Source organism: Nonomuraea sp. 10N515B (assembly GCF_052245915.1).
Lineage (GTDB): Bacteria > Actinomycetota > Actinomycetes > Streptosporangiales > Streptosporangiaceae > Nonomuraea.
In genome coordinates, this window is sequence record NZ_JBQQBQ010000004.1 from 169,639 (window position 1) to 281,550 (window position 111,912).

The window sequence follows — 111,912 nt, forward strand, 5'->3', positions numbered from 1 at the left end:
GGTCAGGTGCCGACCGTGGCCTCTCTCGTGCGCGAAGCCGGGGTGAGCCGCAGCGCCTTCTACTGCCACTTCACCTCCATCGAGGAGCTCGGCATCGCCGCGGTCCGCACCGCGCTGGATGAGCTGGGCGAGCGGGACACCGCGATGCGGCGGGCCAACGACCTGTCCGGCGCGAGCGTCACCCGGATGACGTACGGCGCCTTCTTCGCGCACATCGCCGGGCATCGGCACCTGTACGCGACGCTGGTGGCCGCGGCCGGCGACGGCTCGGCGCGCGATGAACTGCGCGAGGCGCTGGTACGCCAGACCCAGCAGTCGATCGAGGCGGTGCCAGGACGCCCGGAGAGGCTCGACAGCCGGCGGGCGGCGGCGTTCGTCATCGGCGGCGTCCTGGCCGTGTTGTCGGAGTGGCTGGCCGATCCCGACCCGTGCAGTCCCCATGAGCTGGCCGAAGCGATCACGGCGCTGATGCCGCCGTGGCTGGTCGGCAGCGGCAACGCCCTGCCGGCGCTCCAGGTCGACGTCGGCCCGCAAACCGCCACCTCAGGCGACATCACCACGCAGACACTCCCCACCCCGGTCGACATCGCCGCACAGAAGCCCCCCACCCCGCCACCCCCCACAGGAGGAACCCCCCATGACCATGACGCTTGACCCGGAGATCGCGGCCGTCTTGATGGCCCAGGCGCAGACCATGGCCGACGTCACCCTGCCCGAGCGGGGTGACGCCCTCGGCCTGCGGGCGATGATCGACGAGACGTTGAAGATGGCCTTCGACGCCCTGCCGGACGCCCCTGACGTGACCATGACGCCGTGCACCGCGACCGCCGCGGACGGCGCCGCCATCCCCATGCGCTGGTACACCCACGCCGGGTCGCGTACCGGCGCCGCGGTGGTCTACCTCCACGGCGGCGGCATGATCTGCGGATCGCTGGACAACTACGACCGGCTGGTGCGGCACTACGTCCAGCTCACCGGGGTTCCGTTCCTCGCCGTCGGCTACCGCCTGGCGCCGGAGTTCCCCGGCACCACGCCTGCCGAGGACTCCTTCGCCGGGGTCAGCTGGCTGTTCGACCACGCCGTCGAGCTGGGAGTCGATCACGCGCGCATCGCGATGATGGGCGACAGCGGCGGTGGCGGCGTCGGCGCGGCCGCGGCCATCCTGGCCCGCGACAACGGCGTGCGGCTGGCCAGGCAGATCCTGATCTACCCGATGCTCGACGACCGCAACACCAAGCCCGACCCGGTGCTGGCGCCCATGGCGGTGTGGACCTACGACAACAACTACACCGGATGGAAGGCCCTGCTGGGCGACGCGCTCGGCACGCCGTCGGTGCCCCCGGTGGCGGCGCCGGCCCGCCTGCGCGACTTCGCCGGGCTGGCGCCTGCCTACATCGAGGTGGGCGACCTGGACATCTTCCGCGACGAGAGCATCGCGTACGCCGGGAAGCTGCTGGCCGCGGGCATCTCCTGCGAGCTGCACGTCCACCCCGGCGCCCCGCACGCGCACGACTGGCTCAACCCGAACGCCGACATCAGCAAGCGCGTGGTCGCCGACCGCGTACGGGTCATCGCCGCCCTGTAGGAGATCAGGTGACCTCGTAGCGAAGGTAGGCGATGCCCGACGCGAACGCGCGGGTCTCCAGCAGCCTCGTCCTGACGGATTCCACGTGCTCACTATCCCCTTGGAACCCCATGATCGTCTCGAAACCCATTGAGAACATCGGGCGGGGTCGCCGGCAACAAATCCCCTCCAGACTTCACCTCCGATCAGAGCATGGAGGTGGGTGTTGGCGTACAGCAGACGCGACTTCCTGTCCGCCGTCGGCGTGTCCGGCGGGGCAGGGGCGTTGTTCGCGACCATGGGGGCGCTCGGGCTCGCGCCGACGGCCGAGGCGTCCGCGAAGGCCGCGTTCGATCCGCCGCAGGCGTCGGACTTCTCGCTCACCGGGCGGGCCGCGAAGAAGGTGGTGATCCTCGGCGCGGGGATGGCCGGCCTCGCCACGGCGTACGAGCTGGGCAAGGCAGGGTATGACTGCACGATCCTGGAGGCCCTCGACCGGGTCGGCGGGCGCAACTGGACCATCCGCGGCGGCGACCGCGTCACCGAGTTGGACGGCTCCACGCAGGTCGCGCGCTTCCGGGACGGCGCCTACCTCAACGCGGGACCGGCGCGGCTGGCGCAGTGGATGGTCACCATGGACTACTGCCGCGAGCTGGGCGTGGACCTGGAGGTGTTCACGAACTCCAACGCGCAGGCGTACATCTATCACCAGGGCATGCCGGCTCCCGTCCGCTGGCGCACGGCCAAGGCCGACGTCTACGGGTACGTGTCGGAGCTGCTGTCGCGGGCGACCGACGCGGGCGCGCTGGACGGGACGCTGACCGCGCAGGACAAGGAGCGGCTGATCGCGTTCCTGTCGAGCTTCGGGGCGGTGGGCAACAAGGCGAGCGGGTTCAAGTACTCCGGGAGCTCGCGCCGCGGCTACGGCGTGAACCCGGGAGCGGGCGAGCAGCCGGGCACGGTGCTCGGGCCGGTGCCGTCGTTGTCGGAGGTGTTGTCGAGCGGCATCGGGCAGCGCTTCGCGTTCGAGTTCGGCTACGACCAGGCGATGCTGATGTTCCAGCCGGTGGGCGGCATGGACCAGATCCCGCGGGCGTTCGCCGACAAGATCGGGCGGCAGCGGATCAAGCTGCGGTCCACCGTCACCAAGATCACCGACCTGCCGGACGGCGTGGAGGTGGAGTACACCGACCGGCACGGCCGTACGCAGAAGATCAAGGCGGACATGTGCGTGGCCGCGATGCCGCCGCACATCCTGGCCAAGACCCCGCACAATCTGGGTGCGGAGGTGCAGTCCGCGCTCACCACGCCGACCGTGGCCAGCTCGGGCAAGATCGGGCTGGAATACCGCCGCCGCTGGTGGGAGACCGACGAGGACATCTACGGCGGCATCACCAGTACCGACCTCGACCTCGCCACGATCTGGTACCCCTCCTACGGGTACGGCTCCGCCCGCGGCCTGGTCGTCGGCTACTACAACTTCGGCGCGCAGGCCGACGCGTACGCCGCGCTCAAGCACGCCGACCGGGAACGCCGCGCGGTCGAGCAGGGCATGCTCATCCACGGTGCGAAGTACCGCGACGAGCTGGCGTCGTCGGTGTCCGTCGCCTGGAAGTTGCAGCCGCACATCGAGGGCGCCTGGGTGGGGTGGCCGTCCAGGCAGGGCGCATACCAGCTGCTCAACAAGCCCGCCGGCCATGTGTACTTCGCGGGCGACTGGCTGAGCTACATGATCGCCTGGCAGTCGGGTGCTCTGGAGTCAGCCCGCAAGGTCGTCACCGAGCTGCACCAGCGCGTCCTGAGCACCTCCTGAGAGGAAACCCTCCCCTATGAAGATCCGCACCGCCGCTCTCGCCGCGGCCGCCGTCCTCGTCCTGGGCTCGGGTACGGCCGCCGCCACCACGTGGTGGTCGCCCAAGCCCACCGAGGTCAAGCCGTTCCTCCCGGCGGGCAACACCAACCCGGCGATCGCCGACGGCGTGGCACTCGGCAAGCTCGTCGCCACGTACACCGCCAGCGGGCTGGGCCCGGCGGCGGCCAACCCCGCGGCCCCGGCCGACTCCCCCGAGCGCTACGTCGACTTCCCCGGCGCAGCGCTCCCGCCGGGCGTCACGATCACCGAGGCGCAGGCCCTCAACGTGCTCAAGCGCATCAAGGCCAACCTCACCGCGGCCGGCCTGGGCCTCGGCGACGTGGTCTCGATGCGTGCCTACCTGGAGAAGCCGCCGGGCGCGGCGGAGGCGGATTTCGCCGGCTGGAACCGCGCCTACCGCCAGTTCTTCGCCAACGTGGACCTGGCCACCGGCAAACCCGTCCCCGTCCCGCTGGGGACGGCGCCGCCCGCCCCGCCGATGGAGGCCAACGCCGCCCGCCCGGCCCGCGTGACGATCGAGATCGCGAACCTCCCGGTGGCGGGGTGGCTCGTCGAGGTGGAGGTCGTCGCCGCCTACAACCGCTGACCAGCCGTCCCGGGACCCCGGTCCTGTCCTGGCAGGACCGGGACCCGCGCCTCATGTGCTCAGGACCGCCGGCCTGGTGGAGTGCTCGGCATGAACCGACAGCTCACCACCTTCGCCGTGGCGCTCCCCGCGCTGGTCCTGCCCACTGTTGCCCTGGCCGTCGCCCAGGGTGCGAACATCGCCCACCTTGACCAGGCCTCCGTCCCCGCCCAGATCGCCCTCTTCGGTCAGGCGTTCCTCCCTGCCCTGGCCGCTCTGATCGCCACCCGCCGCCTCGACTGGGGCTTCCGCCGGGTCCCGCTGCGCGTGCTGGCCCTGGCCTGGCTCCTGCCGATGCTCTGCGTCGGCGCCGGGTACGGCGTCGCCTGGGTGACCGGCCTGGCCGCATTCGTCCCCGGGTCGCCGCTGGACGTGCTGATCGGCCTGGTCCCCGGCGTCGTGCCCTTCCTGGTGCTGGCGCTCGGCGAGCAGCTCGGCTGGAGCTCCCTGCTGACCGTGCGCCTGGCCGAGACCCGCGGCCCCGACGCCACCGCGCTGATCGTCGGGCTTGCCTGGGCCGCGTTTCACTATCCGCTGATGGTGTTCGTGCCCGGCGCGGTCGAGCCCGGCGTGCCCGCCGCCTACGCCATGGCGATCTTCACCGTCGAGGCCGTGGCGCTGGCGTTTCCGCTGGTGTGGCTGCGGCTGCGGACCGGCAGCGTCTGGCCGGTCCTGCTCTTCCACGCCACGCTGAACGCCTCCATCTACTTCGTCGCCCAGCCGATGACCGGCCCCGGCACGGCATCGGCATGGCTGCTGGGCGAGGGCGGCCTGCTCACCTCCGCGGCCACGGTGCTCGTCGTGCTCGCCACGGCGCGCCTGTGGCGGGTCAAGGACTTCAGGACCCCGGCAGCGGAGCGTCCGGTTTCAACGGCTGCGGCGTGACCACCAACTTGACCACCCCTTCGCTGTGCGGCACCGCCCGCCACACCAGCCAGTCCGAGCGCACGGCGTCGGCGGCGATGGGTTCGTACCGGACGCGGAAGGTGCCTTTCCTCCCGTCGATGAAGTAGGTCGGGGAGTCGGGGTCCGACTTCACCTGCTCATAGACGACCTGCAGGTCACGCTTGTGTACCTCGTCGAGCACCTCGCCGACGGTGCGATCCTCCAGCCGCACGCCCTCGAGCGCCTCCCCCGGCATCGTAGCCGTGGCCGCCGCCAGGTAGACCTCGCCGGGTTCCGCCGGCCGACCGAGCTGGGCGCGTACGTCGCCCTCGAAACCGACGGGAACCCGGAATACCAGATGACATCCCGCCTCGCCGATCTTGCAACCGCTGGGTTCGAGGCCGCCCTCGAATGTCCCCGCGGGCCTCGGTCCGGGCCGTGCCCGGACCAGATCACCGACGAAGCTGGGCGAGACGGGCACGAGCTGCAGGTCGACGTTCAGCTCGACAGCGCGAAAGGCCTTGGCGTATTCGGCGTGCTCGGCCAGCGGATCCTTGATCCTGGCCACCCACTGCCCGTTCTCCTGCCTGATGTCGATGGCCGAGCTGGCATAGGACGTGGCGCTTCCCCCGATCCCGGCCACGACGCTCGGGCCGACCACGGCGGCCGCTGCGAGCCCGGCCGTCACCACCACGCCGGCGACCAGCCGACGCCACCGATGAGGTCGCCGCGTCTTCGCCGGCTCCCCCGGCCGCCAGCCGATGGCCGCGGCGAGCTCATCGGGATCCCGCAGGGCGATCTGCGATCTCATCTTCTCCAACAGTTCAGTCTCGTTCATCGAGCGCCTTCCGAACTTTGGTGCGGGCGCGGTTCAGCCGCGACCGCACGGTGCCCACGGGAATGTCCAGGACGTCGGCCACCTGCTGGTAGCTGAGCTCGCCCCAGGCGACCAGCAGCAGGACGTCACGATCTCCTTTACGCAGCCCGGCCAGCGCGGCCGCCAGGTCCGAGGTCCCCGCGGCGGCGGTGACCTGTTCGGCGACCAGGTCGGCGTGGCCTTCCAGCACGGGGTCCACACCGGTGCGGGCCAGCGCCCGGTACATCCGCGACTCCGACCGGTGGTGGCGGCGCATCAGGTTCGTCGCGATGCGCCACAACCACGGCAAGGCGTCACTCCGGGCCTGGTCGTAGCTCTCCCGCTTGCTGAACGCCACGTGGAACGTCTCCGCCACGATGTCGTCGGCGAGATCGCCGCCGAGCCGGCGGGCGGCGTAGCGGTGCAGGGGCGGGGCGTGTCTCCTGAACAGCTCACCGAAGTATTGGGGGTCGTCGAAGGAGCGCGCGATTAACGTCGCGTCGTCACTCTCCGAACGCATCACATCAGGTAGGGGCATACGTGTCCTTCTCACCGTGACCGGCTTACACCCAGTACTAGCCCGGTACGGCGCCAAGAGTTCACGCCGACTGAACATCCTGGGGCCGGCCCGCGTATCTCCCCATGGATCGGCACCACAGTCCACTCGGACGAGGAGGCATGGTCGTGGCCGCGGCGACATGGCGTGGGCGAACAGCAGCCGCATTAGCGCTGGCCTCGGTCGCGCTGGCCGCCACCCCTGGGGTCGCGCGGGCCGATCCGTCGCCCGCCCAGGCCAGGGCCCGGCTGGTGAAGCTGAACGAGCAGGCCGACCAGCTCGTCGAGAAGTACAACCAGGCCACCGAGACCTACAAGACGGCCAAGAAGAAGTACGACGTGCTCAGGACCGAGCTCGCCGGCAAGGACGCCCGAGCCGACGCCCTGCGCCGGGACCTCGTCACCCTTGCCGTGAACGACTACAAGTTCGGCCCGTTCGGGAGCTGGGCGCCGTTGAGCGCCCCGAGCAACCCCGAGGCCATCCTGGGCACGATGGCCTCGCTCGAGGAGATGGCGCGAGCGCGGGCGGCGAAGGCGGACGCCTACGAGGCGGCCATCAAGGAACTGCGCGACCGGCACGGCGAGGCCAAGACCGTCCTGGCGGCGGCCGAGGCCGCCCGCGACAAGGTCCGCGCGGAGAAGTCCAAGGTCGACAAGATGGTCACGGCGCAGACCAGGCTCATGCGCCGGCTGGGCCTCTTCCGGACCGGCAACCCCGAAAGCCCTGGGATCCAGTACACCGGCCCGGCCTCCGGGAACGCCCGATCGGCGCTCGAGTTCGCCTTCGCCCAGGTGGGCAAGCCGTATCGGTTCGGCGGCACCGGGCCGGGCTCCTTCGACTGCTCCGGCCTCGTCCAGGCCGCCTGGCGCACTGCCGGCGTCTCCTTGCCGCGCACGACCTATGACCAGTGGAGCTGGGGCGCCGGCCGTCGTGTCTCCCTGGACACGATCGAGCCGGGGGATCTGCTCTTCAGCAAAGGGCTCGGGCACATGGGCATGTACGCCGGCGACGGGAAAATGGTCCACGCGCCCCAGACCGGGGACGTGGTCAAGGTGGTCGACCTCGACGACTACTGGCGTACGCGCCTGCTCGGCGCCGTGCGCCCATGACGGGCCGGCCGTCTTGACCTGGAGTGCGCTCCAGCAGACAGGGTGGACCCATGAGAACACGTGCCTTGGGAAATCACAGCGTGGGCGTCATCGGGCTTGGGGCCATGCCCATGTCGGTGGCCGGTCACATGCCGGACGACGCCCAGTCGATCCGTACCATTTTGGCGGCCCTGGACGCGGGCGTGACGTTGATAGACACGGCGGATGCGTATACGCCGTCGCACACCGACGTCGGACACAATGAGCGGCTGGTCGCCCGGGCGCTGTCCCTGTGGGCCGGGGACACCGGCACGGTGCTGGTCGCGACCAAGGGCGGGCACACTCGCGTGCCGGACGGCTGGGACCTGGACGGCCGCCCGTCGTACTTGAAGGAGGCCTGCGACCGGTCGCTCAAGGCGCTCGGCGTCGACAGCATCGGCCTCTACCAGCACCATCGGCCGGACCCGCGGGTGCCGTACGAGGAGACGATCGGCGCGCTGAAGGACCTGCACGACGCCGGCAAGATCCAGATGGCGGGCATCTCGAACGCTAACCCGGAGCAGATCCGGCTCGCCCACGGGATCCTTGGTGACCGTCTGGTGAGCGTCCAGAACGAATACTCGCCGCGGTTCCGCTCCAGCGAACCCGAGATCGACGTCTGCGCCGAGCTCGGCCTGGCCTTCCTGCCGTGGTCGCCGCTGGGCGGCATCAGCCGTACCGGGGAGCTCGGCCGGCACAACGCCGCCTTCAACGAGATCGCCGAGGAGCGGGGGGTGTCGCCGCAGCAGGTCTGCCTCGCGTGGGAGCTGGCCCGCAGCCCCGTCGTCATTCCCATTCCCGGCGCCAGCCGCCCGGAGACGATCCTCGACTCCGTCGGCGCCGCCACTCTGGAGCTCAGCAAGGAGGAGCTCGCCCGCCTCGGCTGATCCCGGGGCCACGACGTGACGGTACCTGCCGTGGCGAGGTCCGGGGCGGGTGTCGGACGCCGGTCGCGGGGTAGGCCGGGGTGCATGATCGGACAGCGACTTCCCCCCGCGCGTCCGGTGTTGTGGCCACTGCGCCCCGCCGAGTCGGCGAAGGTGTCCCGCACCGCCCATGACGGTCAGGTCGTGGTCAGCATCGAGCACGCCCCACTCCGCGGGGTCACGCCGGACATGCTCGCCTGGTGGTACGCCCACGTCCCGGGAACCATGGCCTACGCCGGCGACGTCTACCCCCGCTACCTGGTCTGGCACCCGCTGGACCACATCTCGTACCAGGTGATCCGGCCGGCGGCGGGCGGCGGCGTCGGCCCGGGCGCACAGCTGCACATCACCGAGGCCCTCGGGCGCGACCCCGGGCGGCTGATCGACATCCGCGTCCGGGTCGAGGAGCTGGGCGCCGCGGGCGCGATCATCGCCAAGCGGGTCGCGGGCACCCACTTGGTTCGCTTGGAGAACGAGTTCGCCGCCGCGCCCGAGGGCGTGCGGTACGTGACCCGGATGCGCCTGGGAGACGATTCGCCGCTCGGCCGGCTGGCGTTGAACCGCGTCGCGACGACCCGGGCTTTCCCTCCGGCCAAGCTGCAGGCGTGGACCCGCCACCACATCGAAGAGATCGGCAATCTGGAGCACTTCCTGCCCGCGCTCTACGCCGAACGCGCCCCCCACGAGTCATGAGGCCGATCGCCACCGGGCGAGCCGCAGGACACCGGCGCCGGCGAAGTAGGCGATCAAGGTCGTGGCGGGCCAGCCGTACGCGCCCGGGCCGGTCAGCGCGACCCCGAGCAGGCCCGCGAGCACCCCGCCCAGGCCGAGGACGGTGAGGACGCCCGCTATCGCGCCGGCCACGGCTCCCGCCGCGGGGCGGGGGCCGGCGCGCCGTTCGACAGGACCGAACACCAGCACCAGCACGCCGAGAATCAGCGTCAGCATGACCAGCCAGGGCAGCCGCATCAGCACCCACGCGGGCGACCCGGGCGGCTCCGCCAGCACGGCTGTCCGGTGCAGCGCCAGGGCGCCGAGCACGGCGGCCGTCATGTGCCACAGGAACAGCGTCATGATGACCAAGTTGACCGCCACGATCACCGTCCAGGGCCGCGGCCGTCGCAACCACCGGGCCGCCGGAGCGCGGAACGCCAGGGCGAGCCCGGTCTGCGTCACCGCCAGCGCCAGCAGCGCCAGGGTGGGAGGCGAGGTGTTCTGGATCTCCTGTCCCGCGATCCCCACCATGCTGATCGGGTAGGGGCCCGCCACGGTGAGCGCCACCAGCGCGGTCAGCCCGGCGGCGGCCATCGGCAACCCCACAGCGGGCCTGGCCGGCAGTCGCCCGTCCTGCCAGGCGAAGCCGAGCTGGTGAACGGCCAGCCAGGCGAGCAGGAAGTTCCCGTCGGCCGCGACGGGCGTCTTCAGCGCCAGCCGGGCCGCGTCGCCGACGCCGACCAGAACCGTCAGCGCGATGGGGACGGCCAGGCCGTAGCGGCGGTGGAGGGCGTGGGTCAGCGGGGTGAGGACGACCACGGCCAGGTAGGCGACCAGGAACCACAGCGGGATCCCGGCCGCCCACACCGCGGTGCCGACCAGTGCGGGATCGGCCCCCAGTGCCCGCGCTGCCAGGGCGGATCCGGCCAGCACGGCCAGCACGACGGTGGTGGGCCGCACGAGCCGGTCGGTACGGCGCAGCACCCATGCGGCCGCGTCGCCGCCGCGGTCGCGGTGGGTGGTCAGCGAGACGGCGTTGGCGTAGCCGCCGACCAGGAAGAAGACGGGCATGACCTGGAACAGCCAGGTCAGGGGACGCGTCCAGGGCACGATCTCCAGCACGTTGCCGGCTTGGACGCCCCCGGCGGGGGTTGCCTGCACGTGCACCGCCAGCCAGTGCCCGACGACGACGGCCGTGATGGCGATCGCGCGGAGCAGATCGACATGGCGCTCCCGCTCCGGTGGCGTCCCCTCCGCCAGCCGCCGCATTTCCCGCGATCAGCCCTGGATCCCGGCCATGGACTCCAGCCTGCGGATCCGATCGGCGATGGGCGGGTGCGTGGAGAACAGCCGCCCGAGACCGCCACCGCGGAACGGGTTGGCGATCATGAGGTGGGAGGTCGACTCCAGCCGGGCGTTCTGCGGAAGCGGCACCTGCCGCGTACCGGCATCGATCTTCCGCAGCGCGCTCGCCAGCCCCAGCGGGTCCTGCGTCAGCCGGGCGCCCGATTCGTCCGCCTGGTACTCCCGCGCCCGCGAGATGGCCATCTGGATCATCGCGGCGGCCATCGGCCCCAGAATCATCAGCACCAGTGCCCCGAACACCCCTGGCCCGTTGTTGTTGCGGCCGCCACCCCCGAAGAACCCCACCATATAAGCCAGGTAGGTGATCATCGTGGCCAGCGCGCCCGCGACCGAGGAGATCAGGATGTCGCGGTTGTACACGTGCGACAGCTCGTGGCCGATGACCGCGCGCAGCTCGCGTTCGTTCAGCATGTGGGTGATCCCGTAGGTCACGCAGACCGCCGCGTGCTCAGGATTGCGGCCGGTGGCGAACGCGTTGGGCTGCAGCATCGGCGACATGTACAGCCGCGGCATGGGCTGGCCCGCCCGGTCCGACAGCTCGCGGACCATCCTGTGCAGTTCCGGCCAGTCGGACTGTCCGACCGGCTGCGCGCGCATCGCCGACAGTGCGATCTTGTCCGAGAAGAAGTAGGCGACGGCGTTGCTCGCGAGCGCGACGAGGACCGCGATCTGCACCCCGCGCCCGCCGCCGAGCCACCACCCCACCAGAATGATCAAAGCGGACAGCGCACCGAGGAGAACCGCGGTACGCAGGCCGTTGTGCTGCATGACGGCCTCCTTTCCCCCTGCGCACCCCCTACCCCCTCCGGGCCCGCGGATGCCGGGCCCGGAGAGGGCAGGCTCCCGAGACCGCCTTCAGCGGCTCGGGCCCGTGCCCTTACCGGCCGGCCGGGACGATCCGGTGCCGTCTACCGGCCGGCCGGCACGATCCGGTAGTCCCCGCCGGGCCGGGTGCGGAAGGTCACGGTGTCGCCGTCCGTGGTGTGCGCGACCGGCCGCCCGCGATCCGTCGTGACCCGGACCCCGCCGCGGAACGCGTCACTCCGCAGGGTGACCGTGCCGCCCTCGTCGGCCGTCAACCGCGCCTCGGACAACCGCTTGGACGCCCACGTCAGCCCGACGGTGTGGCCGCCGCGGGCACGCAGCCCGGAAACGCTGCCGTCGGCCCAGGCGGCGGGCAGCGCGGGCAGCAGGTCGATCACCCCGAGGTGGCTCTGCACCACCATCTCCGTCATGCCGGAGGTGGCGCCGAAGTTGCCGTCGATCTGGAACGGCGGGTGCGTGTCCCAGAGGTTGGCCAACGTGCTGGTCTTCAGCTGGTCGGCCAGCAGTTTGTGCGCGCGGTCGCCGTCGAGCAGCCGCGCCCAGAAGTTGATCTTCCAGGCCTTGCTCCAGCCGGTGCCCGCGTCGGTGCGGGCGTTGAGCGAGACCTTGGCCGCCTGCGCCAGCTCCGGCGTCGTACGCGGCGAGACCTGCCGCCCCGGGTGCACCGAGAACAGGTGGGAGACGTGCCGGTGGGTCTCCGCCGGGTCGTCGAGGTCCTCCTTCCACTCCTGCAGCTGCCCCCACTTCCCGATCCGCAGGCCCGGGTCGAGCGTGGCCAGCACGTCGCCGGCTTCGTCGGCCTCCTTCTCGTCGCCCACCAGCTCCGCGGCCTCGCGCAGGTCGGTGAACAGGTGCCAGAGGATCTGCTGCGACATCGCCGCCCCCGCCGTGGTGGGGCCGATCTCGGGAGATCGGCTGGGGATGGCGACGAGCCTGCCGTCCCTGGGGTCGGTCTGCAGGAAGTCGTGCCAGAACGCCGCGGTCTCCTTCATGACCGGGTACGCGGTCCGCTTCAGGAACTGCTTGTCCAGCGTGAACCGGTAGTGGTCATAGAGCTGCAGCGACAACCAGGCGCCCGACTCGGGGAAGAAGTAGGCGGGATGGTCCCATGCCCCAGTGTGGCCGAAGATGTTGGAGGCGTGGTGGGCGACCCAGCCGTCCGCCCCGAACATCTGCTTGGCGGTGACCCGGCCGGGTTCGCGTAGCCCGTCCACGTACGTGTGCAGGGGTTCGGCCAGCTCGGCCAGGTTGGTCATCTCGGCCGGCCAGTAGTTCATCTGCAGGTTGATGTTGAGGTGGTAGTCCGCCTGCCACGGCGGGGCCTCGAGCACGTTCCACACGCCCTGGAGGTTGGCCGGCAGCGACCCGGGGCGGGAGGAGGCGATGAGCAGGTAGCGGCCGTACTGGTAGAAGAGCTGCTCCAGCGCCCGGTCGGCGGCCGGGGCGGTGCCGTACTGGGCGAGCAGGTCGTCGGTGGGCACGGCGGGCAGGCTGCCGCCGAGGTCCAGCCGTACCCGGTCGAACAGGGCGGCGTGGTCGGCCCGGTGGGCGGACAGCAGCTTGGCGTAGCCGCGGGCGGCGGCGGCGTCGACCCGCGCCGTGAGCTTGGCGTGCGGGTCCTCGCCCTTGTAGGTGGGGTAGTCGGGGGCGTAGTCGGTGCCGGTGCCGAGGATGAGGACCACGGACTCCGCGCCGGCCACGGAGACGGTCCCGTCGGGGTTGTCGGTCCTGGTCCCGCCCTGGTTGAGGACCTGGAGCTGGGCCTCGTACGCCATCGCGTTGCTGGTCAGCGCCCCTTTGACGGTGACCCGGCCGCCGGCGGCCGTGGCGGTCGCCGAGCGGTTGGCGGGCACGGCGATCCTGGCGGTGAACGTCACCCCGCCGGGCCGGTCCGCGGCGACCCGGGCCACGACCACGCCGGCCGGCGCGGAGGCGAAGTACTCGCGGGTGTGGCGCACGCCGCCGGCCGTGAACGACACACCGGCCACGCCGCGCGCGATGTCCAGCTCCCTGCGGTAGTCCGCCACCTCCGCCGGGAGCTCGGGGAAGGCGAGGCGCACGTCGCCGAAGCTCTGGTACGCGCCGAACCTGCGGTGTCGCGGCGTGTCCGACTTGTGCCCGAGCGCGGCCAGCACGTCGTTGGGCGAGATGCCGCCTTCCTTCCAGATCCGCTCCCTGATGGCCTCCAGCGCGCCGGGCCGAGGGGCGTCCCAGTTGCCGTAGGTGTAGTCGGAGACGCCGGGGCCGCCGGTCCACAGGGTCTTGTCGTTGAATTGGAGCCGCTCGGCCTGCACGCCGCCGAACACGGTGGCGCCCATGGCGCCGTTGCCGATCGGCAGCGACCTGGTCTCCCAGCCTTGGTTGGAGTCGGGGGTCGGCTCGTCGTACCACAGCGTGTACGGCTGCGCCGCGTGCCCGGCCTGCGCCTGCGTGGCCGGGACCACGGTCAGCGCCGCGCCGAGTGCGAGGGCGATCGGCCCTGCCAGTAACCGTTTCTTCATGAGGGTGCACCTATACATCGGATGTGTGGCGGATGGCAGATCGGAGGTCTATCGGTCGCACGTGGTGATCGCGGTGTGCCGGCGGCAGGCGATCGCCGCGTACCCGCCCTCGGCGGGCACCGCCACGCTCAGCCGGTCGCGCGGCCCGTCGATCACGTGGCTCTCCCGAACCAGGCCGTTCGTGCCGTCGCGGACGACCTCGACCAGCCACCGGCCGTGCAGCATGCTCAGCGGGACGTCCAGCGTGCGGGCCGCGCCGGACACGCCGGCCCCTATGAACCACCGGTCGCCGCTGCGCCGGGCGAGCACCACGTGGTCGGCCGGGCGGCCCGACAGCAGCCGCGTCTCGTCCCAGGCGGTGGGCACCTGCTCGAGGAACCGTTCGGCCTCGGGCCTGGCCTGATACGACTCGACGGTGCCGGCCAGGTTCTGCAGGCCGGACTCGTACGTGACCGCCAGCCCCAGCTCGTGCGCGTCGGACGTGGGCCGGCTCGGCCGGTGGAAGGCCATCGGCGTGTAGTCCATGGAGCCGATCACGTTCCTGGTGAAGGGCAGGGTGGTCACGTGCGCGGTGGTGAGCGTGCGCTTCTCGCCGCCGTGCACGCCTTCCATGGTCATCACGTGCGGCCAGGTGCGGTGGATGCCCTTGGGGACGGTCGAGCCGTGGAAGTTGACCAGGAGACGGTTCGCGGCGGTGGCGGGCAGGATCTCGTCGTACCAGCGCAGCCGCTCCTGCGATTCGGCGTCCATGAAGTCGATCTTGACGCCGCGCACGCCCCAGCGGTTCAGCGTGGGCAGCCACAGGGCGCGTTCCTCGGGAGTGTCCAGGTCGCGGAAGTGCACCCAGACGAGGATCTCCACGCCCTTGCCGCGGCCATACTCGACGAGTTGCGGCATCCAGCTGGTCGTCGGCCAGTCGGGGTCGGTGACGTCCCACTGGTCCCGCAGGAAGTACCAGCCTGCGTCCACCGCCACGTAGGGCCAGCCGCGCTGGGCGGCGTAGTCGACGTACCCCTTCTGGATCTCCAGGCTCTGCCCGGCCTCCCTGCCGCCCGCCAGCCACGTCCAGAGCACCTGGCCGGGCCGGATCCACGAGGTGTCGCGCACTTCGGAGTCAGGAGCGAGGTCGTCGGCCAGCGTGGACTCGGTGACCGTGGCCAGGTCCCCGATGACCAGCACCCGCCACGGAGTCTCCCCCGCGGCCTGGACCTGCTGGTCCCACAGCTGCAGCCGGTACGTGCCGGTGCCCTCCTCGTGCGTCAGCCGCGGCCCCGAGTAACCCCCGTCCAGGGCCGACTCGGTGATCAGGAGGTGGCCGCCGCCGGTCTCGAACAGGGCGGGCACCATGAAGTCGGCCGCGAGCGCGTTCTGCGCCGTGTACTGGACGAAGGGGTTCTCGTAGTCGCGGCGGTGCCGGGCCAGCCAGGCGGTGGAGTCTGGGCGGAGGGTGAACGCGGAAGTCTCGCGCAGGACCGGCCCGTGGTCGCCCGGCCACTGATACCGGTGGGCGACGCCGTCCCTGGCGACCCTGACGACCAGGTCAAGCCGGGCGCCGGCGGCGTTCTCGAAGGCGAACGTGGCCTCCCGCATGAGCGCGGACCGCTTGAGCCGCTTGCCGACGGTGGTGGTGTAGTGCTCGGTCACCACGCGTTCGCTGCGGTGCAGGAAGCGCAGCCCTTGGGACAGGTCGGCCCGCTCGGTGACGAGGCCGACCGGGCTGGGCTCCAGCACCCGGGCGCCGTGGCGCTCGGCGGCCAGGGTGAGCGTGCCCGCGTCCGGGTCGAGCGCGAGTTCGGCCGCCGGGCCACCGGGGAGGCCGGTGACCGTCCAGCTCTGGTCGGCGGCCCGAGCAGGCAGGGCGGGGACGAGACACAGGGTCAAGAGGAGTGCGGCGCACAGACGTAACGGCGTGGCGGTCGACATGAGGGCTCCTGCAGCCGGATACATCGGACCTGTTTCCGGATCGTAAACCCTCCGTTTCGGTATGGCCAGGAGGAGATCCGATCTCTTTCGCCGATCAAACAGGCCGTCAGAGGGTGAACAGCAGCTCGGCGAGCTCCGTCCGGTTGCTCAGGCCGGTCCGCTCGTAAACCTGCACCAGCGTGTTGGCGACGGTCCGCCGGGAGAGCACCAGCTGGTCGGCGATGTCCTGGTTGCTCATCCCGGACGCGGCCAGGTGGGCGATCTGCCGCTGCCTGGGGGGTGGCCAGGCCTGTCACCACCGGAGTACGCGCGCCTGCGCAGCGGCGGGCCAGCTTCCAAGCGCGGGTCCCCGGTCCGCGGCGCCGAGGCGGACGGCGTCGTGCAGGCCCGAGCCGCGGCCACGTCACCGGTCTGGGCGTACGCGTGAGCCAGCTCGGCCAGGCGCGTAACGTGCCGAACAAAACCCGAACCCGGAGAGCTGCCGATGATCCATCGGACGATCCAGGAGGCGTACACACGGGGCCTGGCGGACGAAGGAGTCGCCGACGATCACGTCGCCGCCGGGTACGTCACCACGCTGGTGTTGCGCAGCGCCTTCACGGCCATCCCCGTGGAGCGCCTCGGCGAGCCGGTCACCGACGGCTTGCAGTACCTGTTTCGCAAGCGTGTCGGCCTCGCCCGCTTCATCGCCGATCTCGGCCTCGCCCTCTGATCCGGGGCTCGTCACCGCCCGGCCGCGAACGGTGGCAGGGCGCGGGAGATGGCGCGGGCGCTGGTGCGGACGAGGTGGGCGAGCGCCTGCGTCGAGGCGGTGCCGTGGTGGACGACCAGGGACACGGCGGCGACGACCTCGCCCTCGGAGTCGTGGATCGGGGCCGCGACCGACAGGGCGTCCATGGTGACCTGGCGGTCGCTGACGGCGTAGCCGCGGGCGCGGGTGTCGGCGAGCGCGGCACGCACCTGGCGCGGGTCGGTCATGGTGCGTTCCGTGTAGCGCTGGATCGGGCAGGCCAGGACGAGTTCCTGCACGTCGGAGGGTGCGTACGCGAGCAGGACCAGGCCGACGCCGGTGGCCGTGAGCGCGAAGCGGCCGCCTACCCTCGTCAGCACCGGCACCGCCCCGCTGCCCGCGATCCGCTCCACGAACACGACCTCGGTGCCTTCGCGTACCGCCAGCTGCACGTTCTCGCGGGTCACCTGCGACAGGTCCTCCAGATACGGCAGCGCCGCCTCGCGCAGGCCGAGGCCGCGCGGGGCGAGCGAGCCGATCTCCCACAGCCGCAGGCCGATGTGGTAACAGCCGGCCGGGTCCCGTTCCAGCGCACCCCAGGCCACGAGCTCCGCCACCAGCCGGTGAGCGGTGGACACCGGGAGCCCCGAGTGCCGGGACAGGTCGCTGAGCGTCAGCGAGCGCCGGTCGGGCGTGAACGCGCCGAGGATCTGCAGGGCGCGCGCCACGACCGGCCCGGTCCGGGCGACGGCTGACGGCATCGGCGGCTCCATGGTCAGAGCTCGAGGACCAGCTTGGGGCAGGCGGCGCGGGAGACGCAGATGAACATGACGTCGTTCGCCGCCTCCTCTTCGGGCGTGAGGAGCGAGTCGCGGTGGTCCACGACGCCCTCGAGGACGGGCGTCTCGCAGGTGCCGCAGGTCCCCTCCCGGCACGAGGTCAGGACCTGTACGCCTGCCTCCTCCACGACCTCCAGGATCGACCGATCCGGCGGGACCGTCAGGGTGAGACCGGAGGTGGCCAGCTCGACCTCGAACGACCCGGTCATGATCGGGTCGCCCGCATCCTTGGGGGTGAAGCGCTCCACGTGCAGCGGCCGGTTCGCGCAGCGCTCCTCGACGGCCTGCAGGAGCGGGGCGGGGCCGCAGCAGTAGACGAGGGTGTCCTGCGGCTCCTCCGCCAGCAGGGCGTCGAGGTCGAGCAGGCCGTGCTCGTCCTGCGGCCACAGGAGCACCCGGTCGCCGTGGGCGGCGCGCAGCTCGCTCGCGAACGCCATCGACGCGGCGGTCCGGCCACCATAGGCCAGCCGCCACTCCGCCCCGCAGGCGGCGATCATCGGAAGGATGGGGGTGATCCCGATCCCACCGGCGACGAACAGGTAGCGGGAGGCGGGGTGCAGCGGGAAGTTGTTGCGCGGGCCGTGCGTCAGGATCGTGGCGCACGGGTGGAGCTCGTCGTGCACGTAGGCAGAACCGCCGCGGCCGGCGGGCTCCCGCAGGACGGCGATCCGCCATGTGGTCCGGTCGGCCGGATCACCACACAACGAGTACTGGCGGACGAGGTCGTCGCCCAGCACCAGGTCGATGTGCGCCCCCGGCGCCCACGCCGGCAGCTCACCGCCGGCCGGGTCGCGCAGCTCGATCGCCACGACTCCGTCGGCCACCTGCTCACGAGAGTGCACGACGAGCTTCCGCTCGGCACTCAAGTCGGCGCCACCACCGGTCACGGCCTGGCCCGCGATCTCGACACCGCCCATCGCACCACTCGTGCTCCCGGCACCGGTCATCGGGCCGCCCGTCACGGGGCGGCCGGTCACGGCACGGCCAGCGACCCCGGCGTCGGCCATCGCGCCACCCGTGCTTTCGACGCCCGTCATAGCGCCGCTCCCGCACCGGACAGGGCCGCCCGACCGGGAGCCGTCGCTGGGCCCGGGACGGCCGCCGAGCCGGGAGCGGTCTCCGCGGTGTGGCCGACCGGGTGGGCGAGCAGCCACTCCCACACCTCGATCGGGCCCTCGGCGAGGTGCGTGGCGCCGCAGTGGCAGGTGCCCTGCAGCAGGTCGCTGCCGGGCAGCCACACCACCCGCAGCACCTCGCGGCCGGGAAGCATGCGCGTCGGTTCCATGCCCGTCACACCCGGCTGTCCGCGCTCTGCCCGGCGACCAGCTTGGCCAGCATGCGCCGCGCCGCCAGCCCACCGGTGTCGATGTTGATCGACAGCTCCTGGTAGCCCTCGGCCTCGGTGGCGATCACCTGCTCCAGCACGTCCAGCGCGACGACGTCCTGCAGCACCACGGTCCGGTTGTTCTCGGCCAGGAAGTCCGACACGCCCTGGTCGTCGAGGGCGAAGTCACGGGCCACGGCCCAGAAGTCGTGCGTGGTGTGCTCGGTCTCGGGCGTGATGGCGTACACGACCTCGACGTGGAAGGCGTCAGGGTCGCTCCCGTCGGCGTTCGGCAGCACCCCGAGCGGCGCGATGCGCGAGTGCAGCTTGTACAGGCACGGCGGGGTGTACTCGATGTCCTGCCAGCGCATGATCCGCCCGGTGAGCCCGGTGGACTTGGCGTAGAACGGCGGGCACTCGGCGTCGTCCATGTGCCGGCTGACGTAGACGATCCCGGCCTCCTCGTCCACCTCGGTGGTGATCGGGGTGGCGGCCACCTCGGGGGTGCCGATGTAGCCGCCGTGCAGGTACGTCTCGTGCGACAGGTCGAGCAGGTTGTCCACCAGCAGCCCGAACCGGGCCTTCAGCGGCTCCATCCCGGAGACGGTGGTGTAGTCCGGCGAGTCCAGCCAGGGCGCCCGCGGGATGCGGGTGGCGTCGGCCTTGGCCGGGTCGCCGATCCAGACCCACACGAACGAGTCCTGCTCGACGACCGGGTAGCTCTTCAGCCGCGCGGTCCGCGGCACCCGGGTCTGGCCGGGCACGGCCACGCAGCCGCCGTCGGCGCCGTAGGTGAATCCGTGGTAGCCGCACACCACCTGGTCGTCGAGCAGCCGGCTCGGCGCCTGGGACAGCGGGAACCGGCGGTGCACGCAGCGGTCCGACATGGCGGTGACGGTCCCGGCGCGGGTCCGCCAGAACAGGATCGACTCACCACAGATGGTGCGGCTGAACAGCTCGTGGGCGATCTCGCGCCCGTACGCGGCGACGTACCACTGGTCGCGGGGGATGCTTGACATGGGCGACTCCTTCTCAGTGGAACGATGGTGACGTCGGTCACGCAGGGCGCGGAACCGCCCTTCCCGGATGCCGGAAAACGAATGTCCTCAGAACCGCAGGACCGGCTTGATCGTCGCGCCGGAGACGATGTCGCCGATCGCGCTCTGGATCTCCTCGAACTTGTAGTGCCTGATCAGCCGGTCGATCGGCAGCCGCCCGGCGGCCACCAGCTCGGCCAGCACCGGGATCAGTGACTCCGTCTCGCTGTCGCCCAGCGTCAGGCCCACCACCGTGCGGCCCGGCAACATGTAGTTGACGTCCACGGGGATCGACGAGCCGAACGGCGGGGCGCCGACCAGCACCGCGGTGCCCCGGGCGGCGAGCACGCCGACGGCGGCGCCGGCGACGCCCACGTTGCCCGTCGTCTCGACGACGCCGTCGGCGCCCTGGCCGCCGGTGATCTCCCCGATCGCCTCGGCCAGGTCGGCCGTGGTGGTGTCGACGGTGTGGGTGGCGCCGAGCTCGCGGGCCAGCTCCAGCCGGGCCGGCACCCGGTCGACCGCGATGATGCGGGTGGCCGGGGTGAGCCGGGCCGCCATGACGGCGGACAGGCCGACCGCGCCCGCGCCGGTCACGACGAGGGAGGCGCCGGGGCGGGGGCGCAGGACATTCCATACCGCCCCGGCGCCGGTCTGCACGCCGCAGCCGAGCGGCGCCAGCAGGTCGAGCGGCGCGTCGGCAGGCAGCTTGACCAGGCTGCGCTCGTCGACCAGGGCATGCCTGGCGAAGGAGGACTGGCCGAAGAAGTGCCCGCCGAGTGCCGCGCCGTCCCTGGTCACGGTGGGTGAGCCGTCCGCGCGGGCGCCGCCGAGCAGGTTCAGCGGCAGCCAGGCCGCGCAGTAGGCGGGGTGCCCGTCACGGCAGTTGGCGCACCTGCCGCACGAGGTGAAGGAGAGCAACACGTGATCGCCGGGGCTGACCCGCGTCACCGCGGAGCCGACCGCCTCCACGACGCCCGCGCCCTCGTGGCCGAGGACTCCGGGCAGCGGGAACGGCAGGCCGCCGGCGGCGACGCCCAGGTCGGTGTGGCAGATCCCGGCGGCGACCATGCGGACCAGCACCTCGTCCGGGCGCGGGTCGGTCAGTTCTACTTCGCTCAGCTGGAAGCCCGCGCCGGCGGACTCGACGACGGCTGCTGACGTGGTGGTGGTCATGGCTTACCTCTCACAGGGCGATGACGACGGACTTGACCTTGGTGTACGACTCCAGCACCTCGGGGCCGTACTCCCGCCCGTAGCCGGACTGCTTGACGCCGCCGAACGGGATCGCCGGGTCGAGCATCGCCCAGTCGTTCACCCACACGATGCCGGCCTCCAGCCGCGCCGCCACCCGGTGCGCGCGGGCCAGGTCGGTGGTCTGCAGGCCGGCCGCGAGCCCGTACGGGGTGCCGTTGGCCATGGCCACGGCCTCGTCCTCGGTGTCGAACGGCTGGACGGTCAGGACCGGGCCGAAGATCTCCTCCTGCACGACGCGGGAATCGTCGCTGAGGCCGGCGATGACGGTCGGCTTGTAGTAGTAGCCGCCGCCGACCTCCAGCCGTTCGCCACCGGTGACGATCCGGCCGCCCTGCTCCTTGGCGATCCGCACGTACTCCTCGACCTTGGCGAGATGCCGTTCGGCGGCCATGGGGCCGACGACGGTGGCCGGGTCGAAGGGGTCGCCGACCGGCACGCCGGCGACGGCGCCGGCCAGGATCTCCAGGACGGTGTCGTACAGGGAACTGTGGACGAGCAGGCGCGGGCCGCCCATGCAGAACTGGCCGGTGTTGAAGACGAACGCCTTGATGGCCGAGCCGATCGCCTTGTCCAGGTCGGCGTCCTCGAACACGATCTGCGCGGCGTTGCCTCCCAGCTCCATCGTGACGGGCTTGAGGCCTTCGCCGGCCGTGGCGGCCGCGTACCGGCCGATCTTGGTGGAGCCGGTGAAGGCGATCTTGTCGATGCCGGGGTGGCGCAGCAGCGCCTCGCCGGCCACCGCGCCGCCGCCGGTGACCACGTTGAGCACGCCGTCCGGCACCCCGGCCTCGGCCAGGATCTCGGCCATCAGCAGGGCGCTGAGCGGGGTGTCCTCGGCGGGCTTGTGCACCACGACGTTGCCCGCGGCCAGCGCCGGGGCGACCTTCGAGCTGCTGAGGATCAGCGGAAAGTTGAACGGGGTGATCGCGCCGACCACGCCGATCGGCTCGCGGCGCGTGTAGGCGTGCGAGGGGATCGGGATGTGCCGGGTCGCCCCTTGGATGGTCTGCGCGAGCCCGGAGTAGTACTCGTAGATCTCGGCGGCCGTGGCCACGTCGACGGCGCGGCACAGGCTGACCGGCTTGCCGACGTCGACGCTCTCGACCGCGACGAGCTCGTCCTCGCGCCGCCGGATGATGTCGGCGACGCGGTGCAGGATGCGTGCCCGCTCGCGGCCGGACGTCTGCGACCACGCGCCGAACGCCTTGCGCCCGGCGGCGACGGCCGCGTCCACGTCGGCGGCGTCCCCCTCGGCCACGGTGGTGATCACCTGTCCCGTGGACGGGTCGATGATGTCCCTCCGGCCCTTGGCGACCGCCTCGGCCCACTCGCCGCCGATGAACAACTTACCCGGCTCGATGTGCGGCCGGCTCACGGAATCCGTCATGACCCGCTCGCTTCCCGGTGCGGTCGCACGCCGCACCGTCCTGGTCCCGACCTGTTCAACCAACAGGTTTCCTGATAATTACGCTTATATGGCGAAGAATGCAAGAGGGCTGAGATACTCAGGAAACCTGACTGTCCAGAGCAAAGGAGCGCACGTGACAAGCACCACCGGCAGCGACGGAGCCGTGGAGAGCGCCACCTCGCGCCCGTCGCTGCTGTACGTCGTGAAGCAGGTCGAGCTCGCCGCGCGCTCCCACATGGACGAGCTGCTCAAGCCGACCGGCATCACCGCGCTGCAGTACACCGCGCTCACCGTGCTGCGCCGCCGGGACGGGCTCAGCTCAGCCCAGCTCGCCCGCAACTCCTTCGTCACCGCCCAGTCCATGGCCGACATGATCACCGCACTGGAGCGGCGCGGCCTCATCGTCCGCCGCCGCGACCCGGACAACCGCCGCGTCCTGCTGATCAGCCTCACCGACGCGGGCCACGAACTGCTCGCGGCCCACGACGAGGCGATGGAGGCCCTGGAGGGGCGCATGCTCGCCGGACTCACCGCCCGGCAGCGCCGCGACCTGGAGGTCTACCTCAACCGCTGCCGGACGGCGCTGTCCGACCTGCCGCCGCACTGACGGCCGGCGCGGACAGGTTCCGGAGCTTGAGCTTCTGGATCTTGCCCGAGCCGGTCTTCGGCAGGTCCTCCACGAACGTGACGTACCTGGGGATCTTGTATTTGGCCAGCCGGGTTCGCAGGAAGGTTTGCAGCTCCTCCCCCGTGACGGCGTGCCCGGGACGGGCGACCACGAACGCGCGGCCGGTCTCCCCCCAGGTCTCGTCCGCCACGCCGACCACCGCCACCTCGGCCACCGCGGGATGCTCGAAGATCGCCGCCTCCACCTCGGCCGGGTAGACGTTCTCACCGCCGGAGATGTACATGTCCTTGACGCGGTCCACGATGTACAGGTGGCCCTCCTCGTCGCGGTAGGCGACGTCGCCCGAGCGGAACCAGCCGCCCTCGGCGAAGGCCGCGGCGGTGGCCCCGGCGTCGTTCCAGTAGCCGGGGGTGACGTTCGGACCCTGGATGAGGACCTCGCCGGGTTCGCCGGGCGGGGCGTCGCTGAGGTCCGGCCGGACGACCCGGACGTCGGCGAAGAGGACAGGCACGCCGGCCGAGCCGGCCTTGCGTTCGCTCTCGCTCGCCTCCAGGAACGTCGCCCCCGGCGAGGTCTCGGTCATCCCGTACCCCTGGCAGAACACCAGCCCCCGCTCCTGGTAGGTGCGGATCAGCGCGGGCGGGATCGACGCGCCCCCGGACATCAGCGTGCGCAGCGAGGACAGATCCGCACCGGCCCAGCGCGGCGAGGCGGCGAACGCGGCGAACATCGTGGTGACCCCGAACATCCACGTCACGCCGAACTTCTCGATCAGGTCGTAACACGCGTCCACGTCCCACGACGGCATGATCACCGAGCGGGCGCCCTTGGCGAAGGTCGGCAGCAGCGTCTGGTTCAGCGCCGCGACGTGGAACAGCGGGGCGCTGACCAGCGTCGTCTCGTCACTGGCCACGTCCACCCCGACGAACATGTTGTAGGTGTTCCAGATCAGGTTGGCGTGGCTGAGCATGGCGCCCTTGGGGCGCCCGGTGGTGCCCGACGTGTAGAGGATGAGCGCGATGTCGTCCTGCGCCACCGGCACGTCAATCGGCGTTAGGGCACCTTGCGCCAGCCAGTCCTCGTAGGCCTCGAGCGGGATGATCTCGTCCAGGTCCGGCGTGCCGGTCAGCGCCTCCACCACGCCGGCGCACTGCGGCGCGTGGATCAGCACCTTCGCGCCGCAGTGCCCCAGCATGTAGTCGATCTCCGGTGCCGCGAGCCTGAAGTTCAGCGGGACGAAGATCCCGCCGAGCATGTGCGTGGCGAACATGGTCTCGGCGAACGCGACGTGGTTCGGGCCCAGGTAGGCGACCCGGTCCCCGGCCCGCACGCCGCTGTCCCGCAGCCGATGCGCCAGCCTCGTCACCCGCTCGTGGACCTCGGCGTAGGTCAGCGAGCGGTCCTCGTAGACGAAGGCCGTGCGGTCCGGCGTCATCATGGCCCGCCGCGCCGGCCAGCCGCCGATCCCGGAGTTGTGCATGAGCGTGTCTTTCCTGTCAGGAGGCGACGGTCTTGGAGGCGTTGGCAGGGATCGGCTCCTCGGCCAGGTCGCCGCGGCTGGTTTCCTTGAGCGCCAGTGTGCAGGCCACGGCCAGCAGGCACGCGGCGGCGATGACGATGGACACCACGAGGGTCCCGCCGCCGCCGGCCTGGATCTGGGCGAACACCACCGGCGCCAGCCCGGCCCCGAGCCCGGCCAGCTGGTATCCGAGGGACGCGCCGGTGTAGCGGGTGCGGGTGCTGAACAGCTCGGTGTAGAGCGCGGCGAGCGGGCCGTACATCATCGGGTGCACGATGGCCTGGCCGAAGACGAGCGCGAGGGTGAGCAGGGCGACGCTGCCGGTGTTCACCAGCGGGAACAGGGCGAACGCGAACACCGCCATGATCAGCGCGCCGGTGATGACGACCGGCCGCCGCCCGACCCGGTCCGACAGGGCCGACCAGCCGAGGATGCCGAGCACGGCCAGCGCCGAGGAGAGCGTCAGCCCGTTCAGCACGTCCTGCCGCTCGAAACCGGTGCCGACGCCGTACGCGATGAGGAAGGTGGTGAGCGTGCCCTGCGCCACGAACGCCGCCAGCCCCACACCGACGCCGAGCAGCAGCGTTCTGGGCTGGCCGCGCAGCACGTCCAGCAGCGGGATCCTGGAGGCGCTCTCCTTGACGGCGGCGCTGAACACCGGGGTCTCCTCCACCCGCGTCCGGACGAACAGGCCGATCGCGAGCAGGACGATGCTGATCAGGAACGGGACCCGCCACCCCCACGCCAGGAAGGCCTCGTTGCCCACCACGGCGGCGGTGCCGGTCAGCGCGCCCGTCGACAACACCATGCCGAACGGCGCCCCGGCATTGGTGAAGCTCGCCCACAGGCCGCGGCGGGCGGTGGCGTGCTCGGCCGACATCAGCACCGCACCGCCCCACTCGCCGCCGACCGCGACTCCCTGCACGATCCTGAGCAGGACGAGCGCGATCGGGGCGAGCACCCCGGCCTGCTCGTACGTGGGCAGCACCCCGATGAGGAAGCTGGCCACGCCCATCAGCACCATGGTGAGCACCAGCATGCGCTTGCGGCCGAGCCGGTCGCCGAAGTGGCCGAAGACGACGCCGCCGATCGGCCTGGCCAGATACCCGGTGGCGAATGTGCCCAGGCTGGCCACCGTGGCGACCAGCGGGTCAAGGTTGGAGAAGAAGACCTTGCTGAACACGACGGCCGAGGCCGTGGCGTACAGGAGGAAGTCGTAGTACTCGATGACGCTGCCGAGGAAGCTCGAGGCCACCGCGCGGCGCAGCTGGACGGGGTTGGACATGAGTGGGGGGCTCCTTCACATCTGGAAGGGGGGATCAGGCGTAGTGCCGGTAGACGGCACGGGCGACGCACGCGGGCTTGGCCGCGCCGTCGATCTCCACGGTGAAGTCGAGCAACATCTGGACGCCGTCGCCGGGGACGTCCTCGACCTCGGCGACCTTGCCGGCGAGGCGGATCTTGCTGCCGACCTTGACGGGGCTCGGGAAGCGGACCTTGTCCAGGCCGTAGTTGATGCTCATCTTCATGCCCTGGATGTCGAGCAGCTCGTTGAACAAGGGGATGAGCAGGGCGAGGGTCAGGTAGCCGTGCGCGATCGTGCCGCCGAACGGCCCGTCCTTCGCCCGCTCCGGGTCCACGTGGATCCACTGGTGGTCGTTGGTGGCGTCGGCGAAGGTGTTCACCCGCTCCTGGGTGATCTCCAGCCAGCCGCTGTGGCCGAGGTCCTGACCGGCCAGCGCCTTCAGCTCGGCGAGACCGTTCGCGACGGTGGTCATGACTGCGTCTCCTTGGGGGTGAGGCCGAGCAGGCGCGCGGCGTTGTCTTTGAGGATCTTGGGGCGGACCTCGGGCTTGATGTCGAGCTTGGCGAAGTCGGCCAGCCACCGGTCCGGGGTGATCACCGGGTAGTCGGAGCCGAACAGCACTTTGTCCTTGAGCAGCGTGTTGGCGTACCGGACGAGCTGCGGCGGGAAGTACTTCGGCGACCAGCCGGACAGGTCGATGTGCACCGACGGCTTGTGCGTGGCCACCGCCAGGGCCTCGTCCTGCCAGGGGAACGACGGGTGCGCCAGGATGATCTTCAGGTGCGGGAAGTCCACGGCGACGTCGTCGACCAGCATCGGGTTGGAGTACTTGAGCCGGATGCCCGCCCCACCGGGCACACCCGCGCCGATGCCGGTCTGGCCGGTGTGGAACAGGGCGATCGCGCCCAGCTCCTCGATCACCTCGTACAGCGGGTAGGCCAGCGGGTCGTTCGGGGCGAAACCCTGGATGCTGGGGTGGAACTTGAAGCCGCGCACCCCGTAGTCGGTGATCAGGCGGCGGGCCTCGCGGGCACCCGCCCGGCCCTTCCACGGGTCGACACTGGCGAACGGGATGAGCACGTCGGCGTGCTCGGCGCAGCTCTCGGCGATCTCCTCGTTGGAGATGCGGGGATGGCCGGTGGCGTGCTCGGCGTCCACCGTGAACACCACCGCGGCCATCTGCCGCTCCCGGTAGTAGGCGGCCATCTGCGGGATGGTCGGCTGCTCGTGCGCGCCGAAGTACTCCTCCGACGCCCCGAACAACGCCGGGCTGAGCGAGCCGTGCCCGTCCTTGGAGACCTCCGCATGCGTGTGGACGTCGATCGCGACCAGTTCGTCGACGTTCATGAGGTGGGCGCCTTCGGCGCGGGGATCCCGTACGTCTCCGGCTCGGCCCCGACACCCGCCTCCCACGAGGCGGCGATGGCGTCGGCGGACCAGCCGCCGTCGGCGTAGGCGACGGCCTTCTCCTGGGGATGCGACCAGAGCGCCAGCTTGTCGCCGCCGATGCCGACGGCCTGCCCGGTGACGCCGGCGGAGGCGTCCGAGGCGAGGTAGACGATCAGCCCGGCCACGTCCTCGACCGTGCCGAGGCCCTCGTCCTTGCGCAGCCAGTCCGGCAGCGGGTCACCGGTGCGCTCGGCCTCCTCCAGGATCGGCGCGAACACGGGGATGGTCTTCGTCATCTCGGTGGCCGCGACCGGGACGACGGCGTTGACGGTGATGTTGGCCCGGCCCAGCTCCATGGCCCAGGTGCGGGCCATCGCCACGATGCCCGCCTTGGCGGCGGCGTAGTTGGTCTGGCCGAAGTTGCCGCGCTGCCCGGCCGGGGAGGAGATCAGGATCAGCCGGCCGCCGTCGCCCTGCTCGCGCATGCGTACGGCGGCCGCGCGGGCGCAGGTGAACGTGCCCCGCAGGTGCACCTCCACGACCGCGTCGAAGTCCTCGTCGGACATCTTCCACAGGACCCGGTCCCGCAGGATGCCGGCGTTGGTCACCATGACGTCGAGCCGGCCGAACTCCTTGACCGCGGTGTCCACCAGCCGCTGCGCGACCTCGGTCCCGCCGACCGCGCCCACCTCGGCCACAGCCTTGCCACCCGCCGCGACGACGGCCTCGACCACCTGGGCGGCCGCCTCAGCGTCCACGTCGTTGACGACGACCGCCGCCCCGGCGGCGCCGAGCGCCTCCGCATACGCCCGGCCGAGCCCACGACCGGCCCCCGTGACCACGGCCACCTTGCCCGACAAATCCATCTATTCCACCCCAAACACCGCAGGAGTCCATCGACGCCGGTCAATGTAGGGCACTTTCGTGACTTAGGTCAAAGTTCTGCCCAACATCGGCCTCACAAACCCGACGCCCTCTACGTTGGGCATATTTCCAACCTGCGTCAAGAGTTTGCCCTACATCTGTGCTCCGTCTACGCTCATGTCTGTGAAGCACGAGGACGAGCAGGACCAGCCGCATCAGCCGCCTTCGGCGCGCCCGCAGTCGCTGATGTTCAGCTTTCTCGGCATCTACGTGCTGGGGCGCGGCACCGCGGTCTACTCCGGCAGCGTCATCGACGTCTTCGCCCGCTTGGGCGTCTCCGAGGAGGCGGTGCGCTCCACGCTCACCCGCATGGCCAAGCGCAACCTGCTGACCAGGCACCGCCAGGGCAAGAAGGTCTATTTCGGCCTCACCGAGCACGCCACCGACGTGCTCGACGACGGGCGCCGGCACGTCTGGGAGACCGGCGCGGTCAACCGCGACTGGGACGGCACCTGGACTCTGGTCGGCTTCTCCCTGCCGGGCAATGAGCGCAGCACCCGCCACGACCTGCGTTCCCAGCTCATCTGGGCCGGATTCGGGCCACTCCAGGGCGGGCTCTGGATCGCTCCCGGCGTGAAGGACGTGGAGTCGATGCTCGCCCCGCTCGGCCTCGGCGACAACGTCACGGTGCTCCAGGCGCAGGCGTACAAGCCGACCGAATCAGCCGACCTGGTCCGCAAGGCGTTCGACACCGACCAGATCGCCGAGCGCTACCGGGTCTTCCTCGACCGCTGGGACACCGCGCACCCGCTGCCGTCCGCCACCGACGACCTGGCCAGACAGCTGTTCCTGCACACCGACTGGCTGCAACTCGTCCGCCAGGACCCGCGCCTCCCGGCCGAGCACCTGCCCGCCGACTGGCCGGCCATCCGCGCGGAGAAGCTGTTCCACACGCTGGCCCACCGCTACGAGCACAGCGCCGCGCAGCTCGCGGAGTCCGTGCTCGACGAGCTTCCCCTGCGCCCCTAGCGGGATCACGCGTACGCGGCGAGCGTCCTCCCGGTCGCGTAGTGGTAGGAGGCCGCGATCACGGTCTTGGCCACCTCCAGCTCGTCCGCCGTCCGGGGACCGTACACCATCACCACGTTGACGGCGGGGGAGTAGAGCGGATGACGTTCGCCCCAGCCCTTGGCGACGAGCTCCTGCTGATCGTCCGGTGACAGGGACACGTGCAGACTGCCGTCCAGGTGGATGTGGGCGAACTCCGCGGTGAGTCGCGGCGGCATGAGCACCGCGCCGCGCGGCGGCAGCGTGCCTCCTTCCAGGAAGAACGCGGTGGCGCCCGGCTCGGAGATCTCGCTGGGCCTGATCCGGGTGCCGGGCAGCCCGCCGGTCATCCAGCGCTTCAGCTGCTCGCGGATCTCATCGGGACTGTTCTGGCTGAGCTGGACGTGGGGTACGGAGGGCCCGGTGCGTGGACGGTCGCCGGCGCGGGTGGGCAGGATCATGATGGCGCTCCTCTCAGAAGCCGGATATCCACAGCCTCGGCGCCACAGGCCGCCGGGCTCACCGCCCGTTCGGGCAGTGTTCGCCACCCGAACGGCCAGACCCGCCGCCTGACCGAGCGCACCTAGCATGAGATTCATGGACCTGCCCGACCCGCGTATCGTTCTGGCCGCCGCCGCCTCGATCCTCCAAGCTCCGATCGGCGCCATGCTGGAGCCCTTGTCTCAGGCGCTGTCGGGATTCCTGCCGCACCGGGCGCTGGCCATGCTCACCGGCGACTGCGCCCGGCATCCCATGAAGACATACGGCGACCCCGCGCTCACCGAGAAGATCACCAGCGCCGAGCTGGCCCGCGTGGGCGGCGCCGTCGACGTGGGCGAGCCGTGGTTCGGCGAGCTGCGCCTCGCGGGCGGGCAGCTCCCGGCGCTGGCCGTCGCGGCCCGCCCGCCCGGGGCCTCCGGCGCCCTGCTCGTGGTGGTGACGGCCGGAGGGACCGTGCCTGCCGCTCCGGTGCGCGATCTGGTGCGGCGGCTGTGGGACCTGGTCGCCGTGGAGCTGTCGCACCGGGCCGCGAACCTCCCGCCCGCCGGCCTCAGCGGCAGCCGGGTGGCCGCCGGCGAGCGCGCCCGCGCCATAGCCGAGCTCACGGGGGCCCACGCCGCCACGCTCAAGGCGCTGCTCGGCGCGTTGCGCAGCCGCTCGCTCGACGACGGCGCCGCCCGCCGGGCCGCCATCGACCTGGCGGTGTCGGCGCTGATCGAGCTACGTGCCGCAGGCGACCTCGACCGGTCGCTGAGCGAGGAGCCGGCCGGGACGGCGTTCGACCGGCTGGCCGACAAACTCGCGCCGCTGACCCGCTACAGCGAGGTGTCGCTGGAACTCGCCGGCCCGCGCGAGCGCGACCGCGCCCTCCCGGGCGATCTGGCGGGCGCGGCCCAGGCTCTGGTCCGCGGCGCCATCGTGACCATGCTCGAGTACGAGGGCCTCACCAGGATCCGGGCGACCTGGGAGCTGTCCGATGCGGAGCTGCTCGTCACGGTTCGCGACGACGGTCCCGGCGTGCTCACCGCCGACGCCCTGCCCGTGCGCCGCCTGGCCGAGCTGGCGGCTGCCGTGGGCGGGCGCCTGACGCTGGACTCCGTTCCCGGATGGGGCACCACGGTGACCGCCGTGCTGCCGCTCGCGCCGGCCGTACACGGGAGCCAGGGCGACGCGCTGGCCGCGCTCAAGCCGCGCGAGCTGGAGGTGCTCGAACGGCTGGCGCGCGGACTGCGTAACCGGCAGATCGCCGAGGAGCTGCTGATCAGCGAGCACACCGTGAAGTTCCACGTGGCGAACATCCTGGACAAGCTGGGCGTGGGAACCCGCACCGAGGCGGCGGCCCTCGCGCACTCCTCGGGCCTGTCCACGGTCGCCTGACCTCAAGGCCTTTCCTTGCGTCTCCGGCCTCATCTCCTCTACATTGAATAAACGTTTACTCAATGAGGAGTCATGGCAAGAACGCGGAAGGAACAGGCGGAATGGCGGCGCGAGCAGTTGCTCGACGCGGCGCTGACGGTTTTCGCCGGGAAAGGCGTGGACGGCGCGTCGGTCAAGGATCTCGCCGCAGCGGCAGGAGTGACGCCCGGCCTGCTCTATCGCTACTTCGACAGCAAGGAGGCCCTGGTCCAGGCGTTGCTGGCGGAGCGCGGCTTCCTGCCGCAGCTGCGCGAGCTCCTGACCGCCGACCACGGCACGCGGCCGGCCAGGCAGGTGCTCACCGAGTTGCTGGAGGCGTTCGACCACCTGCTCGCCGGCAACGCCGACCTCATGGCCGTGTTCTTCAGCGCCACCCAGGCGCGCGCCGAGCTGGCCGAGCTGATGACCGAAGGGCAGCGGCTGATCGGCGATTTCCTGGCCGCCCGCGTCGCGGCCGGCGAGTTGCGCCCCCACGACGTCGCGACCGCGGCCAAGACCCTGCTCGCCACCGTGGCCGTGAACCGCAGGACGGGCACCCCGGTCGACGTCGAACGCCTGGTCGAGCTGCTGTTCCCCGAGGAAGGATGAGACGACATGCGTACCGAGAGCACGAGATGTTGCGTGGTCGGCGGCGGCCCCGCCGGGATGATGGCCGGGCTGCTGCTGGCCCGCCAGGGTGTCGAGGTGACCGTCCTGGAGAAGCACGCCGACTTCCTCAGGGACTTCCGAGGTGACACCGTCCACCCCTCCACGCTGGAGCTGATCGCCGAGCTGGGCTGGATCGAGGAGTTCCTGAAGCTGCCGCACACCAGGATGCGCGACGTCACCGTGAGCATCGGCGGCCGGGACGTCACCTTCGCCGATTTCACCCGCCTGCGCGTGCGCTGCCCGTACATCGCCTTCATGCCCCAGTGGGACGTGCTGGACTTCCTGGCCGGCAAGGCCGCCACGTACCCCTCCTTCCGCCTGCTGCGCAGCACCAGTGCGACAGGACTGATCATGGAGGAGGGGCGCGTCACGGGGGTCCGGGCGGCCACCGCAGACGGGCCGCTCGACGTACGGGCCGACCTGGTGATCGCCGCCGACGGCCGCCATTCCACGCTCCGCGACGTGGCCGGACTGGAGTCCAGGGCGAGTTCGCCGCCCATGGACGTCTTGTGGTTCCGCCTGCCTCGCCGCGACGACGACCGTATGCCCTTCTTCCAGCGTGGCCAGGGCGCGCTGGTCGCCATCGACCGGGGCGAGTACTGGCAGCTCGCCTACACGATCCCGCCGGGGGCGTTCGCGGAGCTCAAGGAGGCCGGGCTGCCCGCGTTCCGCGAGCGGGTGGCAGGTCTGGCGCCGGCCCTGCGCGATCGTGTCGGTCTGATCGACGACTGGGATCACGTCCACCAGTTGACCGTCAGGGTCGACCGGCTGCCGCGGTGGCACCGGCCGGGGTTGCTCTGCATCGGGGACGCCGCCCACGCCATGTCGCCCGCGGGCGGCGTCGGCATCAACCTGGCCGTGCAGGACGCCGTCGCCACCGCCAACCTGCTCGGTCCCGTCCTCCGTCGTCAGGCGGGCGTCCCGGGCGAAGACGCACTCGCCAGAGTGCAGGCACGCAGGGAACGGGCTGTCAGAGTGACCCAGGCCTTCCAGGTTCGCATCCTCCGCGACCTATATCCGAAGAAGGCGGCGGACGATACCGCCGCGCACGTGCCGCCGATCTTCACTGCCTTCAAGGCGCTGCCACCGCTGCGGCATCTGATGGGGCGCTTCATCGGGTTGGGCGTACGACCCGAGCACATCGGGAAGCCCTGACCCGTGTCCGATGTCGGCGCCGGCGAACAGCCAGTACGTATCCCCGGCACGCGCGGATGAGCGTGGCCCTGGCCACTTCCTCCAGCCCGCACTGGGCGAGCAGGCCGGCCAAGTTCCACCGCTTGATGGCCGGCCGGAGGTGGCGGAGTCGACGAAGGCAGTGCCGGTCGGGCCAGGTGGGCAGCCAGGCGACCTTGCAATCGACGTACGTGATTGCGTACTCTCCAGGGAGGGAGGACCCATGCACCCGATGTCCGCGAGCGAGTTCCGCTCGAACCTGGCGGCGGCCCTGGACCGCGTCACAGAAGATCTTGACGAGATCGTCGTGACCCGCCCCAACCGCGAACCAGCCGTTGTGATCAGCCTCCGCGAGTACGAGTCGCTGAAGGAGACCGCGTTCCTCCTCGGCATCCCGGCCAACGCCCGTCACCTGGCCGCCTCCATCGAAAGCCTGCGCAGCGGCCAAGCCCAGCCGCACGAGCTCATCGAGGTCCCCGCCCAGGACACCGAGTGAAGATTCTTTTCACGCCAGAGGCGTGGAACGACTACTTGTGGTGGCAGCAGAACGATCGTGCCACCCTCAAACGGCTGAACCGCCTGATCGAAGACATCTGCCGCAACGGCTACGAGGGCATCGGCAAACCCGAACCCCTACGCCAGAACCTCTCGGGCTTCTGGTCACGCCGCATCACCATAGAGCACCGCATTGTCTACGCCATCGAAACCGACACCGTCCAGATCGTGGCCTGCCGCACCCACTATGAATAGCGCGCTTCTCCAGGTCGGCGATTACGTGTTCCACGCGGCGCATTGGCTCGCCCTCGGGACCGCTTCGTAGAGGCTCTGACCATCTCCAGCCGGGGCAAGGGCTGTTTCGTGCTTGCCGACCGGGGAGCGACACGGCACGCCGATCACGACGAGGCTCGCCGACTCCACCGCGGTGTCGAGGTCGACGTACAAGCCGGGGCGGGAGACGTTCACCACCAAGATCCCCGCCGCGGACGGGCGGTTGGCACAGATGGCGGGCTTCAAGTTCGTCTACGACCCGGCCGGCACCGCCCAGGTCGTCGACAACGCCGGTACGGTGCTGACGCCCGGCACCCGGATCCGCTCGGTCACCCTGAACGACGGCACCGTGATCGTGCAAGATGGCGCGGTCGTCCCTGGCGGGCATCTCGGTGGCCACCAACGACTTCAGTGCCCGCGGCGGTGACCAGTACCCGTTCCGTGGCTTGTCGTTCACCACCGTCGGTGTCACGTACCAACAGGCGCTGGCCGACTTCATCACTACCGATCTCGGCGGCCAGATCACGGCGAACGCCTACCCTGAGGCCGGTTCCGGCCGTACCACCACGTCATAGCCCCTCCGCAGCCATCGAGCAGGGGACGGGTCGCCCCGTCCCCTCTTACATCGCCGGACGATATGCCCTCGGGCGTGTGGCGGCACGGTGCCGGTCGGCCAGGCGGCGGGGTGCTTACCAAAACCGCGAGACCTTTCAGTACCAGGTGCGCGTAATCGGCAACGCAGAGCCGAGCATCTCGTAGGCGACGGTGAAGAGCAGGCGGACGATGGGCGACGAACGGGCACGGATCGTTGTCATTGACTGCGGACGAGCGCGAGCATCTCATCCACTGAACCGGCCGGATCGCTGATCGGAAACTGCACCGCCCGGATGATCGCGTCGGGGTCGAGCAACAGGGTGAGGCGCTTGAAGCGGTCGACGCCGGCCGTTCGGAAGGTCGGCAGCAGCAGCCCAGCGGCGAGTCTGCTGTCTTGGTCGGACAGGAGGGGATAGGACAACCTCGCGTGCGTGACGAAGGCGGCCAACTGGTCGGGTCGCTGGGTGCTCACGCCTCGGATCGTGGCACCTGCCGCCTCGAAGTCGGCACACCGTGACGCGTAGGTGAGAGCCTCCAAAGTGCAACCCTTCGTCCCCGGTATGTCGGCCCAACCGGGCGGGTAGCCCTGGGTGCCCGGAGCAAAGGCGCCGGGGAAGAAGTAGAGCACAGTCCAGACGCCGCCCGGTGCGTTGGGCACGACCGGCTCGCCGTCATGTCGTTTCAGCACGACATCCGGCATTTTCCGGTTGACCAGCTCGTGCATGCGACGGCTCTCGGCGGACCCGTCATCGCTGGTCGCGGTCAGCGCCCCATCGCCCATCACATGTCTGGCGCCCCAATCCTGCAGGGCGATGAGCGCCGGCAGGAGACCTTCGCCCTTCGTGGTCAGCACGTAGTCGTAGCGCGGCGGGCGATCGGAATAGGGCCGCCTCTCGAGCACCCCGTGTTCGACGAGCCTGGCCAGGCGTTCGGCCAGAGCTCGACGGCTGACGCCGAGCTCGCGTTGAAGGCTGTCGAAGCGGGTGGTGCCGCCCGCGATGTCCCGCACTACCAGGAACGTCCACCAGTCGCCGATCACTCCGAGCGCTTGCGCGATACCGCAGTCGGAGTCGGGCAGATCGGTGCGCTTCACATACTCCAGTATAGTGCGTTCCATTCTGGAACTTACCTGAGGAGAGGTGCTGGGATGGGAATCGACAGTGGAGGAGGGGCGGGCGTCTTCTGGCGGTGGTGGACGGCTGGCACGACCAGCGCGGTCGGCTCGGCGGTAGGCGCGGTGGCGCTGCCGCTGACGGCCTTGACGGTGCTCGACGCCTCCGCGTTCGAGATGGGCTTGATCGCCGCCGCCGGTTACGTCGCGTGGATCGTGATAGGCCTGCCCGCCGGGGTGATGGTGCAGCGACTCCCCATGCGAGGGGTTCAGGTCGGCGCCGACCTGGCCCGCGCGGTGGCGGTCATCTCCATCCCGCTGGCCTGGTGGCTGGACCGGCTGACGGTCGCCCAACTGGTGATCGTGGCCCTTGTGATGAGCTTCGCGAACGTCGTCTTCGACGTCGCCAACTCGACCTTCCTGCCGTCGATCGTGAGCAAGGAGCAGTTGCAGTCCCGTAACAGTCTGACGTCCGGCACCCACGCCACTACTCAGCTCGGTGGGCCGTCGGTTGGCGGTCTCATCGTCCAGGTGCTCGGGGCGGTGCCCACCCTCCTCGTCGACGCGGCAAGTTACCTTGTCTCAGCCTTGCTGCTGCGGACCCTGCCCGAACGCCGCGCAGAGGCCCCCGACCGCTGGCCACCGGTGCGCGCGATGATCCGCGAAGGCTGGCGTTTCGTCGTCCACCACCCGGTCATGGGTCCGTGCATGTGGGCCGCCACCGCGGCCAACACGGTCTGCGGGGCACAGCACGCGCTCTACGCGCTGTACCTCGTACGCGAGCTGCACGCCGAGCCCGGCCTCGTTGGCCTGCTGCTAGCGGCGGACGGCGTCGGCACGCTGATCGGCGCGGCTTTGACGAACCAGGTCACGGCCAGGCTCGGCACCGCCCGCGCCCTGATCGTCGCCGGATTCGTCTCGGTCGCCGGGGCGCTCGTCGTTCCCCTCGGCACCGGTTGGCAGGGCTTCGCCGCCTTCGCCGCGGGCAACGTGATATTCGCCGCTGGCGTCGTGATGCTCAGTGTGGTGACCCGCACGTACCGGCAGATCGCCAGCCCGCCCGACCTGCTGCCTCGGGTGATGGCCACGGTCCGCTTCGTCTCCTGGGGCGCGATCCCGATCGGCGGGTTGATCGCCGGAGTGATCGCCGGAGTGCTCAGCGGCCGGGTCACCCTGATGATCTTTGTCGTCGCAGCCATCTGCATACCGTTGGTCCTCCTGGCCTCACCGATCCGGCATCTGCGCGACCTCACCGACTATCAGCAGAGCGACGCATCCGCCGGCTCGCCACCGCATCGTCGGCAGCTCGCCCATGAAGCCCAAGCGGACACGTCCAACCCGTGAAGCCAGGTATGCGAACTCCCGCCTGTCAACGGGAGCCAGCCACAGGGTCGAGCGGACGGTCAGATCACCTGTCCCTGCTGACCACATCACGGGAGGTCGATGGCGCTCCGCAACGACGGGATCCCAGCTCAGGAGCGGTTCGGCGGCTCATCGCAGAGTTCTTAACCCAATCCCGATGACTCCTGTCCACCGGCCAAGATCAAAAGTTCAGGAAGACACTAAGCGATCCCCCGGGTGCCTGTGGGAATGCTCAGAGGGTGTTGCTGGACCGGTGATCTTGCCCGTGTTGATCAGTTCGTGTGGTGCTCCCGGGAACGGCAAGGTAGCGCTCGTGGGGCGTCCTGGGGCACCGAAACCGGCTGTCGCTGATGGTGGCTGCCGGTCCCGTATCAGTGCGAAATCAGCCCGCTGTTGGCGGCGTTCGGCTTCCTCGGCCTCGGCTCCCAGCCGCCGTCACCGGAGTGGGGCCTGCTGCTCGCCGAGAACCAGCCCTACGCAGAACGCGCCCCCTGGGCCGTCCTCACCCCGGCCGCCGTCCTCGCCCCTGGGCGCGCTGGCGGTGACGGCGGCGGGCGGAGTACGCCGTCCACGGCTGAAGCCGCAGTCGAGGACGCGCCCAAGCCAGCCAGCCCAGCAGGAGCAAGCCGTGCCCGAGCCGCCGCAGACACCCGCACTCACACCACCCATGCACACCCCTTGAGCGGACCCCCATGACGTCCCTGATCTCCCGCACCCTCGCCCGAGCCGCCCGGATCCCCAAGCCCCCACGCCAGCGAACCTGGACGGAACTCTCCCCCCTCCTGCGCCTGCTGATCCTCACCCAACTCGCCTTCAACATCGGCTTCTATGCCGTACTGCCGTTCCTGGCCGAACACCTCGGCACCGCCATCGGCATGTTGTGTGTTGTGGGCCGAGCGCTGCACGCCGTTCTGCCGCGGCCATGGAGCGACCTGGACCGTGAACGGCCGTCCCGACCTCGAGGGATTCATCGCCGGCTACGCCGCACCCTCCGACGTTCCCGCCTATGAGCGGATCAGCCTGACTGGACTCGGCCCGCAGCTGACGCTAGAGATCCAGTACGCGCGGCAGGCGCAACTCGCCGGTGACGTGACAATCGGTCAGGCGCAGGTTGCCCTCCACCTGGATGTTCGAGGCCATCAGGCCGGGCAGCCGGGAGCCGGCGAAAGGTGGCGGGACTGGCCCCGCCTTGCGCGATTGCATCGGGCTGATCGACGACTGGGATCAGCCTTCCAATACCGCCGATCTTCACCGCCTTCACGGCGCTGCCGCCGCTGAGCCATCTGATGGTGCGCTTCATCGGCATGAAAACTTTGTGCGCGGGCCAGATGACCGCCCATACTGGGCCGCGTGGATCTCGTGGCGTACGTGCGGGAAGCCTTCGGCTGGGATCAGGACGTCGTGGCGTCCCGAGGGCCGCGGGGGGCGCTGGGGCAGATCTGGCGGCTGGAGGTCGGGCCGGCGTGCTACGCGCTGAAGGAGATCTTCGCCGAGCCGCCGTCACGGGCGTTGATCGAGGCGGAGCTGGCGTTCGCGCGGCAGGCCGCCGCGGCCGGGGTGCGGCTGCCGGCGAGCCACGCCGACCGCGAGGGGCGCTATCTGCTCACGACGCCCGATGGGACGTGGCTGCGCCTGTACGACTGGGCGGACCTGCGGCCGGTCGAGCTGACGGCGCCCGCCACGCCGACCGAGCTCGGGGCGCTGCTGGCGCGCCTGCACCGGTGTGCCCAGCCCATGGCCGTCGAGCCGGACGGCCGGCCGCCCGACGCCTGGTACGACCGAGTCCCCGCCACGCACGAGTTGGCGAAGCTGTCCGCGTCGGGCGCGTCGTGGGCGGCGGGCCTGGCCGATCGGCTGGCCATCGTGCCCGAGTTGTGCACGGCGGTCACGCCGGCCGCTCCCGCCGGCCTGATCCTCTGCCACCGCGACCTGCACCCCGAGAACGTCCTGGCCGATCCCGCCGACGACGGGCTGGTGGTCGTCGACTGGGACAACCTCGGGCCCGCCGCGCCGGGCCGGGAGCTGGCCCGTGCGCTGTTCGACTGGTTCTGCGACAACTCCGTCGCCGACCTCGACGCCATGCGCGCCATGTACGAGGCCTACGTGCGCGCTGACGGCCCCGGGCGCATCACCCAGCCGGCGGACTTCTCGATGCTGGTCGCCTCCCGGCTCAACTTCCTGCTGGTCCAGGCACGCCACGCCCTCGATCCGGACGCCGAGCCGCGCCACCGCGCGTGGGCGGAACGCGAGATCGACGAGGCGCTGCGCATCCTGCCGACCCCGCGGCAGCTGGCCGACGTGCTGGAGATGGCCCTCAGGGTTCCTTGACCGCCAGCACGGGGCAGGGCGAGTCCAGCAGGATGCGCTGAGCCGTGCTGCCCATGATGAGCTTGCCGACCGGGGAGCGGCGCGGCACGCCGATCACGACGAGGCTCGCCGACTCCCGCTGCGCCACATCCAGCACCGCGGCGGCCGGGTCGTTGTCCTGCACCTGCCGCACCTCGTGCCCGTCGCCCACCCGGCGTTCGAGGTCGGCCACCACCGCGGTGTCGGGGTCGACGTAGGAGCCGGGGCGGGAGACGTTCACCACCACGAGCCGGGCCTTCCTGCGTTCGGCCTCGGCCAGCGCCTGGTCGAGGACGGCCTGGCCGAGCGCCGTGGGGACGTATCCGGCGACGACGACTGTCATGCTTCCACCTTCTCTCGGGAGGAGTCCTTGCGCTTGGTCAGGCGTAGGACCGGGGGCACGACGATGATCAGGACGATCACGGCGAGCAGGGTGGCGGTGATGGGCTGAGTGAGGAAGCCGGTCACGTCGCCGCCGAAGATGCGCATCGACCGGCGGAACGACGACTCCAGCAGGCTGCCGAGCACGAACGCCAGCACGAGCGGCCCCGGCTCGAAGCCGGCCTTCTTCATCAGGTAGCCGAGCACCCCGAGGCCGACCATGAGGAACATGTCGAAGACGCTCATCCTGACCGTGTAGACGCCGATCATGGTGACGAGGATCGTCAGCGGGGCCAGGATGGCCTGCCGCACCCGCAGGATGCGGACGAACACCCCGATCAGCGGCATGCTCATGGCCAGCAGCAGCAGGTTGCCGACGTACATGGAGTTGACCACGCCCCAGAACAGGTCGGGCTTCTCCGCCACCAGCGCCGGGCCGGGTGTGATGCCCTGGATGAGCAGGGCACCGAACATGATCGCCATGGTGGCGTTCGCCGGGATGCCCAGCGTCAGCAGCGGGATGAACGACGACGTCGCGGCGGCGTTGTTGGCGCTCTCGGGCCCGGCCACGCCCTGGATGGCGCCCTTGCCGAACTTCTCCGGCTGCTTGCCGGCCCGCTTCTCCACGGCGTAGGCGACCATGGACGCCATGGTCGCGCCACCTCCCGGCAGGATGCCGAGCAGGAAGCCGAGGAACGAGCCGCGGGTGATCGCACCCTTGGACTCGCTGAGCTCGGCGCGGGAGGGGTAGACCGAACCGACGGGCGCGGCCGCCTCCGGGGGCCGGCGCAGCGACTCCAGGTTGTAGAGGATCTCGCCGACGCCGAACAGGCCCATCGCGACGATGACGAAGTCGATCCCGTCGAGCAGCTGGTCGACGCCGAAGGTCAGGCGGGAGACGCCTTCCAGCGGGTCCTGCCCGACGGTGGCCAGCAGCAGCCCGACCGTGGCCATGAGGATGCTCTTGAGCGGCGACCCGGTGCCGAGCGTGGTGATCAGCAGGATGCCGAGCAGGGCCAGCGCGGTGTACTCCGACGGCCCGAAGTCCAGGGCGAAGCCGGCGACCAGCGGCGCCACGAACGTCAGGCCGATGATCGCGACGGTGCCGCCGATGAAGGAGCCGATGGCGGCGATGCCGAGCGCCGAGCCGGCCCGGCCCTGCTTGGCCAGCGCGTGCCCGTCGATGGCGGTGACCACGCTGGACGCCTCGCCGGGCAGGCGCAGCAGCACCGAGGTGATGGTGCCGCCGTACTGGGCGCCGTAGAAGATGCCGGCGAGCATGATGATGGCGGCGGTCGGCTCGATGTTGTACGTGATCGGCAGCAGCACCGCGATGGTGGCCGCTGGCCCGAGCCCGGGCAGAACCCCGATCAGCATGCCGAGGGTGACCCCGAGCAGGCAGTAGAAGAGGTTCTCCGGCTGGAAGACCACGCCGAAGCCGTCGATCACCGGGGAAAGGAAGTCCATGTCCAGTCTCACAGTTGGATGATGTGGGGCAGGGACACCCCGAGCCCGGTGATGAACAGCAGGTAGAGCGCCGCCGTCGCGACCACCGAGACCACGGCGGTCATCCGCCAGCTCTCCCGGCCGAGCCCCTTGAGCCACAGCACGAGCAGCGCGATGGTGGGCACCTCGAAGCCGACGAGCTCGAACAGGAACGCGTAGGCGATCAGCGAGGCGGCCGCGATGGCGACCGTCACGACGTCCTTGGTGAAGCGTTCCTCGTCGCCGCGGGGCCGCGACTGGAGCATGAGCACCGCGGCGATGACCACCATGGCGACGCTGACCACCAGCGGCCACATGCCGGGCCCGGGGGCCGACAGGCTGCCGACCCCCAGGTTCCACGACATGAGCGCGGCCACTACGCCGATGACCAGCGGCACCAGGGCGGCCACCAGGTTCAGCCGACGCTCGTAGCTCACTGCTGCTGGGCCTTCAGGTCGATGCCGAGGTCCTTGGCCAGCTTGTCGAAGCGCTGCAGGCTCTCGTTCAGCTGGGTTCCGACCTGGTCGCCGTTGGCGTCCCAGCGGCCGATGTAGTTGGTCTTCAGGATCTCGTTGTACTCGGGCGAGGCGATGGCCTTGTCGATGGCCGCGGCCAGCTTGTCACGCACCTCGGCGGGCAGCCCGGCCGGTCCCGCGACGAACCTGCGCTGGTCGACCACGACGTCGTAGCCGGACTCTGTGGCGGTCGGCACCTCCGGCAGGGCCTCGTGCCGCTTGTCGCCGAAGACCGCGAGCGCCCGCATCTTGCCGGCCTGGACGTGCTTGAAGCCCTCGGCGATCTGCACGGACGCGGCGTCGACCTTGCCGCCGAGCACCGCGGTCACGGTCGGCGCGCCTCCGTCGAAGGGCACCGGGGCGGCGTCCGTCTTGGCCAGGCCGAACAGCAGGGTCTGCGACAGCTGGCTGCCGGTGCCGGGGCCGGTGGTGCCGTACTTGACGCTGGAGGCCTCGACCAGGTCCTTGAGCGTCTTGTACTTGGAGTCGGCGGGCACGACCAGGACGTAGTCCTCGACCGCCAGACCCTTGATGAAGGTCATGTCGGTGAGCTTGACCGGGTCGGCGTCGTCGAGCATGAGCGGGCCGATGGCGAAGAGCGACTGCGGCATCACCGCGATGCGGTAACCGTCCGGCTTGCTGCCGAACACGTCCTTACCGGCGATCTTGCCGTTGGCGCCCGGCTTGTTCACGACCACGGCCTTGGCGCCGAGCGGCTCCTCGATGCTCTTGGCGAGGGCGCGGGTGAGCAGGTCGGTGCTGCCGCCCGGGTCCGTCGGAACGGTGAACTCGACGGGCTTGTTGGGGTAGCCGGACGCGGCGGCGCTCTTGTCACCGCTGCCGCCCTGCACGGAGCAGGCTGAGGCGGCCAGCGCGACGGCGGCCAGGAGTACTCCGATTCTCATGATTCTTCTTTCGTTATCACCAGCGGGGGAGTGCGGGCTGGATCCAGTCGGGATGGACCTTGCGCATGGCGGCGACGTCGTCGCGGTCACGCATGTCGGGGCGGGCCAGCCAGCGCTCGTGCAGCGCGGCCAGCGCGTCCCGGTCGAGCTCGACACCGAGGCCGGGGGCGTCGCTCACCTCGATCGCACCGCCCGTGAAGCGGTGCGGCTCGGTGATGACGTCCTCGGTCTGCCAGGGCCGGTGGCTGTCGCAGGCGTAGCTCAGCTGGGGGATGACGCTGGCGACGTGGGTCATCGCCGCCAGGCTGATCCCGAGGTGGGTGTTGGAGTGCATGGACAGGCCCACGCCGTACGTGCGGCACAGCGCCGCCAGCTCACGGGTGGCCTGCAGCCCGCCCCAGTAGTGGTGATCCGACAGCACGACCTGGACGGCGTCCTTGGCGAACGCCTCCGGGACCTCGGCGAACGTGGTGACGCACATGTTGGTGGCCAGCACCGCGCCGGTGCGCTTGCGCACCTCGGCCATGCCGTCCACGCCCGCGGTCGGGTCCTCCATGTACTCCAGCAGGTCGCCGACCTCCTCGGCCACGCGCACGCTGGCCTCGACCGACCAGCCGCCGTTGGGGTCCAGCCGCAGCGGGTAGCCGGGGAACGCCTTGGCCAGCGCCTTGATGGCGGCGATCTCCTGCTCGGGCTCGAACACGCCGCCCTTGAGCTTGAAGGAGGTGAAGCCGTAGTCGTCGGCGAAGCGCTGGGCCTGCCGGACGACGCCGTCGGGGTCGAGGGCGGCGCCCCAGTCGTCGGGGGCCTCGCCGTCGGGGTGCTCGGCCCAGCGGTAGAACAGGTAGCCGCTGTAGTCGACGCGGTCGCGTACCTTGCCGCCGAGCAGGCAGTGCACCGGCAGCCCGGTCGTCTTGCCGAGCGCGTCGAGCGAGGCCACCTCGAAGGCGGACACCACGCTGCGGATCAGCTTCTCGTTGTTGCGGGTGCCGCGCAGGCCGGCCGGGTCGAACTCCTTGACGTTGTCCGCGGCCCCGGTCAGCGCGGCGGACGCCAGGGTGTACAGGCCGTTCACGGCGGTCAGGTCGCGGCCGGGGAGGACCTCGGCGAGCTTGCGGGCCACGTCCAGGTAGTCGGAGTCACCGTAGGTCTCGCCGATGCCGGTGACGCCGTCGTCGGTCTCGATCTCGATGATCGTGCGCGGCGTGTACGGCTGGTGCACGCCGAGCACGTTGAGCAGCGGCGGGTCGCTGATCAGGATGGGCGTGACGGTCGCCCGGATGATTCGTGACATGTGGGGATTCCTTCTAGGCGGCGGCGAGGGCGAGTCCGGTGCTCAGCAGGCCTTCGAGGGTCCGCAGGTGCTCAGGCGTGGGGTCGGCCAGGGGGGCGCGCACCGAGCCGACGTTCGCGCCACGCAGCCGGGCCCCGGCCTTGACCAGGGAGACCGCGTAACCACTGCCCTGGTCGCGCAGCTCTACCAGCGGGACATAGAACTCCTTGAGCAGCCGGTCGACCCGCGCGTCGTCACCGGCGTGGAACGCCCGGAAGAAGGCGCCGGCGATCTCGGGGGCGAAGGCGTGCACCGCCGAGGAGTAGGCCGGCACGCCGATGCTGCGGTAGGCGCGTGCCTGCATCTCGGCGGTGGCCGCGCCGTTGAAGAACAGCCACTGACTGGGGGCGGCGAGCTTGATGCGCTGCAACCGGTCGAGGTCGGAGTGGCCGTCCTTGACGCCGATCACGTTCGGGATCTCGGCGAGGGCGGGCACGGTGGCGACGTCGATCCTGACCTGGGCGCGCTGGTAGACGATGATCGGCAGCGCGGTGCTCGCGGCGACGCGGCGCACGTGCTCGACCAGTCCCCGCTGCGGGGTCTCGGCCAGGTACGGCGGCAGCAGGAGCAGGGCGTCGGCCCCGGCCCGCTCGGCGGCGGCGGCGAACCTGGCGGCCTGGGCCCAGCCGTAGCCCACGCCCGCGACCACCGGCACCGCGCCGCCCGCCTCCTCGACGGCAGTCTTGATCAAACTCGCGTACTCGTCCTCGGCGAGCGAGAAGAATTCACCGGTGCCGCAGCACGGGAACAGCGCGCCGGGACCGGCCCCGATCTGCGTGCGCAGATGCGCGCGGAAGCCGTCCAGATCGACGCGCCCGTCGGGGTCGAAGGCAGTCAGCGGGAACGACAGCACGCCTGTGTCCATCCCCCGGCGCAGCCGTTCGGATATCTCCTCGCTCGTATACGTGGCAGGCAAGCTGTCTCCATATGTAGATTGCTGAGCATGTGGCTGGCAGTTAAGCTCCATTTTGGTAATGTGTCAACACTTTGACCGAGGCGCGCAGACTCCTGTGAGGTGCAATGACCCATCCCGAGAGCGGGGTGCGTAGCGTCAAGTCCGCGGCGAGGACCATCGAGCTCCTCGAACTCCTGGCCTCCCGCCAAAACCGCCCCGCCCGTCTGCGTGAGCTGAGCGAGGCCCTGGGAGCCCCGCGCAGCAGCCTGTACGCCCTGATCCGCACCCTCGTGGAGCACGGCTGGGTGCGCACCGACGAGACGGGCAGCCTCTACAGCATCGGCATCCGCGCCCTGCTGGCCGGCACCACTTACCTCGACACCGACCCCTACCTGCGCATCGCGCAGCCGCACATCAACGACCTCAGCGCCCAGCTGGACGAGACCATCCACTTCGGCCGCCTCGACCGCACCTACATCGTCTACCTGGCCACCAAGGAGTCGAGCCGCTACGTGCGCCCGTTCAGCCGCGTGGGCCGCCGGCTGCCCGCCTTCAGCACCGCCATGGGCAAGTCGCTGCTGGCCGAGCGCATCGGCACCCCGCATGAGGTGCCGATCCCGCAGCCGATCGTGCCGCTGACTCCCAACACCCTCGTGGACCAGGACGCCCTGCGGCGCGACCTCGAGCTGACCCGCGAGCGTGGCTACGCCATCGACAACGAGGAAAACTATGTCGGCGTGAAATGCTTCGGCTTCGCGCTGCGCTACCACTCCCCCGTGACCGACGCGATCAGCTGCTCGGTGCCCATCGCCAGCCTGACCGACGAGCGGGAGCAGGAGATCGTCGAGGCGATGGGGAAGGTCAGGCTGGCGATCGAACGCATGGCGCCGGTCGATCTGTCCGCACCCGGGTGGGTCTGACGGTTGGATCTTCTCTCCGTGACCCTGCTGGTCGCAGCGGGGCTGGGCTCGGGGCTGGCCGGCTCCATCGGCGGGCTCGCCTCGCTCGTCAGCTATCCGGCGCTGCTCGCCTTCGGCCTGCCGCCGGTCGTCGCCAACGTCACCAACACCGTGGCGATGTTCTCCACCACCGTCGGCACCGCCGCGGGCTCCCGCCAGGAGCTGCGCGGCCACGGCCGGCGCGTCACCAAGCTGGTCGCGGTGGCCGCGGTGGGCGGCACGGCCGGGGCCTGGCTGCTGCTGGCCACCCCGGCCAAGGCATTCGAGCTCGCCGCGCCGTTGCTCATCGCGTTCGGCTCGGTGCTGCTGCTGGCCAGGGACCCGCTGCGGCGCCTGGCCGACGCGCGGGCGCCCAAGACCGCGTCCTTCCTGCCGCTGGCCGTGGCGGTGGCGCTGGTCGGCGTGTACGGCGGCTACTTCGGCGCGGCCTCCGGCGTCATCATGCTGGCCGTGCTCTGCGCCAGCGTCACCGAGCCGCTGCCGGTCACCAACGCGGTCAAGAACATGGCGACCGGCGCGGCCAACATCACGGCCGCCGTCGCGTACGCCTTCCTGGCCCCGGTTCACTGGCTGGCCGCCGGCGCGCTGTCGTGCGGGTGCCTGGTGGGCAGCTGGCTCGGGCCGAAGGTCGTGCGGCGGCTGCCGGAGCGCCCGCTGCGCTTCGCCATCGCCGTGGCCGGCCTCGGCCTGGCCGTCAGCCTCTGGATGGCGTGACTACTTCACCGCCCCGCCCGTGATCCCGGAGATGATCTTCCGCTGCGCGACCGCGAAGACGACCAGCAGTGGCAGGCTCATCAGGATGATGTAGGCGAAGATCAGGTGCCAGTTGTTGAGGTAGAGCCCGGCGTTGGCGACCTGGAACAGGTTCAGCGGCAGCGTGTCGAGCCGGCCGCCGATGACGAAGAAGGCGTAGAAGACGTCGTTCCACACGTACAGGCAGATGAGGATGGTCGCGGTGGCCAGCACCGGCCGCAGCAGCGGCAGGATGACCGACACGAAGACCCGCACCGGGCCCGCGCCGTCCATGCGGGCGGCCTCCTCCAGCGACAGCGGCACGGTGCGGACGAAGCCGGTGACGAAGAAGATCACGGTGGACATGTAGATGCCGGCGTAGACGCCGATCATGCCGACCGCGGTGCCGGCCAGGCCGAGCTGGCGCAGCAGGAGCACGATGGTGACGACCGCGGGCGGCAGCACGATGCCGCTGATCGCCAGCGCGTACAGGACGGCGTTGAGCCTGGTGGTGCGGCGGGCGAGGACCCAGGAGGCCATCGAGCCGAGCGTCAGCACCAGCGCCACGGACGGCGCGACGACGAGCAGGCTGCCGAAGAACGCGGAGGGAACCTCGCCCTGCTGCCAGACCTGTACCAGGTTGTCCCACAACCGCCAGCGCGACGGCAGGGACAGGTCCGGCGAGAGGGCCTCGCCCTGCGACTTGCCCGCGGTGACGACGACCAGCCACAGCGGCACGCCCATCACGAGCGCGACGAGCACGACGACGGCGAAGGGTCGCAGCCGTGCCGCGATCCCGCGCGAGCCGGGTGCGGGCACGCGGCTCCGCACCTTGCTTCCGAAGGCCTGGACTGTCACAGGTCCTCCTTCGTCGGACCTGCGACAAGGTCGCTGTGTTCATTGGTGCCCTCGCTACGCTCGGTCACAGGATCTCCTCCCTCTTGCGCAGGATCCGGATGACGGGGAACGCCAGCAGGGCGACCATGAGGAACAACACCAGGCTCATGGTCGTGGCCTGGGCGAACAGTCCCTGGCCGAACGTGCGGTAGATGAAGATGTTCAGGATCTCGGTGCTGCGGGCGGGCCCGCCGCCGGTGAGCGCCTGGACGATGTCGAAGCCGTTCATGGAGCCGAGCAGCGAGGTGGCCACGTTGAAGGTGACCGCCGGGGCCAGCAGCGGGAAGCGGACCGACCAGAACGCCTGCCAGCCGGTGGCGCCGTCGATGCGGGCGGCCTCGGTGACGTCCTCGGGGATGGTCTTGAGCCCGGCCAGGTAGATGAGCATGGACAGGCCCATCCACTTCCAGGCGTGGATGACCGCGGCCAGCACGAGCGTCCAGGTGGTGCTGCCGAGCCAGGCGATGCTCACCTGCTGCCCGCTCAGCGCCGACAGCAGGTCGTTGAGGCTGCCGTCCGGCTTGAGCAGGGCCTGGAAGACGTACCCGACGGCCAGCGCGGACATCAGCACGGGGATGACGAAGATCAGGCGCGCGGCGCGGTTGAGCCAGGTGTCCTTCTCCAGCAGCACGGCCAGGCCGAACCCGAACAGGTTCTGGAAGAGCGCGACGAGGACGGCGTAGATCACGGTGATCCGCAGCGCGCTGAACAGCGTGCCGTCCGACAGCAGGAAGCTGAAGTTGTCGAGGCCGACGGGGCGGATGTCGCTCTTGAAGCTGGACCAGTCGGTGAAGGCGTAGATGAAGTTGAAGAGGGTCGGCAGGAAGAAGAAGACGAAAAGGATCGCGAACGCCGGGATCAGGAACCACATCGGGTGGTTCTGACGCCTGGCGGCCGCCGCGGGGGTGCGGCGGCGAGCGACAGGGAGCGTGAGCGTCTCCTGACCGGTGGGCACGAGGCGGCTCCTAGAAGGGAGGGCGGGAGGCCGTGCGAGCCTCCCGCCGGGCGGTACGTGGATCAGAAGCCGGAGGCTCCGGCAGCCTTGGCGAGCTGGGCGAACTGCTTCTGGGTGGCGGCGGCCACCTGCTCGGGCGTCAGGCTACCGGTGATCATGTCGGCCAGGTTCAGGTACAGGTCGGGGTTGGCCACGGCCAGCGCCTGCATGGACCCGACCGAGGTGCCGACCGACTCGTGCACGTCCAGCAGCGCCTGCGGCACGCCGGCGGGGGTCGGCACGTCGCTGCGCAGCGACACGGTCTTCCGGTCGGCGACGAAGCCCTGGTAGCCGGGGCCCATCCAGTAGGAGAGCAGCTGCCGCGCGGCGGCCTCCCGCTTGGCGTCGCCGGTGCGGAAGGCGACCAGCGCGTTCGACTGGTCGGGGATGAACGTGCCGACGTTGCCGGACGGCGAGATCGGGAAGAAGCCGATCTTCTTGTCCAGCTCCGCGGTGTCGGCCTTGGCCTGGAGCTGGCCGAAGAACGAGTTCACCTGCATGGCCATGGCGGCCTTGCCGGACAGCAGCGCCTCGCCCTGGTCCTCGAACTTCGCCGTCTTGATGTCGGAGTTGAACAGCCCCTCGTCGATCAGCGACTTGTACTTCTTGATCGCATCGAGGATGGTCTTGTCCTCGAACGTCTCCTTGCCGGTGTTGACCCGGTCCCACAGGCCGCTCTTGGCGGCGTCGGCGAGCTGCACCTGCACCCACCACTGGGTGGCCCACTTGTCGCCGGCCATCTCGAAGAACGGGGTGACGCCCTTGGCCTTGAGCTTGCGCCCGGCCTCCAGCAGCTCGTCGAAGTTCTTCGGCGTCTCGGCGATGCCGTTGGCCGCGAAGACCTCCTTGTTGTAGTAGACGCCCTCGACGGCCGGGCTCGTGATCAGCGCGGCGTAGCGGGTCTTGTCCAGCAGGCCCGTGATGTCACGCAGCTCCGGCGCCAGGGTCGACACCCACGGCGCGCCGTCGAGCGGCTGCAGGTTGGAGCGGGCGTTGAGCGCGGTGAGCATGGACGCGGTGGGCTGCCAGAAGGCCAGGTCGGGCTTGTCGCCGGTGGCCACCTTGGTCTGCACGCCCTGCTCGTACGGGTCCGGGATGGTGACGACCTCGACCTTGGCCCCGGTGGCCTGGGTGAAGGCGTCGGTCACGGCCTTGGGCATGGTGTTGCTGTTCTGGGCGGCCCAGATGGTGAGCGTGACCCCGTCCAGGCGGGCGGTGGGCGAGGGCCAGGCGGCGGGGGCGTCGCCTGCGGCGGGCGTGGCGGGCCCCGCGGCGGGATCGCTGCAGGCGGTGAGTGCCAGGGCGGCGGCGGTCGCGACCGCGGTGAAGGCTGCGAGTCTCACGGTGAGCTCCTTTGCGGGTCAGAGAGGGCGGAGCCGGAGGATGCGGGCGGTGGGTGCGGGGCGGGTGGCGGTGACGGTGAGCTCGGCGGTCCGCGGGTTCCACGTGTGCGTCCAGCCGTTCGCCGCCTCGGGGTAGACGACCTCCACGCTCAGGTCCCGTCCCGCGAGGTGGGGCAGGGGGAGCACGGTGGTGTCGAGGGCGCCGGGGCGGCGCCAGATCCCCAGGTGGGTGCTGTCCCCGGCGCGCAGGCCGAGGGCGAGCCAAGGGTCGTTCCAGCCGGGCAGGCCCAGCGGCCAGCACGGCGTGGCTCGGATCAGGTCGGGGCGGAGGCTCTGGTGGAGCCCGACACCCTCCTTGACCAGCGAGAACTGCGAAGGAGTCATCCTCTGCAGGTTTCCGGACAGGTAGAGACGGCCCAGGATGCCGGTGCACAGGGTGAAGGCGATTTCCTCGTCCGTCATCTCGGGCTGGGGGTAGGCCCAGTTGGCGGCCTGCTCGGGCAGCACCGACAGCGGCGCTGCCACCGCGATCGGCGGGTAGCGCAGGAAGTCCTGCTGGTCGCTGGTGGACTGCAGCTGCATGCGGGTCAGCAGCGCGTAGTCCATGCGCATCGCGCCGGAGCCGCAGTTCTCCAGCACCAGGTGGGGGTGCCGGTCCAGGACACCCTCCAGCCAGGCCAGGTGGGCCCGGTTGTGGGCGAGCAGCCCGGCGCCGACGCTGGTGGCGTCGCGGTCGGTGCCGGCGCCGGGGTTGATGTTGTAGTCCAGCTTGAAGTAGCCGACGCCCAGCTCTTCCACCAGCCGGTCCACCACCTGGTCCAGGTGCGCGACGGCGGCGGGGTGGCGCAGGTCCAGGTGGTAGCGGCCGTGCTCGGCGACGCGCTCGCCGCCGCGCTGCAGGAACGCCTCGGCGGGCAACTTGTCGGCCATCGGGCTGCGGACGCCGATCACCTCGGGCTCCAGCCACAGGCCGGGCGTCAGGCCGCGGCCGGCGATGTGGGTCAGCACCTCTTCCAGCCCGTTGGGGAAGCGGGTCTGGGAGGGCTGCCACTCGCCGACGCTGTCCCACCAGTCGCCGCCGTCGTCGTACCAGCCGGCGTCGACGCAGAAGACCTCCGCGCCCGCCGCGGCGGCCGCGTCGATCAGCGGCAGCAGCTTGGCCGTCGTGGGGTCGCCCATCAGCGTGTTCATGTAGTCGTTGAACACCACCGGCAGCGCGGCCCGGTCGGGGTGCGGGCGCCGCAGCGCCCGCCGGTGCGCGGTCAGGGCCGCCGCCGCGCCCTCCACACCGTCGTCCGAGACGGCGATCGAGACGGGCACGGAGGTGAACGACGCGCCGGGCGCGAGCAGCTCGCTCCACTGGTGGTCCAGGTCGGTCGGCCCGGACAGGGCGACGTAGACGCCGTCCATCCGGTCGCCGGCCTCCCACCGCCAGGGGCCGTTGTGCTCGATCTGCCACAACCAGGTCTGCCCGGTGCCGCGGTCGGTCAGCCCGCCCATCGGCACGTGCTCCCCGCTGGACCAGGTGCCGGTGCTGGTCAGGGCGAACACGCCCTTCCCGTGCTGGCCGTGCCCGGCCAGGCCGAGGTCGGCGACGTGCTCGCTCAACGGCCGCCGGGACCAGCGGCTCTCCCCCAGCCATTCGCTGCTCGCCCGCAATACGTCGAGCTCGCTCACCGGGCGGCCGAGGAAACCCGCCGCGAACGAGGTGACGGCCAGCAGCAGCACGGGCCTGTCGCTCAGGTTGGTCACCTTGACCTGGGTCTGGACCGCGGCCGCGCCCTCGTGCGAGCGCATCGTCACCTCGGCGCCCAGCCCCGACGTCTCATCCCGCAACCGCACGCGAAGCTCTCGCCAGTCGCCGTCGCTCGACTGGTCGGAGCCCGCGTACCGCAGCCGGCAGCCCACCGCCGTCTCCGACAGCCGCTGCGAGGCGCGGGCCCGGCCCTCGCCGGGGATCAGCACCTCCACCAGCGGCTGCGACACCCGCGCCGGCGAGCCCGCCGGACCGGCCGACAGCTCGCGGAGCGCCACCGGGCGATCCGGGTGGATCTCCACGACGGCGGCGAGGCCGGCATGGCCCCAGCGCAGGGTCTGGGCAACGTCAGCAGGCTTCAAGATCTCTCCTCAGATAACGCACGTTCTCAGCCGAGTGCCGTTTGTGACCGGTCACATCGGCTGTAGGCGTTAGTGTGAGCGGTCACACGACCAGAAGAGAAGTCTCTTTGCGGGATCGTTACGCGCCGATTTCAGGAGTGAGGCGGCGGCGCGGTCGACTCACGCACCACGAGCGCGGGCGGCACGAGGGCGGGCCGGGCACTGTCAGGCTGCGCCTGGCCGGTCAGCTCGGCCACGGCCGCGTGGAAGCAGGCCCGGCCCAGGCCGGCGAAGTCCATCCGCACCGTGGTCAGGGCAGGAGTCCAGTACGCCGACCCCGGGATGTCGTCGAACCCGACGATGCTCACGTCGCCGGGAACGTCCTTGCCCGCGTCGTACAGCGCCCGCCGGACCCCCTGGGCGATGTCGTCGTTGCCGCACAGGATCGCGGTGACCTCCCGCTCGGCGGCCAGCCGCCGCCCCGCCGCGTAGGCGGACTTGATGTCCCACCCGCAGCTCAGCACCTCGGGGATCTCCGCCCCTGCCTGCGCCAGCGCGTCCTGCCAGCCCGCCAGCCGGCCCCCGGGACCGCCCTCGGACGGGATCGCCACGTGATGGACGGTGCGATGGCCCAGCTCCAGCAGATGCCGGGTGGCATCGGCGGCGGCCCGGCGCTCGTCCAGGGCGATCGCGACCCGGCCCCGGTCGGGCGCGGCCGGCTCGACCACGGCGACGGCGGGTACGTCCGGCGGCAGCGCCTCCAGCACCGCGATGCCCAGCGGATCCCACGCGATCACCACCACGCCGCCCGCGCTGGCGTCGCTGACGTAGTCCACGGCCTGCTTCACCTCGGCGGGGGCGGCCGACTCCACGACCCTGATGCCCATGGCGAGGCCCTCGGCGCGGGCCGCCTCCTCCAGGCCCTGCAGCGTGGTGGCGTAGCCGTACAGCACGGTGTTGGACGTGACCACGGTGATGCCGCGGGCGCGGCCGAGGCTCAGGGCGCGAGCCGCCCGGCTGGGCCGGAAGCCGAGCCGCTCGATGGCCGCCAGCACGGCGGTGCGGGTTTCCGGCCGCACCCGCGGGGAGTCGTTGAGCACGCGGGAGACGGTCTGATAGGAGACCCCCGCGGCGGCGGCGACGTCCCGGATGCTGGGCACGGATCGAGGGCTTGGGCTCACGGTCACATGGTAGGGCGGGGCGCGAACGAGGTGGCCGATACCATGCGCGCATGACCACGCACGGCTTCACGCTCACCGCCGAGGGCCCGTTCGACTTCGGCGCCTCGCTGCGGTTCGTCGAGGACTGGCCGGCCACCAGCGTGCTGCCCTCGGACGGGCGGGCGCTGCGCTTCGCCTACTGCGCGGAGTCCGATTGGCTGCCGATCGGCGTGACCGTCACGGGCGTGCCGGGCGGGGTGAGCGTGGCCACGACGCGGGCTGCGGGTCCCGGGATCCGGGGCGAGGTGGCGCGGATCCTCTCCCTGGACGTGGACGGCGCCGGCTTCGCCAAGCTGGGCGAGGCCGACCCGGTGCTGGGCGACCTGCAACGACGCCGCCCCGGGCTGCGGCCGGTGTGTTTCTGGAGCCCGTGGGAGGCGGCGTGCTGGGCGGTGATCGTGCAGCGCTCGTCGATGATCATCGCCTCCCGGATCAAGCAGCGCATCGCCGAGCGGTACGGCGCGCCGGTGACCGTGGACGGGCGAACCTACGCGGCCTTTCCCCCGCCCGTGACGCTGCTGGAGGCGGGCGGCCTGGGCCTGCCCGCGCAGAAGGAGGAGTGGGTGCGCGGCCTGGCCCGAGCGGCGCTTGACGGGCTGCTCACCGCCGAGCACCTGCGGTCGCTCGGCCCGGAGGAGGCGCTGGCCGAGCTGCGTGGCCTGCCCGGCGTGGGGCCGTTCTCCGCGGGGCTGATCCTGATCCGCGGCGCGGGCGCGCCGGACGCGTTCCCCGGCGACGAGCCGCGCCTGTTCGCGAACCTGCGCGAGGCGTACGGGCTGCCGGAGGACGCGCCGCCGGCCGCCTACCGCAAGCTGGCCGACTCGTGGCGTCCCTACCGGTCCTGGGCGTCCTTCCTGTTCCGGGCCTCCACGTACGGCGTCATGGACCCGTGAATCCGGCACCGGAAGCTACGCCGGGCCCGCGGTGTTGCCCTGGGCATGGACAATCGTTACGCGGATGAGAAGGTCATCAAGCGGCTGCTCGGACAGGCACAGACGTGGGCTTTCGTGGGCCTCGGCAACCATCCGCACCGTACGGCGTACGAGCAGGCTCGTCTGCTCCAGGTGCGAGGCAGGCGGATCATCCCCGTCCATCCTGCCGCCGAGACCGTGCTGGGCGAGCCGGGATACGCGTCGTTGTCCGACGTGCCGGCCAAGGTGGACGTCGTCGCCGTCTACCGGCGCTCCGAGCACGCGGGAGAGGCCGTGGACGAGGCGATCGCCACGGGCGCCGGGGCGGTGTGGCTGCCCCTTGACGTGATCGACGTGGCCGCGGCTCAGCGTGCTCGCGACGCCGGCCTCGATGTCGTCATGGATCGTTGCCCAGGAGTCGAATGGGCATTGCGCCGCCCTTCTTAGGTTCAAACTCGGTTTACGATCCCCCCTTCGCTGGGATTATTGGGTTATTTTAGGAGATAAGCGGAAAGTCATGCCGGGGATGCACATCACAGCTCCCTCGGTTGCTCCACACGTCAAGAGGAGCGAAGCCATGAATATTAACCGCACTATGACGGCCGCACGGGTCTGCCTGTCGCTGGTCCGTCTACCGGAGCCAGGTGAAGGCGACAGCGACGACCATGCGCGAAGACGCCGTCGTCGCCGGTGACCTGATCACTTCTTGGAGATGATGCGGCCCTTGAACATCGGGTGCTTGGTCTCCCAGTAGCGCCAGCCTTCGATCCTGGCGGGCACGTTGGCGATGCCTGAGTCGATCTCGACGTGGCGGCAGGTCCGTAGCACCGACCACGCCGACCAGCCGACACGGTAACCGAGCACCCGGTACCACATGTTGCCGTACTTGCCGTCGCTGATCTCCTGGGTGTATTCGTGCCCGGTGAAGACCATGTGCCGCTCTTCGAGGTGGGGAAGGCCCAGCTTCCGCAGTTCGTTGACGACCTCAGTGGTACCGAACGTACGTGTGACCTCGTGTCGCTTCGACAACTCTGTCTCCAGGAACGCGAGGACTTCGTGTTCCCGCGTGACGGACACCGTCATCTGGCCGCCAGGGCCGTCGATGAAGCGGGTGCGGGGGACGAAGAAGTTCCTGGGCGACAGCCAGTGACGTTTCCAGAAGATGCGCGGTTCGCACCACCCGTGATCGCGAAAAACATGCTGATCGTGCTTCTGCTTCTGCACCTGCTCGTGATCATCGTCGGCGCCCGCACTGGTCGTCAAGGAGGCGACCAACACGACCGAGAGCGAGCCGCACATGGCCAGCCTCGTCGCCCTCCTCACCGAGTGACGGGGCTTCGGCCGGTCGGGAAGGGGCGTGAACATGTCCGTTCCTTTCAAGAAAAATGCGACCACGCAGCCGCAGTGCGAAATGCGACCCGCAGCAGGCGAGCCGATCAGACCAGCACGATGCTTACATTTGACGTGGTTCCGGCTGGAGCGCCACACCGCAGCCGGATCTCTCGCATCGAATAAAGAATTGGCGAAGAATGGTCAATTTGCTTTTCCCGCCACCGATTGATCTGCTCGCGCCCGGCCTCCCGGGTAGCCGAAAACCGATGGGGGCGTACCACTTCCTCCCGGTCTGTCCGATCCGCGATGCTGGATCGGGTAACCGGCGAAAGGAACCGATCCATGCGCGAGACCGGACGTGTGCTGCCCTCACATGCCTCGGCGGTCATCATCGGAGGCGGCGCCATGGGCGTCAGCTCGGCGTACGCCCTGGCGGCGGCCGGGGTGCAGGACGTGGTCCTGATCGACAAGGGGCCGCTGGGCTCCGGCTCCACCTCGAAGGCGGCCGGGGGCGTGCGCGCCCAGTTCTCCGACCGGGTCAACATCGAACTCGCCGTCCGCAGCCTGGAGACGTTCGAGACCTTCGCCGACCGCTTCGGGCAGGAGATCGACCTGCACAAGCCGGGCTACCTGTTCCTGCTCGACTCCCCGGAGTCGGTGGCGGAGTTCGAGAAGAACGTGGCGATCCAGAACGACCTGGGCGTGCCCAGCCGGATGATCTCCGCGCGGGAGGCCGCCGAGCTGTCGCCGTTGATCGACACCGACGGGCTGCTCGCCGCCGCCTACTCCCCCAGCGACGGCCACTGCACCCCCGAATCCGTGGTGCTCGGGTACGCGGGTGCGGCCCGGCGACTGGGCGCGCTCCTGCTGCCCAACTGCGCCGCGACCGGCATCGAGACCGTGGACGGCCGCATCGTCGCGGTCCAGACCGGCGGTGGCCGCATCGAGACCGACACCGTGATCTGCGCGGCCGGCGCCTGGTCGCGGCAGATCGGCGCGTGGGTGGGCGTCGACCTGCCGGTGACCCCGCTACGCAGGCAGATCCTCGTCACCGAGCCGATTCCCGATCTGCCCCCGACCGCGTTCACCATCGACTTCGGCACCACGTTCTACTTCCACCGCGAGGGCCCGGGGCTGCTGCTGGGCATGTCCGACCCGGACGAGACCCCTGGGTTCAAGCTGGATCGCTCCGACGCCTGGCTGCCGCGCCTCGGCGAGGCCATGGCCCGCCGCGCCCCGGCCCTGATGGAGACCGGCATCGCCACCGGCTGGGCCGGCCTGTACGAGGTGACGCCGGACCACAACGCGCTCATCGGGACCGCTCCGGACGTCGACCGGTTCCTTTACGCCACTGGCTTCTCCGGCCACGGTTTCCTCATGAGCCCGGCCGTCGGGGAGGTGGTCCGGGACCTCTACCTGAGCCGGGCCCCGTTCGTGGACGTCACCGGCTTCGACGCCGGCCGTTTCGCCCTGGCCGGGGCCAGGCCGGAGCTGAACATCGTCTGACCGTCAGCCGCCTATGTCGAGCAGGATTTTCAGGAGGTCCTGCGGGGCGTCCCGCATGAGGTTGTGCCCGCTGTCGAGCGCGTACGTGGTCCAGGAGGGGTCCGCGCGCAGCCGCTGGTAGGTGGGGGTGAACGGCGATTGGTCCGCCCACCCCGCCGCGTACACGTAGACCCGCCGCCGGACGTGCGCCGCGTCCTCAGTGATCGGGAGAGGTTGGAGGAGCGAGGCGAGTGGGTGGGGCGTGGCTCGCGGATCGAAGAAGGGCAGCGGACGCACGGCGTCGCCGCTCTCCACCACATCCACGTACCACTGCCGCTCGCGATCGGAGACCAGACTCCACATGGAATCGCCGGGCTGCGGCACGACGGCGTCCAGGTAGACCAGCGAGTCCACCCGGCCCGGCACACGATCGGCGACCCCGGTGATCACCATTCCTCCGTAGCTGTGGCCGACGAGCACCGCATCCTGGATGTTCTCGGCCGCCAGCACGCCGGTCACGTCCTGGATGTGGGTCTCCAGGTTCACCCCGCCATGCAGCAGATGGCTGCGCTCACTGAGCCCGGTCAAGGTCAGCGGGTGTACGCGGTGCCCGTGACGGCGCAGCTCCTCGGTGAGCTGCTCGAAGCACCAGCCGCCGTGGCACATGCCAGGAATCAGAACAAAGGTGGTCACTGCCGTTCTCCTTCTCTCGTGGTCGTGGGTGCGAGGCGTGGACGGCCCAGGGTGGCGGCGGCCGCCGCGCACAGGATCGCGGTCCAGGCCAGCGTGGCCTCGGTCGAGGTGTGATCGGCGAGGATGCCGGCGATCCACGGCCCGGCGGTCTGACCGGCCGCGAACAAGGTGGTGAAGGCCGCCAGCGTGGCCGTCCAGTCGGCGGGCGGGGTGCCGTTCCTGATGAGCGCGGTCACGGCGGCGGGAACGGCCATGAACGTCGCCCCGTAGACGACTGCGGAGGCGAGGATGACCGGCAACTCCGAGGAGGCCAGGGCCAGTGCGGCTCCCCCGGCGAGGACGGCGAGCAGCGCGGCAAGGGCTCGGTCACCGGGCCACTGGGTGATGGGGCGGCTCCACAGCGAGGGCGCCGCCATGACGGCCACCCCCAGGACCGTCCAGGTGAGTGTCACCTGCGCGACCGGGAGGTGCCGCTCGGCGAGGTAGGCGGACAGGAAGGTGATGTAGGTGATGTAGCCGGCGGCGAACAGCAGATACGCCAGGGCGGTCCGCCAGAGCGGGCGCACCCGAGCCCGCCCGGCGGTGGCGGCCGGCGCCTCCCTGTCCTCGCCGGTGTCCGCGGCGGCCCAGCTCACCAGCGTCGCCAGCCCGGCGGCGACGCTGAGGCCGGCCCAGGCGAGCTGCCAGCGATCCCCCAGTGCCGGGATGGTCGCGCCGCTGACCACGATGCCCAGCCCGGTGCCGGCGAAGTAGACGGTGATGGGCACGCCGGAGGAGATGCCGGTGGCGATACGCGCCGCGATCACACCGCCCGCGATGAACACCAGCGCCCCCGCGACCCCGGCGGCGGCCCGTGCGGTCAGCAGCACCAGGTGGTCACCGCTCACCGCGCTGGCGGCGAGCGCCACCACGATGAGGATCATCCCCCAGCGGAAGGTGCCGGCGGTGCCCAGCCGGCGCCGGACGGCGGGGGTCACCAGCGCGCCGAGGAGGTAGCCGAGTCCGTTGGCGGCGCTCATGACCCCCGCTTCGGCCAGGCTCCAGTGCAGGTCGTCCCGCATGGCCGGGACGAGCAGCCCGTAGGCGAAGCGCGCGAGCCCGAGCGCCGAAGCGGTGCCGAGAGCCAGCCTCACCGCCTGCCACAGCGCCGGGCTCACGGGCATCGCGCCAGGAAGCGCAAGATCGTACGCGCCAGCGTCACGCGATGGTCCGACAGAGCGTGGTCGGTGGCGAAGACATGATGGTCGAGCTGCTTGACGGGCTGCGCCTGGTAGGCCGTGACCAGCGGTTCGTGATGCACCTCGTGCGGGGTGACGGTGTCGAGGCTGGTGCCGATGAGCAGCACCGGGCGGTCCGCCAGCAGCGGCGCGAGCCCGGCAAGCCGCCACGAGTCGCCGGCCGCCTCCATCTCGGCGACGAGCGCCTCCCCGCTGGTGCCCCGAAGCGGTCCGAGCTCCCCGGCGAACGCCTCCACATAGCCCTCCCGCAGGCTCGGGTCAGCCCGGCAGAGCGCCGCCACCGTACCGAAGTCGAACCCCGCCACCGAGGCGACCGCCGCAATGGACGGGTCCGCCGCCGCGGTCATCAGCGCGGCGAATCCACCGAGACTGTGGCCGATCAACACCACCCGTCGCGGATCGAGCCGGTACGCGGCGACGAGCTCCTCCTCCCGCAGACCGGCCACGACCGCGGCCGTGTCCTCGAGCACATGCCCCCACGACCACGAACCCCCGGCGCCCCACGAGCCGCGATAGTGGAACACCAAGGACGCATAGCCCGCACGGCGCAGCACCTGTGCGAGGTCGAAGTTGCGTTCGTTGCCGGGGAATCCGTGCAGCAGCACGACGACCGGGTGCGGCCCGCTGCCTGCCGGAACGTGCAGGACGCCCGGCAAGGCCGCGCCACCGCTGTCGAAGGTCAACGCGGGTGTGACGGCGGGAAAGCGGGGATCGCGCGGAGGGTCGGTGGCAAGCGGGTCCGTCATCGAAGGCTCCAGAGATCGAACCGATCGGTACGATCCAAGACGCTAGCAGCCAATCGAACCGATCGGTACCATCTATGGCATGCCAGTCGCCAAAGGCTCGACGATCGACCCGGCCCGCACCCGCGCCGCCATCATCGAAGCGGCCACCCCGGTCCTGTACGAACGCGGACTCGACGGCATCGGCGTCGCCGAGTTGTGCGCCCGCCTAGAGGTGTCCAAGGAGACGCTCTACCGCCACTTCGGCACCAAGGACGGCCTCGTGCAGGCTGTGCTGGAAGCGCGCAGCGCGCGGTTGACCGGCTGGCTGACGGAGGCCGTCGCGGCGGCCGGAGACGACCCCCACGACCAGCTGACCGCGGTCTTCGACGCCCTCCAGCGGTGGTACGACAGGCCGGCCTTCCGCGGCTGCGCGATGGTGAACGCGTCCGCCCAGCACCACGACGAGACTGTGCGCGCCCTCACCGCACGGCACCTGGACCGCTACCTCGACCTGCTCACCGGCATCGCCACGCGCGCCGGAGCCGCGGACCCGGGCACGCTGGGGCGCCAGCTGCTCATGCTGATCGAGGGCGCGACCATCCTCGCCGCCCACCACGGCACGGTCGGCATGGCCGGACAGGCCCGCGACGCCGCCCTCACCCTGCTGGGGACCGCCACGCCCTCAAGGGCTCAAGGGCCGGTGAGGTAGCCGTGGGCGACGACGTGCGAGGCGCGGCGCGCGTAGAGCCCCGGGTCGTCGGGCGCGACGGTGGATAGACCGTCCACGTAACGGTTGTACATGCAGAACGCGGCCGCGATCAGCACCGTGTTGTGGATCTCGATGTCGGTGGCTCCGGCCTTCCTGGCTGCCTCGACGTCCTCGGGGGTGACCGCGGTCCCGCTGTGCCGCACGGCGGCCGCGATCGCCAGCAGGGCTCGGAGCTTGTCGGAAATGGGTGCGGTGCCGGGCTCCTCGCACGCTTGGGTGACGACGGGCTCGCCTCCGGGAAGCTGAGCGGCGGCGAACGCTCCGTGCGACATCGCGCAGAAGCGGCACTCGTTGAGCGTGGAGACATACGAGGCGATGAGCTCGCGCTCGCCCCTGGACAGGGTGTTGTCACCCCGCAGTAGCACCTCGGCCAGCTCCATCAGCACCTTGCCGGTCTCGGGACGGTACTGCAACAGCCCGACGATGCCCGGGGCGTCGTTCCCCAGCTCGATGTACGGCATCCGTTTCCTCCTGAGGATCGGCGGTCAGGCGGCGTAGTTGCGGACGACACGCAGAGCGTCGGCGGCGCGCGGACCCTCGGCGGTCAGGCCGGTCTGCTCGGGCACGAGCCGGCGAGCGCCAACCCGGCAGAACTCCGAGGCCAGGCCGGTGATCCGGTCCGGGGCGGCGGGGTCACCGAAGGCCCATCGGGTTCCGTCCGGTGCGGCGAGATCACAGAACACCGGGGCGTCGGGAAGGCCGGCGACGGCGAAGGCGTACGGCAGCGTACGGTGGGCCAGCCAGGCCACATGCCGCAGCCGGTCCGTGTCGGGGTAGGCGATGCCCAGCGGACCCGTGATGTCCAAGGCGTGCGCCCAGTGCTCGGCGATCCTGGTCGTGGCCAGGGTGCGCGGGGACAGCGGCGTCCTGACCCAGGACAGGCGCGTGCCCGGCGGATGGGCGCGCAGCGCGTCAGGAGTGGCGAAGGCGGCTTTGCGCCAGCGGGCAAGCAGGTCCGACGGCGGCATCCCGCGCTCCGCGGCAACCATCTCGTCGGCCAGGCCGTCCACGGTGGCCTCGGCGGAGGGAAGGAAGGCCGTCCCTTCCGTGATGGACTGGCCGGTGACCGTTTCCTCGGTCTGGGCGAGATGCAGGACCACATCGGCAACGGTCCAGCCCGCCGCCGCCGAGGGGTGGGACCACTGATCCGGGGTCAGGGACTCCAATACCGCGTCCAGCTGACGGTATTCCGCAGCCAGATCATCGAAGATGTCCGTCATCGCCCCATCGTACGGAACTTTGTTCTGCAGGTTCCAGGCGATGCCATATCCAGATACGCATACCTTGAGTCAGATCGACACCTCCGTACGTACCTCTGAGCGCAACTATCCGGTTTCGGGAGGTACGTATGCACCGCAGAGTCGCCCTGCTCTCCGCCGTCGCGCTCACCGTGGCAGGCGCCCTGGTCCCCGCGGGCGCCGCCCAGGCCAGTGCCTCGACCGGCCTCGACCCCAGGCGGCCCGTCGGATGGTCGGGCGCCGACTCCTGGTCGGAGCGCAGGACCGTCCTGCAGTACTGGACGCCGCAGCGCATGCTGGCGGCGCAAGCGCTCGATGCGCCCGCGCCGCGACGCACCAGCCAGTGGGACGACCCGTCCCAGGGCACCCCGTGGGCGACCCGCGGCGCCGCGTCGACGACGGCCCGGCGTACTCCGTGGACCACCCAGGGCGCCGCCTGGTCGGTCCGGGGCGTGGCCGCCCAGCAGCGGACCCTGGTGCCCAACAGCCCCGGGCTGCGCTGGACCGACGGGGGCGGGGTCGTGCGCACCGTCGGGCGGGTGTTCTTCACCACGGCGGAAGGCCGCAATTCCGCCTGCTCCGGCACGGCCGTGACCAGCGCCAACGAAAGCGTCGTGATCACTGCGGGGCACTGCGTGAAGCTGAACGGCGCCGCGCACCGCAACTGGGTGTTCGTCCCGGGGTTCGACAACGGCCGCCGCCCGTTCGGCACCTGGGTCGCCACCACGCTGCTGACCACCCAGCAGTGGAACGCCCGAGAGGACATCAACTTCGACGTCGCCGCGGCCGTGGTCGCGCCGCTGCAGGGGCGGACGCTGACCGACATCGTGGGCGGGCAGGGAGTGGCGTTCAACCAGCCCAGGCGGCGGCAGATGTACTCCTTCGGCTTCCCGGCGGCGGCGCCGTTCAACGGGCAGCGGCTGATCTACTGCAGCGGGCGCGCGATCGACGACACCGTCATGACCAGCGACCTGGGGCTGCGCTGCAACATGACCGGCGGGTCCAGCGGCGGGCCCTGGTTCCAGGGTTTCGACGAGTCCACCGGGCAGGGCTGGCTGAACTCGGTCAACAGCTTCAAGTACAACTTCGCGCCGAACTTCATGTTCGGCCCCTTCTTCGGGAACGAGGCCATGGCCGTCTACCAGGCGGCGCAGAACACCAACGCGCTGTGAGCCGTCATGCCCGGGGTGTCTGGCTGCGGTAGGAGCGGCCGAGCTCCGGGCCGAGCCCGAAGTAGTGGCGGAAGTTGTAGATGAGCGGGCTCCAGGCGGCCGGGTCCACGTGGTCGGTGCCGGGCACGACGATGCGCGGGTCCGCGTGGACCTTGCCGACGACGGCCTCGGCGATGACGAACCAGCCCGCGACGCCCGGCCGTACCCGTTCGGCGCGGGCCTCCAGCTGGAGCGGGCACTCGGCGACCCGCGGCGGCCGTACGGTGTCGGACGGCTCGGCGCGCAGCCCCGCCGCGCCGAACTTGTCCGGCTCGAAGCGGCAGCCGTGCGGCTTGCTCGTGGGCACGGGCTGGCGGCCGGTGAGCGGCGCCAGCCGCTCCACCGCCGCCCACTGGTGCGGCGCGGGCAGGTTGATCACCACCTCGGGGCGGCGCCCGAGGTTATACGCGGTCTGGCCCTCCGCGCCCAGCCCGAGCACGAGCACCTGGCCGAGTGCCCACGCCGAGGAGATGGGGGCGAGATTGGCCGATCCGTCGTCGTTCTCGGTCGACAGGAGCACGACCGGGGTGCCGAAGTACAGGATGGCGGGCTCGATGGCCACATGGGCTGCGTTCATGGACCGGAGCTTAGGAACGCGATGTTCAAGCCCCGGTCGAAAGGTCCCGGCGGCGGACGGCTCAGCCGGCGGCGGCGCGGCCGGCCTGGCGGCCGGAGAACAGGCAGCCCCCGAGGAACGTGCCCTCCAGCGCGTTGTACCCGTGCACCCCGCCGCCGCCGAACCCGGCCACCTCCCCCGCGGCGAACAACCCCTCGACCGGCCGCCCGTCCCGGCCCAGCGCCCGTGAGTCCAGGTCGGTCTGGATGCCGCCAAGCGTCTTGCGGGTCAGCACGTGCAGCATGACGCCGATCAGCGGACCGGCGGCCGGATCGAGGAGCCGGTGCGGCGTGGCGACGCGGCCCAGCCGGTCGCCGACGTAGCGGCGGGCGTTGCGGATGCCCTGGACCTGGGCGTCCTTGCTGTAGGGGTTGGCCAGCTGCAGGTCGCGGGCCACGATCTGGCGGCGGACGAGGGCCGGGTCGAGCAGCGGCGCCTTGGTCAACTCGTTCATCCGCGCCACCAAGTCCTCCACGCTGGAGGCGACGACGAAGTCCGCGCCGTGCCGTTTGAAGGCCTCCACCGGGGCGGGCGCCCCCTTGCCGACCAGCCGCTCCTTGAGGAAGGCCCGCCGGTCCTTCCGGGTGATGTCGGGATTCTGCTCCGAACCCGACAACGCGAACTCCTTCTCGATGATCTTCTGGGTGAGCACGAACCATGAGTGGTCGTGTCCGGTGCTCCTCAGGTGCCGCAGCGTGCTCATCGTGTCGTAGCCGGGCAGGCACGGGTCGGGTAGCCGCCGGCCCAGCGCGTCCAGCCACAGGGAGGAAGGGCCGGGCAGAATCCGGATGCCGTGTCCCGGCCAGATCGGGTCCCAGTTGCGGACGCCCTCGGTGTAGTGCCACATGCGGTCGCGGTTGACCAGCCGTGCCCCGGCCTCGGCGCTGATCTCCAGCATGCGCCCGTCGACGTGGGCGGGCACACCCGTGAGCATGCTCTCCGGCGCGGGCCCGAGGCTCTCGGGCCAGTAGCGGCGTACCAGCTCGTGGTCGCCGCCGATCCCGCCGCTTGTGACGATCACGGCGGGGGCGGCGAGCTCGAACTCGCCGACCGGCTCGCGGCTGGAGGTGACGCCGCGCGGCGAGTCGTCCGCGGCCAGCAGCGTGCCGCGCACGCCCTGGACGGCGCCGCCGGACACGACGAGCTCGTCGACCCGGTGGCGGTGGCGGAAGGTGACCAGCCCCTCGTCGGCGGCCTGCCGGACCCGGCGGACGAACGGCTCCAGCACACCGGGCCCGGTGCCCCACGCGATGTGGAAACGCGGCACGGAGTTGCCGTGCCCGTCCGCGCGCAACCCGCCGCGTTCGGCCCAGCCGACGGTGGGCAGCAGCTTGACGCCGAGGCGGCCGAGCCAGGCCCGCTTCTCGCCGGAGGCGAACTCCACGTATGCCCGCGCCCACTGGACCGCCCAGGAGTCCTCGTCGTCGAGACGGTCGAACCCGGCGCTGCCCTGCCAGTCGTGCCAGGCCAGTTCGAAGGAGTCGCGTACACCGAGCCGGCGCTGCTCCGGCGAGTTGACCAGGAACAAGCCGCCGAAGGACCAGTGGGCCTGGCCGCCGAGGTTGGCCGCGTTCTCCTGATCGAGCAGAAGAACCTTCTTGCCTGCGTCGACGAGCTCACAGGTCGCCACCAACCCGGCCAGGCCGGCTCCGACGACGATGACATCAGCGTTCATGCAGGGGGATCCGTCCGGGAGAGCTTTCACACGATGGACATGGAGACTACCGAGCGGTCGTCACCAACCACAGCGATCGCGACGGCGCGGAGGACACGGCCGGGCTGGTACGCGGGCTCGGCAGGGCCCCGGCCGTGCGCGCGGCCGCATCGTCAACGTCACCAGCGTGCATGAGGAGTATCCGCGGGTGGGCGCGGGCCCGTACTGCGCGGCCAAGGGACGGATAGGCCGCTCAGTCCTGCAGCTGAGCACGCAGCTTGGCCAGCACGGCGCGCAGGATGCGGGACACATGCATCTGCGAGATGCCGAACTCGGCGGCGATCTCGGATTGGGTCATGTTGCCGTAGAAGCGCATGAGGAGGATGTTGCGCTCCCTGTCCGGCAGCGCGTCGATGAGCGGCTTGATCGCGTACGCGCCCAGCAGGTCGTCCAGCGTGTCGTCCTGCGCGGGCAGGAAGTCGCCCAGGTCGGCCGCGTCCTCCTCGCCCCCGACCGGCGCGTCCAGCGACAGCGTGTTGTACGCCGCCGACGCGTCGAGCGTGAGCAGCACGTCCTCCTGCGAGATGCCCATCTTGGCGGCCAGCTCCGCGACGGTCGGCGCGTGGCCGAGCGTCTGCGTGAGCTCGGCGGTCGCCTTGTTGAGCTCCAACCGGCGCTCCTGGAAGACACGCGGCACCCTGATGGCCCACGTACGGTCGCGGAAGTGCCGCTTGACCTCGCCTACCATCGTGATCATCGCGTAGCCGCGGAACTCGTGCCCGAGGTCCGGGTCGAAGCCGTTGATGGCCTTCATCAGTCCGACGTACGCGGCCTGGCGCAGGTCCTCCATAGGTTCGCCGCGGTGGTAGTAGCGTCGCGTGACGTCGTTGACCAGACCTGCGTACATCTCCACCAGACGCTCACGGATGCGGATCTTCTGCAGGTCCGGGGTCTCCGGCCGATTCATCTCGGCCAGCAACTGCTCGGCGGTCATCTCTTCGAACGCGATTTCCAGGACTGCCATCGGATACTCCAAGAGTAAGTCTCAGGCGCCCCTGCACACCAAAAAAAGTCCAGGCAGAGGCACACACGCCGGTCGCGTGAGTCGAAGCCCTCTGCTGGACTTCGGGATCAGTAATTCCCACCAAATCCCCACTTATCGCCATTCTAGATCACGAAACGATCACACTGCAAGAAAACATCTCAGGGGTGGACGCCCTTGCCTCTGGGGCGGACAGTGGCGGGTGGACTCTCTCACCTCACGGCGGACGCGGGCCCCCTCCGATCTCCCGCGTCCCTGACACCGAGGAGGAAGTATGCCCGCGATCCACCACGCCGAGCACGTCGGCAGCCTGCTGCGGCCGCCCGAGCTCCTGCAGGCCAGGCAGGCGCGCGAAAAGGGCGAGATGAGCGGTGAGGAGCTGGCCAAGCTGGAGGACGACGCGGTGCTGGCCGCGATCCGGCTCCAGCGTGAGGCCGGGATGGAGGTCTTCACCGACGGCGAGATGCGGCGGGCCACCTGGATGGCGGGTCTGCTGGAGTCGCTGGGCGGGGTGGTGCCGGTCGAGGTGCCCACGGCGGCGTGGTTCCGTGAGGACGGCATGCCACCGCCCGAGGAGACCGCGTTCCAGATGGTGGCCGCGAATGCCGAGCTCACCCAGAAGGCGCATCTCACCGCCGTCGAGGCCGATTTCATGGCCCGGCACGCACCCGGTCAGTTCAAGATCACGATGATGAGCTCCTCGATGGGGAACCTCCTGTGGCGGCCGGAGCTCAGCCAGGCCGTCTACCCCACGCCCGGCGACATGATGCGCGACCTCGTCTCCCTGCGGATCAAGGAGATCGAGGAGCTGCTGGGCCTGGGGGTCAACTGGATCCAGCTGGACTCCCTGAGCTACAACATGGTGTTCGACGCCGACTTCCGGGCGCGCATGATGGGGCCCGGCGCCCCCGGCCCTGAGGCGATACTCGACGCGACGGTCGCGGTGGACGCCGAGCAGGTGCGCGCGACCAAGGCCATGAATCCCGACGTCACGGTCGGGATGCACATCTGCAGGGGGAACAACCGCAGCGCGTGGATGTCCACGGGGGGCTACGAGCCGATCGCCGAGCGGCTGTTCGGCGAGGTCCCGGTGGACCGGTTCCTGCTCGAGTACGACACCGAGCGGGCCGGCGGGTTCGAGCCGCTGCGGTTCGTGCCCCAGGGCACCACCGTCGTCCTCGGACTCGTCTCCTCCAAGGTCCCGACGCTGGAGTCGCAGGACGACCTGCGCCGCCGGATCGACGAGGCCGCCAAGTACATGCCGCCGGACAACCTCGCGATCAGCCCCCAGTGCGGCTTCGCCTCCACGGCCCGGGGCAACCTGCTGACCGTGGACGACGAGCGGCGCAAGCTGGAGTTGGTCGTCGACACCGCCCAGAGGGTGTGGGGCTGAGCCGCGTCCGGCGGGGCGCTGGCCGGTTCAGCCGGTCAGTGCGACTCGAGCGACTGGTCCTGTGAGAGGTCGTGCTGGGTGAACAGGTCGATGAGGAGGCGGACGGGCAGGTTGGCCTCGGTCGGGTAGCGGAAGGACTGATCGAGATGGAGGATGTAGCGGTTGCGCCGCCCCACCCGCTCGCGCGCCACGTAGCCGGCCTCGTGCAGGTCGGTCACGATGCCCTGTACGGCGCGTTCGGTGATGCCGATGCTGGCGGCGATGTCGCGCAGCCGGACCTCGGGATCGCGGGCGATCTCCAGCAGAACCCGGGCATGGTGGGTGAGGAAGGTCCAGGAGGAAGAAGAAGAACGATCGTGGTAACTGCTCACCGATTCTCACGCTCCTGGCCGCAGACTGGTGTCCCCTTCGACAGCGTAGGGCCCGCGGATGTTTCGGTGCCCAAAGCCGGGTATGACCTTGTTCCGGGTGACGATCGTACCGGGCGGAAAGGAGCCCCATATGGAACAGCCGGGTATCGACAGCCGGCGGACCGCCGTGCCCACCGGGCACGTCTCCTGCACGCCGGCTCCGGCCGCCCAGCTTTTCGAGATCGCCGTGCTGGACTCCACCGGCGAGGACGGGCTGGGCCGCTGGCACACGATCGGCTGGGGCGTCGACCGGGTGCATGCTGACAGCATCGCCGAGTCGTTCGTCACCCGGCCGGTCCACCCGTACGACGCGGCGCAGATCCGGCAGAACGGCCACCTGGTCGGCGAGCACCGCCGCCCCGCCGAATAGCCTTACGAGGAGGGGTTTTCCGGCTCGCCGAAGGGCCGCAACCGCATGAGCCGTATCAGGCGGCGCATCTGGTGCGGGGTGTCGCGGATGGGCGCGCCGGCCCGCTCGGCGAAGGCCGCCAGTGCCCGGACTGCCGTGACGTCGGTGAAGCCGACCTGGCGGACGTCGAGGACGAGCGGGTGGTCGATCCCCCGGGTCCGTTCCAGCGTGCGCAGCACCTCGGCACTGTTGGTCTTGTCGAGCTCGCCGGTGATGCGGATCAGCGCCGAGCCGGGCGTCACCGTGCAGGTGACGCGCACGAGATGATCGACGTAAAGCAACTGGCTGACGGTGGTCATGGGCTCGCCGTCCGCCTTGCTGACGCGGCGCATTCGGCAGCTCACCCCTCCCTGCTGCCCGCGACGGAAGGATTGTTCTGGCCGGACGGGTTCACCGTAACATGCGATGAGAAATACCGGAATAGCTCTTCTGTAGAGCCGCGCCTCACTCCGCGGCTTTTGACGGGTGCGGCTCGTCGTACTCGACGGCGTAGTCGTAGTGCGAGCGATCCTTCAGCGCGAACGCCGCCACCACGCTGATCAACGCACAGATCGCCATGTAGATCGCGATGGACAGCGAGCTCTGGTACGTCGCGTACAGCCAGACGGCGATCAGCGGCGCCGGCCCGCCGGCCGTCACCGAGGCCAGCTGGTAGCCGAGGGAGGCGCCGCTATAACGCAGCCGGCCGGTGAAGCTCTCGGCGATGAACGTGGCCTGCGGGCCGTACTGGATGTCGTGGATCGGCGCGGCCAGCACGATGGCCAGGAAGACCAGCGACGGAACGCGGGTGTCCAGCAGCGGCCAGTAGATGAAGGACCAGACGGCCATGGCGGCGGCGCCCACGATGTACAGGCGCCTGCGGCCCACGAGGTCGGAGATGTACCCCCAGAACGGAACCGTGAAGAGTGAGACGATGCCCGCGGCGATCACGTACGTGTAGACGTCGCTGGCCTCGAAGCCCAGCGTCTTGGTGGCGTAGGTGAGGACGAAGACGGTGAAGATGTAGAACGGCGCCTGCTGCCCGGTGCGCAGCAGCGCGCTCAGCACGATCTCCCGCCAGTTCCTGACGATGACCTCGCGCACGGGGACCCGCTCGACCTTGTTCTCCGCGAGGACCTTGGCGAAGACCGGGGTCTCCAGGATGCCGAGCCTGATGTAGAGCCCGACCCCGGCCATCACGATGCTGAGCAGGAAGGGGATGCGCCAGCCCCAGTAGGGGTCGACCGGCTGGAAGGTCTGCAACGCCAGATAGCCGAGCACGAGACCGACGGGGACGCCGAACTGCGGCCAGCTGCCGAGGAAGCCGCGCCGCCCGCCGCGCGACTGGCCCCACTCGGTGGCGAGCAGGACGGAGCCGCCCCATTCGCCGCCGACGCTGATGCCCTGCAGCAGGCGCAGGAGGGTCAGCAGGATGCCGCCCCAGATGCCGATCTGGTCGTACGTCGGCACCAGGCCCACGAGCGCGGTGGCGACGCCCATGGCCAGCAGCGTGATGATCAGGGTGGCCTTGCGGCCGATGCGGTCACCGTAGTGGCCGAAGATCGCCGCGCCGATCGGGCGGGCGGCGAAACCGCCGAAGTAGGTGCCGAGCGCGAGCAGCAGGCCCGTGGTCGGATCGCTCGTGGGGAAGAACAGCTGCGCGAAGATGGTGCTGGCCGCGAAGCCATATAGGAAGAAGTCATACCATTCGATCGAGGTGCCCACGGCCGAGGCGATCACCGCCCGGACCAGCTGTCGTCTCTTTTCCTGGCCAGTGGCGTCGAGCGCCCGCTCCTCTACCATCTACCGCTCCTCGGTAGGCCTTGCTTTCCCGTGACGTTACCTGAAGTGGTGGTGACGGTCACGAGGCAGATTTCGCGGGAAAGGGCATGACCGGCTCGGCCGGTGCGATCGCGGCTTCCGTACGTGCTGGGTTCAGTGGTGTGTTCACGGGTAGCGGGAGGCCAACGCCGAGAGGAGGGCCGAGCGATGCGTCCTATCGCCTCTGCCGTGATCGTCATGGCCCTGGCGGCCGCCGTCGGTTGTCAAGGCCATGCTGGATTCGACACCAGTGCGAAGGACATCCCTCAGAATGAGGGGGCCAACGTCGATGTGGGGTCCACCCTGCATATGCGTAACGTCTTCCTGCTGGGTGGCGCCGACCCTGCCTCGCCCGCCCCGCAGCAGGCCCTGTACGCGGTGCTGATCAACGAAGGCGACCAGCCGGCGCGGCTCGAACGCATCACCATCGAAGGCGGCGGGTCGGCGCAGCTCCCCGGGCCTGTCGTCCTGCCTCCGAACCAGCTCGTCGGCTCCGGCGAGAAGCCACTCTGCACGGTCACCGGGGTGCGCCCGCGCGGCACCACGGTGCCGATGACGTTCTTCTTCAGCGGTGCCGAGCCTGTCCGCGTGAATGTGCCGATCAAGGAGAAAGCCGGCGTCTACACCCGGCTGACACCCCCGCCGACCGGCTTGCCCTCCCCCACGGCCCCGGGCACCGTCTCGCCCTCCCCTACTCCGCCGGGCACCGTCTCGCCCTCCCCTACTCCGACGGGCACCGCGTCACCGACTCCGTCCTGACCTATACACCGAACCAAGCGCTTGCTACGCTCCGGCCATGGTGTCCACGGTGATCTGGGGTACCGGCAACGTCGGTCGTGCGGCCATCCGCGCCGTCGAGGCGCATCCCGCACTGAAGCTCGCCGGCGTGCTGGTCCACGACCCGGCCAAAGCCGGCCGCGACGCCGGCGCCCTGGCCGCACTCGGCTACGAGGTCGGGGTGGCGGCGACCACCGACGTCGACGCCGTCTTATCCGCCTCCCCGCGCGCCGTCGTCTACGCCGCCTCCGGCGATCTGCGCCCCGACGCGGCCCTGGCTGACGTCATCAGGGTGCTCCGCACGGGAGCCGTGGTCGTCACCCCCTCCCTCTACGCGCTCTACGACCAGCGCAGCGCCCCGCCCGCATTACAGGCCGAGGTCCGGGCCGCCATCGCAGAGGGCGGCGGCTCGTTGTTCGTCTCGGGCGTCGACCCGGGCTGGGGCAACGACGTGCTGCCCCTGCTGATCAGCGGACTGGGGTCCGTCATCGACGCCGTCCGCTGCCAGGAGATCTTCGACTACTCCACGTACGACCAGCCGGACTCGGTCCGCTACCTGGTCGGCATGGGCCAGCCGATGGACTACGAGCCGCCGATGCTCGCGCCGACCGTCCCCTCCATGGTGTGGGGCGGCCAGGTACGGCTGATGGCCCGCGCACTGGGCGTGGAGCTGGACGACCTCCGCGAGAGCGTGGAGCGGCGACCGCTCGAGACCACCGTGACCACGCCGGAGATGGGCGAGTTCGCGGCGGGCACGCAGGGCGCGGCGCGGTTCGAGGTACAGGGGATGGTCGGGGGCGAGCCGCGTATCGTCGTCGAGCACGTCACCCGCATCCACCCGTCCTGCGCGCCCGACTGGCCGTCGCCCCCGAGTGGCGAGGGCGCCCACCGGGTGATCATCGAGGGCCGCCCGCGCATCGAGGTCACGGTCGAGGCCACCGACGAGGGAGGCAACCGCTCCGCGGGCGGCAACGCCACCGCGGCCGGCCGTCTGGTGAACGCCATCGACTGGCTCGTGACGGCCGAACCAGGACTGTACGACGCGCTCGACGTGCCGTTGCGCCCCGCGACCGGCAGACTCGGAAGGAAGCACCCGTGATCATCGACGTCCCCGAGGGCAAGGACCCGATCGCGTACGTGTGGGGCGAGATGGTCCCCGGCATCGGCGCCGCCGCCTCCCGATTCTCGTTGTCGGTCTACGCGAACACGACGCTCGGCCTTCGGGAGTTCGAGGCGGCCCGGCTGCGGATCGCCCAGCTCAACGGCTGCGTCTTCTGCCTGGACTGGCGGACGGAACGCGACGGCCAGAAGGTCGAGGACGGCTTCGCCGACGCGGTGGCCGAGTGGCGCACCACCACCGCCTTCGACGAGCGCACCCGCCTGGCCGCCGAGTACGCCGAGCGCTACGCCCTGGACCACCACGGCCTCGACGAGGAGTTCTGGTCCCGGATGACCGCGCACTACAGCCAGGCCGAGATCGTGGAGCTGAGCATGAGCATCGGCTCCTGGTGGGCGTTCGGCCGGCTCAACCGCGTGCTGGGCCTGGACACCGCCTGCGTGTTGCCCGGCGGCCCATCCCCGGCCGGCGACCAGCATCGATGAGAACGTCGATGAGAGCGAGGAACCCCCCATGAGCGACACCATCTCTCGCCGCGGCTTCATCGCCGGCGCCGGCACCCTCCTGGGCGCCGCCGCACTCGCCGCCCCGGCCCGGGCGGCGGCCGGCCCGATCGCCTCGGGGGCGCACGTCCCCGCCCTGGTGATCGGGACCGGGTACGGCGGCGCCGTCGCGGCGCTGCGCCTGGCCGAGGCCGGCGTGGACGTCCACATGATCGAGATGGGCATGGCCTGGGACACGCCCGGCTCCGACGGCAAGATCTTCTGCAACACGCGGGAGCCGGACTACCGGTCGTACTGGCTGCGGACCAGGACCAAGGCGCCGCTCAACTACTTCCTCGGCTTCCCCATCGACCGGGACATCCCACGCCACACCGGCGTGCTGGACGCCGAGGAGTTCGGCGGGATCACGGTCTACCAGGGCCGCGGCGTCGGCGGCGGCTCGCTCGTCAACGGCGGCATGGCGGTCACACCCCGGCGCGAGAACTTCGGCTCCGTGCTCCCGTCGGTGAACGCCGACGAGATGTACAACGTCTACTACCCACGCGCCAACGCCGGGCTGGGCGTCGCCACCATCGACCCGGCCTGGTTCGACACGACGCCCTACTACCAGTACGGCCGCGTCGGCCGTAAGCACGCCCAGCGCTCCGGCTTCCCGTTCGTCTTCGTGCCCGACGTGTACGACTGGAACTACATGAAACAGGAGGAGGCCGGCACCGTCACGAAGTCCGCGCTGGCCGGCGAGATCCTCTACGGCAACAACCACGGCAAGAAGACGCTGCAGAAGACCTACCTCGCCCGCGCCAAGGCCACCGGCAGGGTGGCGATCTCACCGCTTCACAAGGTCACCTCGGTCGCCCCCGCGTCCGGCGGCCGCTACACGGTGACCATCGAGCAGATCGACACCTCCGGGAACGTCACCGCGACCAAGACCGTGACCGCGGACCGGGTGTTCTTCGCCGCCGGCAGCGTCGGCACCAGCAAGCTGCTGGTGCGGCTGAAGGCCACCGGCGTGCTGCCGAACCTGAACGGCGAGGTCGGCAAGGGCTGGGGCGACAACGGCAACGTGATGTGCGGCCGCGCCAACCACCTGTGGGACCCGACCGGCAGCCTGCAGTCGGCGATCCCGTGCTGCGGCATCGACAACTGGGCCGCAGGGGGCGCGTTCGCCGAGGTCGCGCCGCTGCCGACCGGGATCGAGACCTTCGCCTCGTTCTACCTGTCGATCACCAAGAACCCGAACCGGGCCCAGTTCTCCTGGAACGCGGCGGCGGGCAAGGTGGAGCTGAACTGGCAGACCGCGTGGAAGCAGCCGTCCATCGACATGGCGAAGACGATCTTCGACAAGATCAACGCCAAGGAAGGGACGATCTACCGCACCGACCTGTTCGGGGTCTACAAGATCTGGGGCGATCACCTGACGTACCACCCGCTCGGCGGCGCGGTGCTGAACAAGGCCACCGACAACCACGGCCGCCTGCACGGTTATCCGGGCCTGTACGTCATCGACGGCTCGCTCATCCCCGGCAACACCACGGTCAACCCGTTCGTCACCATCACGGCGCTGGCCGAGCGGAACATCGACACCATCATCGCCACCGACCTGTGAGGCACAAGGACCTCCCTTGCGGACAAGCGTCCGTGTAACGACCACTCGGAAACGCCGCCGTCGCATCCCCTCCTGATCAGACTCCGTATCCGCGGCTGGGGCGGGCAGCGCTATGCTCGCCCCAGCCGCCGCTATGCGGACACAGGGCTCCGCCCGACGGTCTAGAGTCGGATCGGCGGGATCCGAGCAGGGAGGCGTTCCATGGCACGTGCTGACACCGGCCCCGATTTCATCGAGGCGCTGGCCCGCGGCCTCGATGTGATCAGGGTGTTCCGGCCCGGCCGGCCCGTCATGTCGCTGACCGAGGTCGCCGCCGCCGCGGGCCTGGCCCGGCCCACGGCTCGCCGGATCCTGCTCACCCTGCAGGAGCTGGGTTACGCCAGGAGCGAGCCCGGCGGATACGCGCTCACGCCCCGGGTGCTGGAGCTGGGGGTGTCCTACGTGCGGTCGATGGGGTTGTGGGAGGTGGCCAGGCCGCACATGGAGCGGCTGGTGGCGCAGACCCACGAGTCGTCGTCCATCGCGCAGCTCGACGGGTCGGACATCGTCTACGTCGCGCGCGTGGCCGTACCGAAGATCGTCACCCTGTCGGTGCAGATCGGGACCCGGTTCCCCGCCCTGCAGACGTCGCTGGGGAAGGTGCTGCTGGCCGCGCTGCCGCCGGACGAGGTGGACCGGGTGCTCGCCGAGCCCAGCCGCTCGGGGGTGGAGCCGCGCTGGCGGCCGGACGTGGCCGAGCGCGACGCGGCGCTGCGGGAGGTGCGGGCGAAGGGCTGGGCGCTGACGGACGAGGAGCTCGCCCTGGGCATCCGCAGCGTGGCGGCACCGCTCAGGGACGGCATGGGCAACGTGATCGCGGCGATCAACGTCAACGCGCACGCGGCGGAGACGCCGGTGGAGCGGCTGGCCGAAGTGCACCTGCCGTTGTTGCTGAAGACGGCCGGCGCCATCAGCGCCGACTGGGCCCTGTACGAAACGGTCCCCCACGTCACACTGCCGGTCCAGGCGCCGGTCCGGTGAGCGGGCGGAGTCAGGAGGGTTGCGGGGTCAGGACGATGCGGCCGGAGGTGGCGCCCGCGGATTGGCGGCTCCACGCGGCCTCGATCTCGTCCAGCGGCACGACCTCATGCGACACCTCAAGGCGCCCCAGCGTCGCCAACTCCGCGATCCGCCCCATGGCAGTGGCGCGTTGTTCCCTGGTCAGCTCGTTGTTGGTGTAGCCGAGCACCCGCAGGGACCGGCTGCGCAGGGTCGCGGAGTCCAGCGGGCACGTCTCCCCCGCCGAGCTGCCCAGATTCACCAGCCGCCCGTACGCTCGCAAGGCGCGGGCGGCCGCGGCGGCCGGCACGCCGAAGAGCGGATCGAGCACCAGATCCAGCGGCCCGTCAGAGGCGGCCGCGAAGCGTGCGGCCAGTTCGCTCACATCGTCCGTGTCGAGCGCGACCACGGCGTCCGCGCCCGCCTGCTCGGCCCGTTCCCGCGCGGCCGCGGAGCGGGCCGCCGCGATCACCCGCCGGGCGCCCGCGACCCGGGCCAGCTGCACGGCGGCCTGCCCGACCACGCCCCCCGCCCCCAGCACCAGCACCTGCTCACCGGCGGCGAGCTCGCCGCGCCAGGTCAGCGCCATGTGGGCGGCGACCGCCGACAACCCCAGCGCGGCGACGGCGACCGGGTCAGCCCCGGCAGGCAGCTCCACAAGGTCGTCCACGGGTATGGAGGCCAGCTCGGCCATGCTCCCGTCGCCGGGCGCCATCCCCGCGGACGTCGAGAACCACACGAGCGTGCCGTCCCCCACCGTCCCGACGCCCTGGACGCCCGGCACGTAGGGTGTGGCCGGGACGCCGAAATAGGAGGAGCCGCCGGCGCACAGCACGTCGAGCGGGGTGATGGGCGCGGCGAGCACCCCCACCAGCCGTTCCTCTGGCCCCGGCTCCGGCGCCGGGCGCTCGGCCACCCGGGGCGGCTTTCCGCAGGTCTCGATCTGCGCGGCACGCATCAGCGGCTCCCTTCGCATCCCGTTCAGGTGGCGATGTCCGGGTACGGCAGGTTGTGGTGGGCCAGGCGTCGGGCGTACTCCAGCTGGAACCCGAGCGGCTCGGCGTAGTCCCGCTCGAACATCGCGATGAACAGCGTAAGCGTCAGGAACGGGTGCGCCCCCAGCTCGAACAATTTGGGATAGTCGTGGGTGGCGAGCGCCTCCCGCTCGGTGTCGTCGAACCGCAGCCAGGTGGACGACTCGTCGGCGTGGCACCCGAGGATCCGGTTGGCGTACTCGGCCTCCCACCACTCGACGGTGGCCCGCGGCTGCTCGCGGTAACGTTCGACCAGCTCGGGATCGCGGTCGACGGTGAACAGGAACTTGTCGAGCAGATACTTACTCACGACCGGCCGCCTCCGTTCGGATACCAGGTGAAGTACGCCTCCATGGTGTGGAACAGGTCGTAGGTGTCGACGTAGTCGGCCTTTCGCCCCTCGCCCGCGACGCCCATCATCAGCATGAAGTCCATGAACCCGTGGGTGGCGTTGCCGGGTGCGTGCAGGCTGTCGAGCGTCACCTCCGCCAGGCAGCCTTCGATGTCCCCTGAGGAGATCCACTCGACGGCCCGCCGGTCGAACTCCGGGTCGGGCCCGTGCGGGCCGAACTGGCGGGGACCGCCGAGCTCGAGCGACAGATGCCCGGTCCCGATGACCGCGACCCGCTGATCCGACGGCCAGGATTCGACCAGCTCCCGGATGGTCCGCCCGAGCTGCACGAACCGCTTCGGCCGCGGCAGTGGCGGGGCGAAGATGTTGGTGTAGATCGGCACGATCGGCAGGTCGTTCTGCGGGCGCAGGGTGATGATCGGGCAGGTGATCGAGTGGTCGATCCGCAGCTCGTTGGAGAAGGCCAGGTCGAAGCCGGCGTCCAGGCCTTCACGCAGGATGTACGCCGACAGGTCCTCCTGGCCGGTGAAGAACATCCTGGGCAGGCCGAACTCGCGTTCCTCGTTGTAGAAGTTCGCGTCGTAGAAGGGGGCCTTGCCGACCAGGAACTGTGGCATGTTGTCCAGCCAGAGCTGGTGGAAGTGGTCGGAGCCGACCATGACCAGCACGTCGGGCCTGGCCTTGGTCAGGGTCTCGCGGAACGCCTCGACCTTGCGCACCCACTCGTCGGCGAACGGCGGCCGGTCCTCGCCGGTGCTGGTGGAGGCGCGGTAGTAGAAGGGATGGTGGGTGGACGCGATGACCGCGACGAGTTCAGCCATGCAAGCCTCCGTTGGCGTACGGCTCGGGCGGGATGGATTGGTTGTTGAGGTCCACGGACAGGAAGATGTCGGCCGCGACCGGATGGCGCAGCTCCTCGGCCAGCTGGCCGATCAGGCCGGCGGTCCTGGCCAGCAGCGCGAACGCCCGCAGCAGCTCCAGCGGCAGGCCCAGGTCGGCCAGCGCCGCCCCGCACACGCCGGCCCCGTTGAGCGGCAGTGTGCGGCCGAGGACCTGCGGGTGGACGCGGCCGATGGCGGCGAACAGCGACAGGTGCGGCCCGTACAGGCCCTCCTCGGCGGCGATCTGGAACAGCCGCGGCGTGCGGGGGTCGCCGTCCTTGTGCACGTGGTGGCCGAGGCCGGGGATGAGCTTGCGTTCCGCGCGCCGGGCGCGGACGGTCTCCAGGGCGAGCGCGTCCCAGCCGGCGTCGTCGTCGGGGATCGGGTGCTCCCGCAGCACCTCGTTGAGGAAGCGGCCGCAGTCCTCGGTGACGCCGAGGAATCGCGAGCCGCCGCCGAGCAGGCCGGCGGCGAGCGCGCCCTGCACGGAGTCGGGCGCGGACAGGTAGGTGAGCCGGGTCACGATCGCGGTCGGGGTGAACCCGTGGTCGGCGAGGGCGGCCAGGATCGCCTCGAACACCCGGATCTCGCCGGAGGTCGGGCGGCGCTGCGTGGCCAGCCAGAACGCCAGCTCACCGAAGCCGACCTGGCCCATGACGTCCTCGGCAAGGTCCTGCCCCAGCAGCGTGATCGTCGTCGGCGACGACGCCCCGAGCGCCGTGGCGTACTGCCGCTCCGTGCCGGACTCGGGCACATCAGACTCGGTGCCGGACTCGGGCACATCAGACTCCGTGCCGGACTCGGGCACATTGGGCTCTGTGCCGGGTTCCGGCATCACGCCCCACCTCCTTCCACGGAGCCGGCGGGGCCGGCGAGCCACTTACGCAGCTCCGCGCCGTGCTCGTCGAGCTCCGGTGGCGGCAGCGTATAGCTGACGGGCGTCTCTGAGAACCGGATCGGATGCCGCGTCGTCGGCACCGCCCGCTCCCCTGCCCCCACCTCGACGACGGGATCGAGCCCGAACCGCTCGGCCATCGCGAACCCGCCGTCGATCGTGTTGATCGGCCCGCTCGGCACCCCGGCCTCGACCAGCAGCTCGAACCATTCGACCGCGCCCCGGGTGGCGAGCCGCTCGACCAGGATCGGCCGCAGCTCGTCCCGGCGCGCGGTGCGGTCGGCGTTGCGGGCGAAGCGCGGGTCGTCGGCGATCTCGGGGATGCCGAGCACTTCGCACAACTTGCGGAACTGGCCGTCGTTGGCGGCGGTGACGATGAGGTCGTTGTCGGCGGTCGGCAGCGGCTCGTACGGGAACACGCTCGGATGCGCGTTCCCCATCCGATACGGCACGACCCCGCCGGCGACGTACGTGGAGCTGTGGTTGACCAGCCCGGTCAGCGCCGATGACAAGAGATTGATCTCGACCTGCTGCCCCTGACCCGTGGCCTCGCGGTGGCGCAGCGCGGCGAGGATGCCGATGACGGCGTGGTTGCCGGCCATCACGTCGAACACGGAGATCCCGGCCCGGTACGGCGGCCCGTCAGGATCGCCGGTGAGGCTCATCAGCCCCGACATGGCCTGCACCATGAGGTCGTAGCCGGGCACCCGGGCCCCGGCGCCCGACCCGAACCCGCTGATGGAGGCGTACACGACGCCGGGGTTCACGGTCCTGACCGAGGCGTAGTCGAGGCCGTACTTGGCCAGCCCGCCGGGCCGGAAGTTCTCGATCAGCACGTCCGCGCGCCGGGCCAACTCCCGGGCCGTTTCGGCGTCGGTCTCGTCCCGCAGGTCGAGCGCGATCGACCGTTTCCCCCGGTTGACCCCGAGATAGTACGTCGACACCTCGCCCCGCACCGGCGGTGTCCAGGATCGCGTGTCGTCCCCGGTGGGCCCCTCGACCTTGACCACGTCGGCGCCCAGGTCGGCCAGCAACATCGTGGCGTACGGCCCGGCCAGGATCCGGGAGAAGTCGGCCACCAGCACGCCGGACAGCGGCCCGCCCCCGGCCGGTCCGTTCGCCGCTACGGCGTCGTCTGTCATCCGGCTCCTTCCAACACCTGCGTTCACTACACGGACGATTGTCCGCAATCGCGATTCTGACACAAGCCCGGACTGTGGCCCAAGCTCGGCGGAGGCTCTTGACACCGTTCCCGGCAACCGTAGAGTTACGGCGAACAGCATGACCGTGTAGCGGACAACCGTTCGGAAGATCGGAGTTCAGCGATGAGCGAGCGTACCGAGTTCGAGGCCGGGCGGCCTGTGGTGCTGCGCGGCGGCACCGTGCTGCCGATGGACGGCGGGCGCACGGTGCTCGAACGCACCGACGTCCTGGTGACCGGCGACCGGATCGCCGCGGTCGGGCCCGATCTTGAGGCGCCCGAGGACGCTGTCACGATCGACGCGTCGGACGGCATCGTCATGCCCGGCATGATCGACACTCACCGGCACATGTGGCAGACCGCGTTGCGCGGGTACGGCGCCGACTGGACGCTCACGCAGTATTTCGTCTGGTTCTACCTGGAGCACGGCAAGCTGTTCCGGCCGGAGGACATTTACGCGGGCAACACCCTCGCCGCGATCGAGGCGCTCGACGCCGGCGTCACGACCGTCGTCGACTGGTCGCACGGCCTGCAGACGGTGGACCACGCCGACGCCGCCGTCGACGCGCTGCAGGCGGTCCCGGGCCGGTACGTGCTCGCGTACGGCAACATCCAGCAGCCGCCCGCCGAGTGGACGGCGGCGCCCGAGTTCCGCGACTTCGTTGCCCGCCGGATCACCGGCGACGACCTGCTCGGCTTCCAGCTCGCCTTCGACGTGCTGGGCGACCCGGCATTCCCGGAGAAGCCCGCGTTCGAGGTGGCGCGGGAGCTGGACGTGCCCGTCACCACGCACGCCGGCGTATGGGGCGCGACCAGCGACGACGGCATCCGGCTCATGTACGAGCACGGCTTCATGACCCCGCGCACCATCTACGTGCACGCCGCGTCGTTGTCGGCCGACTCCTACCACCGCATCGCCGCCACCGGCGGCTCCGTCTCGGTCTCCACGGAGAGCGAGCAGAGCGCCGGCCAGGGCTACCCGCCCACCTGGGCGGTACGCGCCCACGGTATCCCGGTGTCGCTGTCCATGGACACCAGCGTGTGGTGGAGCGGCGACCTGTTCTCCGCCATGCGCACCACCCTCGGCGCCGACCGCTCCCGCGAGCACCTGGAGGCGCACGCCAAGGGCGACACCGTCACACACTGTGGCCTGCGCGCCGACCAGGTCGTCGACTGGGCCACCCGCGGCGGCGCCCACGCACTCGGCCGCGACGACCTCGGCGTGATCGCGGCAGGCAAGAAGGCCGACCTGGTGCTCATCAAGAACGACCGTTCGCCGGTCTCGTTCCCGGTGCTCAACCCGTACGGCCACGTCGCCTTCCAGGCCCAGCGCGGCGACGTGCACACTGTCCTGGTCAACGGGCGGGTGGTCAAGCACGAGCACGAGCTGCTCGGCGTCGACCTGACGGCGGCGCGCCGCCAGGTCGAGCGCACGGTCGAATATCTTCGTTCGGAAATGGGCGAGGATGCCTGGAACAAGGGCATGAACCCAGACATCCCCGCGACGAAGATCCTCGACAATCCTTACACCTACACCGACTACCGCAGCGACGCGACACACCGCCTCTAACGGCAGGGAGCCGTCGAGCGGCGCGGCACCAAGGTCGGCGTGAGGGAGAAGTCGACTGCCGCCGTACGGCCCTGGATGCGTTCCAGGAGCAGGCGGCACCCCGATTCGGCTAAGGAGTCCGCGTCCACTGAGCCGGATCGGCCGGCCGGAGCGCCATCATAGAAATTTAATGATGACCGCTTAGGTTCGTGGGCGTGCTTTTACAGGAGGCCGCCGCGAACGAGGCGGTGCCGGGCCGGCCCCGGCGCAAGTGGGCCGCGCGCCTGACCCTGGCGGTCGCGGTGTTGTTCACCGTGGGGACGGCCGTAAGGCTGGGCGGGCTGGAGTCGGGGGTCCTGCTCGTCCCGCTGGTCTCCTTCACGCCGTACTTCGCGCTCGCGGCGCTGGTCGTGCTGGCGGTGGCGCTCGCCACCCGCAGCCGCGCCGCGATCGCGGTCATGCTGGCGGTGTGCGCCTGTCTCGCCTGGTGCGTCGTCCCGCGGGCGATCGCGACGTCCGGCTCGGCCGCGGGCCGACCACTACGGGTGCTGACCGCCAACCTCAACGGCGGGCGCGGGGACGCCCAGGTGATCGTCGACCTGGTGCGCAGGTTGAACGTGGACGTGCTCAGCCTGCAGGAGCTGACGTGGTCGGCCCGCGACCGGCTGGCCGCGGCGGGGCTCGACGCTCTGCTGCCGTATCAGGTGGCCAAGCCGGAAACCTGGGGCCCGGTGGGCAGCGGTGTGTACGCGCGCTACCCGCTGCGGGAACGTTCCGGGGTCTTCCAGCCGGTGGGGCACCACATGCCGGTGGCGGAGGTGGCGCTGCCCGGTGGGTCGGCCGTGGAGGTCGTGGTCGTGCACCCGGTGGCGCCGGTGCCGAGGACGGTGCCGGAGTGGGAGGCGGGCGTGGGTACGCTGCCGCCCGCGCCGTCGTCGGGCCCGCCGCGGATCCTGGCGGGCGACTTCAACGCCACGCTCGACCACGCCGTGTTCCGGCGGCTGCTGGCCACCGGTTACACGGACGCGGCGGCGGCCACCGGCCAGGGATTGGTGCCGACCTGGCCGATACGCAGGCTCCCGCCGCTGGTGGCCATCGACCACGTGCTCACCGACGGCCGGGCCGGCGCGACCGCCGTGGAGATCCACGACGTGCCGGGCTCGGACCATCGGGCGCTCTTCGCCGACCTGCGGGTGCGGTCCTGAGCCGCGGCCGACGGTAACGCTTCACTGAGAATCATGTCCGTGATCACCGCTCGGGCGGCCGCCCGTGCGATGCTCTCAGCCAGACGAATCATGAGGAGCACAGGTGTCTTCGGATAGCGGGAAGTCGATGTGGGGACGGCCGATCCGGATGATCGCCGTCGCCGCGGTCGCGGTGGTCTTAGCGAGCTGTGGATCCGCCGCCTCCCCCGGCGCGGATCCCGCGACCTCGGCGGCGCCGGAGTCGCCGGCGCAGTCGCCTTCCGAGGTCCAGAAGCCGCCGGCCGTGGAGCCCGGCTGGCCGCGCTGGGGCTTCACGCACACGGGGACCAGCGCCAACAACATCACCCCACAGTTCGAGCAGACCGTGGCCCAGTCGCTGGCAGGCACGCCGATGCTGCAGAACCAGCACATCATGGGCTTCGGGGCGCTCAACCCCCAGCCCACGCGGCAGCAGTACTTCTGGGAGGACCTCGACAGCCGCACGAGCTTCATGAAGCAGTCCGGCGGCACGCCGATCATCACCCTCTGCTGCGCCCCCGACTGGATGAAGGGCGGCCCCGAGGGACCGACCTCGCAGGAGGGCTGGGCGGAGCACCTGGAGGACGCCCCCTACCCGCAGCACTTCGACGACTTCGCCAAGCTGGCGGCGACCGTCGCCGAGCGTTACAAGGACGTCGACTACTTCCTGGTCTGGAACGAGTTCAAGGGCTTCTGGAAGGACCACGCCAAGCCCGCGGACTACAAGGGCTACACGGAGCTGTACAACAAGGTCTACGACGCGGTGAAGGCGGTCCGTCCCGACGCCAAGATCGGCGGCCCGTACCTCGGGTTCGACAGCAACGGGAGCGGCGACTCCGAGCTGCGCGGCGAATGGGGCGTGGTCAACCAGAACGTCCTCGACGCCTTCACCTACTGGTACGAGAACAAGAAGGGCGCCGACTTCATCGTCGTCGACGGCGCCTCGCCGACCGATGCCCACGAGCTGCTGCCTGACGAGTTCGGCGCACTGAGCAAGTTCAGCGCGGTCACCGAGTGGCTGCGGAAGAAGACCGACGACATGCCGATCTGGTGGTCGGAGTGGTATTTCGTGCCCGAGGACGGCACCACGTGGCCCGAGGACAAGCGACTCGCCGTCCAGGCCGCCTCCATGATCGAGTTTGCCAAGAGCGGCGCCGCCACCGCGCTGTACTGGAACCCGCAGGCCAAGGAAGGCGCCTGCCGGGGCTGCCTGTGGAACCCGAAGTCCGGCGCCCCGCTCCCGACCATGGAGCTGGTGAGCAACTTCGCCAAGTGGTTCCCGGCGGGGGCCGAGCTCGAAGACCTCGCCTCCTCGGAGCCGAAGGTCCGGGTGCTGGCCCAGCCCGACCAGCTGCTGCTGGTCAACACCACGGACGGTCAGGTCACCACGACGGTGGACGGCAAGGAGCAGACGCTGAAGCCGTACGAGATCAAGTGGAGCGATCGCTAGGTCTCACGGCGGGAGAGGGCCCTGGACGGGCCCTCCCCCACGCGTCGCTATACCTCCTTCAACCGGGCGATCAGCGCCTGGGCGTCCCGGACGAGGGCGGCGCGTACGGTGGCGTTCCGGACGTTGTCCCGCTTCTCGGCGATCTTGATGAACTGCTGCAGCGCGTCGATCGCCGGCGCCGGTCTGCCCCGCTTGTCGTGCCATTCGGCCAGGTCGAGCTGCTTCAGCAGCTCGGCGGCGGCCTTGTGGGTCACCGAGCCGTTCTTGGCGAAACGGGCCACGAGCGTCCGCAGGTCGGCGTACGACGTCGTGGTGGAGAACGTCACCGTCTGCGTCCTGCTCCGGCCCGCCTTGTCCGTGGCGGTCCCAGTGAGCTGGTGCTCGCCGAGCGGCAGCGTCCACAGCTCGGTCGCCGTGCCGGACGGGACCTCGGTGCCGTCGAGCTTGGCGGTGACGGCGTCCACACCCGAGACCGCGTCCGTGGCCGTGAGGACCGGGGTGATCGAGGCCGAGTCGCCGTACGGCTTGGCCTCGACCCCGCTCATCGTCAGCACCGGGTTTGACTTGTCGATCTTGACGGTGACGCTGCCGACCTGGGACACGTTGCCGCCGTTGTCGGTGGCCCGGTAGCGGACCTCCTTGGCGCCCTCGGCGCTGAGCGTCACGGGGTTGTTGGCATTGGCCCAGGTCGCGCCGCCGTCAAGGGAGTACTGACGGCTCGCGACGGTGCCGTCGTCGGTGGCGGTGACGGTGAGCGTCACGTTGCCGGTGTACCAGCCGTTCTGGCCGTTCGGCTGGGCGGGGTTGAGCGCGGCCGTGACGGTGGGCGGGCTGGTGTCGGCCACGCCGTCGCCGAGGAACGTGAAGACGTCCACGGCCACGCCGCCGGTCGAGGTGACGTACAGCCGCCCGCTTCCGGACGGAGCCGCCCCGAACGAGGTCGTCACCGTCTGCCAGCTGTCACCGGCCGGCACCTCGACGGTGGCGAACGGCTCGGCGGTGGCCGAGCCCCAGCGTAGCGAGAGCGTCCCGGCGCCGGTGGCCCTGGTCCGCACCCCGCTGATCCCGGTGAAGTTGACCGGGTCGTAGGCGATCCAGTCGCCGGCGTCGAACGAGGTGACCTTCGCCCTGCCGGACGCGCCGTCGTCCGGGGTGGTCGTCACGCCGCTGCTCTGTTTGGCGTGCTCGGCCTGCGCCTGCTTCGGGTTGAGCACCAGAGCGGCCTCGCCGAGCGCGCCGGGGATGCCGCCATTGCCGTTGTCGCGGTAGGTGACGACCACGACGCCGTAGATGTTCTCCGTCTCGCCGTGTTCCGGCGCGTTCGCCGGGGTGGGCCAGGCGCCCGCGCAGCCGGTGCCGGTGGTCTCCGGGTGCGCGTGGGTGTCGTGGCCGAGCCCGAACGTCCACTGCACCCGGCCGCACACGGGCGTGTTCCCGTCCTCGGCGTCCGACACCCCGATCTTGTACGGCACCGCGTCGCCCCAGTCGAAGAACGCCCCGTCCGGCGGCGTCTGAACGGTCACCTTGGGCGCGGTGTTGCCCACGGTGACCTCGGTCGAGGTGAGCCCTGCCCGGCCGCCGGAGTCGGTGACCCGCAGCCGCGCCACGTACTGCCCCAGCTCGGTGTAGGTGTGCGTGGCCGTCGCCCCGGTGGCGTCGAACGTGCCGTCGCCGTCGAAGTCCCACTCGTACGTCAGCGCCCCCGGCTCGGCGTCGGTCGAGCCGCTCGCGTCGAACGCGACCGTGAGCGGCGCGCCGCTGCTCGACGTCGGCTCGGCCGCCATCCGCGCCTGGGGTGTCTTGTTGTCGGGCGTGTAGTCGATGCGGTAGAGCCCGGCGTCCGGGTTGGCGCGGAAGAACCCGTCGCCGTAGTCCAGGACGTACAGGGAGCCGTCGGGGCCGAACTCGATGTCCATCGGGCTGTCGGTGATCGGCTGCACCGCCGTCCGCAGCGCGCTGTTGGGCAGGAAGTGCTCCAGCGCGGTCACGGGCCCGTCCGGGTAGGTGACGGTGAAGGCCGCCAGGTAGTCCTGCGAGAACTCGGCGAAGAACGCCTTGCCGTCCCAGTACTGCGGGAACTTGCCGGCCGCCGGGTTCGCCGGGTCGTAGTGGTAGATCGGGCCGCCCATCGGCCCCTGGCCGCCCTGCGGCTCGAAGTCGGTCAGCCCGGCCCATGCGGCGGGCTGGTGGGTGTTGTTGTCGCCGTAGTACAGGTCGGCCGGCACGGCGGCCGGGATCTGGGTGAGGCCGGTGTTCCAGCGCGAGGTGTTCTGCGGCCCGGCCGCGCAGTCGAACCACGGCCCCGGCTGCGCGGTCGCGAAGTCCCAGTCGTTGTAGTTGAACTGGTTACCCGTGCAGTATGGCCAGCCGCTGTTCATGGGCTTGGTGAGCGGTGTGATGTTCCACTCCACGTAGCCCAGGGGCCCCCGGTTGGGGTCCCCGGCGCCGGCGTCGGGCCCGTAGTCGGCCCACGACAGGGTGCCGGTCGCCGGGTCGACGTCGATGCGGAACGGGTTCCGTACCCCCATGACGAAGATCTCCGGCCGGGTCTTGTCCGTCCCCGGCGGGAACAGGTTGCCCCCCGGGATCGTGTACGTGCCGTCGCCGGCCACCTTGAACCGCAGGATCTTGCCGCGCAGGTCGTTGGTGTTGCCCGCGCCGCGCCGCGCGTCGAAGCCGGGGTTCATGCCGGGCGCGTCGTTGTTGGGCGCGTACCCGTTGGCGCCGGGCGTGCCGGCCGGCGTGTTGTCGCCGGTGGCGAGATAGAGGTTGCCGTCGGCGTCCCAGTCGAGGTCGCCGGCGACGTGGCAGCACTGCCCGCGCTGCGTCTCGACCTTGATGATGACCTGCTCGGTGGACAGGTCCAGCGCGTTGCCCGTCCACTTGAAGCGGGACAGCTGGTTGTAGCCCTTCCACTGGTTCCAGTACGTGTCGTCGGCGCCGGCGGGCAGCGAGTTGGGGGCCGAGCCGGTCGGGGTCGTCTCCGGGTACGGCGCGGTCATGGTCTTGGGCGCGTAGTAGACGTACACCCACTTGTTGGCGGCGAAGTCCGGGTCGATCGCGATCGTCTGGAGCCCGTCCTCGGAGTTGCCGTAGACCGGGATGGTGTTGATGATCTTCGTGACGCCCGTGGCGGGGTCGGTCAGGCGGATGTCGCCGTTGCGGGCAGTGTGCAGGACCCGCCGGTCCGGCAGGACCGCGAGGTCGATGGGCTCGCCCACGTTCTTGGTGAGGGTGATCTTCTCGTAGCTCGACCACTCGGTGGCCGGGTCCTGCGCACGCGCGGGCGCGGCGGGTAACGCGAGGGTCGCGGCGGCCACCAGGGCGGCCGCCAGCGCTCGGGTAAGGTGCATGATGATGCTGCTCCTTGGACGGAGGAGTGTCGAGACCCGGACCGCTGCGCCTGCCGCTGCAACGGCAGGGGATCACGTAGCGGTCCGGCTGTGTTCAGGCGCGCAACTCGGCCATGTTGGCGTAGCTCAGCTCCGCGTACCGCAGGGATTGGGCCGGGTCGGCCCCGGGTGCGTTGTCCTGCTCGTACATCGGGTTGTGGAAGCCCATGTGCCGCAGCCGGGCGAAGAAGCGGCGGTAGTCGATGTCGCCGGTGCCGAACGGCACCATGTCGTACCCGTTGGGCACGGCCGGGTTGGACGTGCCGTCCTTGGCGTGGAACAGCGGGAACCGCAGCTCCCGTGCGCGCACGGTGGCCAGCGGGTCGAAGATGCTCGTCTGCGTCGAGCCGTCGGGCGCGGTGAAGGTGCGGTGTTTGTACTGGGCGACGTGCGCCCAGAAGATGTCCATCTCGAAGTGCACGAACCTGGGGTCGCTGATCCCGAAGAAGTACTCCAGCTTGCGCACCCCGGAGGACCGGGTGGGCCGTCCCTGCGCGTCGAGCGGGCCGCTGTCCAGCAGGAACGCGTACGCCGCGTCGTGGTTGTGGGTGTAGAGCTTGATCCCGGCCTCGCCCGCGATCCGGCCCAGCTCGTTCCACTTCTCCGCCGCGACGTCCCAGTCGCTCTTGTACGGGCTGTTCGTGGGATCGGCGCCGGTGCCCACGTGCCCCAGGCCGAGGATGTTGGCGATCTCCAGGACCTGCTTGAACCGGTCGAGGTCGGCGGTGCTCAGCGGCCACGAACCGGGGATGAACCCGTGGTTGCCCTCGGCCTCGAGCCCGTTGTCGTCGAGCCAGGCACGCAGCAGCTGGGCGCCCGCGACGCTCTCCAGGTTCGCGCCGCCTTCCGAGCCGGCGTGCTGGCGGTAGCCGGCGAACTCGACCTGCTTGTAGCCGATGTCGGCGAGCGTCTCCAGCACCCGGCGGAAGCCGGACGGCAGGGGCGTGGAGGCCGGGTCGCGGGAGATCGCGTCGCGGACGGTGTAGAGGATGATGCCGCGTTTGCCCGGCGGGATCAGCGGCTGCCGGGTGGCGGCCTGCGCGGGCTGGGCCAGCGGGATGGCGGCCGCGGCGGCGACGCCGGTGGTGGCCGCGAACAACTGGCGGCGGTTGAGTCCTAAGCGGCGACCGAGCGCCTCTTCGTGCTCATGGAGGTGGCTCACGCGGGGTTTCCCTTCCTTGAAGGACGCGTGCGCCGACCACGTCACTGCGGATCCGTGCCCGGCCCTCGCCGGCATGCCACCGCCGCGTGAGCCAGGAACGATCTCATTGGTACTACGCCCGCGTGACGCGGTCAATGGCGGTCATTTGGTGACGATTCGGTCGATCGTGTCGGGCGAGAGCACATGCTCGACCACCATGACGGCGGCGCCGATCACGCCCGCCCGGTCACCCAGCTCGCTCACCCTGATGCCGAGATGCTGTGTGGCCAGGGGCAGCGACCGGCTGTAGATCGTCTCCCGCACGCCCGCGAGCACCTGCTCCCCCGCCTCCGCGAGGTCGCCGCCGATCACGATGATCGACGGGTTGAAGAAGTTCACGATCGATGCCATGACGGTGCCGACCTCGCGGCCCGCCTGCCTGACCAGCCGGGTGGCCCTGAGGTCGCCGGCCCGCATGAGCGCCACCACGTCCCTGCTGCCCCGCGCCTCGACTCCGGCGGCACGCAGCGCCGCCGCCATCGACGCGCCGCCGGCCACCGCTTCCAGGCAGCCGGTGTTGCCGCACCGGCACGGCGCGTCCGAGGCCGGCACGCGTACGTGGCCGACGTCTCCCGCCGCACCCTGCGCGCCCCGGTGCAGCCGGCGGCCGGAGATGATGCCGCAGCCGATGCCGGTGCCCATCTTGATGAAGATCAAGTGATCGGCCTCCGGCCGCGCGGCCCAGTGCTCGCCGAGCGCCATGATGTTCACGTCATTGTCGACCAGGACGGGAGCGCCCAGCCGCGCGCCGAGCCACTCCGGCACGGCGAAGCCGTCCCAGCCTGGCATGATCGGCGGGTTCGCCGGCCGTCCCGAGGCGTGCTCGACCGGCCCCGGCAGGCCGACGCCCACCCCGCACACCTGCACCGGCTCGCGGCCCGTCGCGGCGAGCAGCTCGTGGAAGGCGTCCACGACGCAGCCGAGTGTGCGCTCGGGACCCTGGTCGACGGGCAGTTCCACGGCCCGCTCCGCGAGCACGGTCATGCCGAGGTCGAGCACGGCCAGGCGGGCATGCGTGGCGCCGAGATCGGCCGCCAGCACGACCCGCGCTCCCCCGTTGAAGGCGAACATCGTGGCGGGCCGGCCCCCTGAGGAGATCGAGCCCTCGCCGGCCACCACCCAGCGGTGGTCCATCAGCCCGTCCAGCCGCTGCGACACCGTGGACCTGGACAGACCGGTGAGCTGGGCGAGCTCCCCGCGGGTACGGGCCTGCCCGTCCCTGAGGATGGCCAGCAGCGCGCCCGCCCCCGGAACCTGACCCTGTGCTCCACTTGGCATGCGCACTACCTTACTTCGGATATCAGCGGACTTCTGTTGACAAGAATTAAAAGTCAGATCTATCGTCGCGAAACATGCGGGACATATGCGGTCCTCACCCATAAAGCCCCGGCCGATCGGTCAACGGTCCCGGAGCTGCATGTGCCGCAGAGCGCGAAACCGGAGGTGATGCCCGTCCCGCAGGTGGAACCTGAGGAGTCCTCTGGAGGCTTCGGGCCCGGTCACCGCCCGCCGTCGCGCCGAGACGCGGGAGTCCGGGAATGCCACCCGGGCCGAGTCCTCCAGCGGGGTGAACGGCGCTCGAAACTCACTTGCCACAGCGGCAGGAAAGCCCTTACCTTTCACGCGGTCGGAAGGAGCGCAGGGTGGGGGCATTGGCCCAATTCGTTCGGGAGCGATTACGGCTGCTCCAGCTGCTGACCGCGTCGCATGCCGTCGTCCTCGGCGCGATCAGCGTGTGCCTGGCCGCGCTGCCGACGCTTCTCGCGCTGGCCAGCGGCCGGCTGATCACGCGGATGGCCGAGGGCGATGCGCGAGCGGCCCTGGCGGCGTTGGCCGTCCTCCTCATCCCGGAAGGGCTCGCGGTCGCGGCCCAGGAGGCGTTCCGGCAGGTGGCGGCCACGCGGGTGGACGGCGAGATACGCCGCAGGCTCCGCGGCATGGCGAGCGCTCCCCACGGGATCGCCCATCTGGAAGACCCCGCCTACGCCGACGATCTGTCCCGCGCGTCGAACCTGGGCGGGTGGCAGCACCTCTCAGCGGGCTCCGCCGCGGTGGCGCAGGTCGTGCTCATGTCCAGGATGACCGGGGCGTTCCTCGCGGCCGGCGTGGTGGCCGTCCATTCGCCCGTCACGGCGTTCGCGTTGCTGGCCGCGGCGCTGACCGTCCGTTCCATCGTCCGGCGCCAGCAGCTCCGCCTCCACAAGCTGGTGTACATCCAGGCGCGGCCCTGGAGGCAGACCGACTACTGGTCGGAGGTGAGTGCGGGCGGCACGGCGGGCAAGGAGATCCGCGTCTTCGGCCTGGCGGGCTGGGCGGTGCGGCAGCGTACCGCCCAGGCCCGGCACCTGGCGTCGGTGATCTGGCAGACCCGCCGGGAGATCCTCCTGCATCAGCGGCTGGCCTTCCTGCTGTCGTTCGGCGCGGTCCTGCTGGCCTTCCTCCTGCTCGGCCTCGCCGTCCAGCAGGGCGCCCTGACCCGGGGCGAGCTGGTCACCTGCCTGGTGGCCTCTTTCGTGGTGCTCGGCATGACGGCGATGGGGATGGAGGAGTACGAGATCGAGACGGGTCTCGGCGCCGTACGGGCGATGGACTCCCTCGCCGCCCGCGCACCCGCGCAGCTCGTCAGGCCGAAGCCCGGGGCGGGAGTCCGGTTCGAGAACGTGTCCTTCGGCTATCCGGACTCCGGCACCGTCCTCGACGGCCTGAACCTGCGGATCGAGCCCGGCGAGGTCCTGGCCATCGTCGGCGACAACGGCGCCGGCAAGACCACGATGATCAAACTGATGGCCGGGCTGTACGAGCCTGGCGCGGGCCACGTCGTCTCCGACCCGAGCCGGATGGCCGTGATGTTCCAGGACTTCAACCGCTATCCGCTGTCCGTGGCCGACAACGTCGCCATGGGCGCACCCGAGCATCGCGACGACCGTGCGGGCATCGAGCGGGCCCTGCACAGGGCGGGATGGGACGGCGGCCACCTGCCGCACGGGATCGAGACCGTGGTCAGCCGCGAGGTGCACGACGGCGTGGATCTGTCCGGGGGCCAGTGGCAGCGCCTGGCGCTGGCCCGCATCTTCTTCGCCGCGAGCCACGGCCGCGACCTGATCGTCCTGGACGAGCCCACCGCGCACCTGGACGTCCGCGCGGAGGCCGACTTCAATCGCGACGTCGTCTCCGGGGTGGAGGGCGCCACCATCGTGCTGATCTCGCACCGGCTGTCGACGGTACGGCACGCAAGCCGGATCGTCGTCATGCGTGGCGGCACGATTCTCGAGGAGGGCGACCACGACTCCCTGATGGCGGCGGGCGGTCACTACGCCCGTATGTTCGAGCTCCAGGCCGCCCGATTCGTGGAGAGTGGATGAAGGTCCTCCGGCGTACCCTCCGGCTCACCTGGCAGGCAAGTCCACGGATCACCTTGCTGGTCGCCGTGCTCGTGGCAGCCCAGTCGGCGGCCGTCGCCCTTCTCGCGCTGAGTCAGCGCTGGCTGGTCGACGCGGCGGGCCTGGGCACCGTCGGCGGCCTGCTGGCGGCGGGCGTTCTGGGTGCGGCGGCCTACACCGCGTCCACCGCAGGCCGTACGGTCCTGCACAATCTCATGCTCGAGCTGGTCCTCCGCGTCGACATCCTGGTCAACGACGAGATCCTCGGCCTGGTCGCGGGCCTGCCCGGCGTGGCGCACCTGGAGCATCCCGAGCACCTGGACCGCATCTTCCTGCTCCGCCGCGGCTCCCGGACCCTGGCGCAGCTGGCACTGGGCCTGTCGGCGGCGGTGGCCGGGGTGATCAGCATCGCCCTGTCGGTGTGGCTGCTCGTTGCGGTCGATCCCTGGCTGGCGCTGCTCGCCCCGCTGGCCCTGGTGCCGCTGTGGATCAACTCCCGGACGCTGCGCCGTTTGCGGGAGGCGGAGAAGGAGGCCGCCCGGCACAGCCGCCTGGAGGAGATGTTGCACCGCATGTGCACCGAGGCGAGCACGGCGAAGGAGCTGCGGGTCAGCGGCGCGGCGGCGGCGATCGACGAGGAGGCCGCCCGTGCCTGGGACCGGCACGCCACCCTGATCTCCCGGGCGCGGCTGGGCGCGAGCGGCTGGAACACCCTGGGCTGGCTTATTTTCGGCGCCGGATATCTCCTCGTCCTGGCCATCACCGCGGATCTCGCCGCCCGCGGCCTGGCCACGCTCGGTGACGCGGTCCTGGTCCTGGTCCTGGGTGCCCGGCTGCGCGGGCAGATCCAGGAGGCGGTCGAGCAGATCGGCCGCATCATCCAGACCGGGCAGGTCACCGAGCACTACGCGTGGCTCCACGACTACGCCGCCGCGCACGGCCCGACAGGCGACAGGGAACCCACGAGCGGCGGCATCACCTTCGACCACGTGAGCTTCGCCTATCCCGGCTCCAAAGACCCGGTTCTCCGTGACGTCAGCTTCCACCTGCGCCGGGGCAGCGTCGTCGCCCTGGTCGGCGTGAACGGCGCGGGCAAGACGACCCTGGTCAAGCTCCTCACCGGCATGTACCAGCCGGTGTCCGGCACGGTCAGGGTGGACGGCCAGGACCTCGCCGCGACCGATCTGGCCGCCTGGCGGCAGCGGACCTCCGCCGCATTCCAGGACTTCGTCAAGTTCCAGCTCCCGGTCCGGCACGCGGTCGGCATCGGCCACCTGTCCCGGATGGACGAGGTCGGGGAGGCGCTGCACGCGGCAGGAGCCGACTTCGTGGAGCGGCTCCCGAACGGCGTGGACACCCAGCTGGGGCCCCTCTTCGACGGTGTGGAGCTGTCGCAGGGGCAGTGGCAGCGCCTGGCCCTGGCCCGCGCGCTCATGCGGGACAAGCCCGAGGTGCTGATCCTCGACGAGCCCACCGCCGCCCTCGACCCGGCCAGCGAGCATGACCTCTACGAGCGCTTCACCGCGACGACCCGGACCGCCGGCGACGGGATCACTGTCCTGGTCTCCCACCGCTTCTCCACCGTGCGCATGGCCGACCACATCATCGTGGTCGCCGACGGCACCATCGCCGAACAGGGCTCCCACGAGGAGCTCATGGCGGCGAACGGCCCGTACGCCCAGCTCTTCAGCATTCAGGCGGCCGCCTACAGCAATGGGCCCAGCTAGCAATGCGAGGCTCGGCTCCCGGCTACCATCGGCGGCGCGTTGATCAGTCCTCCCGGACACCGCCGACCGCGTTGACCTGCTCGGCGCAGAGACCGGTGAGCAGGGCGACGCGGGCGAGGTTGGAGCCGAGCTTGCGCATGGACTCCATCATCCTGGATCGGATCTCCTCGCGCCGTAGCTCCAGACAAACCGGGACTGACACCCTCACGCTCGCAGAACGGTGACCTGCCGCCCCGCCGCGGTGTGGTCCTGATCGAACTGCACGCGCTCCTCCATCGGCAACGCTTCAGGACGGCGATCGAAGATCACCAGGTAGCCGTTGTCGAGATCGAGCCGGTCCAGATAGCGGTCGAGCTGCGCGAGCCCCTCTTCCGCTGGATCCCGCTGGCCAGGCCGCCACACCTTGAGCTCCATGGCCTCCCGCTGCACCTGCCGCCCGCCGTACGGCCAGCGCAGGTAGACGTCCAGCCGCCCGCTGCCCGCCGCGTATTCCCTGTCGAGGAAGCCGCCGTTGACGATCCGGTGCAGGTAGGCCATGAGGATGATCTGGCATGCGGCCTCGTGGTAGTTGGCGCCACGGACCATCGTCTCGCCGTGTTGCTTCCAGAAGGCGGTGAACTCACGCAACAGCTTGAGCAGGTCCAGACGGCCGTCAGGGAGGACGAAAGACCGCGGATCCTCCCGGATGATGGCTTCCGCGCCGCTACCCAGCACGCGCAGGATGACCTCGCGGTAGATGGGGTTGGCGATTTCGAGCACGTGCCCCCGGGCCGCCAGGCCGAGATCACGCACGTAGGAGAAGTCGTCCTCGAAGGTTTCATCGAGGTCGACCGGCATGCCGGCGAGCACAGGTTCGATCACGCGCTTGACCCGGGGTTCGTGCAGCTTGGCGACGAGCGAATCCAGGTGGGTGGCGCGGGCGCGAATGAGTCGTTCCTTGGCCTGCTCCATGTGCTCGGCGGTGATCGGCTCCTCTGGAGGGACCCGCATCTCAAAGGTGATCTCCCAACCCAGGGCGTTGACCAGCCAGGGTTGTCCGCGGGTGTAATCCCAGGCCGCAGCGAGGGCTTCCTTGGTGAACTCCTGTCCCGTCGCGGCGGTGTGCTGGCCGTACAGCTCCTCGATGTCCTCCCGAGTGAAGTCGCCCAGGCGAAGCGACTTGACCGAGATGTTGAAGGGGCTGATCGCGCCGAGCCGGGTGGGGTCGCCGCCTGAGGCGATCTTGTATTCGCGCACGTCCCGCAGCCCGCACAACACCACGGAGTTGGCGAACGGAACGCCTCTGGATCGATTGTTGTGGCCGGTGCGTAGTTGCCGCAGGACCGCTTTCAGGCTGTCCCCGCTCAGCGCGTCGATCTCGTCGATGAGCAGCACGAGCGGGAGCTCGCACTGAGCTGCCCACGCCTGAAGAGCGGCGCCCAGCCGTCCACCCGGTGGGGCCTCAGGCCAGGGGTCGGGCACCGAGACGGTGGACCACCGGAGCTCGTTCAGCAGGATCAACTCCGCGGCCGCGTAGTCGTCGCCCGCCACAGAGGCCGCCTCGCAGGAGATCGTCACCGCCACGGCGGCGCCTTCTTGGGTGAGCTCATGCTCCAGTGAATGGAGCAAGGTCGTCTTGCCCGACTGACGTGGCGCGTGGATCACGAAGAAGCGATCCAGGTCGATCAACCGGCGAGCCTCCGGCAGCCGGGGCTGCGACGGCAACACGTAGTGGACCCGGGGGTGGCACGGTCCGGTGGTGTTGAAGTACCTGGGCTTGGTCACCGTCACAGTGTGCCATCGTCCGGTGACAGATTCGATGCTGTCGAGGATTTGGTGGCCGATCCGCGTGGGCTGCCTCGCCTGGTGGGTTCGTTCATCCGTGATGTGATCGCGAGCACTGACCGGCGATGATCCTTATCGGTTCGGTCGCCGGCTTCGTCCGGCTGCGTACTATCGGGATCCCTGAGCGAACTCGCGCAGGGGCATCGGCCGCCGGGAAGACCCTCGCCAACCTCGGTGCCGGGGGCTCACGGCATCCATTTGCCGCCCGCCACGTCGATCGTAAGCCCCGTGATCCACGAGGAGGCGTCAGAGGCGAGGAAGGCCGTCACGTTGGCCACGTCGAGCGGCGTGCCGAGCCGTCCGAGCGGATGCTCGGCCAGCATGCGCTCCTTGAACTCCGGCGGCATCCGGCCCTCCAGCCGCTCCGTCATGATCGTCGAGGGGGAGACGCCGTTGACCCGGATCCCCACGGGCCCCAGCTCGTGCGCCAACTGCCTGGTCAGCGCGACGACACCGGCCTTGGCCACTGTGTAGGCCGCCGAGGCGCCGGTCGGGGTGAGGGCGGCCAGCGACGACATCGTGATGATGGAGCCGCTCGCGCGCTCGCGCATCCCCGGCAGAAAACTCTTCAGCACCAGGAACGTCGAGGTCAGGTTGGCATGCACGGTGGCGTGCCAGTCATCCTCGCTCATCTGATCGATGGGTCGCGGCATGCCAGTGCCGCCACCGGCGAAGATCGCCAGCACGTCGACGCGGCCGAGCCGCCGCTCCACCTCCTCGCGCATCGCTTCCACGGCCGCGAAGTCGGTGCCGTCTGCGGCCACACCGATGGCCGCGTCACCGACGTGTTTGACGGCGGAGTCGATGGCGGCGGGATCACGCCCGTTGACGGCGACCCGCATGCCCTGCTCGGCAAAGACCTTGGCGGTCTCCCGGCCGATGCCGCCTGAACCGCCGGTGACCAGCGCCACCTTGCCCTGAAGATCCGGATACATCATCATCGCCCCCCTTCTGCCTGAGGAGTCCACGCTCTCTCACTCCAAGGCTCGCGGCATCGGGCACGGGGCGCATTTCAGGGTGCGCCTGGAGGAGCGCGAGCACCGCATCCGGCGTACTCCACTGGTTGTAGGCGATTGGCGTGGCGGGTCGCCGCTCTTGTGCGGTGCCGCGATCAGGCACTCTTCAAGTAGTCACGGACTCCATCGCGCGTCGCCGTTCCGGGGCGCCACTCCACCAGGAGCACCGTGGCGTCGTCCTGGAGCCAGCCGTGCTGGTGGTCGAGGATGGTGTTGATCAACCGGCGCAGCGTCTCGGGAGCCGGCACGCCGTCGGCCTCTCGCCTGATGACGAAGTCGATGAAACGTTCCAGCCCGAACAGCTCGCCCTGCGGATCCTGGGCCTCGATCACGCCGTCGGTGTAGAGCAGCAGCCGGTCCCCCGGCTCCAGCTGGTAACGGCCGAGCTCCGTGGGCAGCCCGAGGCTGAGCCCCATCGGCGTGCCGAACACACCGTCCAGCGTGGCGACCGGCTGGCCGCGGCGCAGCACCACCGGCGGGGGATGGCCTCGGTTGGCCCAGGTCAACCGCCCGGTACGGGTGTCCAGGTCGGCCAGGATGCCGGTGGCGAACCGGGTGGCGATGAAGTGGTCGGCGATCGCCTCGTCGATGGCCTCACCCGCGGCCAGGACGTCGGCCCCCTCACGGCGGTGTTTGCGGAAGGAGCCCATGGCGATGGTGGCGGTGAGTCCGGCCGAGGTGTCGTGTCCCATCGCGTCGAAGATCGCCAGCCGTAGCACGTCGCCGTTGAGCGCGAAATCGTAGGCGTCGCCGCCCACCTCGTACGCCGGCTCCAGCGCGGCGCTGACCACGACCCGGTCGTTGGCGAACGTCGCGCCGGGCATCAGGTTCCACAAGACCTCGGCGGACAGGGCCATCGGCCTGGTCCGCACGAGCTGGGCGTACACGTCGCTGAAGGGGCGCTTGCTCTCGATCAGCAGGGCGACGAGGGCGGCCAGCCGGCTCACCCCCACCAGGACGGCCTCGCCGGCGTGGGGGACGATCACGCCGAGCACGCCGATCCGGTCCGTGCCGTCCAGCAGCGGCATCCACAACCGCCGGGGCCCGTCGTCGAAGGGCTCGCCGGTCTCGGCCGCGGCGGTGGCGGTGCGGGCCTGGACCGGCTCCACGCCGCGGAAGGCCTTGCCGGCGACGGTGGTGTCGATGGGGATGCGCTCCAGCGGGTTGCCGGCCTCGTCGCGCTGGCCCGGCAGCGGCACGAGGAACTGCTGCTGCAGGTCGGCCACGTAGAGCATGGCGTGCGCGAGCCCGGCCCGGCCGGCGAACTCGGCGACCAGGGCGGGCAGGTCCTCCAGCGAGGCCAGGTGGTTGGCACGCAGCAACCCGCCGAGCATCTCCTCATCCACACCCGGCGTGCCGCACGGCGGCCCTCCGGCACGGTCCTCTGACGGACCGTCCGGCGGTCCCGCGTCCCGGTCTCGTAGCGGGCCGGTCTGCGCCCCCTCCTCGCCCCGCATGACGTCCCACCCCCGATCAAGGACGTCTTACCCGGCCGGAGGCCTCTCAGGCATGCTCTGAGCAGGTCACGTCCGCCGTGGAGCCGCGGACGATCAGCTCGGTGGCCAGCTCGACGTGGTGGGAGTCGACCCGCTCCCCGGCCGCCAGGCGCAGCGCGGTGCGCAGGGCGACGCCGCCCATCTCCCGCAGCGGCTGGCGTACGGTGGTCAGCGGCGGCGAGGCCATCCGGGCGATCTGGGTGTCGTCGAAGCCCACGATGCTGAGGTCCTCAGGGATGCGCAGGCCCCGCGCCCTGGCGGCCTCCATGACACCGAGCGCCATCTCGTCGCAGCCGGCGAAGATCGCCGTCGGCGGCTCAGGCAGGCCGAGCACGGCCGCGCCGTGCTCCAGTCCGACCTGGTAGCGAAACTGCCCGAACCGCGTGAAGCCGGGCAGCACGGGCGCCCCTTCGGCCTCCATGGCGGCCCGGTAGCCGTGCAGCCGCGCCTGGTTGCAGGCCGCGGTGGTGGGGCCGCCGAAGTAGGCGATGCGCCGGTGCCCGAGGGAGAGCAGGTGCTGGGTCGCGGCAACCCCACCGGCGAAGTTGGTCGAGCCGACGCTGGTCGCGCTGGTATCCGGCAGATTGAGCGGGTCGATCATGACCAGCGGCAGCTGAACGCGGGACAGAGCGGTCAGCTGCCGCGTGGTCAGCTCGTGGCACGTGACGGAAATCAGCGCCCGGCGCCCGGCGTCGGCCAGGTGGCGGGCCCACGCGGCCGGGTGGTCGATCTTCTTCCTGACGCTGACGACGACCCCGACGCCGAGCTCGGCCCCGGCCGAGACCACGCCCTGGATGATCTCCGTGGAGTAGGCGTTGAAGTCGTCGTCGAACTGCACCTCGACGGTGTCCGTCACGGCGGTCTCGCCTCGGCGCGGCGACAGCGCGACATAGTCGTGCTCCCGCAGCAGCGACTCCACCAGGGTCCGGGTCGCCGGCGCCACGTCGCTGCGGCCGTTGAGAACCTTGGACACGGTCGCCACCGACACGCCGGCCGAGGCCGCGACGGTGGCCAGCGTGGCGCGTCTGGGACTGGCCGCCATCAATTCCCTCCTACTCATCGACCGCTACGGGGGTGACAAGGCGCCGGTCGTGGCCGACGATCCGCGTCGCACCCGTCAGGCGCACGACGCCCCGGCACGGCAGGTCGGCCGCCGACCTGCCGACGAACACCTCGACGTCCCCCGGCTCTACGATGCGCCTCAGGTCGCGTCCGGTGAAGGCCGTCCGGTCGGCGTGCACGCGGAAGCTCACGCGGGTTTCGGCTCCAGGCTCCAGCGGGACCCGCGCGAAACCGGTCAGCTGCCGGACCGGCCGGGTCACCTGGGCGACGACGTCGTGCAGGTAAAGCTGGACGACCTCGTCGCCGGCCCGCTCGCCGGTGTTGCGCACCCGTACGCTCACCGTGAACTCGCCGTCCGTCGGCACCTCGGCGTCGCTGATCCGCAGGTCGTCGACCTCGAACGTGGTGTAGGAGGCCCCGTGGCCGAACGGGAACAGCGGCGTCGGGTCGAGGTTGCTGATGCCCTGGCTGTCGGCGCCCAGCGGCGGCTGCAGGTAGGTGCCCGGCTGGCCGCCGTGCCCGCGCGGGATCTGCACGGGCAGCTTGCCGGAGGGCTGGATCCGGCCGGACAACACGCCGGCGATGGCGGCGCCGCCCTCTTCGCCCGGCATGAACGCCTGCACCAGCCCGGCGGCGAGCTCGTGCGCCTCGCCCAGCGCGTAGGGGCGGCCGGACACGACGACCACGACGACCGGCGTGCCGGTGGCGGCCAGCTCGGTCAGCAGGTCCTCCTGCACCCCGGGCAGCCGCAGGTCGTCGGCGTCGCAGCCCTCCCCGGACGTCCCGTGGCCGAACATCCCGGCGAGGTCGCCCACGGCCACCACGCACAGGTCCGCCCCGCGGACCGCGGCCGCCGCGGCGGCGAACCCTGAGCGGTCCTCGCCCCGCACGTCGCAGCCCCGCTCGTGGACGATCTCCGCGTCCGGCAGCTCGGCGCGCAGCGCGTCGAGGAGGCTGGGCGCCTCGACGCCGAGCCCGAGGCCGGGGTGGCGGGTGAGCACGTGGTTGGGGTAGGAGTAGCAGCCCATGAACGTCCGCGGTTCGTCGGCGCACGGCCCGATGACCGCGACCCGCCGGAGCCCGGGACGGAGCGGCAGCGCGTCACCGGCGTCGAGCAGCACGATCGACCGCTCGGCCAGCTCACGCGCCAGCGCCCGGTTGCCCGGTGAGTCGAGGTCCACGGCGGCGGCCCCGGCCACGGACCTCTCCGGCGTCCAGTCGGGGTCGAGCAGGCCGAGCTGGACCTTCTGGGTGAGCAGGCGGCGTGCCGCCCGGTCGATCAGCGACTCGGGGATCTCCCCGCTGCGCACCCGCTCGGCCAGGTGCTGCCCGAAGCCGAGCGTGTCGGGCAGCTCGACGTCGATGCCGGCGCTCAGCGCCCGCACGCCGGCTTCTTCGGTGTCGGCGGCGACCTTGTGCATGGTCGCCAGGAACGGGACCGCCCAGTAGTCCGACACGACGGTCCCGGTGAAGCCCCACTCCTCACGCAGCACCTCGGTCAGCAGCCAGGGGTCCGCCCCGGCCGGCACGCCGTCGACGTCGGAGTAGGAGTTCATCACCGAGCGCGCGCCGCCGAGCGCGATGGCCGTCTCGAAGGGCGGCAGGATCATGTCCATCAGCTCGCGCCGCCCCATGGGAACGGGGCCGTGGTTGCGGGCCGCCCGCGAGGCCGAGTATCCGGCGAAGTGCTTCAGCGTGGCGATGACCCCGGCGTTCTCCAGCCCGCGCACGTAGGCGGCGGCGAGCATCGAGACGAGGTACGGGTCCTCGCCCATCGTCTCCTCGACCCGCCCCCACCGGTAGTCGCGCACCACGTCCAGGACCGGCGACAGGCCCTGGTGCACGCCCACGGCCGCCATGTCCCGCCCGATCGCGGTGGCCATCCGCTCCACCAGGCCGGGGTCGAACGTCGCCGCCCACGCGATGGCCGCGGGATAGACGGTCGCCCCGTACGTCGTGAACCCGGTCAGGCACTCCTCGTGCACGATGGCCGGGATGCCGAGCCTGGACCGCTCGACGACGGCGTGCTGCAGCCGGACCACCTCGGCCGCGCCCTCCTGCGCCGTCACCGGGGCGCTGCCGTGCACCCGGGTGATGTGACCAAGCCCGTGGCGGATCGCCTCGTCGAAGGGAACCGTCCCCGAGGCCGCGAACACGTCCTGCATCGGCGCGACGTTCAACGTCTCGGCGTCGTCGTCCACCGGCTCGTGCCGCATGTCGTTGCCGATCCACCGGCTGCCGAGCTGGCCGACCTTCTCCTCCAGGGTCATCTCCTGAAGGAGGGCATCGACCCGGTCGGCCACGGAAATGGTCGGGTCCTGCCACGGACGCAGCACACCGTCCACCGCGGGCGTCCGATCTACAGCCGTCATCTGCTGCTCCTTCAAGGCGATGTCCACCGTGATGTTTTCGAAATGTTTCGGCGTTGTGAGTGACCTGTGAGCGAGACCTCCTCGGCACCAGATGACCAGTTGAACGCCGCGCCAGAGTACTTTACACAGGCCCTTTGTGAACAGGGAGAGCGCCAGGTCCGGTGGGTCTTGACAGGTACAGACCCGAAACTTAGATTGGCGGACCACGCGGCATGTCGCAAATGTTTCGACAAGCTCACTCTGAAGGAGAAGCGCAGGCGTCGGCTCCCCCGGCCGGCCGCCCACCCCATCCGACGATTCAGGAGCCGCGCGGCCAACCCCCCGGCGTTCAGTTACGGAGATCAGCGTGGAGCCCAGGACAACCTCTCGCCGTACCTTCCTTAGCCTCTCCATGGGCCTTCCCCTGGGGGCCGCCCTGGCGGCCTGTGGCAGCTCCGGACCCACCCAAACGGGCGCCGGTGGGGGCACCGGCACCACCGGCACGGGTGGCGGCGCAGGGGGCAAGGCGACCTACTGGTACCTCACGGGTCAGCCCAACGAAGGCGTGCGCACGCGCGCGGTAGAGCGTTTCAACAAGGCCAACCCGAGCGGCGGGCTCACGACGACGACCTTCCAGAACGACGCCTTCAAGACCAAGATCAAGACCGCCATCGGCGCGGGTGAGGCCCCCACCATCATCTGGGGCTGGGGCGGCGGCGGCCTGCGCAGCTACGTGCAGGCCGGCCAGGTCGACGACCTCACCTCGTGGTTCGACCAGAACGCGGCCTACAAGGACCGGCTGTTCCCGTCCTCCTTCGGCGCGGCCACGGTCGACGGCAAGATCTACGCGGTGCCGGTCGAGTCCGTGACGCCGATCGTTCTGTATTACGACAAGAGGGCCTTCGAGAAGGTCGGCGCGCAGCCCCCGCAGGAGTGGGGCGACATCATGGACCTCGTCAAGAAGTTCAACGGCGCCGGCATCGCGCCGTTCTCGCTCGGCGGGCAGTCGCGCTGGACGAACATGATGTGGCTGGAGTTCCTCTTCGACCGCATCGGCGGCCCCGAGGTCTTCCAGGCCATCTACGACGGCGAGAAGGACGCCTGGAACAACCCGGCCGCCATCGACGGCCTGACCAAGATGCAGGAGCTGATCAAGGCGAACGGCTTCGTCAAGGGCTTCTCGTCGATCACCGCCGACTCCAACGCCGACCAGGCGCTGCTCTACACCGGCAGGGCCGCGATGATGCTGCACGGCGGCTGGACGTACGGGTCGATGAAGGCGGACGGCGGCGACTTCGTCACCGGCGGCAACCTCGGCTACATGAACTTCCCGCCGGTGTCGGGCGGCAAGGGCGACGCCAGCAACACCGTGGGCAACCCGGCTCAGTACATGTCGATCTCCTCCAAGGCGACGGCCGAGGAGAAGGAGATCGCCAAGAAGTTCTTCCTCACGGAGATGAACTCCGACGCGCAGTCCAAGGACTGGGTCGGCATCACCCAGGTGCCGATCGTCAAGGGCGTCGACGCCCAGTTCGGCTCCGGTGCGGACGCGCCGTGGCAGAAGTTCGTCTACGACACCGCCAGCAACGCCAAGTCCTTCCAGCAGTCCTGGGACCAGGCGCTCAGCCCGACCGCGGCCGAGGTCCTGCTGGACAACATCGCCAAGCTGTTCCAGATGTCGGTCACGCCGCAGCAGTTCGCCAGCAACCTCAACGAGGTCATCGGCAAGTGACTGTCACCCCGACCCCCGCCGGGGGGAACGCGTCCCTGACCGCCACGCCGGGCGGTCAGGGACGCGGCCTGGCCTGGCTGGCCCTGCCGGCACTGCTGTTCTTCGTCGCCTTCGGCGTGATTCCGCTCATCGGGGTGTTCTGGCTCAGCTTCACGACCTGGGACGGGCTCGGCGAGATCCGCATGTCCGGCTTCGACAGCTGGCGCGCCGTGCTCACCGATCCCGGGCTGCCGCACGCGTTGTGGGTGACGTTCCTGGTCACCGCCCTGTCGTGGGCGGTGCAGACGCCGGCGAGCATCCTGCTCGGCACGTTCCTGGCCGGCTTCCAGCGCTATCGCGCGGTGCTCTCGGTGGTGTACTTCGTCCCGCTGCTGCTCAGCTCCGCCGCCATCGCGATCACGTTCAAGGCGCTGCTCGACCCGAACTTCGGGCTCGGCGCCGGACTGGGGATCCCGATCCTCGTGCAGGACTGGCTCGGCAAGCCCGTCCTCGCCTTCAGCGTCGTGATCTTCGTGGTGTCGTGGCAGTTCATCCCGTTCCACTCGCTGATCTACCAGGGTGGCGTGCGCCAGATCCCGCGCTCGATGTACGAGGCCGCCGAGCTCGACGGCGCCGGCCGGGTCCGGATGTTCTTCAGCATCACCCTGCCCCAGCTCAAGTACACGATCATCACGTCGTCGACGCTCATGGTCGCGGGCTCTCTGGTCTTCTTCGACCTGATCTTCGTGCTCACCGCGGGCGGCCCCGGCGACACCACCCGGGTGCTCGCGCTGGACATGTACAAGAGGGGATACATGGCCAACCTGATGGGCCCGGCGAGCGCGATCGCCGTCATCCTCGTCCTGGTGGGCCTGGCGCTGGCACTGCTGCTGCGCCGGATCGGCGGCCGGGACCAGACCCACAGCCAGCTGGAAGGGGTCTGACATGACGGAGATCCTGGCGAAGGGCTCCGCCCAGGTCTCGGCGAGGCATGCCGCTTCCGGCCCCAAGCGTGTGACCCGCCGCCCCAACTGGCTGGCCGGCGCGGCCTCCTGGATCTGGCTGGCGATCGTGGTCGTGCCGATCTACTGGATCGTCATCACCAGCTTCAAGCTTCAAAGCGACTACTACGCCGAGAACCCGCTCCTGCCGCCGTCCGCTCCCACGCTGGCCAACTATCAGCTGGTCATCGAGTCGGACTTCATCCGCTATTTCATCAACAGCGTCGTCGTCACGGTCGGCGCGGTCGCGCCTGCCGTCGCGGTGTCCTTCATGGCGGCCTACGCGATCGTCCGCAGCGGCAGAGGGCGCTTCCTGCGCTACACGAACTCGATGTTCCTCATGGGCCTGGCCATCCCGCACCAGGCCACGATCATCCCGATCTACCTGATCATCATCAAGCTCGGCCTCTACGACACGCCGATGGCGATGATCCTGCCGTCGATCGCGTTCGCGATCCCGCTGTCGGTGCTCATCCTGACGAACTTCATCAGGGACGTGCCCAAGGAGCTGTTCGAGTCGATGCGGATGGACGGCGCCAGCGAGCTCGGCACGCTCTGGAACCTGGCCCTGCCCCTGACCAGGCCGGCCGTGGTGACGGTGACCATCTACAACGCGCTGACGATCTGGAACGGGTTCCTGCTGCCGCTGGTCCTCACGCAGAGCCCCGAGCAGCGCACGCTGCCGCTGGCGCTGTGGACCTTCCAGGGTCAGTACAGCATCAACGTGCCCGCGGTGCTCGCCTCCGTCGTCCTCACCACGCTGCCCATCCTGGTCCTGTACGTGGTGGGCCGCCGCCAGCTGCTGGCCGGCCTGACCGCCGGGTTCGGCAAGTGACCGCCGGTCAGGCAGACAGCTGACCAGGCCCGCCGCCAGCCCTCCGGCCGGCCCCGCGACGTAGCGGGGCGGCCGGTGCGCCACGGCGCCGGTCAGCGGCGGCAGCAGCGGTGCTCGTCGTCCCGGACATCGGCCGGGCTCCCGGCGGAGACCTCATCGATACGCGCTGGCTTGGAGGGTGTAGAGGTCGGCGTAGAGCCCGTCGACCGACATCAGCGTCGCGTGGTCACCCTGCTCCACCACTGTTCCGTGGTCGAGGACGTAGATGCGGTCGGCGTAGCGGACGCTGGCCAGGCGGTGGGTGATGAGCAGGACGGTGCGGCCGTCGGCATGGCTTCGGATGCGCTCGAAGAGGGCGTGTTCGGCGCGGGCGTCGAGTGCGGCGGTGGGTTCGTCGCAGATGAGCAGGTCGGCGTCGCGGTGGAAGCCGCGGGCCACGGCGATGCGCTGCCATTGGCCGCCGGACAGCTCGTGCCCGTCCTTGAAGCGGCGGTCGAGCAGGGTGCGGTAGCCGTGCGGCAGTCCGGCGACGACCTCGTCCGCACCCGCGACCGCGGCGGCCGCGTGCAGGGCGGGCTCGCCCATGTCGGTGCCCATCGTGATGTTGTAGCGGGCGGTCAGGGGCCAGCGGGTGTGGTCCTGGGCGATCACGGCCGTGCGCCGGCGCAACTGCTCCGGGTCGACCTGTCTGAGGTCGGTGTCGTCCCAGAAGACCGTGCCGGAGTCCGGCTCGTAGAGGCCTGAGAGGATCTTGGCGAGGGTGGTCTTGCCTGAGCCGTTCTCGCCGACGAAGGCGATCACCTCGCCCTGCTTGATCTCCACGCTCACCTCGCGCAGGGCCGGCTCTTCCGCGCCGGGGTAGGTGAACGTCACGTCTCTGGCGGTGATGCGCTCGAAGCCGTCCGGGGTCGCGGCCGGGCGCGGGGCGCTCAGGCGGCGCTCCGCCTCGGCGCAGAACTCCAGGAAGTCGGTGAAGTAGAGCCCCTGCTCGTAGAGGCGGTTGGTGGCGAACATCAGGCTGGCGAGCGAGGTCTGCCCCGACCTGATGGCCAGGACCGCCGTGCCGGCCACGGCCAGCGGGATCGCGGCGATCGCCAGGAGCACACCGAGCGCGACGTAGACCAGGGCGGTGCCGAGGCCGCCGAACGCCTCGCCGGCGAGCCTGGTGATCGTCTGCCGCTTGACCAGCTTGAGCATCACGTCCTGCTCTGCCGTGGCCACAGCGTCGTACATGCGCAGCAGGAACCGGCGCATGGTGAACGAGCGCACCTCGGCGGCGGGCTCGCGGTTGGCCAGGAGCTCGGCGATGATCCACTTGCGGCGGCGGGCCGGGATGAGGCCGTACATCGTGGAGTAGCGCATGCGTGCGCTGCGGACCGCGGCCCACGCGTCCGGCAGCACCGCCAGCAGGAGCAGCGGGAGCAGCACCGGGTGGAGGATGCCCAGCACGCCGGCCGCCGCGGCGATGCCGACCGCGGCCGTGACCACGTCCACCGCCGCGGACACCACCCAGTCGGCCGTGGCCAGGCCCCGGCCTCTGGCGCGTTCCAGGGCGTCGTGGAACTCCGGGTCGTCGAAGGACACGAGCTCCACTCGGCTGGTCAGGCCGTAGAGCCGCTCTTCGGAGGCCCGTTGGATCTGGGGCGTGAGGCGCGCCTCGGCCCAGCCGGCGCCTGCCTGCGTCACCGTGCGCACGACCGCTGCCGCGCCCACCAGCAGCAGGCTGGGCAGCGCCGCCATCACGCGGTCGGGCGTCGGGCCCTCATTGAAGAGCGCGGTGAGCACGCCGGTCGTGGCCAGCAGGCCGAACGCCGTGAACACCCCGCCCAGGAGGTTGAGCGAGATCGTTGCCACGGTGTCGCGCCGGCTGGCTTGCCATGCCATGCGCATTGCCTGGGCGATGAGAGAGGGCAACCGCCTGGCGATGGCCAGGAAGCCGACCTCCGCCATCTTGTCGCTGTGCGCGTGCCAGTCGGGGAGAGAGATTTCGCCGAGTTCCAGGGGCTCGTCGGGCATACCGTGAGTGTGCCCGCGCGCACTGACAGTTTCGCTCCGTAACGGAGTCAGCTTGCCGCGGGAAGGCTCTCGATCGTGTCACGGAACTCGCCGAGCGTCCGGACGTACTGTGCGGGTTTGAAGAAGTGGATCACGTGGTTGGCGTGGACGCGTAGGTAGCGGGCGTGCGGGACCAGCTCCATGATCCGGGCGGCGTCCTGGTCGTCCATGGCGCCCACCAGGCCGCGGCGGGGATCGCGGAACCAGTCGGCGTGCATGACCAGCAGGGGGCAGCGGACGCGGGCGAGCGCCTCGGCGTGGTCCAGGCCCTCGTACATGCGGCCGTCGACGAAGGCGCGCGCGAAGTCCGGGTCGAACATCGACAGCGACAGGAACATGACCCGCGCGACCAGTGGCATGAAGCGGAGATCGACCGGCTCCCCAGGGTGTTTGTGTTGAAAATTCGTGATCCGCCGGGAGAGGTAGTTGAGGAACCATTCGGGCATCTTGCGCTCGGACCCGTCGGGCTCCGGCTTGGTGACGCCTCTGAGGTAGTCGGCCAGATCGCGGCCGTCCAGGTCACCCAGCACCGCCGCGGCGTGCACCAAACCCTCGTAGACGTAACGGTCGTGCTCCTTGAACCGGGGCATCTCCGCCGAGAACACGGGAGCGTCCTCCAGCGCCACTGCGGAGACGAGCTCGGGCGCGTTGGCCGCGCACCACAACGCGATGATCCCGCCCGAGGAGTTGCCCGCCACGATGGCCGGCCGCCCCACCACGCCCCGCAGGAACGCGCGCATGTCCTCGCCGAGGCTCCGCCAGCAGTAGTCGCCCGGCGTCCAGGTGGACCTGCCATGTCCGCGCACGTCCACCGCGTACACCTGGAACCGTGTCGACAGCGCGGGCATGACGCGCTGGTAGCTCTGCCAGACGCCGGTCTGGGCGGGCACGAGCACCAGCGGCGGCCCGATGTCCGGGCCGACGGCGTAGTTGATCCGCACCGTGCCGGTGTCGAACTCCCGCTCCGCGAAACCCGCCCGCCGCACCTTCTTGATCTTGATGGGTGCCTGCCCGCCCTCGTACGGATTCCGTTCCCCGGTCACGACGAATCCTCCTCCTCCCAGCGCTGGAACAGCGGCGGGATCTCGCGCTCCAGCCAGGCGAACAACCGGTGGGCGTCGCGCACCCGGCCGGCCCGCTCGGGGTCATCCCGCAGGAGCTCCAGCCCCTCGGCGGTGATCTCGCTGAACTGGCCCAGGGCCTCCAGCTTGCGCCGCGCGACCCGCTCCCACACGTCGTCCACGACGCGCAACCGCACCCCGCGCTCGGCGGGCCGGGTCACCGCACGTACGAACCCGCCGGCCTCCAGCACCCGCACCGCCGTGCTCAGCGAGCCCTTGCTGGCACCGATCGCCGCCGCGATCTGGGCGGCGGTCTGCTCGGGCGGGTCGCACACCATCAGCCAGCCCAGCACCCGCCCCGTGATCAGCGGCAGCCCGTTGTTCCTGGCGAAGAACGCCGCGACCCGCTCCACCCAGGCCAGCAGCTCCTCGTCCTCACCCTGTTCATCCATTGCCAATCAGTTTAGTCATCACTGAACTCCTAGGGAACGGCCTTTCAAGCCGGATGTAAGTTTCACCGATGGTTGACTGGCCGATTTGAACGTTGCAATACTCCGAGTCGAATCGGCCCGGCTTGCCCGCATCTGAACCCCCACATGTCGCTGTTTCCGCACGTCAGCGCCTTGTCGATGGATGAATCGATTCATCGGCATGGCCGGCGCAGTCCGCCACCGCCGGCGTGGCCGCGCGGCCTGCGGCGACGGCACCGCGAACGCGGAGGCCGTGCTGAGCGGCAGCACGTGGACCGCCCGCAACGGCAGCAGGACCGTCTACGCCGGCACCAGCATGCTGTCGGCCATGCAGGCCGCGGTGAACAGCCTCACCTCGGGACGCACCTCGAAGCAGCGGGTCATCGTCCGGGGCTCGGGCACGATGAGCGCCGGCTCGCGGCTGTCCCTGCCGAGCTACACGGTGCTCGACGTCTGCGGCACCGTCAACGTGACCGGCTCCGGCTCGGGCGACCAGGCGGTCGTGTACGCGCGCGGCGTCCGGGACGTCGAGGTCCAGCACCTGACCGTCACCGGCGCCCCGCTGTACGGCTTCTTCGTGCACAACGGCACCAACATCACGCTCGGCCAGATCGACATGCGCCTGTCCCGCGGCCTGGGCATCCGCATCGACAACCACGGCGACCGCACCGTACGAACCAGGAACGTCAGGATCGACAACGTCTACGACACCATCATCGCGACCGTGACTACGGTGGACGCGCAGGGCGCCGGCACCGGCACCGGCTACGCGGCCTTCCGCATGGCCAACAGGAACGGCCGGATCGGCAGCTCCTACCCCACCAACATCCGGGTCGGCCAGGTGATCGCACGGGGCGGCGGGCGCGGCGTCTTCTGCGTGTCGGAGAGCGGCGGCGCCGTCATCGACCGGGTGGACATCGCGCAGACCGGCAACAACGCCATCCTGATCGAAAACTGCTACAACGTGACCATCGCCGCGCAGAGCGGCAGCGTCACCGGGCCCGGCGACATCCGGCTCGCCGCCCGCTCGGAGTTCCCCAACACCTCCGACATCATCATCCAGAACCTGCGGGTGACCAACTCCGCCAGCCGACAACGGCCGGCCCCGTGCCCTGCCCGACCGGCGCACCGGTTGGCGAGCGACGTGAGGTCAGGAGCAGGTGTAGCCGGATGGGAGGCGGTTGTCACCGCTCGGGCGGGTGCCCTGGAAACCGAAGGAGGTGCTGGCACCGGGCGCGAGCGTCCCATTGTGCCCCGCATTGCTGGCCGTCGCGTTCTGCCCGCTCACGGACAGGGACGCGTTCCACCCTCCGGCGATCTGATGCCCGGACGGCATGGTGAACCTGACCGTCCACCCGTTCAGCGGGATCGTGCCGGTGTTGGTCACGGTCACCTGGATCACGTAGCCGGTGCTCCACTGGCTCTGTACGGTCGCCGCGGCCGTGCAGCTCCCGGTCCCGCCCCCCGCCTGTGTGGTCACGGTGACGGTGCCGGAGCGTGGGGAGCGGTTGCCCGCGGCGTCCTTGCCGTAGACGGCGAAGGTGTACGAGGTGTTCGCGGCCAGGCCGGTGACCGTAGCCGAGGTGGTCGAGGACGTGGTGACCGCCGTCTCGCCCGACGACTGCACGCGTACGACGTCGTAGCCGCTCACCCCCACGTCGTCGGACGAGGCCGCCCACGACAGCCGCACCGACGACGAGGTGACATCCGACGCGACGGGAGTGCCGGCCGCGGTCGGCGGGCTGGTGTCGTCCTCCGGCGCCTCGTACGTCAGCCCGAAGCCCTGCGCGAACAGCGGTGTCTTGCCGTCGCCCACGTTGATGGGCTGCTGGGAGGCGCTGCTCATCCACGTCATGGGCAGCTTGCCGGTGGGCGGCACGGCGCCGAACAGCACGTCGGCCACGCCTTGGCCCTCGGTGCCCGGCAGCCAGGCGGCCACCAGCGCGTTCCAGTTCGGCAACTGGGCGGCGATGTCGAGGGGACGGCCCGAGACGAGCACGACCACGACGGGCACCCCGGCGGCACGCAGGGTGGCGATGGTGTTCAGGTCCGTGGTGTCGAGGCCGAGCCCGCCGGACCGGTCGCCCGCACCCTCGGCGTACGGGGTCTCGCCGACCACCGCGATCGCCACCCGGTACGAGCCGTCGATGCCGCTGCCGTCCCGGCTGTAAGTCACGGTCGTGCCCGAGCCCGCGGCGTTCCTGATGCCCTGCAGGATCGTGGTGCCGGGCGTGATGTTGCCGGACGAGCCCTGCCAGGAGACCGTCCAGCCGCCGCTCTGGTTGCCGATGTCGTCCGCGCTCTTGCCGGCCACGAAGATCTTGCCACCCTGGGCCAGCGGCAACACGTTCCCGCTGTTCTTCAACACGACCTGGGACTTGGCGACCGCCTCGCGGGCCAGCGCCCGGTGCGCCGAGCTGCCCACGGTCGCGGTGTAGGACCGGTCCGTCAGCGGCTTCTCGAACAGGCCCAGCTCGAACTTCTTCGTCAGGATGCGCCGGACCGCGTCGTCCACCCGGGCGTTCGCCACCCGCCCGGCCTGCACTTCGGCCCGCAGCAGATCGATGAACTGCCGCCAGCCCGTCGGCGCCATCACCATGTCGATGCCGGCGTTCACGGCCGTGCGCACGTCGAGCGCGGAGGTCCCGGAGGCGCCGTCGATCTGGTCGATGCCGTTCCAGTCGGAGACCACGAAGCCGGAGAAGCCGAGCTCGCCCTTGAGCACGGTGGTGATCAGGTACTGGTGGCCGTGCAGTTTGGCGCCGTTCCAGCTGCTGTAGGAGATCATCACGGAGCCGACGCCGCGCTCGATCGCGGCGCGGAACGGCGGCAGGTGGACCGCCCGCAGGTCGGCCTCGGACAGCTGGGCGTCGCCCTGGTCGACGCCGCCCGTGGTGCCGCCGTCGCCGAGGTAGTGCTTGGCGGTGGCGAGCACGGAGGCCGGGCCGTTCAACGCGCTCCCCTGAAGGCCGTTGATGATCGTGGCCATGGAGGACGGCAACTCCGGCGTCTCGCCGAAGGACTCGTAGGTGCGGCCCCACCGATCGTTGCGGGCCACGCACAGGCAGGGCGCGAAGTTCCAGTCGACGCCGGTGCCGGAGACCTCCTCGGCCACGGCCCTGCCGATCCGCTGCACGAGCGCCGGGTCCCTGGTGGCGCCCAGGCCGATGTTGTGCGGGAAGATCGTGGCGCCGACGACGTTGTTGTGGCCGTGTACGGCGTCGACGCCGTACAGGATGGGGATGCCGAGCGGGGTGGCCAGGGCCGCGTTCTGGAATCTGTCGTACATGTCCGCCCAGGAAGCCGGCGTGTTCGGGGACGGCGCGGAGCCGCCGCCCGACAACACCGAGCCGAGCCGGTACGCCGTGATGTCGGCGGCGCTCACCGAGCCGCGCTCCGCCTGGGTCATCTGGCCGAGCTTCTCGTCCAGGGACATCCGGCCCATCAGATCGGCCACCCGATCGGACACGGCCAGACTCGGATCCTGGTACGGGAGCGCCGCGGACGCGGCCGCCGGGAGGACGGGCGGTCCGATCGCCGCGAGCAGCGCCACCGCTGCCAGCCGGGTCGCCCACTGCTTGATCGTCGCGTTCACCATGGCACGCTGCTCCAGCTCGAATTGGGGGATTGGGAGCGCTCCCATTACATGGGACTCTAAATCGCGACTTCCGTATTTCCCTGTCCCGCTCACTGCACCCGCCATCACCGGTCGCCGCACCAGGCCAAACAGCACCCGATCCAGTGAAACTTTCAGCGACGCTTTACCGCCTGTGAGGCAGCCTCGATAATGCGAGCAGGAAAGCGCTTTCCATCACCTTTTCCTGGAGGCATCTGACACGCGGAGATCAACCATGCTCTCAGCATCGCAACGGCTCTCGCAGTGGACGGCGGTCCTCGTCGCCGCGGCCGCACTCGTCGTCCCATCGACCGCCACCGCGGCCGCCGACGGGCCCACCGGGTTCGCGGCCGTCAACGCGCTCGGCCAGAACGGCACCACCGGCGGAGCAGGAGGCCG

General features: G+C 70.5%; 106 protein-coding genes and 1 pseudogene (2 of these 107 cut by a window edge). 44 read left to right on the forward strand and 63 right to left on the reverse strand.

Annotated features, from left to right (window positions below):
* Positions 1-654 carry the 3' portion of a TetR/AcrR family transcriptional regulator gene (locus tag ACTWQA_RS07290; RefSeq protein ID WP_443158493.1) on the forward strand. The gene continues 120 nt to the left of window position 1, outside the view, so only the last 654 of its 774 coding nucleotides appear in the window; its start codon lies off the left edge, out of view; the stop codon is at positions 652-654.
* Positions 638-1,585: an alpha/beta hydrolase fold domain-containing protein gene (locus tag ACTWQA_RS07295; RefSeq protein WP_443158494.1), complete on the forward strand. Its 948-nt coding sequence runs from the start codon at positions 638-640 to the stop codon at positions 1,583-1,585. The genes ACTWQA_RS07290 and ACTWQA_RS07295 overlap by 17 nt, the downstream gene beginning before the upstream one ends.
* A gap of 4 nt (positions 1,586-1,589) precedes the next feature.
* Here the strand turns inward: ACTWQA_RS07295 and ACTWQA_RS07300 are convergent, their stop codons facing one another.
* Positions 1,590-1,715 (reverse strand): hypothetical protein, encoded by a 126-nt coding sequence (locus ACTWQA_RS07300; RefSeq protein WP_443158495.1) that lies wholly within the window; start codon positions 1,713-1,715, stop codon positions 1,590-1,592.
* Positions 1,716-1,790: 75 nt separating this feature from the next.
* Here ACTWQA_RS07300 and ACTWQA_RS07305 point away from each other — a divergent pair, with 75 nt between their 5' ends.
* The 3 genes from ACTWQA_RS07305 to ACTWQA_RS07315 all read left to right on the forward strand — a co-directional run bounded on the left by ACTWQA_RS07305 (position 1,791) and on the right by ACTWQA_RS07315 (position 4,947).
* The gene (locus ACTWQA_RS07305) at positions 1,791-3,377 is read left to right on the forward strand and encodes an FAD-dependent oxidoreductase (protein ID WP_443158496.1); all 1,587 of its coding nucleotides are present in this window, start codon (positions 1,791-1,793) and stop codon (positions 3,375-3,377) included.
* A gap of 16 nt (positions 3,378-3,393) precedes the next feature.
* Positions 3,394-4,023: a Rid family hydrolase gene (locus ACTWQA_RS07310; RefSeq protein ID WP_443158497.1), complete on the forward strand. Its 630-nt coding sequence runs from the start codon at positions 3,394-3,396 to the stop codon at positions 4,021-4,023.
* Between the two features lie 90 nt (positions 4,024-4,113).
* Positions 4,114-4,947, forward strand: a complete 834-nt coding sequence (locus ACTWQA_RS07315; RefSeq protein ID WP_443158498.1) for a CPBP family intramembrane glutamic endopeptidase — start codon at positions 4,114-4,116, stop codon at positions 4,945-4,947.
* On the opposite strand, the gene ACTWQA_RS07320 is transcribed toward ACTWQA_RS07315, so the two are convergent.
* Together ACTWQA_RS07320 and ACTWQA_RS07325 are read right to left on the reverse strand one after the other, a co-directional pair.
* Positions 4,901-5,785, reverse strand: coding sequence for a hypothetical protein (locus ACTWQA_RS07320; protein WP_443158499.1), 885 nt, complete (start codon positions 5,783-5,785; stop codon positions 4,901-4,903). The two genes, ACTWQA_RS07315 and ACTWQA_RS07320, sit on opposite strands and share 47 nt — an antisense overlap.
* Positions 5,772-6,323 carry an RNA polymerase sigma factor gene (locus ACTWQA_RS07325; RefSeq protein ID WP_443158500.1) on the reverse strand — a complete coding sequence of 184 codons (552 nt, stop codon included), beginning with the start codon at positions 6,321-6,323 and terminating at the stop codon, positions 5,772-5,774. Before ACTWQA_RS07325 ends, ACTWQA_RS07320 begins: the two co-directional genes overlap by 14 nt.
* 164 nt (positions 6,324-6,487) lie before the next feature.
* Here ACTWQA_RS07325 and ACTWQA_RS07330 point away from each other — a divergent pair, with 164 nt between their 5' ends.
* The 3 genes from ACTWQA_RS07330 to ACTWQA_RS07340 all read left to right on the forward strand — a co-directional run bounded on the left by ACTWQA_RS07330 (position 6,488) and on the right by ACTWQA_RS07340 (position 9,105).
* On the forward strand, positions 6,488-7,468 hold the full coding sequence (locus ACTWQA_RS07330; protein ID WP_443158501.1) for a C40 family peptidase: 981 nt from the start codon (positions 6,488-6,490) through the stop codon (positions 7,466-7,468).
* A 50-nt stretch (positions 7,469-7,518) separates the two neighbouring features.
* Positions 7,519-8,373, forward strand: coding sequence for an aldo/keto reductase (locus ACTWQA_RS07335; RefSeq protein WP_443158502.1), 855 nt, complete (start codon positions 7,519-7,521; stop codon positions 8,371-8,373).
* 84 nt (positions 8,374-8,457) lie between these two features.
* Positions 8,458-9,105 (forward strand): DAPG hydrolase family protein, encoded by a 648-nt coding sequence (locus ACTWQA_RS07340; protein ID WP_443158503.1) that lies wholly within the window; start codon positions 8,458-8,460, stop codon positions 9,103-9,105.
* Here the strand turns inward: ACTWQA_RS07340 and ACTWQA_RS07345 are convergent.
* From ACTWQA_RS07345 to ACTWQA_RS07365, 5 genes and pseudogenes are all read right to left on the reverse strand, one after another.
* Positions 9,100-10,395: an acyltransferase family protein gene (locus ACTWQA_RS07345; protein ID WP_443158504.1), complete on the reverse strand. Its 1,296-nt coding sequence runs from the start codon at positions 10,393-10,395 to the stop codon at positions 9,100-9,102. The genes ACTWQA_RS07340 and ACTWQA_RS07345 overlap by 6 nt on opposite strands.
* Before the next feature lie 9 nt (positions 10,396-10,404).
* Positions 10,405-11,259: a zinc metalloprotease HtpX gene (gene htpX / locus ACTWQA_RS07350; RefSeq protein ID WP_443158505.1), complete on the reverse strand. Its 855-nt coding sequence runs from the start codon at positions 11,257-11,259 to the stop codon at positions 10,405-10,407.
* Positions 11,260-11,399: 140 nt separating this feature from the next.
* Entirely contained in the window at positions 11,400-13,817 is a 2,418-nt protein-coding gene (locus ACTWQA_RS07355; protein WP_443158506.1) for a glycoside hydrolase family 95 protein, read from the reverse strand.
* A gap of 48 nt (positions 13,818-13,865) precedes the next feature.
* Complete coding sequence (locus tag ACTWQA_RS07360) at positions 13,866-15,740, reverse strand: glycoside hydrolase family 97 catalytic domain-containing protein (protein ID WP_443158507.1); 1,875 nt, start codon at positions 15,738-15,740, stop codon at positions 13,866-13,868.
* 106 nt (positions 15,741-15,846) lie between these two features.
* Positions 15,847-16,005 (reverse strand): annotated as a pseudogene (locus ACTWQA_RS07365) (LuxR C-terminal-related transcriptional regulator); the annotation flags it as partial.
* Between the two features lie 219 nt (positions 16,006-16,224).
* On the opposite strand from ACTWQA_RS07365, the gene ACTWQA_RS07370 reads away from it, so the two are divergent.
* Positions 16,225-16,452, forward strand: a complete 228-nt coding sequence (locus ACTWQA_RS07370; protein WP_443158508.1) for a hypothetical protein — start codon at positions 16,225-16,227, stop codon at positions 16,450-16,452.
* Between the two features lie 11 nt (positions 16,453-16,463).
* Here ACTWQA_RS07370 and ACTWQA_RS07375 read toward each other — a convergent pair whose 3' ends face one another.
* From ACTWQA_RS07375 to ACTWQA_RS07400, 6 genes are all read right to left on the reverse strand, one after another.
* Positions 16,464-17,231 carry an IclR family transcriptional regulator gene (locus ACTWQA_RS07375; protein ID WP_443158509.1) on the reverse strand — a complete coding sequence of 256 codons (768 nt, stop codon included), beginning with the start codon at positions 17,229-17,231 and terminating at the stop codon, positions 16,464-16,466.
* 14 nt (positions 17,232-17,245) lie between these two features.
* Entirely contained in the window at positions 17,246-18,346 is a 1,101-nt protein-coding gene (locus tag ACTWQA_RS07380; RefSeq protein ID WP_443158510.1) for a PDR/VanB family oxidoreductase, read from the reverse strand.
* Positions 18,343-18,594 carry a hypothetical protein gene (locus ACTWQA_RS07385; RefSeq protein WP_443158511.1) on the reverse strand — a complete coding sequence of 84 codons (252 nt, stop codon included), beginning with the start codon at positions 18,592-18,594 and terminating at the stop codon, positions 18,343-18,345. Before ACTWQA_RS07385 ends, ACTWQA_RS07380 begins: the two co-directional genes overlap by 4 nt.
* A 5-nt stretch (positions 18,595-18,599) precedes the next feature.
* Positions 18,600-19,652, reverse strand: coding sequence for a Rieske 2Fe-2S domain-containing protein (locus tag ACTWQA_RS07390; protein ID WP_443158512.1), 1,053 nt, complete (start codon positions 19,650-19,652; stop codon positions 18,600-18,602).
* 87 nt (positions 19,653-19,739) lie between these two features.
* Positions 19,740-20,846, reverse strand: a complete 1,107-nt coding sequence (locus ACTWQA_RS07395) for an NAD(P)-dependent alcohol dehydrogenase (RefSeq protein WP_327583934.1) — start codon at positions 20,844-20,846, stop codon at positions 19,740-19,742.
* Positions 20,847-20,856: 10 nt separating this feature from the next.
* A complete protein-coding gene (locus tag ACTWQA_RS07400) occupies positions 20,857-22,314 on the reverse strand; it encodes an aldehyde dehydrogenase family protein (protein WP_443158513.1) in 1,458 nt (485 codons plus the stop codon).
* 154 nt (positions 22,315-22,468) lie between these two features.
* Between ACTWQA_RS07400 and ACTWQA_RS07405 the strand changes: the two genes are divergently transcribed.
* Complete coding sequence (locus tag ACTWQA_RS07405) at positions 22,469-22,942, forward strand: MarR family winged helix-turn-helix transcriptional regulator (RefSeq protein WP_305915902.1); 474 nt, start codon at positions 22,469-22,471, stop codon at positions 22,940-22,942.
* Here ACTWQA_RS07405 and ACTWQA_RS07410 read toward each other — a convergent pair.
* Genes ACTWQA_RS07410 through ACTWQA_RS07430 form a run of 5 tightly spaced genes read right to left on the reverse strand, consistent with a single transcriptional unit; the run spans position 22,899 to position 28,043 of the window.
* On the reverse strand, positions 22,899-24,443 hold the full coding sequence (locus ACTWQA_RS07410) for an acyl-CoA synthetase (RefSeq protein ID WP_443158514.1): 1,545 nt from the start codon (positions 24,441-24,443) through the stop codon (positions 22,899-22,901). The genes ACTWQA_RS07405 and ACTWQA_RS07410 overlap by 44 nt on opposite strands.
* Positions 24,444-24,459: 16 nt before the next feature.
* Complete coding sequence (locus ACTWQA_RS07415; protein WP_443158515.1) at positions 24,460-25,767, reverse strand: MFS transporter; 1,308 nt, start codon at positions 25,765-25,767, stop codon at positions 24,460-24,462.
* A gap of 34 nt (positions 25,768-25,801) precedes the next feature.
* Entirely contained in the window at positions 25,802-26,260 is a 459-nt protein-coding gene (locus ACTWQA_RS07420; RefSeq protein ID WP_305915899.1) for a MaoC family dehydratase, read from the reverse strand.
* Positions 26,257-27,135 carry an amidohydrolase family protein gene (locus ACTWQA_RS07425; RefSeq protein ID WP_443158516.1) on the reverse strand — a complete coding sequence of 293 codons (879 nt, stop codon included), beginning with the start codon at positions 27,133-27,135 and terminating at the stop codon, positions 26,257-26,259. Before ACTWQA_RS07425 ends, ACTWQA_RS07420 begins: the two co-directional genes overlap by 4 nt.
* Complete coding sequence (locus ACTWQA_RS07430; protein WP_443158517.1) at positions 27,132-28,043, reverse strand: SDR family oxidoreductase; 912 nt, start codon at positions 28,041-28,043, stop codon at positions 27,132-27,134. Before ACTWQA_RS07430 ends, ACTWQA_RS07425 begins: the two co-directional genes overlap by 4 nt.
* A gap of 181 nt (positions 28,044-28,224) precedes the next feature.
* Between ACTWQA_RS07430 and ACTWQA_RS07435 the strand changes: the two genes are divergently transcribed.
* Positions 28,225-29,070: a PaaX family transcriptional regulator gene (locus tag ACTWQA_RS07435; RefSeq protein ID WP_443158518.1), complete on the forward strand. Its 846-nt coding sequence runs from the start codon at positions 28,225-28,227 to the stop codon at positions 29,068-29,070.
* Between the two features lie 5 nt (positions 29,071-29,075).
* On the opposite strand, the gene ACTWQA_RS07440 is transcribed toward ACTWQA_RS07435, so the two are convergent.
* Positions 29,076-29,549: a luciferase domain-containing protein gene (locus ACTWQA_RS07440; RefSeq protein ID WP_443158519.1), complete on the reverse strand. Its 474-nt coding sequence runs from the start codon at positions 29,547-29,549 to the stop codon at positions 29,076-29,078.
* 136 nt (positions 29,550-29,685) lie between these two features.
* On the opposite strand from ACTWQA_RS07440, the gene ACTWQA_RS07445 reads away from it, so the two are divergent.
* The 7 genes from ACTWQA_RS07445 to ACTWQA_RS07475 all read left to right on the forward strand — a co-directional run bounded on the left by ACTWQA_RS07445 (position 29,686) and on the right by ACTWQA_RS07475 (position 34,169).
* On the forward strand, positions 29,686-30,966 hold the full coding sequence (locus ACTWQA_RS07445; protein WP_443158520.1) for a LuxR C-terminal-related transcriptional regulator: 1,281 nt from the start codon (positions 29,686-29,688) through the stop codon (positions 30,964-30,966).
* Between the two features lie 72 nt (positions 30,967-31,038).
* On the forward strand, positions 31,039-31,593 hold the full coding sequence (locus ACTWQA_RS07450) for a TetR/AcrR family transcriptional regulator (RefSeq protein WP_327583943.1): 555 nt from the start codon (positions 31,039-31,041) through the stop codon (positions 31,591-31,593).
* A gap of 6 nt (positions 31,594-31,599) precedes the next feature.
* Positions 31,600-32,808 carry an FAD-dependent oxidoreductase gene (locus tag ACTWQA_RS07455; RefSeq protein WP_443158521.1) on the forward strand — a complete coding sequence of 403 codons (1,209 nt, stop codon included), beginning with the start codon at positions 31,600-31,602 and terminating at the stop codon, positions 32,806-32,808.
* A 241-nt stretch (positions 32,809-33,049) separates the two neighbouring features.
* Positions 33,050-33,322, forward strand: a complete 273-nt coding sequence (locus tag ACTWQA_RS07460; protein WP_443158522.1) for a type II toxin-antitoxin system Phd/YefM family antitoxin — start codon at positions 33,050-33,052, stop codon at positions 33,320-33,322.
* Positions 33,319-33,576 carry a Txe/YoeB family addiction module toxin gene (locus ACTWQA_RS07465; RefSeq protein ID WP_443158523.1) on the forward strand — a complete coding sequence of 86 codons (258 nt, stop codon included), beginning with the start codon at positions 33,319-33,321 and terminating at the stop codon, positions 33,574-33,576. The genes ACTWQA_RS07460 and ACTWQA_RS07465 overlap by 4 nt, the downstream gene beginning before the upstream one ends.
* Before the next feature lie 112 nt (positions 33,577-33,688).
* The gene (locus ACTWQA_RS07470) at positions 33,689-34,021 is read left to right on the forward strand and encodes a hypothetical protein (RefSeq protein WP_443158524.1); all 333 of its coding nucleotides are present in this window, start codon (positions 33,689-33,691) and stop codon (positions 34,019-34,021) included.
* Positions 34,022-34,040: 19 nt separating this feature from the next.
* Positions 34,041-34,169 (forward strand): hypothetical protein, encoded by a 129-nt coding sequence (locus tag ACTWQA_RS07475; RefSeq protein WP_443158525.1) that lies wholly within the window; start codon positions 34,041-34,043, stop codon positions 34,167-34,169.
* 236 nt (positions 34,170-34,405) lie between these two features.
* Here the strand turns inward: ACTWQA_RS07475 and ACTWQA_RS07480 are convergent, their stop codons facing one another.
* Positions 34,406-35,281: a winged helix-turn-helix transcriptional regulator gene (locus ACTWQA_RS07480; protein WP_443158526.1), complete on the reverse strand. Its 876-nt coding sequence runs from the start codon at positions 35,279-35,281 to the stop codon at positions 34,406-34,408.
* Positions 35,282-35,335: 54 nt separating this feature from the next.
* Between ACTWQA_RS07480 and ACTWQA_RS07485 the strand changes: the two genes are divergently transcribed.
* Entirely contained in the window at positions 35,336-36,643 is a 1,308-nt protein-coding gene (locus tag ACTWQA_RS07485; protein WP_443158527.1) for an MFS transporter, read from the forward strand.
* A 710-nt stretch (positions 36,644-37,353) separates the two neighbouring features.
* Positions 37,354-37,671 carry a hypothetical protein gene (locus ACTWQA_RS07490; protein WP_443158528.1) on the forward strand — a complete coding sequence of 106 codons (318 nt, stop codon included), beginning with the start codon at positions 37,354-37,356 and terminating at the stop codon, positions 37,669-37,671.
* A 37-nt stretch (positions 37,672-37,708) separates the two neighbouring features.
* Here ACTWQA_RS07490 and ACTWQA_RS07495 read toward each other — a convergent pair whose 3' ends face one another.
* A complete protein-coding gene (locus ACTWQA_RS07495) occupies positions 37,709-37,864 on the reverse strand; it encodes a hypothetical protein (RefSeq protein WP_443158529.1) in 156 nt (51 codons plus the stop codon).
* A 147-nt stretch (positions 37,865-38,011) separates the two neighbouring features.
* On the opposite strand from ACTWQA_RS07495, the gene ACTWQA_RS07500 reads away from it, so the two are divergent.
* Positions 38,012-38,989, forward strand: a complete 978-nt coding sequence (locus ACTWQA_RS07500; RefSeq protein ID WP_443158530.1) for a phosphotransferase enzyme family protein — start codon at positions 38,012-38,014, stop codon at positions 38,987-38,989.
* Here the strand turns inward: ACTWQA_RS07500 and ACTWQA_RS07505 are convergent.
* Genes ACTWQA_RS07505 through ACTWQA_RS07530 form a run of 6 tightly spaced genes read right to left on the reverse strand, consistent with a single transcriptional unit; the run spans position 38,976 to position 44,542 of the window.
* Positions 38,976-39,350 (reverse strand): universal stress protein, encoded by a 375-nt coding sequence (locus tag ACTWQA_RS07505; protein WP_443158531.1) that lies wholly within the window; start codon positions 39,348-39,350, stop codon positions 38,976-38,978. The genes ACTWQA_RS07500 and ACTWQA_RS07505 overlap by 14 nt on opposite strands.
* The gene (locus ACTWQA_RS07510) at positions 39,347-40,867 is read right to left on the reverse strand and encodes a tripartite tricarboxylate transporter permease (RefSeq protein WP_371825756.1); all 1,521 of its coding nucleotides are present in this window, start codon (positions 40,865-40,867) and stop codon (positions 39,347-39,349) included. Before ACTWQA_RS07510 ends, ACTWQA_RS07505 begins: the two co-directional genes overlap by 4 nt.
* Positions 40,864-41,310, reverse strand: coding sequence for a tripartite tricarboxylate transporter TctB family protein (locus ACTWQA_RS07515; protein ID WP_443158532.1), 447 nt, complete (start codon positions 41,308-41,310; stop codon positions 40,864-40,866). Before ACTWQA_RS07515 ends, ACTWQA_RS07510 begins: the two co-directional genes overlap by 4 nt.
* A complete protein-coding gene (locus tag ACTWQA_RS07520) occupies positions 41,307-42,293 on the reverse strand; it encodes a Bug family tripartite tricarboxylate transporter substrate binding protein (RefSeq protein ID WP_443158533.1) in 987 nt (328 codons plus the stop codon). The genes ACTWQA_RS07515 and ACTWQA_RS07520 overlap by 4 nt, the downstream gene beginning before the upstream one ends.
* A gap of 16 nt (positions 42,294-42,309) precedes the next feature.
* A complete protein-coding gene (locus ACTWQA_RS07525) occupies positions 42,310-43,587 on the reverse strand; it encodes an enolase C-terminal domain-like protein (protein WP_443158534.1) in 1,278 nt (425 codons plus the stop codon).
* Positions 43,588-43,600: 13 nt separating this feature from the next.
* Entirely contained in the window at positions 43,601-44,542 is a 942-nt protein-coding gene (locus tag ACTWQA_RS07530) for a 5-dehydro-4-deoxyglucarate dehydratase (protein WP_443158535.1), read from the reverse strand.
* Between the two features lie 104 nt (positions 44,543-44,646).
* Here ACTWQA_RS07530 and ACTWQA_RS07535 point away from each other — a divergent pair, with 104 nt between their 5' ends.
* Positions 44,647-45,441 carry an IclR family transcriptional regulator gene (locus ACTWQA_RS07535; RefSeq protein ID WP_443158536.1) on the forward strand — a complete coding sequence of 265 codons (795 nt, stop codon included), beginning with the start codon at positions 44,647-44,649 and terminating at the stop codon, positions 45,439-45,441.
* Positions 45,442-45,459: 18 nt separating this feature from the next.
* Positions 45,460-46,194 (forward strand): sulfite exporter TauE/SafE family protein, encoded by a 735-nt coding sequence (locus tag ACTWQA_RS07540; protein ID WP_443158537.1) that lies wholly within the window; start codon positions 45,460-45,462, stop codon positions 46,192-46,194.
* Here the strand turns inward: ACTWQA_RS07540 and ACTWQA_RS07545 are convergent, their stop codons facing one another.
* The 5 genes from ACTWQA_RS07545 to ACTWQA_RS07565 all read right to left on the reverse strand — a co-directional run bounded on the left by ACTWQA_RS07545 (position 46,195) and on the right by ACTWQA_RS07565 (position 52,724).
* Positions 46,195-47,070, reverse strand: coding sequence for a carbohydrate ABC transporter permease (locus ACTWQA_RS07545; protein ID WP_443158538.1), 876 nt, complete (start codon positions 47,068-47,070; stop codon positions 46,195-46,197).
* Positions 47,071-47,134: 64 nt separating this feature from the next.
* Complete coding sequence (locus ACTWQA_RS07550) at positions 47,135-48,064, reverse strand: carbohydrate ABC transporter permease (RefSeq protein ID WP_443158539.1); 930 nt, start codon at positions 48,062-48,064, stop codon at positions 47,135-47,137.
* Between the two features lie 62 nt (positions 48,065-48,126).
* The gene (locus ACTWQA_RS07555; RefSeq protein WP_443158540.1) at positions 48,127-49,446 is read right to left on the reverse strand and encodes an extracellular solute-binding protein; all 1,320 of its coding nucleotides are present in this window, start codon (positions 49,444-49,446) and stop codon (positions 48,127-48,129) included.
* A gap of 18 nt (positions 49,447-49,464) precedes the next feature.
* Complete coding sequence (locus ACTWQA_RS07560; RefSeq protein WP_443158541.1) at positions 49,465-51,564, reverse strand: alpha-galactosidase; 2,100 nt, start codon at positions 51,562-51,564, stop codon at positions 49,465-49,467.
* A 131-nt stretch (positions 51,565-51,695) separates the two neighbouring features.
* On the reverse strand, positions 51,696-52,724 hold the full coding sequence (locus tag ACTWQA_RS07565; RefSeq protein WP_443158542.1) for a LacI family DNA-binding transcriptional regulator: 1,029 nt from the start codon (positions 52,722-52,724) through the stop codon (positions 51,696-51,698).
* 50 nt (positions 52,725-52,774) lie between these two features.
* Between ACTWQA_RS07565 and ACTWQA_RS07570 the strand changes: the two genes are divergently transcribed.
* Together ACTWQA_RS07570 and ACTWQA_RS07575 are read left to right on the forward strand one after the other, a co-directional pair.
* The gene (locus tag ACTWQA_RS07570) at positions 52,775-53,656 is read left to right on the forward strand and encodes a DNA-3-methyladenine glycosylase family protein (RefSeq protein ID WP_443158543.1); all 882 of its coding nucleotides are present in this window, start codon (positions 52,775-52,777) and stop codon (positions 53,654-53,656) included.
* 45 nt (positions 53,657-53,701) lie between these two features.
* The gene (locus ACTWQA_RS07575) at positions 53,702-54,121 is read left to right on the forward strand and encodes a CoA-binding protein (RefSeq protein ID WP_443158544.1); all 420 of its coding nucleotides are present in this window, start codon (positions 53,702-53,704) and stop codon (positions 54,119-54,121) included.
* 252 nt (positions 54,122-54,373) lie between these two features.
* Here the strand turns inward: ACTWQA_RS07575 and ACTWQA_RS07580 are convergent, their stop codons facing one another.
* On the reverse strand, positions 54,374-55,039 hold the full coding sequence (locus ACTWQA_RS07580) for a hypothetical protein (RefSeq protein ID WP_443158545.1): 666 nt from the start codon (positions 55,037-55,039) through the stop codon (positions 54,374-54,376).
* Positions 55,040-55,348: 309 nt separating this feature from the next.
* Here ACTWQA_RS07580 and ACTWQA_RS07585 point away from each other — a divergent pair, with 309 nt between their 5' ends.
* Positions 55,349-56,512 (forward strand): NAD(P)/FAD-dependent oxidoreductase, encoded by a 1,164-nt coding sequence (locus ACTWQA_RS07585; RefSeq protein WP_443158546.1) that lies wholly within the window; start codon positions 55,349-55,351, stop codon positions 56,510-56,512.
* A gap of 3 nt (positions 56,513-56,515) precedes the next feature.
* Here the strand turns inward: ACTWQA_RS07585 and ACTWQA_RS07590 are convergent, their stop codons facing one another.
* From ACTWQA_RS07590 to ACTWQA_RS07600, 3 genes are read right to left on the reverse strand one after another with little or no spacing between them, the layout of a single operon-like run.
* Positions 56,516-57,184 (reverse strand): alpha/beta fold hydrolase, encoded by a 669-nt coding sequence (locus tag ACTWQA_RS07590; RefSeq protein WP_443158547.1) that lies wholly within the window; start codon positions 57,182-57,184, stop codon positions 56,516-56,518.
* The gene (locus ACTWQA_RS07595) at positions 57,181-58,347 is read right to left on the reverse strand and encodes a YbfB/YjiJ family MFS transporter (protein WP_443158548.1); all 1,167 of its coding nucleotides are present in this window, start codon (positions 58,345-58,347) and stop codon (positions 57,181-57,183) included. Before ACTWQA_RS07595 ends, ACTWQA_RS07590 begins: the two co-directional genes overlap by 4 nt.
* Complete coding sequence (locus ACTWQA_RS07600; RefSeq protein ID WP_443158549.1) at positions 58,338-59,168, reverse strand: alpha/beta hydrolase family protein; 831 nt, start codon at positions 59,166-59,168, stop codon at positions 58,338-58,340. The genes ACTWQA_RS07595 and ACTWQA_RS07600 overlap by 10 nt, the downstream gene beginning before the upstream one ends.
* Before the next feature lie 79 nt (positions 59,169-59,247).
* Between ACTWQA_RS07600 and ACTWQA_RS07605 the strand changes: the two genes are divergently transcribed.
* Positions 59,248-59,856 (forward strand): TetR/AcrR family transcriptional regulator, encoded by a 609-nt coding sequence (locus ACTWQA_RS07605; protein ID WP_443158550.1) that lies wholly within the window; start codon positions 59,248-59,250, stop codon positions 59,854-59,856.
* Here the strand turns inward: ACTWQA_RS07605 and ACTWQA_RS07610 are convergent.
* Together ACTWQA_RS07610 and ACTWQA_RS07615 are read right to left on the reverse strand one after the other, a co-directional pair.
* On the reverse strand, positions 59,838-60,377 hold the full coding sequence (locus ACTWQA_RS07610) for a carboxymuconolactone decarboxylase family protein (RefSeq protein ID WP_443158551.1): 540 nt from the start codon (positions 60,375-60,377) through the stop codon (positions 59,838-59,840). The two genes, ACTWQA_RS07605 and ACTWQA_RS07610, sit on opposite strands and share 19 nt — an antisense overlap.
* Positions 60,378-60,401: 24 nt before the next feature.
* Entirely contained in the window at positions 60,402-61,136 is a 735-nt protein-coding gene (locus ACTWQA_RS07615) for a maleylpyruvate isomerase family mycothiol-dependent enzyme (protein ID WP_443158552.1), read from the reverse strand.
* Positions 61,137-61,264: 128 nt separating this feature from the next.
* Here ACTWQA_RS07615 and ACTWQA_RS07620 point away from each other — a divergent pair, with 128 nt between their 5' ends.
* Positions 61,265-62,326, forward strand: a complete 1,062-nt coding sequence (locus ACTWQA_RS07620; RefSeq protein ID WP_443158553.1) for a trypsin-like serine peptidase — start codon at positions 61,265-61,267, stop codon at positions 62,324-62,326.
* A gap of 4 nt (positions 62,327-62,330) precedes the next feature.
* Here ACTWQA_RS07620 and ACTWQA_RS07625 read toward each other — a convergent pair whose 3' ends face one another.
* The 3 genes from ACTWQA_RS07625 to ACTWQA_RS07635 form a co-directional block, all read right to left on the reverse strand.
* Complete coding sequence (locus tag ACTWQA_RS07625; protein ID WP_443158554.1) at positions 62,331-62,942, reverse strand: flavin reductase family protein; 612 nt, start codon at positions 62,940-62,942, stop codon at positions 62,331-62,333.
* 61 nt (positions 62,943-63,003) lie between these two features.
* Positions 63,004-64,656, reverse strand: coding sequence for an FAD-binding dehydrogenase (locus ACTWQA_RS07630; protein ID WP_443158555.1), 1,653 nt, complete (start codon positions 64,654-64,656; stop codon positions 63,004-63,006).
* 232 nt (positions 64,657-64,888) lie between these two features.
* A complete protein-coding gene (locus ACTWQA_RS07635) occupies positions 64,889-65,659 on the reverse strand; it encodes a SigB/SigF/SigG family RNA polymerase sigma factor (RefSeq protein ID WP_443158556.1) in 771 nt (256 codons plus the stop codon).
* 292 nt (positions 65,660-65,951) lie between these two features.
* On the opposite strand from ACTWQA_RS07635, the gene ACTWQA_RS07640 reads away from it, so the two are divergent.
* Positions 65,952-67,070 (forward strand): cobalamin-independent methionine synthase II family protein, encoded by a 1,119-nt coding sequence (locus tag ACTWQA_RS07640; protein WP_443158557.1) that lies wholly within the window; start codon positions 65,952-65,954, stop codon positions 67,068-67,070.
* Positions 67,071-67,105: 35 nt separating this feature from the next.
* On the opposite strand, the gene ACTWQA_RS07645 is transcribed toward ACTWQA_RS07640, so the two are convergent.
* A complete protein-coding gene (locus ACTWQA_RS07645) occupies positions 67,106-67,441 on the reverse strand; it encodes a helix-turn-helix transcriptional regulator (protein WP_443158558.1) in 336 nt (111 codons plus the stop codon).
* A 130-nt stretch (positions 67,442-67,571) separates the two neighbouring features.
* On the opposite strand from ACTWQA_RS07645, the gene ACTWQA_RS07650 reads away from it, so the two are divergent.
* Complete coding sequence (locus ACTWQA_RS07650) at positions 67,572-67,850, forward strand: hypothetical protein (protein WP_443158559.1); 279 nt, start codon at positions 67,572-67,574, stop codon at positions 67,848-67,850.
* 2 nt (positions 67,851-67,852) lie between these two features.
* Here ACTWQA_RS07650 and ACTWQA_RS07655 read toward each other — a convergent pair whose 3' ends face one another.
* Both ACTWQA_RS07655 and ACTWQA_RS07660 read right to left on the reverse strand, forming a co-directional pair.
* Positions 67,853-68,221 (reverse strand): STAS domain-containing protein, encoded by a 369-nt coding sequence (locus tag ACTWQA_RS07655; RefSeq protein WP_443158560.1) that lies wholly within the window; start codon positions 68,219-68,221, stop codon positions 67,853-67,855.
* 112 nt (positions 68,222-68,333) lie between these two features.
* Positions 68,334-69,671 (reverse strand): MFS transporter, encoded by a 1,338-nt coding sequence (locus tag ACTWQA_RS07660; RefSeq protein ID WP_443158561.1) that lies wholly within the window; start codon positions 69,669-69,671, stop codon positions 68,334-68,336.
* Between the two features lie 186 nt (positions 69,672-69,857).
* Here ACTWQA_RS07660 and ACTWQA_RS07665 point away from each other — a divergent pair, with 186 nt between their 5' ends.
* From ACTWQA_RS07665 to ACTWQA_RS07685, 5 genes are all read left to right on the forward strand, one after another.
* Positions 69,858-70,448, forward strand: a complete 591-nt coding sequence (locus tag ACTWQA_RS07665) for a hypothetical protein (protein WP_443158562.1) — start codon at positions 69,858-69,860, stop codon at positions 70,446-70,448.
* Positions 70,449-70,485: 37 nt separating this feature from the next.
* Positions 70,486-71,565, forward strand: coding sequence for an NAD(P)H-dependent amine dehydrogenase family protein (locus ACTWQA_RS07670; protein ID WP_443158563.1), 1,080 nt, complete (start codon positions 70,486-70,488; stop codon positions 71,563-71,565).
* Positions 71,562-72,068, forward strand: a complete 507-nt coding sequence (locus ACTWQA_RS07675; protein ID WP_443158564.1) for a carboxymuconolactone decarboxylase family protein — start codon at positions 71,562-71,564, stop codon at positions 72,066-72,068. The genes ACTWQA_RS07670 and ACTWQA_RS07675 overlap by 4 nt, the downstream gene beginning before the upstream one ends.
* Positions 72,069-72,096: 28 nt before the next feature.
* On the forward strand, positions 72,097-73,692 hold the full coding sequence (locus ACTWQA_RS07680) for a GMC oxidoreductase (protein ID WP_443158565.1): 1,596 nt from the start codon (positions 72,097-72,099) through the stop codon (positions 73,690-73,692).
* A gap of 201 nt (positions 73,693-73,893) precedes the next feature.
* On the forward strand, positions 73,894-74,712 hold the full coding sequence (locus ACTWQA_RS07685) for an IclR family transcriptional regulator domain-containing protein (protein WP_305915851.1): 819 nt from the start codon (positions 73,894-73,896) through the stop codon (positions 74,710-74,712).
* Positions 74,713-74,722: 10 nt separating this feature from the next.
* Here the strand turns inward: ACTWQA_RS07685 and ACTWQA_RS07690 are convergent, their stop codons facing one another.
* The 5 genes from ACTWQA_RS07690 to ACTWQA_RS07710 are packed head-to-tail and all read right to left on the reverse strand — an operon-like array spanning position 74,723 to position 79,034.
* Positions 74,723-75,688, reverse strand: coding sequence for a quinone oxidoreductase family protein (locus ACTWQA_RS07690; RefSeq protein WP_443158566.1), 966 nt, complete (start codon positions 75,686-75,688; stop codon positions 74,723-74,725).
* A 23-nt stretch (positions 75,689-75,711) separates the two neighbouring features.
* Positions 75,712-76,074, reverse strand: coding sequence for a hypothetical protein (locus tag ACTWQA_RS07695; protein ID WP_443158567.1), 363 nt, complete (start codon positions 76,072-76,074; stop codon positions 75,712-75,714).
* Positions 76,071-76,937: an extradiol ring-cleavage dioxygenase gene (locus ACTWQA_RS07700; protein WP_305915848.1), complete on the reverse strand. Its 867-nt coding sequence runs from the start codon at positions 76,935-76,937 to the stop codon at positions 76,071-76,073. The genes ACTWQA_RS07695 and ACTWQA_RS07700 overlap by 4 nt, the downstream gene beginning before the upstream one ends.
* The gene (locus tag ACTWQA_RS07705) at positions 76,930-77,832 is read right to left on the reverse strand and encodes a citryl-CoA lyase (protein ID WP_443158707.1); all 903 of its coding nucleotides are present in this window, start codon (positions 77,830-77,832) and stop codon (positions 76,930-76,932) included. Before ACTWQA_RS07705 ends, ACTWQA_RS07700 begins: the two co-directional genes overlap by 8 nt.
* On the reverse strand, positions 77,832-79,034 hold the full coding sequence (locus ACTWQA_RS07710) for a CaiB/BaiF CoA transferase family protein (protein ID WP_443158568.1): 1,203 nt from the start codon (positions 79,032-79,034) through the stop codon (positions 77,832-77,834). The genes ACTWQA_RS07705 and ACTWQA_RS07710 overlap by 1 nt, the downstream gene beginning before the upstream one ends.
* A gap of 183 nt (positions 79,035-79,217) precedes the next feature.
* Here ACTWQA_RS07710 and ACTWQA_RS07715 point away from each other — a divergent pair, with 183 nt between their 5' ends.
* The 3 genes from ACTWQA_RS07715 to ACTWQA_RS07725 all read left to right on the forward strand — a co-directional run bounded on the left by ACTWQA_RS07715 (position 79,218) and on the right by ACTWQA_RS07725 (position 83,315).
* Positions 79,218-80,663, forward strand: coding sequence for an amidohydrolase family protein (locus ACTWQA_RS07715; protein WP_443158569.1), 1,446 nt, complete (start codon positions 79,218-79,220; stop codon positions 80,661-80,663).
* 194 nt (positions 80,664-80,857) lie between these two features.
* Positions 80,858-81,847 (forward strand): endonuclease/exonuclease/phosphatase family protein, encoded by a 990-nt coding sequence (locus ACTWQA_RS07720; RefSeq protein WP_443158570.1) that lies wholly within the window; start codon positions 80,858-80,860, stop codon positions 81,845-81,847.
* Positions 81,848-81,950: 103 nt separating this feature from the next.
* A complete protein-coding gene (locus tag ACTWQA_RS07725) occupies positions 81,951-83,315 on the forward strand; it encodes a xylan 1,4-beta-xylosidase (protein ID WP_443158571.1) in 1,365 nt (454 codons plus the stop codon).
* A 47-nt stretch (positions 83,316-83,362) separates the two neighbouring features.
* Here the strand turns inward: ACTWQA_RS07725 and ACTWQA_RS07730 are convergent, their stop codons facing one another.
* From ACTWQA_RS07730 to ACTWQA_RS07740, 3 genes are all read right to left on the reverse strand, one after another.
* A complete protein-coding gene (locus ACTWQA_RS07730; protein WP_443158572.1) occupies positions 83,363-86,668 on the reverse strand; it encodes a PQQ-dependent sugar dehydrogenase in 3,306 nt (1,101 codons plus the stop codon).
* Between the two features lie 94 nt (positions 86,669-86,762).
* Positions 86,763-87,869, reverse strand: coding sequence for a sugar phosphate isomerase/epimerase family protein (locus tag ACTWQA_RS07735; protein WP_443158573.1), 1,107 nt, complete (start codon positions 87,867-87,869; stop codon positions 86,763-86,765).
* 141 nt (positions 87,870-88,010) lie between these two features.
* The gene (locus ACTWQA_RS07740; RefSeq protein ID WP_443158574.1) at positions 88,011-89,186 is read right to left on the reverse strand and encodes an ROK family protein; all 1,176 of its coding nucleotides are present in this window, start codon (positions 89,184-89,186) and stop codon (positions 88,011-88,013) included.
* A 374-nt stretch (positions 89,187-89,560) separates the two neighbouring features.
* Between ACTWQA_RS07740 and ACTWQA_RS07745 the strand changes: the two genes are divergently transcribed.
* Together ACTWQA_RS07745 and ACTWQA_RS07750 are read left to right on the forward strand one after the other, a co-directional pair.
* On the forward strand, positions 89,561-91,270 hold the full coding sequence (locus ACTWQA_RS07745; RefSeq protein ID WP_443158575.1) for an ATP-binding cassette domain-containing protein: 1,710 nt from the start codon (positions 89,561-89,563) through the stop codon (positions 91,268-91,270).
* A complete protein-coding gene (locus tag ACTWQA_RS07750) occupies positions 91,267-93,015 on the forward strand; it encodes an ABC transporter ATP-binding protein (RefSeq protein WP_443158576.1) in 1,749 nt (582 codons plus the stop codon). The genes ACTWQA_RS07745 and ACTWQA_RS07750 overlap by 4 nt, the downstream gene beginning before the upstream one ends.
* Before the next feature lie 204 nt (positions 93,016-93,219).
* On the opposite strand, the gene ACTWQA_RS07755 is transcribed toward ACTWQA_RS07750, so the two are convergent.
* The 5 genes from ACTWQA_RS07755 to ACTWQA_RS07775 all read right to left on the reverse strand — a co-directional run bounded on the left by ACTWQA_RS07755 (position 93,220) and on the right by ACTWQA_RS07775 (position 100,785).
* Entirely contained in the window at positions 93,220-94,779 is a 1,560-nt protein-coding gene (locus ACTWQA_RS07755; protein WP_443158577.1) for an ATP-binding protein, read from the reverse strand.
* Between the two features lie 245 nt (positions 94,780-95,024).
* Positions 95,025-95,780 (reverse strand): SDR family NAD(P)-dependent oxidoreductase, encoded by a 756-nt coding sequence (locus ACTWQA_RS07760; RefSeq protein ID WP_443158578.1) that lies wholly within the window; start codon positions 95,778-95,780, stop codon positions 95,025-95,027.
* 170 nt (positions 95,781-95,950) lie between these two features.
* Positions 95,951-97,312, reverse strand: coding sequence for a PP2C family protein-serine/threonine phosphatase (locus ACTWQA_RS07765; protein WP_443158579.1), 1,362 nt, complete (start codon positions 97,310-97,312; stop codon positions 95,951-95,953).
* Positions 97,313-97,358: 46 nt separating this feature from the next.
* Entirely contained in the window at positions 97,359-98,393 is a 1,035-nt protein-coding gene (locus ACTWQA_RS07770) for a LacI family DNA-binding transcriptional regulator (protein ID WP_443158580.1), read from the reverse strand.
* A gap of 10 nt (positions 98,394-98,403) precedes the next feature.
* Complete coding sequence (locus ACTWQA_RS07775) at positions 98,404-100,785, reverse strand: beta-xylosidase/alpha-l-arabinosidase (protein WP_443158581.1); 2,382 nt, start codon at positions 100,783-100,785, stop codon at positions 98,404-98,406.
* Between the two features lie 391 nt (positions 100,786-101,176).
* Here ACTWQA_RS07775 and ACTWQA_RS07780 point away from each other — a divergent pair, with 391 nt between their 5' ends.
* From ACTWQA_RS07780 to ACTWQA_RS07790, 3 genes are read left to right on the forward strand one after another with little or no spacing between them, the layout of a single operon-like run.
* Positions 101,177-102,496, forward strand: coding sequence for an extracellular solute-binding protein (locus ACTWQA_RS07780; protein ID WP_443158582.1), 1,320 nt, complete (start codon positions 101,177-101,179; stop codon positions 102,494-102,496).
* Positions 102,493-103,419 (forward strand): carbohydrate ABC transporter permease, encoded by a 927-nt coding sequence (locus tag ACTWQA_RS07785; RefSeq protein WP_443158583.1) that lies wholly within the window; start codon positions 102,493-102,495, stop codon positions 103,417-103,419. The genes ACTWQA_RS07780 and ACTWQA_RS07785 overlap by 4 nt, the downstream gene beginning before the upstream one ends.
* Position 103,420: 1 nt before the next feature.
* Positions 103,421-104,311 carry a carbohydrate ABC transporter permease gene (locus ACTWQA_RS07790; RefSeq protein WP_443158584.1) on the forward strand — a complete coding sequence of 297 codons (891 nt, stop codon included), beginning with the start codon at positions 103,421-103,423 and terminating at the stop codon, positions 104,309-104,311.
* Positions 104,312-104,464: 153 nt separating this feature from the next.
* Here ACTWQA_RS07790 and ACTWQA_RS07795 read toward each other — a convergent pair whose 3' ends face one another.
* From ACTWQA_RS07795 to ACTWQA_RS07815, 5 genes are all read right to left on the reverse strand, one after another.
* Complete coding sequence (locus ACTWQA_RS07795; RefSeq protein WP_443158585.1) at positions 104,465-106,327, reverse strand: ABC transporter ATP-binding protein; 1,863 nt, start codon at positions 106,325-106,327, stop codon at positions 104,465-104,467.
* A 47-nt stretch (positions 106,328-106,374) separates the two neighbouring features.
* Positions 106,375-107,409, reverse strand: coding sequence for an alpha/beta fold hydrolase (locus tag ACTWQA_RS07800; protein WP_443158586.1), 1,035 nt, complete (start codon positions 107,407-107,409; stop codon positions 106,375-106,377).
* Positions 107,406-107,879: a GbsR/MarR family transcriptional regulator gene (locus ACTWQA_RS07805; protein WP_443158587.1), complete on the reverse strand. Its 474-nt coding sequence runs from the start codon at positions 107,877-107,879 to the stop codon at positions 107,406-107,408. The genes ACTWQA_RS07800 and ACTWQA_RS07805 overlap by 4 nt, the downstream gene beginning before the upstream one ends.
* 453 nt (positions 107,880-108,332) lie before the next feature.
* Entirely contained in the window at positions 108,333-108,596 is a 264-nt protein-coding gene (locus ACTWQA_RS07810; protein ID WP_443158588.1) for a hypothetical protein, read from the reverse strand.
* A gap of 451 nt (positions 108,597-109,047) precedes the next feature.
* Positions 109,048-111,540, reverse strand: coding sequence for a glycoside hydrolase family 3 N-terminal domain-containing protein (locus ACTWQA_RS07815; protein WP_443158589.1), 2,493 nt, complete (start codon positions 111,538-111,540; stop codon positions 109,048-109,050).
* 208 nt (positions 111,541-111,748) lie between these two features.
* On the opposite strand from ACTWQA_RS07815, the gene ACTWQA_RS07820 reads away from it, so the two are divergent.
* A protein-coding gene (locus tag ACTWQA_RS07820) for a pectate lyase family protein (RefSeq protein WP_443158590.1) crosses the window boundary here: on the forward strand, positions 111,749-111,912 show its beginning. The gene runs 814 nt beyond the window's last position; the window shows 164 of its 978 coding nt (coding positions 1-164); its start codon is at positions 111,749-111,751; its stop codon lies off the right edge, out of view.

Bases quoted from the DNA above. Each gene is read 5' to 3' on its own strand.
- ACTWQA_RS07425 (WP_443158516.1), bottom strand. From the start codon at position 27,135: ATGAACGTCGACGAACTGGTCGCGATCGACGTCCACACGCATGCGGAG.
- ACTWQA_RS07660 (WP_443158561.1), bottom strand. From the start codon at position 69,671: ATGGTAGAGGAGCGGGCGCTCGACGCCACTGGCCAGGAAAAGAGACGA.
- ACTWQA_RS07620 (WP_443158553.1), top strand. From the start codon at position 61,265: ATGCACCGCAGAGTCGCCCTGCTCTCCGCCGTCGCGCTCACCGTGGCA.
- ACTWQA_RS07485 (WP_443158527.1), top strand. From the start codon at position 35,336: ATGGGAATCGACAGTGGAGGAGGGGCGGGCGTCTTCTGGCGGTGGTGG.
- ACTWQA_RS07790 (WP_443158584.1), top strand. From the start codon at position 103,421: ATGACGGAGATCCTGGCGAAGGGCTCCGCCCAGGTCTCGGCGAGGCAT.
- ACTWQA_RS07670 (WP_443158563.1), top strand. From the start codon at position 70,486: ATGGTGTCCACGGTGATCTGGGGTACCGGCAACGTCGGTCGTGCGGCC.
- ACTWQA_RS07680 (WP_443158565.1), top strand. From the start codon at position 72,097: ATGAGCGACACCATCTCTCGCCGCGGCTTCATCGCCGGCGCCGGCACC.
- ACTWQA_RS07760 (WP_443158578.1), bottom strand. From the start codon at position 95,780: ATGATGATGTATCCGGATCTTCAGGGCAAGGTGGCGCTGGTCACCGGC.
- ACTWQA_RS07805 (WP_443158587.1), bottom strand. From the start codon at position 107,879: ATGGATGAACAGGGTGAGGACGAGGAGCTGCTGGCCTGGGTGGAGCGG.
- ACTWQA_RS07375 (WP_443158509.1), bottom strand. From the start codon at position 17,231: ATGCCGTCAGCCGTCGCCCGGACCGGGCCGGTCGTGGCGCGCGCCCTG.
- ACTWQA_RS07780 (WP_443158582.1), top strand. From the start codon at position 101,177: ATGGGCCTTCCCCTGGGGGCCGCCCTGGCGGCCTGTGGCAGCTCCGGA.
- ACTWQA_RS07600 (WP_443158549.1), bottom strand. From the start codon at position 59,168: ATGACGGACCCGCTTGCCACCGACCCTCCGCGCGATCCCCGCTTTCCC.
- ACTWQA_RS07630 (WP_443158555.1), bottom strand. From the start codon at position 64,656: ATGAACGCTGATGTCATCGTCGTCGGAGCCGGCCTGGCCGGGTTGGTG.
- ACTWQA_RS07705 (WP_443158707.1), bottom strand. From the start codon at position 77,832: ATGCCGGAACCCGGCACAGAGCCCAATGTGCCCGAGTCCGGCACGGAG.
- ACTWQA_RS07585 (WP_443158546.1), top strand. From the start codon at position 55,349: ATGCGCGAGACCGGACGTGTGCTGCCCTCACATGCCTCGGCGGTCATC.
- ACTWQA_RS07610 (WP_443158551.1), bottom strand. From the start codon at position 60,377: ATGCCGTACATCGAGCTGGGGAACGACGCCCCGGGCATCGTCGGGCTG.
- ACTWQA_RS07635 (WP_443158556.1), bottom strand. From the start codon at position 65,659: ATGGCAGTCCTGGAAATCGCGTTCGAAGAGATGACCGCCGAGCAGTTG.
- ACTWQA_RS07640 (WP_443158557.1), top strand. From the start codon at position 65,952: ATGCCCGCGATCCACCACGCCGAGCACGTCGGCAGCCTGCTGCGGCCG.
- ACTWQA_RS07655 (WP_443158560.1), bottom strand. From the start codon at position 68,221: ATGCGCCGCGTCAGCAAGGCGGACGGCGAGCCCATGACCACCGTCAGC.
- ACTWQA_RS07775 (WP_443158581.1), bottom strand. From the start codon at position 100,785: ATGACGGCTGTAGATCGGACGCCCGCGGTGGACGGTGTGCTGCGTCCG.
- ACTWQA_RS07415 (WP_443158515.1), bottom strand. From the start codon at position 25,767: ATGTCCAACCCCGTCCAGCTGCGCCGCGCGGTGGCCTCGAGCTTCCTC.
- ACTWQA_RS07795 (WP_443158585.1), bottom strand. From the start codon at position 106,327: ATGCCCGACGAGCCCCTGGAACTCGGCGAAATCTCTCTCCCCGACTGG.
- ACTWQA_RS07665 (WP_443158562.1), top strand. From the start codon at position 69,858: ATGCGTCCTATCGCCTCTGCCGTGATCGTCATGGCCCTGGCGGCCGCC.
- ACTWQA_RS07395 (WP_327583934.1), bottom strand. From the start codon at position 20,846: ATGACCACCACCACGTCAGCAGCCGTCGTCGAGTCCGCCGGCGCGGGC.
- ACTWQA_RS07320 (WP_443158499.1), bottom strand. From the start codon at position 5,785: ATGAACGAGACTGAACTGTTGGAGAAGATGAGATCGCAGATCGCCCTG.
- ACTWQA_RS07430 (WP_443158517.1), bottom strand. From the start codon at position 28,043: ATGGATTTGTCGGGCAAGGTGGCCGTGGTCACGGGGGCCGGTCGTGGG.
- ACTWQA_RS07440 (WP_443158519.1), bottom strand. From the start codon at position 29,549: ATGATCCTGCCCACCCGCGCCGGCGACCGTCCACGCACCGGGCCCTCC.
- ACTWQA_RS07770 (WP_443158580.1), bottom strand. From the start codon at position 98,393: ATGGCGGCCAGTCCCAGACGCGCCACGCTGGCCACCGTCGCGGCCTCG.
- ACTWQA_RS07710 (WP_443158568.1), bottom strand. From the start codon at position 79,034: ATGACAGACGACGCCGTAGCGGCGAACGGACCGGCCGGGGGCGGGCCG.
- ACTWQA_RS07360 (WP_443158507.1), bottom strand. From the start codon at position 15,740: ATGTCGACCGCCACGCCGTTACGTCTGTGCGCCGCACTCCTCTTGACC.
- ACTWQA_RS07815 (WP_443158589.1), bottom strand. From the start codon at position 111,540: ATGGGAGCGCTCCCAATCCCCCAATTCGAGCTGGAGCAGCGTGCCATG.
- ACTWQA_RS07310 (WP_443158497.1), top strand. From the start codon at position 3,394: ATGAAGATCCGCACCGCCGCTCTCGCCGCGGCCGCCGTCCTCGTCCTG.
- ACTWQA_RS07370 (WP_443158508.1), top strand. From the start codon at position 16,225: ATGATCCATCGGACGATCCAGGAGGCGTACACACGGGGCCTGGCGGAC.
- ACTWQA_RS07490 (WP_443158528.1), top strand. From the start codon at position 37,354: ATGACGTCCCTGATCTCCCGCACCCTCGCCCGAGCCGCCCGGATCCCC.
- ACTWQA_RS07580 (WP_443158545.1), bottom strand. From the start codon at position 55,039: ATGTTCACGCCCCTTCCCGACCGGCCGAAGCCCCGTCACTCGGTGAGG.
- ACTWQA_RS07460 (WP_443158522.1), top strand. From the start codon at position 33,050: ATGCACCCGATGTCCGCGAGCGAGTTCCGCTCGAACCTGGCGGCGGCC.
- ACTWQA_RS07505 (WP_443158531.1), bottom strand. From the start codon at position 39,350: ATGACAGTCGTCGTCGCCGGATACGTCCCCACGGCGCTCGGCCAGGCC.
- ACTWQA_RS07750 (WP_443158576.1), top strand. From the start codon at position 91,267: ATGAAGGTCCTCCGGCGTACCCTCCGGCTCACCTGGCAGGCAAGTCCA.
- ACTWQA_RS07450 (WP_327583943.1), top strand. From the start codon at position 31,039: ATGGCAAGAACGCGGAAGGAACAGGCGGAATGGCGGCGCGAGCAGTTG.
- ACTWQA_RS07715 (WP_443158569.1), top strand. From the start codon at position 79,218: ATGAGCGAGCGTACCGAGTTCGAGGCCGGGCGGCCTGTGGTGCTGCGC.
- ACTWQA_RS07765 (WP_443158579.1), bottom strand. From the start codon at position 97,312: ATGCGGGGCGAGGAGGGGGCGCAGACCGGCCCGCTACGAGACCGGGAC.
- ACTWQA_RS07595 (WP_443158548.1), bottom strand. From the start codon at position 58,347: ATGCCCGTGAGCCCGGCGCTGTGGCAGGCGGTGAGGCTGGCTCTCGGC.
- ACTWQA_RS07420 (WP_305915899.1), bottom strand. From the start codon at position 26,260: ATGACCACCGTCGCGAACGGTCTCGCCGAGCTGAAGGCGCTGGCCGGT.
- ACTWQA_RS07575 (WP_443158544.1), top strand. From the start codon at position 53,702: ATGGACAATCGTTACGCGGATGAGAAGGTCATCAAGCGGCTGCTCGGA.
- ACTWQA_RS07295 (WP_443158494.1), top strand. From the start codon at position 638: ATGACCATGACGCTTGACCCGGAGATCGCGGCCGTCTTGATGGCCCAG.
- ACTWQA_RS07300 (WP_443158495.1), bottom strand. From the start codon at position 1,715: ATGGGTTTCGAGACGATCATGGGGTTCCAAGGGGATAGTGAGCACGTG.
- ACTWQA_RS07495 (WP_443158529.1), bottom strand. From the start codon at position 37,864: ATGCAATCGCGCAAGGCGGGGCCAGTCCCGCCACCTTTCGCCGGCTCC.
- ACTWQA_RS07525 (WP_443158534.1), bottom strand. From the start codon at position 43,587: ATGTCACGAATCATCCGGGCGACCGTCACGCCCATCCTGATCAGCGAC.
- ACTWQA_RS07535 (WP_443158536.1), top strand. From the start codon at position 44,647: ATGACCCATCCCGAGAGCGGGGTGCGTAGCGTCAAGTCCGCGGCGAGG.
- ACTWQA_RS07570 (WP_443158543.1), top strand. From the start codon at position 52,775: ATGACCACGCACGGCTTCACGCTCACCGCCGAGGGCCCGTTCGACTTC.
- ACTWQA_RS07400 (WP_443158513.1), bottom strand. From the start codon at position 22,314: ATGACGGATTCCGTGAGCCGGCCGCACATCGAGCCGGGTAAGTTGTTC.
- ACTWQA_RS07615 (WP_443158552.1), bottom strand. From the start codon at position 61,136: ATGACGGACATCTTCGATGATCTGGCTGCGGAATACCGTCAGCTGGAC.
- ACTWQA_RS07410 (WP_443158514.1), bottom strand. From the start codon at position 24,443: ATGCACAACTCCGGGATCGGCGGCTGGCCGGCGCGGCGGGCCATGATG.
- ACTWQA_RS07380 (WP_443158510.1), bottom strand. From the start codon at position 18,346: ATGACGGGCGTCGAAAGCACGGGTGGCGCGATGGCCGACGCCGGGGTC.
- ACTWQA_RS07390 (WP_443158512.1), bottom strand. From the start codon at position 19,652: ATGTCAAGCATCCCCCGCGACCAGTGGTACGTCGCCGCGTACGGGCGC.
- ACTWQA_RS07650 (WP_443158559.1), top strand. From the start codon at position 67,572: ATGGAACAGCCGGGTATCGACAGCCGGCGGACCGCCGTGCCCACCGGG.
- ACTWQA_RS07605 (WP_443158550.1), top strand. From the start codon at position 59,248: ATGCCAGTCGCCAAAGGCTCGACGATCGACCCGGCCCGCACCCGCGCC.
- ACTWQA_RS07355 (WP_443158506.1), bottom strand. From the start codon at position 13,817: ATGAAGAAACGGTTACTGGCAGGGCCGATCGCCCTCGCACTCGGCGCG.
- ACTWQA_RS07385 (WP_443158511.1), bottom strand. From the start codon at position 18,594: ATGGAACCGACGCGCATGCTTCCCGGCCGCGAGGTGCTGCGGGTGGTG.
- ACTWQA_RS07740 (WP_443158574.1), bottom strand. From the start codon at position 89,186: ATGCCAAGTGGAGCACAGGGTCAGGTTCCGGGGGCGGGCGCGCTGCTG.
- ACTWQA_RS07730 (WP_443158572.1), bottom strand. From the start codon at position 86,668: ATGCACCTTACCCGAGCGCTGGCGGCCGCCCTGGTGGCCGCCGCGACC.
- htpX (WP_443158505.1), bottom strand. From the start codon at position 11,259: ATGCAGCACAACGGCCTGCGTACCGCGGTTCTCCTCGGTGCGCTGTCC.
- ACTWQA_RS07690 (WP_443158566.1), bottom strand. From the start codon at position 75,688: ATGCGTGCCGCGCAGATCGAGACCTGCGGAAAGCCGCCCCGGGTGGCC.
- ACTWQA_RS07685 (WP_305915851.1), top strand. From the start codon at position 73,894: ATGGCACGTGCTGACACCGGCCCCGATTTCATCGAGGCGCTGGCCCGC.
- ACTWQA_RS07315 (WP_443158498.1), top strand. From the start codon at position 4,114: ATGAACCGACAGCTCACCACCTTCGCCGTGGCGCTCCCCGCGCTGGTC.
- ACTWQA_RS07700 (WP_305915848.1), bottom strand. From the start codon at position 76,937: ATGGCTGAACTCGTCGCGGTCATCGCGTCCACCCACCATCCCTTCTAC.
- ACTWQA_RS07340 (WP_443158503.1), top strand. From the start codon at position 8,458: ATGATCGGACAGCGACTTCCCCCCGCGCGTCCGGTGTTGTGGCCACTG.
- ACTWQA_RS07520 (WP_443158533.1), bottom strand. From the start codon at position 42,293: ATGAGAATCGGAGTACTCCTGGCCGCCGTCGCGCTGGCCGCCTCAGCC.
- ACTWQA_RS07455 (WP_443158521.1), top strand. From the start codon at position 31,600: ATGCGTACCGAGAGCACGAGATGTTGCGTGGTCGGCGGCGGCCCCGCC.
- ACTWQA_RS07445 (WP_443158520.1), top strand. From the start codon at position 29,686: ATGGACCTGCCCGACCCGCGTATCGTTCTGGCCGCCGCCGCCTCGATC.
- ACTWQA_RS07325 (WP_443158500.1), bottom strand. From the start codon at position 6,323: ATGCGTTCGGAGAGTGACGACGCGACGTTAATCGCGCGCTCCTTCGAC.
- ACTWQA_RS07625 (WP_443158554.1), bottom strand. From the start codon at position 62,942: ATGAACGCAGCCCATGTGGCCATCGAGCCCGCCATCCTGTACTTCGGC.
- ACTWQA_RS07335 (WP_443158502.1), top strand. From the start codon at position 7,519: ATGAGAACACGTGCCTTGGGAAATCACAGCGTGGGCGTCATCGGGCTT.
- ACTWQA_RS07345 (WP_443158504.1), bottom strand. From the start codon at position 10,395: ATGCGGCGGCTGGCGGAGGGGACGCCACCGGAGCGGGAGCGCCATGTC.